This is a genomic window from Achromobacter sp. (genome assembly GCF_032113835.1).
Taxonomy (GTDB): Bacteria; Pseudomonadota; Gammaproteobacteria; order Burkholderiales; family Burkholderiaceae_B; genus Achromobacter.
In genome coordinates this window covers 115344-218602 of the sequence record NZ_DAMCTG010000001.1, presented here as the reverse complement: position 1 = coordinate 218602, position 103259 = coordinate 115344, and the positions used below count along the sequence as shown (strand labels likewise).

Here is a 103259-nt window from a genome sequence, read left to right as displayed (position 1 = left end):
GGTCTGCGGGGGCGGGCGATCCCGTGGCGGGCGATCCCGCGGCGGGCGATCCCGCGGCGGGCGCCCCCGCGGCGGGCGTACCGGCAGCCGACGCTCCCGGCCGCACCAGCGCCTCGATCTCGTCGTCCTTGGCCTGCCACTGCTGCCCAAGCCATTGGTGGAACGTGGTGCGGAACGCCTTGTCGCGCGAGTAATCGGCCTCGCAGAAGGCCGGCGGCACGGGCAATTGCCGTATGCGCACCACCACCTGCCCTGCGCGTCCGCAGGCGAAATCCCAGAAGCTCGGCGCGCCATCCGGATAGGCGATGGTGGCGTCGATCATCGAGCGGAATCGTGCCCCCATCGCATTCAACGACACCGCCAGACCGCCCGCCTTGGGCTTGAGCAGATGACGGTACGGCGAGTTCTGCGCCGCGCGCTTGGCTTCGCTGAAACGCGTGCCTTCGGCAAACAGCATCACGCTGGTGGGCACCAGCGAGAACTTGGCGCAGGCGCGGCGTGCGGCTTCCTGGTCCTGGCGCCCGAGGTCCGGGTTCTTGCGCAGGGCCGCCTTGCCATGCCGTTTCATGAAGGGAAAGTCCAGCGCCCACCACGCCAAACCGATGACCGGCACGTAGATGAGCTGCTGCTTGAGGAAGAACTTGAGGAGCGGAATGCGCCGGTTCAGCGAGTACTGCAACACGAAGATGTCGACCCACGACTGGTGGTTGCAGTTGACCAGATACCAGTCGGCATAACGCAGGTCCTTGTTGCCCTGGATGTCCCAGGCCTGCGGCTGGATGCGCACGAACCAGCCGGTATTGCACGACACCCACGCGGTGGCGATGGCATTGAGGACGGGGTCGATGCGCCGCCTGACTGCGGCAAAGGGCAACGCCAGCTTCAGCAGCGAGACCGGGAGCAGCAACAGGCACCAGAACAGCGTGTTGGCGGCCAGCCAGAGGGAACTGAAAACGCCGGTGATCCATGCCAAGCGGCCCCGTGGCACCGGGATCGCCTGACGGGGCCGCTGGCGCGGCGCGGCGTGCTGGACACTGGAAAGCGCCGGAGTTGCGGGGCGGGAGGCTCCCGAGGACGAGTTGGGCGTTGTCATGGGCGCAAGTGTGCTATTGGCCCGCAGAATGCGGATTGAGTAGGATCAAGGCAGCCGGTACTTCTCTTCGCGATAGACCCAGCTTGCCCACAGCGCGTGCGCCAACGCTTCCTGCGTCAGCGCCGGATCCGCCGGCTCGACCGGCGCATAGGTTTCATCCTGCCCCACCGGCGCGGCCTCGTAACGGAACTGGCGCGGCGCCTTGGAAGGCTCCAGCACCAGCAGCTGATCGCCCTTCAGATAACCGAAGTTGTCCGCGTACTGCATCATCGCGCGGTTTGGATCGCGCTGCGTCAGGTCCGCACCCAGCATGGGGTTCACATTGTCCAGTCCGATCAGCGACAGCAGCGTCGGCGCCATGTCGATCTGGCTGACCAGCCGATTGTCCTGCCGCGGCGCGATGCCCGCGCCCAGGATCAACGCGGGAATCTGGAAGTGCCGCACCGGCACGGGAATGGAGCCGTACACGCGCGAGTCGTGGTCGGCGATGACCAGGAATACCGTGTTGTCCCAATACGGGGCCTTGCGCGCCTTATCGAAGAACTGGCCCAGCGCCCAGTCCGCGTAGCGCACCGTGTTGTCGACCGTGGCCGGATCGCCGACGGGCTGGATGCGCCCGGGCGGGTACTCCCACGGCGAATGGTTGGTCACGGAGAACGCCAACGTGAACACCGGTTTGTTGCCGTCCGCGCGCAGCAGGCGGTCGACCTGATTGAACATGTCCTCGTCCGAGGCGCCCCACGATCCTTCGAACACCGGGTCGACGAACTTGGGACGATCCACGATCTCGTCAAAGCCGTTGCCCAGGAAGAAGGCGCGCATGTTGTCGAAGTGGGACTCGCCGCCGTACACGAAGCGCGAGTGATAACCGTGCTTGCCCAGCAACTGCGCCAGCGTGAAAAAGCCCGTCTGCGAGCGCGGCAGCTTGACCACGGCATCGGCCACGCTGGGCAGGAAGCCCGCGGTGACGGCTTCGATGCCGCGCACCGAGCGCGTGCCGGTGGCGTAGGCGCGGTGGAACATCCAGCCTTCCTTGCCCAGGCGGTCGATGTTCGGCGTGATGTCGCGGCCGCCCAGGCTGCCCACGTACTGCGCGCCCAGGCTTTCCTGCAGGATGATCACCACGTTCAGCGGCTTGTCCCGCCTCACGGTCGCCTTCTGCTCGTGCAGGCTGGGCAGCTTCGCGTCCATGGGCGCGCCGGTCATGCCGGCCTTCTCGCGCACGATGGCGTTCATCTCGTCCACGGCCATCTTGGGATACATCGCCGCCGACGAGCGCTCATCGCGCATGCGATAGGCCGCGTCGAACACGCTGTACAGCGAATTGAGCGCCAGCGAATTCACCATGGCGTCCGAACTGAAGGCCACCTTGGCGGGGTTGATCGGGCGGTGCTCCAGCGTGCCGCGCGCGCCCAGGAACACCAGGGCCAGGATCACGAAAGACGCGACGGGCCGCTTCCACCAGCCCATGAACGGATCGCGCGTGCGCGTCGGGAACAGTTTGACCGCCAACCAGGCCGCCAGGACCAGCACCACGAAGGCGGCCAGCAGCACGCCCTTGTAGCCCTGCCACAGCATCGAGCCCACTTCCTTCGGATTGAGCAGATAGATGAAATACAGACGGTTGGGCCGCGTGTCGTATTCCGCGATGAACTGCGGGGTCGACACTTCCAGCAGCACATACAGCATCCACCACACGCGGAACCACCATGCGGTGATGCGCGCGGCAAGCGGACGGTGGCCGAACCACGGCGAAAACACCGCCGGCAGCGCAATCACCATCGACAGCAGGCACACGTCGATGCGCAGTCCGCCAAGCAGCAGCGGCCCCAGGCCGCCGGCAGCCTCGACGCGGTCCCACATCCAGAAGGCCAGGCCCAAGCGCGACAGTGTCAGCAGCGCCAGGATGGCGACGATGAATCGGAGTGTCAGGCGACGCATGCCAGGTCCCTCCGCGCGAGGAACACCCCTTGTCTTGATGAAGAAAAAATACTGCCGTGGATGCCGGGCGAAACCATGCCACCTCGATGACCAGAAAAGAAACCGCGCCAAGATTAACGCGATTTCAGAATCTATCGATTGTGTGGCGGCTCGTTCAAACGTTGTACGACATCACATGGGGCGTGGACCGCCCAGAGCCCGGCGGACTTGCGCGCTATTGCGCGCGCCGCAGGCGTTCGCGGCTGTTGCTCAGGTGCGTGCGCATCGCGGCGCGGGCGGCCTCGGGGTCCTGGCGCGTGATCGCGCTGTAGATGTCTTCATGTTCGAGGTTCACGCGCGCCAGATAGGCGGCGCGGTCTTCGAGGGCGAACTTGGCGGAGTTGATGCGGGTGCGGGGAATGATGGCCGACCCCAGATGCGCCATGAGGTCCGCGAAGTAGCGGTTGTCGGTCGACTGGGCCACCAGCAGATGGAATTGAAAATCCGGCGTGATCGTGTCGCCGCCGGCATCCAGCGCCTGCTTGAAGGCATCGAGCGCGCGCCGCATCGCCTGCAATTGTTCGTCGCTGCGGCGGATGGCGGCCAGGCCCGCGGCCTCGCTTTCCAGGCAGATACGCAGTTCCAGCAGCACCAGCACGTCGCGCACGGTGGCGATGTCGGCCGGGTCCACGCGGAAATCGCCGCCGCCGCTGGGCTCCAGCGCATACGTCCCCACGCCATGATGCGTTTCGACGAGGCCCGAGGCCTGCAGGCGCGACAGCGCCTCGCGCACGACGGTGCGGCTTACGCCGAACTGACGCATGATCGCGGATTCGGTGGGGAGCTTATCGCCGGGGCGGATTTCACCGCTGCGGATGCGTTCGGAAATGTTTTCAACCAGGCCTTGCGCCAGGTTGCGGGGACGACGCTGCGGCAAGACAGGGGTATCGGCGGGAGCGTTCATCAGGGATTATCCGGAAGCGGTTGTGCAGCGCTTGACGCTGAAAAATGGCGTTCATTATACTTTGCGACAGTTGTACGATAACGTACCAGACAAGTCCACTCCACCGCGCCATTCACAGAGCGTTGCGTCATGAGCCGAGCTGTCAACAACATGCCTGAATCCCTTCGGTGTCATCGTTTGTTATTGACCGGCGCCGCCGGCAACCTGGGACTGGTACTGCGTCCCCGATTGAAAGCCCATGCGGACATCCTCCGCGTCTCGGACGTGGCAGCGATGGCCCCCGCAGAAGACGGCGAAGAGGTCGTTCCATGCGATCTGGCCGACGCCTCTGCGGTGTCCGAATTGGTGCGCGGCACGGACGCCATCGTGCATCTGGGCGGCGTGTCGGTCGAACGCCCTTTCGAAGAAATCCTTCCCGCCAACATCCAGGGCGTCTACAACGTCTACGAGGCGGCCCGCCTGCACGGCGTGCGGCGCGTGGTGTTCGCCAGCTCGAACCACGTCATCGGTTTCTATGAACAGGGACAGACGCTGGACGCCAGCGTGCCGTTGCGGCCCGACGGCTATTACGGCCTGAGCAAGGCCTACGGCGAAAACCTGTCCCGCTTCTATTTCGACCGCTACGGCATCCAGACCGTGTGCCTGCGCATCGGCTCGTCGTTTCCCGAACCCAAGGACCGGCGCATGCTGGTCACGTGGCTCAGCCACGACGACCTGACCGACCTGGTCGTCCGATCCCTGTTCACTCCCGACGTCGGCCACCTCATCGTGTACGGCGCGTCGGCCAACCGCGACAGTTGGTGGGACAACAGCGGCGCGGCCGTGCTGGGCTTTGCGCCCAAGGATTCTTCCGAGCGGTTCCGCGCGCAGGTCGAGGCGCAGCCCCCGCTGGCCGCGGACGATCCCGCGGCGCGCTATCAGGGCGGCGCCTTCGTCAAGGCCGGCCCCTTCCCCTTCCCGAACGCCTGAAGCCTTTCATGTCCATCACCGCCGAACGTCTTGGAACCTTGTTGTGCGGCGTCGGAGAAAGCCCCCTCTGGCGGCGCGCGGACAAGGCGTTCTACTGGACCGACATTCCCGGCAAGACGCTGTGGCGCTGGACACCCGAGACCGGCGCGTTCGCGCACTGGGCGTTGCCGCAGATGGCGGGCAGCATCGCGATGCGCGGCGACGGCTGGCTGCTGGCGATGGAAGATGGTCTCTACGCATGCGACGCGTTGCGCGACGGCGAGGCCTGCAACCCCCGGCAACTCGCCGCCGTTGCCCATGCCGCGCCCGGCATGCGGTTCAACGACGGCCGCTGTGACCGGCAGGGCCGGTTCCTGGCGGGCACCATGGTGATCGACATGAGCCTCGCTTGGCCCGCCGGTGCGCTGTACCGCCACGACGCGCGCGGCACGTCCAGGCTGCTCGAAGATCTGATCGTCCCCAACGGCCTGGCCTTCAGTCCCGATGGCCGGACGATGTACCTGTCCGACTCTCACCCGTCGCGCGCGACCGTCTGGACCTTCGACTACGACACCGATGCCGGCGTGCCGTCCAATCGCCGTGTCTTCATCCCCGCCCTGCCTGCCGGCCGCCCCGATGGCGCCGCGGTGGACGCCGCGGGCTGCTACTGGATCTGCGGCAACGATGCCGGCAAGGTGTACCGCTACACCCCTGACGGGCGCCTGGACCGCACCCTGGACGTGCCCGCCGCGAAGGTCGCCATGTGCGCCTTTGGCGGCGCCGGCATGGACACGCTTTTCGTCACGTCGATCCGTCCCGCGAACGCCGCTCCCGGCGCGCTGGACGGCGCGATATTCGCCCTGCACCCCGGCGTGCAGGGCCTGGAGGAAACCGCCAGCGCCGGTTAGCACCCGACGGGCGGCTTCGCGCGCGCCCACCCCGAGCAGGCAGTGCATATCAAAGAGCTTCGGGGCCATCACGGCCCTCAACGAAACGCCGTACCCCATCTGGAGGTAGACATGCTGCACCCTCACCTGAGCCGCGCCGTTCTGGCCGCGGCCGCCTTGCTGACGCTGATTCCCGCCACCCACGCCGCCGAGCTGCGCTCCGCGGACATCCATCCCGACGACTACCCCACTGTGCAGGCCGTGCGCCACTTCGGCGAACTGGTCAAACAACGGACCAACGGCCGCATCACCGTGAAGGTCTTTGCCGGCGGCGCGCTCGGCAACGAAGACGATTCGATCGAACAGGTGAAACTGGGCGCGCTGGCCATGTCCCGCGTATCCAGCGCGGCGATGCACAACATCTGCCAGACCACGCGCGTGCCGTCGCTGCCGTTCCTGTTCCGGTCGAAAGAGCATCTGCACAAGGTGCTGGACAGCGAGATCGGCGATCAGATCCTGCGCTCGTGCGAGGCCGCCGGTTTCGTCGGGTTGGCGTGGTACGACAGCGGGTCGCGGTCCATGTACACGACCAAGAAGCCGATCAAGACACTGGCCGACGCCAAGGGCCTGAAGATCCGCGTGCAGCAGTCGGACCTGTCCGTCGCGATGGTGGAAGCCATGGGCGGCAACGCCACGCCGATGCCGATGGGCGAGGTCTACACGTCGCTCAAGACCGGCCTGGTGGACGCGGCCGAGAACAACTTTCCCAGCTACGAGAGCGCGCATCACTACGAGGTCGCGAAGTTCTATTCGCTGACCGAGCACACGATGACGCCCGAGATCCTGATCTTCTCCAAGCGCCAGTGGGACAAGCTGCCGCCGGACGACCAGAAGATCCTGCGCGAGGCCGCGCGCGAATCGGTGCCGTACATGCGCAAGCTGTGGGACGAGCGCGAGCAGAAGTCGCGCGCGGTGGTCGAGAAGGCCGGCTCGCAGATCTCGCAGGTCGACAAGCCCTCGTTCCAGGGCGCGATGAAGCCGGTGTACGAACGCTTCGTCACGACGCCTGAAATGAAGGACCTGGTCGCGAAGATCCAGGCCGTGCAGTGAGGACATCATGTTGGCCACACCCACGAATGAACCAGATGTCGCCGCGGGGGGCCGGGCGCAAGCCCTGGCTGCCCCGCTGGATGCTTACTCGCGCGCCTGCGCCCGCCTGGCGCGGATCTGCATGTGGACCAGCGTCTTCGGGCTGATCTGCCTGATCGTCGCCGTCTCGCTGCAGATCTTCGGTCGCCACGTCCTGAACAGCACGCCGACCTGGGCGGAGAGCCTTGCCCTGCTGCTGGTGCTGTACGTCACCATGCTGGGCGCCGCGGTCGGCGTACGAGATGCCGGCCACATCGGCTTTGAGTCCCTGCTCGACGCCCTGCCCGCCGCCGGGCAGCGGCGGCTGCGCATCTTCATCCATTTGCTCGTGCTGCTGTTCGGCGTGCTGATGGCCTGGAATTGCGGCGTGCTGGCCGAGTCCGTCGCGGCCTACAAGATTCCCAACCTGGGGATCTCAAACGCGTGGAAGTACATCCCTGCAACCCTGTCGGGCACCTTGATCGCGCTCTTTTCCATCGAGCACATCATCGCGATCCTGCGCAACCAGAAGGTGGTCCCGGCATGGCGCTGACACTGCTTTCCTTCACTTTCATGGGGTTCCTCGTGATCGGCGTGCCGGTGGCCTTTGCCATCGGGCTGTCGTCCATCACGGCCATCATGTACGAGGACCTGCCGCTTGCGGTGGCCTTCCAGCAGATGACCTCGGGCATGAACGCGTTTTCGTTCCTGGCCATCCCGTTCTTCATCTTCACCGGCGAGCTGATGCTGTACGGCGGCATAGCCGACCGCATCGTGAACTTCGCCAAATCGCTGGTGGGCCATGTGCGGGGCGGCCTGGGCATGTCCAACGTGGTGGCCTGCACGCTGTTCGGCGGCGTGTCGGGATCGCCCGTGGCGGACGTGTCGGCGATGGGGTCGGTGATGATCCCGATGATGAAGCGCGAGGGCTATCACGCCGACTACGCGGTGAACGTCACAACCCACGCGGCGCTGGTGGGCGCCCTGATGCCGACCAGCCACAACATCATCATCTACACGCTGGCGGCGGGCGGCAAGGTGTCCATCGCGGCGCTGATCGCGGCAGGCGTGGTGCCGGCCCTGATCCTGACCGCGTGCAACCTGGCCGCCGCCTATTTCGTGGCGCGCAGCCGGGGCTATCCGGCGGGCACCTTCCCGGGCTGGCACATCGTGTTCCGCTCGCTGGTGGCGGCGGCGCCGGGGCTGTTTGTGGTGGTCCTGATCATCGCGGGCATCCTGAGCGGCGTCTTCACGGCGACGGAATCCGCAGCGGTGGCGGTGCTGTATGCGCTGGCGCTGACGATCTTCGTCTACCGCTCGCTGACCTGGGATCAGTTCGTGCGCGCCGCCAGCAAGGCGGTCAAGACGACGGGCGTGGTGCTGCTGCTGATCGGCATCTCCGCCACGTTCGGCTACCTGATCAGCTTCTATGGCGTGGCCGAAAAGACCGGGCAGCTGATGGCGTCCATCTCGACGGAGCCGTGGGCCATCTTCCTGATGGTCAACATCATCCTGTTCGTCCTGGGTACGTTTCTGGACATGGCTGCCACCATCCTGATCTGCACGCCGATCTTCCTGCCGATCTGCATGCAGTACGGCATGGGGCCAGTGCAGTTCGGCATGGTCCTGCTGCTGAACTGCGCGCTGGGGCTGAACACGCCGCCGGTAGGCACCACGCAGTTCGTGGGGTGCGCCATCGGCGGGGTCTCGGTGGGAACGGTGATGCGCACCATCTGGCCGTTCTACGGCGCGCTGCTGGCCGCGCTGGCGTTGGTGACGTACGTGCCGGCGTTCTCGCTGTGGTTGCCGGGCGTGCTGCTCAACTGACGCGGGGCGGGCGCCCAGTCGCCCGCCCCGCAATCAGCGGATAGAAGAACACCGCCGCCAGCAGCCACATCAGCGCGGCGGACCAGATCGTCTGACTGAGAAAATGCGCGCCCTGCAGGATGCGCACCGCCGAAAACCCCACGCCGGCCACCACGCCGATCGCCAGTCCGCTCCAGCGCCACGCCGGACGGCCCAGGGCCCATCCCGCGAAATACAGGGTCAGCAAGGCGTAGCCCGCGCCGGCATGGCCGCTGGGCAAGGCGCCCCCGGCGCGCGCCCTTGCCCAGGTCCACCAGTGCAGCGGATACGGCGTGTAGCCGCCCAGCGTTTCCAGATCGTAGGGGCGCGGCAGCATCGTGTGATGCTTGAGCTGCGTGATGAGCAGTTGCCCCGTCAGGCACGTGATGGCGACGGCAAAGGCCACCCCGCGCCAGCGCCGCCAGGCCGCGATGCGGTAGCTGCCCGCCGCAACGCCCGCCGCAGCCAGACCCACGCTGATCGGCAGCGCGAGCACCATCCGGTGGCCCAGCAGCTCAAGCCAGCGGCTGCCATGCAGCGGAAAGTCGTCCAGCAGCGGATCGAACAGCGCGCGCGCGATGCGCATGTCCAGTCCCGACGCCTGTGACCACCAGGCCATACAGGCCAGCAGCAGCGTCACGGCCCCGACGTGGGTCAGCAGATAACGGGTTCTTGTCGGCGCGTGCAGCGCCGGCAGCAGGGGGGACTGCAGCAATGGGGACGGCATGGAGACGAACATCCGGACGATTCGGGCCAGCGCACTTTACGGACCCGTCAGTCGAAAATTCGTCAAATTTGCGCCGACGGGCCGGACCTCGCGTCGGGCTCGAAACGCAGCAGAAAGCGCGTGCCGCGCGCCGGACCTTCGGCTTGCGAGGACTCGACGCTGAGCGACCAGCCCTGCATGTCGCAGACGCGCTTGGCAATTGCCAGGCCCAGCCCCCGCGCCGTCTCGTCACCGCCCGCCACGCCGGAATCGCGCAGGCGGCCGCTGAAATAGCGGCGGAACAGGAAAGGCAGATCGCCTTCGGCAATACCTTTTCCGTCGTCGCGCAGTTCCAGCCCGCGCTGCGTGTCGAACGACGCCGTCAGCGAGGCCGGCGCCGCGTGTTCGATGGCGTTGCGCACGAGATTGCGCAGCACGGTCAGCAAGGCGTAGCGGTCCAGCGTCAGCACCTGGCCGGCGGGCAACTGATTGTCAAAGCGCAGGTCGGCCAGCTTGGCTTGGGCGGCGTATCCGCGCCAGGCGTCTTCCATGCATTCGGCGATATCCACCGGCTCCGGCGCGCGCAATTGATCGCGCGCCATCGCCCGCGCGCTTTCCAGGCTGACGATGACGTCGTCCACGTTGTCCACCACCCGCGTCAGGCGCTGCTGCTGATCCGGCGTCAACGCCTGCGTCAGCAGCATGAGTTCGCTGTCCGAGCGGATCGCCGCCAGCGGCGTGCGCACCTCGTGGCTGAGGTTGCTGGCGAATTCGCGCTCGCGGGCGATGGACCGGTCCACCTGGTTCTGCACACGGTTGAAGGCCTCGATGAGGCGGCCGGCCTCGTCGTCGCGCGTGACCGCCATGTCGGGCGCCCCCGGCGCCCACGTCGCCAGCCGGTCCGTCAATTCCAGCAGCGGTCCAACCGCCACCGCCGCCACGCGCCGCGACAGCGCGTACGCCAGCACCACGCAGATCGCGCCCACGCCCAGCACGATGAGGCCGAAGTCATGCACCCGCTCTTCGTTGTCGGTGGCGTCGTACAGCAGATACACCGTGCCCCGGCCTGTCTCGGCCACCATCACGTGCCACGTGTAGGCGCCCGGTTCGATCAGATGCAGGCCGTTTTCCAGCGACAGCAGTTCGGGCGGCATGCCGGCGGGCGGCTGGCCGTCGACGCTGAGCCACGCGCGCATGGACCCGCCCAACTCGCGCGCACCGTGGCGCGGCAGAAACTCGTCGCTGCTGCGCGCGTGCTGGACCAGGCGATCCATCTCGGTGTTCAGGATGTCGTTGACCAGGTCGTCTTCCATCTGGTCGAACGTCAGGTAGGCCAGGAGGGCAAGCGCCGTGACAAAGAGCGCGACCGTGCCCGTCAACGCCCAGACGACGCGCTGGGTCAGCGTGCCGGCGGTGGCGCGGCTCATGATGCGGCGCCGGGCAACGTCAGGCGCCAGCCGGTGCCGTGCACGGTTTCGATGCCGTCAAAGCCGGCGTCGGCCAGCGCGCGCCGCAGCAGGTGGACCTGGCTGCGCAGCGCATCGGACGAGGGCGGCTCGTTGCCCCACAGGACCGATTCCAGTTCTTCGCGCGTCACCACGCGGCCCGGATCGCGCAGCAGCACCTCGATGATGAGTCCCGCCTTGCGGGTCAGATGCACCGGCACGCCGCTGACCGACACGACGCGGCTGCGCGCGTCGAACTGGAGCGGGCCGAACATGCGCGCGGCGTCCACCGTCGATCCTTTGGCGCGCTGGATCAGCGCCAGCAGCCGCGCTTCGACCTCAAGCAGCGCGAACGGCTTGGTGAGGTAGTCGTCCGCGCCGTGCGAAAAGCCCGCCAGCTTGTCCTCGAGGCTGTCGCGCGCCGTCAGCATCAGCACCGGCACAGCCAGCCGCCGCTCCGTGCGCATGGCGTGGAGCACGGCGTTGCCGTCCATGCCCGGCAGGCCGATGTCCAGCAACACGGCGTCAAAGCGCTGCTCCTGCAACCGTTGCAGGGCCGCGGGTCCGCTGTAGGCCACGTCGGGCAGAAAGCCCCGCACCTCCAGGAAGCTGTACAGGTTGCCGGCGATGATGTGGTCGTCCTCAACGATCAGCACCCGGTGATTCGCGCCCGCTGCGGGAGGGGTTGCCATGGTCTGCGATCCTGGCCGCGTTATGCCTGCAGCACCTTGCCGGGGTTCATGAGGCCCTGGGGATCCAGCGCCCGCTTGATCCGGCGCATCAGCGCAAGTTCGACAGGGTTCTTGTAGCGCGGCAGCTCGTCGCGCTTCAGTTGGCCCACGCCGTGTTCGGCACTGATGGACCCTTTGTGCGCGTGCACGCTGTCATGCACGACGCCATAGATCTCGCCTTGCAGCGCCAGCAGCTCGGCTTCGGTCTGCCCCGGCGCATGGGCCACGTTGTAGTGCAGGTTGCCGTCGCCCAGATGGCCGAAGATCACGTGGCGCACGCCCGGAAAGCGCGCCTGCAGCAAGGCGTTGGTCTTGTGGACGAATCCGGCGATCGACGAGATGGGGATCGACACATCGTGCTTGACCGACTTGCCGAGCTCGGCTTCGGCCAGCGGAATGCTCTCGCGCAGGTGCCACAGCGCCTTGCTTTGCGAGACATTGGCGGCGATGGCAGCGTCGTTCACCAGGCCGGCCTCGATGGCGTCGCCCAGCACGGCCTCGAAGCGCTCGCGGGCGTGGGTCTCGCTTTCGCTGTCGGACAGTTCCAGCAGCGCGAACCAGGGCGAAGCCGCCGACTCGCCTTCAAAAGGCAGGCGCTGCTGCGGGAAGAGGCGCACCACGCCTTGCAGGCAGGCGCCGCTCATGAGTTCGAATCCGGTCAGCGATGCGCCAAAGCCGGAACGGGCGCGGGACAGGACCTCGACGGCGTTGTCGATGCTGTCCAGCGTCAGCAGCGCCGTGCAGGACGCCACGGGGCGCGGATACAGCTTGAGGGTCGCGGCCGTGATGATGCCCAGGGTGCCTTCGCTGCCGATGTACAGGTCGCGCAGGTCGTAGCCGGTGTTGTCCTTGCGCAGGCCGCGCAGACCGTCCCAGATCTCGCCTTCGGCGGTCACGACCTCCAGGCCCAGCGTGAGGTCGCGCGTGTTGCCATAGCGCAGCACCTGCGTGCCGCCGGCATTGGTGGCCAGGTTGCCGCCGATGGTGCAGCTGCCTTCGGCCGCCAGGCTCAGCGGGAACAGGCGGTTCGCGGCGGCGGCGGCCTCCTGCACGGCCTGCAGGATGCAGCCGGCCTCGACCGTGATGGTGTCGTTGTCGGTGTCCAGTGCGCGCACCGCGGTGAGCCGCGCGGTGGACAGGACGACGGCGGTGCCGGTGTCGTCCGGCGTGGCGCCGCCGCACAGGCCGGTATTGCCGCCTTGCGGCACCACCGGTACCCCATGCTGTGCGCACAGCTTGATCGCGGCGGCGACTTCGGCCGTGGAACCGGGGCGAACAACCGCCAGGGCCGCGCCACGATAGCGCCGGCGCCAATCCAGCACATAGGAATCCGCGTCCGCGCCGGTCAGCACGTGGGAGTCGCCCAAGAGGGCCTGGAGATCGCTCAGCAGTGTCATGGATGCCGCACAGAGAGTCGGCCCGGCCGCCAGGGCCGGGCGCTGTTCATCGGATGTGCGGACTATTGTAGGGGCTGAGCGGCGCCCGCCGAAGCCCCTTGCGGGTGTGTGTCGGGCCGGTCAGCCGACCGCCTGGTCCAGCCGGGTGCCCGTCATGCCCGAGCAGAAGGCGCGGGAGGCGATGCGCTCCATCAGGAAGGCGCGGTCCACGCCGGCGGGTCCGGGCAATTCGGACAAGGCGCGGTAGGCGCGGCGCAGGACTTCGCCGCGGGTGGCGCCGCAAACCATGAGGTGGGTGCACGGCAGGCGGCGGTCGCCGCAGCCGTCGATGCGCACTTCCAGCACGTGCGCCGCGATGGAATCGTGTTCGGGGACCGGCACGTCCGGCGTGCGGGCCCGCGCCTGCGCGTCGATGACGCGGAATACGCCGCTGCGGTCGTCGAGCGAGAAAGACACCGTGCCGGCGGCCTGCCAGCCGCGGTCACGCGCCACGCTGGCGGCGACCGTGCGCAGCGCGCTTTCGATCGAAGCCGCCAAATGCGGCGCCGGGCATTCGGCGATCAGGACGCGGGCATCGCGCCAGACGCTGCGTTCCCAGGCGCGGCCGGTGGCCAGATCGCCCGTTGCGGCGGCAAAGACGTGGATATCGAGCCTGCGTTCGCGGCCGGCCGCCGGACCGGCAAAGTCCGTGGGTGGTCCCCGCCTGCTTGTGGCGCCGCCCGATGACATGACTGTGGAAACTTTGGCGCCCATGGCCCCTCCTGGTCTTTCTGCTTGCCCGGCAAGCGTATCACCTTCGGATGACGAGCAACTTTTATGCCATGCGCGGCTGCCCGGGAAGCTGCCTTTTCCGGCCGCGGACGTGCACCGGAAACAGGCGGCAGCGCCCCATGCGCCGCACCACGGCGGGGCAGGCCGCCCCGGGTAAATGCCCTACTCCGCCCGAAGGATGAAGCCCCCAGCGCCGATGGGGGATAATCCAGCTTTGGCCCTTGCCATAGCGGCGCGGATGCACGGGTAAACCATTACCCCGCAGCCGCCGCGCTGTCCCCCTAATCAAGGAACCGTCGTGGGCAACAATACACAATTTCCGGCTTCTGTTTTCAAGGCATATGACATTCGCGGCACGGTGCCGGACCTGATCGACGCCGCCTTCGCCCGGTCGCTCGGCGTGGCGCTTGCCGCCCGCGCCCGCGAGCAAGGCGTGCAGACGCTGGTGGTTGGCCGCGACGGCCGCCTCAGCAGCGAAATGCTGTCGCTCGCGCTGCAGGAAGGCATGTTGGAAGGTGGCGTGGACACGCTGGACGTCGGCATGGTCCCCACCCCGCTCGTGTACTTTGCCGCGAACATCATGCAGACGGGCTCGGGCGTGGCCATCACGGGCAGCCACAATCCCCCGAAGTACAACGGTTTCAAGATGATGATGGGCGGGCGCGCGCTGTACGGCGACGACGTCCAGCAACTGGCGCAGACCATGAACGGTGACGCGCCGGCGCCCGCGTCGGAGGCCGGCACGCGCCGCCAGCTCGACCTGGCGCAGACCTACATCGCCCGCGTTGCCTCGGGCGTGAAGCTCGCGCGTCCCATGAAGATCGCCATCGATTGCGGCAACGGCGTGGCCGGCGCGGTCGCGCCGCAGCTCTTCCGCGCGCTGGGCTGCGAAGTCGACGAACTGTTCTGCGAGGTGGATGGCAACTTCCCCAACCATCACCCCGATCCCGCCGAACCCAAGAACCTGCAAGACCTGATCAAGCACGTGGCCGAGACCGACTGCGAGCTTGGCCTGGCCTTTGACGGCGACGGCGACCGCCTGGGCGTGGTCACCAAGTCCGGACAGATCATCTGGCCCGACCGCCAGCTCGTCCTCTTTGCGCGCGACGTGCTCGAGCGCAATCCTGGCTCCACCATCATCTATGACGTCAAGTGCAGCCGCCACGTCGGCCTGTCGGTCGAAGCGGCCGGCGGCACCGCCCTGATGTGGAAGACGGGCCACTCGCTGGTCAAGGCCAAGCTGGCCGAAACCGGCGCGCCGCTGGCCGGCGAAATGAGCGGGCACATCTTCTTCAAGGAACGCTGGTACGGCTTTGACGATGGCCTCTACACCGGCGCGCGTCTGCTGGAGATCGTCTCTCGCTTTGCCGACGCCTGCGAGCCGCTGGAAGCCCTGCCGCAGGACGTGTCCACACCGGAACTGAAGCTGGAAATGGAAGAAGGCCAGCCGTTCACGCTGGTCAAGGCCCTGCAAGACCAGGGTCAGTTCCCCGACGCCAAACGCGTGATCACGATCGACGGCGTGCGCGCCGAATACGCCGACGGCTTTGGCCTGGCGCGGCCGTCGAACACCACGCCGGTCGTCGTGCTGCGTTTCGAAGCGCAAAGCGAAGCGGCGCTCGCGCGCATCCAGGCCGACTTCCGCCGCGAACTCGGCAAGCTCGCCCCGAACGCCACTCTGCCTTTCTGATCCGCCCATGTCGTTAGCCAACAGCCCCGCGTGGCAGCAGTTCATCGCCGCAACACGCACGGCATCCCGGGACGGCCAGACGCTGCGTCTCATCAATGCGCCGGGACTGCGCCTGGACCTGAGCGCCCAGGCGCAGTCGCCCGAACTGCTTGCCGCTTCGCAGGCGCTGCTGGTGCAGCAGGACTTCGAGGCCTGCCGCGCGCAGCTTTTTGACGGCGGCCACGCCAACTGGACTGAAGGACGCGCCGCCTGGCATACCGCCCTGCGCGCGGCCGAGCCGCCCGCCATGGTGGCCAAGGCGGTGCTGGCCGAGCGCGAACGCATGCGTGAATTCGTGCGCGCGGCCGATGCGGCGGGCCGTTACAGCTGCGTGCTGCATCTGGGCATCGGCGGCAGCGACTGGGGCCCCCGCATGGTCACCCGCGCCCTGCGCCACGAGGGCGCGCGCCGTGAGGTGCGCTTCGCCTCCAATGTGGACTCGCACTCGGTCGCCGACGCGATGAGCCGCCTGGATCCGCACAACACGCTGGTCATCGTCGCGTCCAAATCGTTCACCACGACCGAACCGCTGGCCAACGCCGAAGTGGCGATGAACTGGCTGCGCGAGGCCGGCGTCGCCGATCCCATCAAGCAGGTCGTGGCGATCACCTGCAATGTCGAGGCGGCGCTGAACCTGGGCATCCTGCCCGATCACATCTTCCAGATCTGGGACTGGGTGGGCGGGCGCTATTCGCTGTGGTCCGCCATCGGCCTGCCGGTTGCGCTGGCGCTCGGCAACGACACCTTCGACCAGCTGCTGGCGGGCGCCGCGGCCATGGACGAGCATTTCCGCAACGCGCCGCTGGCCGAAAACGCCCCCGTGCAGATGGCGCTTGCCGGCGTGGCCAACCGCAGCGTGCTGGGCTACGACTCGCTGGTCATCACGCCCTACGATTCGCGGCTGTATCACATCGTGCCGTGGGCCCAGCAGCTTGAAATGGAATCGCTGGGCAAGGTCGCGACCGCCGACGGCAGCCCTGCCGGTGTGCCGACCGGCCCCGCGGTGTGGGGTATGTCGGGCACGGATTGCCAGCACACGTTTTTCCAGTGGCTGCATCAGGACGCGGCGGGCGCGCCCGTGGATTTCATCCTGTGCGAACAGCCCGACCATGCCTATGCCCGTCACCACGAGCTGCTGGTGGCGAACTGCCTGGCGCAGCGCTCGGCGCTCTTGCGCGGCAAGACCTTTGAGGAAGCCCTGGCGGAGACCTCCGTCACGGAACGCGATCCGGCGCGCGCGCGCCTCCTGGCGCAGCACCGCGTACATCCGGGCGGACGGCCGTCGTCGCTGATCGTGCTGCCGCGCCTCGAAGCCTTCACGCTGGGCGCGCTGCTGGCGCTATACGAGCACAAGGTGTTCACGCAGGGCGTGATCTGGGGCATCAACCCGTTCGATCAGTGGGGCGTCGAGTTCGGCAAGGTATTGGCCAAGAACATCATGCGCGAGCTGGACGCGCCCCAGCCCAGCCAGCAGGACCCGTCCACGCGTTTCTGGATCGACGCGATCAGGCGCTGAGCGCGTCGTACAGCGCGACGTGGATGCGAGCGACCTGGTTGATGTCGAACTCGCGCTCCGCCAGCGCCCTGCCCGCCGTACCCATCGACTGGCGCAACGCCGCGTCTTCAGCAAGGCGCACAATGGCGTCAGCCAGCGCCGCGGCATCGCGCACCGGCACCAGAAGGCCGGTCACGTCCGGTTCGATGGCATCGCGGCAGCCCGGCACGTCGGTCGTCACGACCGCCCGCCCGCAGGCCGCGGCCTCGATCAACGATTTCGGCAGGCCTTCGCGATAGGAAGGCAGCACCGCGATGTGCGCGGCCGCGTACAGCGCCGCCACATCCGAGCGCTCGCCCAGCGCCTCTACACAACCTTCCTGCTGCCAGGCGTCGACGTCGGCCTGCGTGGCGGACGCCGGATTGCCGGCATCCAGACCGCCCACCAGTTGCATCGTCACCGGCACGCCGCGTTCACGCAGCAGTTTCGCCGCCTGCACGAACTCCTGAACGCCTTTGTCGCGCAGCAGGCGCGCCACCATCGTCACGACGACGGGCGGCGCGGGCGGCTCCGGCGTGGGCCGGTAGGCGTCCAGGTCGACGCCCGCGCCGCGGATGATGACCACCTGGTCCTCACGCACGGCGCCCAGGGACTTGAGCAGATCGCGGTCATTGGCGTTCTGGAAGATCACCCGGCTGTTCGGATGGCCCAGCGCGATGCGGTACAGGCGCGCCACCACGGCGCGCACCAGCCGCATCTTCAGCGAGTTGGACAGGAACACGAAGCCCAGTCCGGAGATCGCCGCGACCATGCCGGGCACACGGGCGATGCGCGCGGCGATGCCGCCGTACAACACGGGCTTGATGGTGACCAGGTGCACCACATCGGGACGCAGCCGGCGGAACAGGCGCACCAGCGCCAGCAGCGTGCCCAGTTCCTGCAGCGGATGCTTGCCGCTGCGCGTCATCGGAATGGGGTGATGTGTCATGCCCAGCGCCTGGATGTCGGCCACCGCCGGACCATCCATCGTCGCGACGTGGACGTCGTAGCCCGCCTTCTGTGCGGCCACGGCGACCGGCACACGATGCGACATGAAGAACGCCGGGTTGTTGACGACAAACAGCAGGCAGCGTCCGGCGCTCATGCTTGGACTCCAGAAATACGGCGCCAGACGGCGATGTAGCTTTGCACCATGCGCGCAAGATCAAAGTGTTCCAGAACGCGCGCGCGCCCGGGCTCGCCTGAACGCTCGCGGCCGCGTGCGGCCACGTCGCACAACGCGGACTCGATGCCGCGGGCCAGGGCCTCGGCCTGCTCGGGCGGCACCACCACGCCGGTGTCGCCGACGATGTAGGCGGCGTCGCCCACGTCGGTCACCACGCAATACACGCCGCACGCCATGGCCTCGGCCACCACGTTCGGAAAGCCTTCGGCGCAGCTGGACAGTACGTGCAGGTCCAGCCCGTTCATGACGGCGGGTACGTCGTCGCTAGGACCGTTGAGCACCACGCGGTCGCGCAGGTCCAGCTTGTCGAGCAAGGCGCCCAGTTGCGCATTGCCTTCGGTCATGTCGCGACCGATCAGCACGCAGCGCAATCCGGCGTCGCGTCCATCGCGCACCAGCGCGGCCACGGCGCGCAGCAGATTGGCGTGGTCCTTGAGCGGGTCCCAGCGCGCCACGCAGCCGATCACGGGCACGTCCTCGGACAGGCCCCAGGCGGCGCGAACGCGGGCGCGCGCCAGCGGATCCGGCGCGTAGCGCGACAAGTCGTAGCCGTTGGAGATCACGACCATGCGATCGCGGCGGTAGCCTTTTTCGGCGTGGCGCTCGGCGGCGTTCTGCGCCGCGCAGACGATTGCGCGCGGCACGCTGCCCGACAGCATCGCGCAGGCGCGCAGCACCAGCCGCGCCGACCGGCTGCTGCGCTCGAGGTGCGCGCCCGAATTGCGGATGCCCCAGGCGATGGCGCGAACACCCGCCAGGCGGGCAGCCAGGCCGCCGATCAGGTCGGCGTGATACATCCACGTCTGCACGGCGTCGGGACGGGTCGTGGCGATCAGGCGCCGCAACGCGAGGAAGCCGCCCAGGCTGACGCGGCCGCGCTTCATGCCCAGCGCATGCACCGCGACGCCCGCCGCGCGCAGACGCTCGCCGTAGAGGCCGTCATCGGTCAGCGACACGACCGTGTGCTCGACGTCCGCCTGCGGCCAGGTCGCCAGACGCGTCAGCACCGATTCGGCGCCGCCCTGGCCCAGCCCAGTGATGACATGCAGAATGCGCAGCGGCCGGGTGCTCATCGCCCCTCCCGCACCGCTTCGAACAGTTCATCCCATTCGGTCAGCACGCTGGACAACGCATAGCGCTGGCGCACGGCGACGGCGGCGCGCGCGCCCAGTTGCTCGCGCAGCGACACATCGCTCATCAGGCGATGCAGCGTATCGGTCATCCCGACCCGGTCGCCCGCCGGCACCAGCAGCGCGTCCTGGCCGTCTCGCGTCATCTCGCGCGGACCGCTGGGGCAATCGAACGCCACGCAGGGCAAGCCCAGCGACATGGCTTCAAGCAGCACATTCGGAAAGCCCTCGACCAGCGAACTGAGCACGAAGGCCTGCCCGCGCGCCAGTTCTTCCCAAGGCACTTCGGTGCGTCCCGGCAAACTGATGCGCGATTGCAGGCGCAGACGCGCCACCTGCTGCTGCAGCGCCTCGCGCTCGGGGCCTTCGCCCCAGATGCGCAGGTTCCAGTCGGGAAACTCCGGCGCAAGCTGCGCAAAGATGTCGATCAGGAGGTTGAACTGCTTGTCGGGCACCAGCCGCCCCATCGCGATCAGCTCGCGCGGGCCGGGCTCGTGGCGCTGCTGCACCAGCGGCGCATCCAGCAGCGGCGCGGGCAGCGGATTCGGGATGACGGCCAGGCGCCGGATGCCGGGCACCTGGCGCGCAAACGGACCGGCGGTGTCTTCGGCCTGCACGGTCACCATGTCGGCGCGCGGATAGAGCACGCGGCGCAGCTTGCGCCAGACGGAACCCGTGGTGGTTTCGGCGACCGGATTGGTGCGCTCGCAGACGATGAGCGGCACGTTCAAGCCGCGCGTGGCCAGAATGGCGGCCACGTTGACGTTGGTCAGGAAGGACACGACCACGTCGGGGCGCGAATCACGTATGTGCTTGCGCAGGGCCAGCAGCCGCTTGAAGGCCGCCATCCCGCCGGACACCCGGGTGCCGGCCAGGTCAGCCAGCCACGAAAGCTGGACCTTGTCAGACAGGGGGTAGAAGCAGGTGCCCTTGGACGAGTAGGTGGGCGTCAGGATGACGGTGTCGCCGCGCTCGGACCATGCGTTGACCAGGGTCGCCGCGACGCGTTCCGCGCCGCCGGCGTGCATGGAGCTGACCAGCATCAGTATTTTCATTCGTCAACGGTCCTCAATCGGTCCCCCTTGGTCCATTCCCGCGCGGTAGCGGTCCAGCCAGGCCTGCATCATCAACACGCCCCACAGATGGCTGTCCCAATTGCGATGTCCCGACGTGTGTTCACGCCATTTGCGCAGGATGGGTTCGGGTTCGAACCAGCCCTCCTGGCGCAGGCGCGCCGGATCCAGCAGCGCATCGGCCCATTCGCGCAGGGGGCCGCGCAGCCACGCGGCCAGCGGCACGGCGAAGCCGCGCTTGGGACGGTCGACCAGCGCCTGCGGCACATGGCGATGCAGCACCTGCCGAAGCAGCCACTTGCCCGTGTTGCCGCGCACCTTGTACTGGTGCGGCAGGCTCCAGGCGAATTCGTAAACACGGTGGTCGATCAGCGGCACGCGGGTTTCCAGGCTGACGGCCATTGCGGCGCGGTCCACCTTGACCAGGATGTCGTCGGGCAGATAGGTGACCGTGTCGAGCTTCATCATCGACTCGAAGAACGACCCCTGCATGGCGCGTTCGAACACCGACCCGGGTTCGACGCCGCCCTTCACGACGCTGGCCGGGTCCGCCCAGTACGAGACGAACTGGCGGTAGAACTCGCCGCGCGTATCGGCGCGCAGCAGCTCGCCCAGCTTGCCGACCTTGCCGCGCCATGCGCCGCGGCCGGGAAGATGGGTGGTGGCGCTGAGCATCGCGCCGGCCGGCTTGCGCAGCAGCCCGGGCACGCGTTCGAACTGGCGCCACCAGTTGTCCACGCGGAAGTAACGCGAATAGCCGCCGAAGAGTTCGTCGCCGCCGTCGCCCGACAAGGCCACCGTTACGTGCTGGCGCGCCATGCGCGTGACCAGCGACGTGGGAATCTGCGACGAGTCGGCAAAGGGCTCGTCATACATGTCGGCCAGCGTGGGAACGACCGCCAGCGCGTCGTCCGCGGTGACGTAGAGTTCGGTGTGATCGGTGCCCAGATGCGTGGCCACGGCCTTGGCGTGCTGCGCCTCGTCGTAGCCCTTCTCGTGAAAGCCGATAGCGAACGTGCGCACCGGCTGCGAGCTTTGCGCCTGCATCAGCGCCACGATCGTCGACGAATCGATGCCGCCGGACAGGAACGCGCCCAGACTCACGTCGGACAGCATCTGGCCGCCCACGGCCTTGGACAGCACGCTTTCAAGCGCATCGGTGGCCTGCGCGTCGGAGTCGAACGACAGGCGCGACTGCGCGGCCGCATCGGCGGCCTCGCGCGCCGACCAGTACACGCGCGGCTCCGGCATGCGGCGGCTGCGCGTATCGTCGGCCGAGAACTCGACCCACGTGCCGGGCGGCAGCTTGGCGATGCCTTCGTAGATGGATTGCGGCGCGGGAATGTAGTTGTGCCGCATGAACGACGCGAGCGCGTTGCGGTTCAGGTTGCGCCCGAAGCCCGGAATCGGCATCAGGCCCTTGAGCTCGGACGCGAACACAAGTTCAGCATTGGAATAGCCGTAGTACAGCGGCTTTTCGCCCATGCGGTCGCGCGCCAGCACGAGCTTGCGCGAGGCCTTGTCCCACAACGCGATGGCGAACATGCCGACCGAGGCTTGCAGCGTGGCTTCGATGCCCAGCGCGGTAAAGCCCGCGAGGAGCGTCTCGGTGTCCGAGTGACCGCGCCACGCCGGCGCCAGCGCCGATTGCTCGAGCTGCTTGCGGATGTCCAGGTGGTTGTAGACCTCGCCGTTGAACACCATCACGTAGCGGCCGCAGGCGGACGTCATGGGCTGGTGGCCCGCTTCGGTCAGGTCCAGGATCGCCAGGCGCACGTGCGCCAGCGCGATTCCCGCGTCGGCGTCTTCCCAGAAGCCATTGCTGTCCGGCCCGCGGTGGCGGATGCGGCGGCAGCTATCCGCCAACACCTGTTCCTTGTTCCCCAGGGGACCCCAAATTCCGACTATTCCACACATGATGTTGTTCTCGTGTTCACCGTGGCAACGGCGCGCTCGGGGCCCTAGCGGCCCGACGCCCGGACGCCGTCAAAAAGTTCCTGCCATTTCCGCAGCACGCGCGCGGCCGAGAATCGGTCGCGCACGTCGGTTGCCGCCTGCGCCATGCGCGCGCGGCCATTGTCATCGCCCATGACCGCGTCCAGCGCCTTGCACAGCGCGGGCACGTCGCCATTGGGCCGAACCAGCACGCCGTCGATGCCTTCGCGCACGATCTCGCGCGGGCCCGTATCGCAATCGAACGACACCGCCGCCAGGCCGCTCGCCATGGATTCGAGCAGGGTGTTGGACAGGCCTTCGAAGCGCGAGGTCAGTACATAGAGATCGGCGCTGTCGTACCAGTCGCCCACATTGCCGGCGCGGCCGGGCATCGAGATGCGCGATTCCAGGCCGGCCTCGCGGACCTGCGCTTCAAGCGCCTGGCGTTCGCTGCCTTCGCCCAGAATAACCAAGTCCCAGCCGGGATGCGACGGCGCCAGGCGCGCGAAGGCCTGGATCAGCAGGTCGAAGCCCTTGTCGCCATGCAGCCGGCCGACCGCCAGCAGACGCTTGCGGCCGTCTTGCGGCGCCGGCATCACGATGGGCTCGGCGCGCGGCAACGGAAAGTGGACGGGATTGGGAATAACTGCCAGCCGCGAGCCCGGCACATGCTGTTCCAGCCAGTCGGCGGTGCCGCGGGTCAACGCGACGACGCGCGCGGCGCGCGGGTACGTCAGCCGGCGCAGCCGCTGCCAGAAGCCTGACAGGGTCTGCGACGGCGGATGGGTATGTTCGGTGGCGATGACGCGGCAGTTCAGACCCGCGCAGGCCAGCACGGACAGCACGGACGCCGTGGTCATCATGCCCAGCACGATGTCGGGCCGGAACGATTTGACGACGCGGCGCAGCGCGCGCACGCGCTGGATGTTGCTGAGGATGCCGCGCAACCCGCCGCCCTCGCCCGCCGTGTGCAGGACTTCGCGCCGGACCTTGGGATGCAGCGCATACACGTCGCCGTCGGCGCTGGCCTGCGTGACCACCATGACCTCGCTGCCCTCGGCCGCCCAGTGGGCGCTCAGGTCCGCGGCGACGCGCTCAGCGCCCCCGCCATGCAGGGAATGGATGAACAGCAACACGCGCGCCGGACGAGCGGAGTCGGCAACGGACATTCAATCGGCCTCCTTGGGTTCGGCCTTGCGCATGGCCACCGCCAGGTAGCACGCGAAGGACAGCACATACATGAGGCTGGTGGCCAGCATGATGCCGGCCGCGCCCATGCGGGGCGCGAGCACGGTGTTCAGCACGGCCTTCAGCGCAAAGTTGGCGACGGCGATGGCGGCCATGATGCGGTAGCGATTCTGGCTGGCCAGAAGCTGCACCAGGATCAGCACGCCGAAGTAGAACGGCAGTTGCAGCAGTCCCCAGCGCAGGACGTGCGCGACAGCTTCGGTGTTTTCCGCGGTAAACGCGCCGCGCTGGAACAGCACCGACACGCCCCACGGCGCCAGGACCCATCCCAGCGCCACGGCGGCGGCGCCCGCCAACACCATCAGCAGCGACCACTTGAGCGCCATGCTGCGCGCACGCGCCGTATCGCCACGCGCCTGCACGTCGGCCAGCACGGGAAGCGCGGCGCGGCCCACGGACACCGCCCCGATGCCCAGCAGCAAGGACAGCAGCCGGCTTGCGTAGCCCAGCGTGGCGTTGGCATTCGCGCCGAGGTTGGCGGCGGCGTATTGATCCAGCGGACCGACGAAGCTCATGGCGACCTGGCCGATCAGCATCACGCCGGCCGCGCTCATCAGCTCGGGCCAGTGCGGCGACTTCAGCGACAGGCGCGGCGCGCCCCAGAAGCCGCCGTCGGCACGCGCGGCCAGCCAGGCCAGCCAGACGGTCTGAATCGCGTAACCGACCAGCGTGCCCCACAGCAGGGGGCCGACGCCCTCGGCGCTGACGGCCAGCATGACCCACGCCAGCGTCGCCACGGCAGGCACGCTGTCGAGCAGCGTGTTGACGTGGCGTTCCTGCGCGCGCAGCCGCGCGGCGCTGATGCCCGCGATCAGCAGCAGGGCCGACACGGGCGCGAAGGCGACAAGCAGGTCGCCCGTCATGGCGCGCACTTGCGCCGACAGGCCCTGCCCCAGCCAATCCACCACGTACGGCCAGGCAAACCACGTCAGCAAGGCGAGTGCGACGCCGGCGGCGGCGACCCAGCCCTGAAGCTCGCGGATGAAGAGTTCTTTCTCGGCCCCGCCGGTGCGCGCCAGGCGCACCAGCACCGGGATCAGCACCACCGACAGCACGCCCACGATCGTGACCGGCAGCCAGGTGCCCATGGTCATCGTGAACTGGTAGGCGTCCACGGCGTCGCTGACGCCGTAGCGGTACGCCACCGCCATCTCCTTGATGGCGCCGGCGGCCTTGCCCAGCAGCAGAAACACCGCCACCCGGAACGCGCCCTTGAAGATGCGCTGATGATCCGGGTGGATGTTGCCGAGTTTTCGGACGAGTGCTTTCAACGCAGGAATTGCGTGTACCAGGGCATGGCGACTTCCAGGCCTTGCAGCACCGTGTGCGTGGGCGCGTAGCCCAGCAGGCGGCTGGCCTTGCCGATGTCGGCCTGCGAGTGGCGAACATCGCCCGCGCGGAAGTCACCGTAAACCGGCTGCTTGCCGTAGTCCACGCCCTGGTTGCCCAGGGCCTGCACCAGGAAGCCGAACAGCTGGTTCAACGTGCTGCGGCCGCTGACGGCCACGTTGTAGACCTGGTTGCGGGCCTCCGGCGCGGCCAGCACGCCCAGGATGTTGGCCTGCACCGCGTTTTCCACAAAGCAGAAGTCGCGGCTGGTCTCGCCGTCGCCATTGATGGTGACGTCCTTGCCCTGGATCATCGCGGCGGTCCACTTGGGGATCACGGCGGCGTAGGCGCCGTCCGGATCCTGCCGTTTGCCGAACACGTTGAAGTAGCGCAGGCCCACCGTCTCGAAGCCATACGAACGCGCGAAGACGTCGGCGTACAGCTCGTTGACGTACTTGGTCACGGCGTAAGGCGACAGCGGCTTGCCGATGTTTTCCTCGACCTTGGGCAGCGCCGGATGGTCGCCGTAGGTGGAGCTGGACGCCGCATAGACGAACGACTTCACCTTGGCGTCGCGCGCCGCCACCAGCATGTTCAGGAAACCGCTGATGTTGACCTCGTTGGTCGTGATGGGATCGTTGAGCGAACGCGGCACCGAGCCCAGCGCGGCCTGGTGCAGCACGTAGTCCACACCTTCGGCTGCGCGGCGGCAGGCGTCCAGGTCACGGATGTCGCCTTCGATGAAGGTGAAACGCGACCATTGCTCCGGCGAAACGGAAGCCTGAACTTCGTCCAGGTTGCGCTGATGGCCGGTGGCGAAGTTGTCCAGGCCGGTCACGGTCTGGCCGAGCTTGAGCAGGGTTTCCAGCAGGTTCGAACCGATGAAGCCGGCGCAGCCGGTCACCAGCCACTTGCGCGGCGCGGCGGCCAGTTCCTGCGTGACAGTCTCGAATCGTGTGGTCATGGCGAAATCCCCTTACAGACGGATGTCGGATTCAGCGGGCGACAGCACGTACTTCAGGTCGTACAGGATATGTTGCGGCTTGCCGAGCTTGCGGATGCCTTCGGCGCCCATGTCCTTGAACTGGTTGTGCGCAACGGCCAGGATCACGGCGTCGTACTTGCCCTCGTCGGGCTTGGCCACCGGGGTCAGCCCGTATTCGTGCATGGCTTCGTCAGCGTCGACCCACGGATCGTAGATGTCCACGTCGACGTTGTAGTCGCCCAGTTCACGGACGATGTCCACGATGCGCGTGTTGCGCAGGTCGGGGCAGTTTTCTTTGAAGGCCAGGCCCATCACCAGCACGCGGGCGCCCTGCACGTGAATGCGGCGCTTGGTCATGCATTTGACCAGCTGCGACACCACGTAGCTGCCCATCGAGTCGTTCAGGCGGCGGCCCGCCAGGATGATCTCGGGGTGGTAGCCGATGGATTGCGCCTTGTGCGTCAGGTAGTAGGGGTCCACGCCGATGCAGTGGCCGCCGACCAGACCCGGACGGAACGGCAGGAAGTTCCACTTGGTGCCGGCGGCTTGCAGCACGGCTTCGGTGTCGATGCCCATCTTGTTGAAGATCAGGGCCAGTTCGTTGATCAGCGCGATGTTCACGTCGCGCTGCGTGTTTTCGATCACCTTGGCGGCCTCGGCCACGCGGATGCTGGACGCCTTGTGCGTGCCGGCGGTGATGATTTCCTTGTAGAGCTGGTCGACCAGCGTGGCGACTTCCGGGGTCGAGCCGGAGGTGACCTTCTTGATCGTGCTGACGCGGTGTTCCTTGTCGCCCGGGTTGATGCGCTCGGGGCTGTAGCCCGCAAAGAAGTCCACGTTGTACTTCAGGCCCGACACGCGCTCCAGGACCGGCACGCAGTCTTCTTCGGTGGCGCCCGGGTAGACGGTGGATTCATAGATGACGATGTCGCCGCGCTTGAGCACCGCGCCGATCGTTTCGCTGGCCTTGACCAGCGGGGTCAGGTCCGGCTGCTTGTATTCGTCGATGGGGGTGGGCACGGTCACGATGAACACGTTGGCCTCGCCCAATCCGGCGCGTTCGGCGGTGTAGCTCAGCTGACTGGCCTCGGCCAGCTCGGCGTCGCTGACTTCCAGCGTATGGTCGTGGCCCGCTTTCAGCGCGTCGATACGGCGCGTGTTGATGTCAAAGCCAATGACGGGGCGCTTCTTGCCGAATTCAACGGCCAGGGGCAGACCGACGTAGCCAAGGCCGACGACAGCGAGTTTCACATCCTGGATTCGCAACATAACTCTCCCTTCACCGTAGAACGTTTACGGCATTTTAAAGATGACTGATGATGGATACCGAGCCCCCGACGGCGATCGCCGGGGCACTCAACTAATCGGTGGTTCGCAACACGGACGGCAGCAGCAGCCAACCCGGGCGGCGCCAGGAGACCAGGCGCGCATACAGCCAGATATAGACGCTGGCAAAGACAACCAGGCTGGCGCTCAGGGCCCAGGCGTTGTCCCACCAGATCGTGGCTGGCACCAGCCCGATCAGCGCCAGGACCCACATGTACGGGGACGCCAGCGCATTGCACAGCGCGGGGACGGCGTGGCGCCGGCCGCGGCTGAAGGTAACCCGGACCAGCCGGCGGAACACGAGCTGGTGCAAGTGCAGCGCATCGGGCTGGTCAACCGGCACGCCGCGCTTGAAGCGGCGGCGCCAGATCGAGAAACCGGTTTCGAATACGGGGTAGAACAGGACCGCCAGGGCGTAGAACGGCGACACGGACGGGTTGCGCACGACCAGCAGCACGGCCAGTTCGGCCAGCATGAAGCCCAGGAAGTACGCACCGCCATCGCCCAGGAACACGCGTCCGAACGGGAAGTTCCACACCAGGAAGCCCAGGGTTGCCGACGCCAGCGCCGCGGCCACCAGGAAGATCGGCACATCGCCGACCTGCAGGGCCACAAGGCTGATCGACACCGCCATCAACGTGGCGACCATGCCGGCCAGGCCGTTCATGCCGTCAACGATATTCAGGGCATGGGTACAGCCACCCACCGCGAACATGGTGAACAGCAGCGACACCGGCCAGAACGACAACACGTAATCCACAGGGGCCATGCCGACGCGGCTGACGCCGCCCAGCAGCCACCACGCGATGGCTGCGGATAGAAAAGCGGCCAGCAAACGCTTGCTGGCGCCGATGTCCTTGGTAATGTCTTCAAGCAGGCCGGCCACGAAAACGGGCAACGCCGCGACGAAGAGCGCGGGCCACAGCCAGGTCAGGGTCATGTTGCTGGGTCCGAGGACCAGCAGGCCAGCCAGCGTACCGGCAAGCACAGCCAGACCGCCGACGCGAGGCGTCGCGCGGGAGTGGTTGGCTTGGGGCTTGTTGAGGTCGCTATCGCCGGTAAAGGCGCCATGCCAGCGTTCGGACGCCACGATGAGTCCCCCCACCATGAACGCGACCACGCATATATACAGCCAGGTCACTGGATCACCTCTGGTTGGTCTATCGAGACAGGCCCGCCATTATCGGAGGCAGGTGTAACGCCCATATATGGGAGGGATAAGGAAGTGCAATTCCGAGGCACAGAACGTAACGCGCGCAGGCGGGCTTTCCGTCCGCCGCGCATGTGACTGGAACGCGCTGGCGCCGGGGCGCCTGGCAGTGCTGGTTTCATGTGGGGGATTGTAGAGCGTTCCGCCTCTGGGCACGCGAAATAAGCAAGGGAAAACGCGAAGGCCCGAGGGTCCCGCGCAGGGAGGCGTTGCGCGGGTTTTTGCCGTCATCGCTTACAAATAGGGACGCAACGATTCAGGGCAAAAAAAAGCCCGAGATCGTGAGATCTCGGGCTAAATCCACCAAAGGAGGAGGGTGGAGGAGACAACCGTGGCATGTTGGGAGCGGGACTTCAGCTCGCTGCGCTTCCGGGGTTTTCACCGCGCCGTCTGCGTTTCAACATCCAATGACTGAATAGTACCTACGTTTTTTGTGCGTTGCAAGATTTTTTTTGCGCTATTTTCTGAGGCGCCCGCCGCGTTGCTTTTTTGCTGCAAGAATCGCGGCGCCCCTCTGGAAACCCGCGCCAGGCAATGTCCTGGCCAAAAACGGGGTTTTTGCCGAACGGGTTTTCCCCTTTCGGACTAACCCTGAACGATAGCGGGTATTCCCACCCTGGCCTGCGCACCAAAATGGTGCATTACGCACCACGAGGCGGCCAAATTTGCGCATTGCAACATTTTTTGCAGGCGCGGTTTCAAGTGGGCAGATCAGATCCAATAGGCGGTGGTCGTCATCACCTTGGACATGGCGCGCATGGCCATTTTCACGGGCGCCGGCAGCGGCACGCCCCCTGCCTGTTCGGCGCTGGCGCGGTGCTGGGCCTCGTCGTCCTTCATCTTTTGGACGATCTGGCGCGAGCGCTCGTCCTGCACCGGCAAGGTGCGCAGGTGTTCGTCCAGATGGGCCTCGACCTGCTTTTCGGTTTCGGCCATGAAGCCCAGATTGCGCGGCACGCCGGCCACGCTGGCCATCACGCCCAGGGCGAACGATCCCGCGTACCAGACCGGATTGAGCAGACTGGGCCGGCTGCCCAGTTCGTTCAGGCGCTCGTTGCACCAGACCAGATGGTCGACTTCTTCGGCGGCGGCGTTCAGCAGCAGCGCGCGCGGGCCGGCTTCCTTGCACACCGACGCCTGGCCGCGGTACAGCGCCTGGGCGCAGACCTCGCCGACGTGGTTGACCCGCATCAGGCCGGCCGCGTGGCGCTTTTCTTGCACCGACAGGGTCTGCGGCGATTCCTGGGCGGTTGCGGGATACGCCCGGCCGGCGCTGGCGTTGCCCGAAAGCACCCGCAACGCACGGTCGGTTTCGGCCAGCAGGGCATCCAGGGGACCGGGACGGCGGCGCAGGGAATCGGGGCCGGATTTGGACAACGTGGTGGACATGGCAGCTCCTAGGCAAAGCGGACGCCCTGCACCCCTGATGCGGGGTGGGGTTCTCCTGCCCGGGATTGTACGCAACGGGTATCATCAGCCATTGACTGCGCTCAAGCTCAAGGACTCACTGAAATGGAATGCACGATCGACTGGGGCGGCCCCACCGGCATGCTCTTCACCGCCAGCACGGGTAGCGGCCACGTGGCCGTGATGGACGGCGCCGTGGATGGCGGCGGCCACAACCTGGCGCCCCGCCCCATGGAAATGCTGCTGGCCGGCACGGGCGGCTGCACCGCCTATGACGTGGTCCTGATCCTCAAGCGTGGCCGCCATGCGGTCACGGGTTGCAGCGTCAAGCTGCAGGCCGAGCGCGCCGGCACCGACCCCAAGGTCTTCACGAAGATTCACTTCGCCTTCACCGTCACCGGCGCCAATCTGCCGCGCGCGGCCGTCGAACGCGCCGTGCAACTCTCCCACGAGAAATACTGCTCGGCGTCGGCCATGCTGGAAAAGACCGCCGAGATGACGTTCTCCGTCGACATCGTCGACACGCAGGAAGCCGCCGCTACCGCCTGAGCCGCTTGCGCGGCCGTGGTGTAATTCGGCATTCACCATATATAGGCGCCGCCGCGGCACGTCCGCGGCGGCGCGCTTGCTTCCCGGACCGGGACCGCAGGCACAAGGATCGTCATGAAACAATACCTGGACCTCGTTCAATCCATCCTCGACACCGGCTCGTGGCAGGAAAACCGGACCGGCATCCGCACCCTCAGCATGCCGGGCGCCTCGCTGCGCTTCGACCTGCAGCAGGGCTTTCCCGCCGTCACCACCAAGAAGCTGGCGTTCAAGTCGGCCATTGGCGAAATGGTGGGTTTCCTGCGCGCCTCGCGCAGCGCGGCCGAATTCCGGGAACTCGGCTGCAAGGTCTGGGACCAGAACGCCAACGAAAACGCGCAGTGGCTGGCCAACCCCTACCGCGAAGGTCCTGACGATCTGGGTCCGGTCTACGGCGTGCAGTGGCGCCAGTGGCCGGCCTACAAGATGCTGGACGCCAGCCGCCCGGCGCAGATCGAAGACGCGCTGTCGCGCGGGTACGCCAAGGTGGCCGACCTTGAAGAAGGCGGTGTGCCGAAGGTGCTGCTGTACAAGGCGGTCGACCAGTTGCGGCAATGCCTGGATACCATTCACGAGCGCCCGGGCGACCGCCGCATCCTGTTCCACGGCTGGAACTGGGCGCAGATCGAGGAAATGGCGCTGCCGCCTTGCCACCTGCTCTATCAGTTCCTGCCCAACGCGACGACGCGCGAGATCTCGCTGTGCCTGTACATCCGGTCCAATGACGTGGGCCTGGGCACGCCGTTCAACCTGACCGAAGGCGCGGCGCTGCTGCATCTGGTCGGACGCCTGACCGGCTACACCCCGCGCTGGTTCACGTATTTCATCGGCGATGCGCATATCTATGAGAACCACCTGCCGATGCTGCGCGAGCAACTGACGCGAACGCCGTATGAATCGCCCCGTCTCTTGCTCTCGGACCGTATTCCCGATTTCGCCGTGACGGGCCGCTACGAGCCCGAGTGGCTCGAGAAGGTCGAACCCGGCGACTTTTCGTTGTCGGGCTACACGCACCACGCGCCGCTCACGGCCGCGATGGCGGTCTGACCCTTGCGCCGGCAGCGCCGGCGCCCGCCTTTCAGGGCATATCAGCAACACGCCGGAGGCCCGTCCGGCGTCCGATTCCTTGCACGCCCCGCAGCAGGTGAAGATTGGTGAGCTTCTGGAAGCGCGATTTCGGTATAACCCATCCCTTAGCCACGGACGCGCGTCCAGCATGCCGCGCGCCCCGTTGCTTTCGACCGGCCCTTCGGGCGCGCCATGCCGAGCGCCCGAACCGCGCCGACCGCTGGCGTTGCCGCGCCCAATTCCCCATCCCCATAAAAAGAATGTGAGAAAAGCCAGCGACGAGAGCAGGATCCTCCTTGCGACCGGAATGCAACTGTCGACTACCAATTGAATTGAAAATCGTGCCCCGCGCCGCGGCTGTATGCGCTTAGGACAGGACCCCACAAATGCTCGTTGGAACTTATAACCCTGCGCTCGTCCTCGTATCCCTAGGGGTCGCCATCCTGGCGTCGTATACGGCGTTGGGCATGGCCAACCGCGTGAAGGCGTCGAGCGGTCTGCCTGCCGCGAAGTTCTGGCTGGCGGGCGGCGCGTTCGCGATGGGCATCGGGATCTGGTCGATGCACTTCGTGGGCATGCTGGCCTTCAGCCTGCCCATCCCCATGGGCTACGACCTGCCCCTGACCGTGCTGTCCCTGGCCATCGCCATCGGTTGCTCGGCCTTCGCGCTGTGGATGGTCTGCAAGGACGAACTGCCGTGGGGCCGTCTGACCGCGGGCGCGCTGCTGATGGGATCCGGCATCGCGGCGATGCACTACATCGGCATGGCCGCGATGCGCATGTCGCCGGGCATCGACTACGACCCGGCGTGGTTCGCGCTGTCCGTGGCGATCGCGATTGCCGCGTCCGGCGCGGCGCTGTGGATCACCTACCGGCTGCGGCAGGACGGGCCGCGCGTGGCGCTGTCGCGCCCGTTGGCCGCCGGGGTCATGGGGCTGGCGATCGTGGGCATGCACTACACGGGCATGGAAGCCGCGGCGTTTCCGGCGGGCAGCATCTGCATGGCCGCCAATGAGGGCATCTCGGCCGGCTGGCTGGCCATTGCCGTGACCGCGGTCACGCTGAGTGTGCTGGCGATTGCCCTGGTGGTGGCCGTGCTGGACAACCGGCTCGAGGCGCGCACGTCGGCGCTGGCCTCGTCGCTGGCCGAAGCCAATGAAGAGCTGGTGCAACTCGCGCTGCACGACACACTGACCAAACTGCCCAACCGCATCCTGCTGGAAGACCGGATGGAACAGGCCATCGAAAGCGCCACCCGCCGCCGGGGCCATTTCGCGGTGCTGTTCTTCGACCTGGATGGTTTCAAGGCCGTCAACGACGCCTACGGACACCACACCGGCGACGCACTCCTGATCGACCTGGCGCAGCGCATCCGCCAGGCCTTGCGCACGCAGGACACGGTCGCGCGCCTGGGCGGCGACGAGTTCATCGTGCTGAGCGAGGTGATCGAACCCACCGACGCGGCCAATGTGGCGGATCGGCTGATCGACGCCATCGCACGCCCCGTCACGGTGTATGGCCACGAAGTGCTGGTGACGTCCAGCGTGGGCATCGCCGTCTATCCGAATGACGGCCAGGACACCCACTCCCTTCTGACCAATGCCGACGCGGCGATGTACCACGCCAAGCGGCTGGGCGGCACGGGCTACAGCTTCTTCGAGCCGTCCATGAACGCGGACGCGCACGAGCAGATCGAGCTGCTGCACGACCTGCGGCTGGCGCAGGAGCGCGGCCAGTTCGTCCTGCATTACCAACCCAAGTACGAAGCGCCGGCCGGCCCCATCATGGGCGCCGAGGCGCTGCTGCGCTGGAACCACCCGACGCGCGGCCTGGTCGGGCCGGACCAGTTCATTCCCACGGCGGAAAAGACCGGCCTGATCCTGTCGATCGGCGAATGGGTCATCAACGAAGCCTGCCGCCAGATGCGCGAATGGATCGACGTCGGCCAGGGCCACTGGACCATCGCCGTCAACATCTCGGCGCTGCAGTTTTCGCATGCCAGCCTGGTCGAGACGGTGCGCTCGGCGTTGGCGCGCAATGGCGTCCCCCCTGCCTGCCTGACGATCGAAGTGACCGAGTCGACCGCGATGCGCGACGCGGAAGCCAGCCTGACGGTGCTCAAGCGCCTGTCCGAGCTGGGCGTCACGATCTCCATCGACGATTTCGGCACCGGCTATTCCAGCCTGCTTTATCTGAAGCGGCTGCCCGCGACAGAACTGAAGATCGACCGCGGCTTTGTGAACCAGCTGGACAACGACAACGAAGATGCGGCCATCGTCTCAGCCATCGTGGCGCTGGCGCAGCAGCTCAACCTGCGCATCGTGGCCGAAGGAGTCGAGACCGCCGCGCAGCAGAAATTCCTGACCGGGCTGGGCTGCGATTCGCTGCAGGGCTTTCTGCTGGGCAAGCCCATGCCGGCCACCGAATTCCTGGAACACGCGGGGACCTGACGGGCGGGCGGTCTCTCGCAATTTGCTACGCTTACGGGGTCGTTCCGGCTCAACCCTTACCGTTGCAAGCACGCATGCCCGCCAGCCTCACCCTGATCGTCGCCTATTCCACCAACCGCGCCATCGGCCGCGACAACGCCCTGCCCTGGAAACTGCCGGGCGACCTGGCGCATTTCAAGCGCAGCACGCTGGGCCATCCCATCATCATGGGCCGCAAGACGTGGGACTCGCTGGGCCGTCCCCTGCCCGGCCGCAGCAACATCGTCATCAGCCGCAATCCCGATTTCAGCGCCGCCGGCGCCATCCTGGCGCCCACGCTGGAGGCCGCAGTGGCCGCCTGCGGCGACATCGAAGAAGCCTTCGTGATCGGCGGCGCGCAGATCTACGCGCAGGCCCTGCCGCTGGCCCGGCGCGTGCTGGCCACCGAGGTCCATGCGGACGTCGAGGGCGACGCGTTCTTTCCGCTGCTGCCGTCTTTCCAGTGGAAGGAAACGGCGCGCGAACCCCAGCCTGCCGAAAACGGCTACGACTACGATTTCGTCACGTACGAACGGGTCTGAAGATTCAGGCCTGACGATTCAGGCCTGATGCAGCGGCCGCAACGCATCGGGCCGGCCTACGCCGCGCCCGCGTTGCGCATGAACCGCCACAGCGCGGGCGCCGCCGAATACGCCACATTGAAGCGCACCCACGCCGTGTCGGCTTCGTCCGCCTCGAAGTACGAGCCGGGCGCCAGCCAGATGCCGTCCTTGAGCGCCAGTTCGGCCAGGCCGTTGGCGCCGCGCTCGCGCCACGTTCCCGCCACCTTCGCCCACAGAAACAGGCCCCCCTGCGGCCTGCCGTAGATTTCGAAGCCGTGCTGGCGCATCTGCTCGGCGACTTCGGTGTGCGCTTCGGCCAGCCGCTCGCGGGTGCGCGCGATGTGGGCGCGGTAGCGGCCCTCGCGGATGACCTGGTGGACGATGCGCTCCATGATCTCGGGCGTTGTCAGCCCCACCGCCATCTTGGTGCGCGCGATGTCGCGGACCAGATCGCGGTGCGCCACCACATAGCCCACCCGCACCGACGGGCTGATGACCTTGGAATAGCCGCCCAGATAGACGACCCGGCGCGCGCCATCCAGCGCGGCCAGCATCGGCGTCACCCCCGGCGCCAGTTCGCGCGAGATGTCGTCTTCCACCACCCACAGCCCGTGCCGCTCGGCCGCTTGCAGGATGCGGAACGCATTGGCCATGGTGATGCTGGCGCCCGAGGGATTCTGCAGCGCCGTATTGATGAAGAGCGCCCGCGGCCGGTGCTGAGCCGCCACGCGTTCCAGCGCGTCGCAGTCCAGGCCGTCGACGGTGCGCGGCACCGCGATGACGCGCAGTCCGGCCAGGCGCAGCATCTGCAAGAGATTCGCGTAGGCCGGCTGCTCGACGACCACCGTGTCGCCCGGTCGCAGCAGCGTGCGGATCACGGTGTCCAGCCCGTGGGTCACCCCCTGCGTCAGCAGCACCTGCGACGCCTCGACCTCCATGCCCTGCGCGCTCAGGCTGGCCGCGATGGTCTCGCGCAGCGGCGCGTAGCCGTAGGGATGGCCGTAGTTGGCGATCCGCATCGCGGGCACGCGGCCCATGTGGCGCAGCGCCAGGTGCAGCCCTTCTTCATTCAGCCATTCGCCGGGCAGCCAGCCGCACCCCGATTTGATGGGAATGGAATGGTCGGCAAAGATGTCCGACAGCAGCCACCCGGCGTTCAGCCGCGGCGGCTCCCAGGACAGGGGTTCGACCCGGCGGGCGGGCGCGTCGGGCGACGCCACCCGGTAGCCCGCGCCCGGCCGCGCCGCCAGCCAGCCCTGCGACACCAGCCGGCTGTAGGCGCTGGCCACGGTAAAGGTGCTGACGCCGTACTGGCGTGCGAACTCGCGGACCGAGGGTAGGGACATACCCGGACGCAGGGTCTGCGCCTCGACGGCGCGCAGGATGGCGGCGACAAGCTGCTCGACGAGGGTGGGCGCGGCCCCGCGGCCGCGGACGGGTTGGAAGTCGATCACGGACTAACTGTACAGTTGCAACGCTCTCAACTATACAGTTAGCGCCAAATGCGCGGATTGTATATTTTCATTCCCCGCGGGACGTTCCAGAATCGTCCGAATCCCGCTGCCCGCGCGCGTTTCGCGGCGGCTGCGGTTGTCCCCCTCCTGGAGTCACCATGAACGCCCCCGCCCAGTTGCCCGACCTGTCCCATCTCTGGATGCCCTTCACGGCCAACAAGCAGTTCAAGGCCCAACCGCGCATGCTGGCCAAGGCCAAAGGCATGTACTACACGTCCACCGATGGCCGTCAGATCCTGGACGGCACCGCGGGCCTGTGGTGCGTCAATGCCGGCCACGGCCGCGAAGAGATCGTCGAGGCGATCGCCCGCCAGGCTGGCGTCATGGACTACGCCCCGGGCTTCCAGCTGGGCCACCCGCTCGCCTTCGAGGCCGCCACGGCAGTCGCGGGCCTGATGCCGCAGGGAATGGACCGCGTGTTCTTCACGAATTCGGGCTCCGAATCCGTCGACACCACACTGAAAATTGCCCTGGCCTACCACCGCGCACGCGGCGAAGGTCAGCGCACCCGCCTGATCGGCCGCGAGCGCGGCTACCACGGCGTGGGCTTTGGCGGCATCTCGGTGGGCGGCATTTCGGCCAACCGCAAGACGTTCTCGGGCGCCCTGCTGCCCGCCGTGGACCACCTGCCCCACACCCACAACATTGAGCAGAATGCCTACTCGAAGGGCCAGCCCGCCTGGGGCGCGCACCTGGCCGAGGAACTGGAGCGCATCATCGCCCTGCACGATGCGTCGACCATCGCCGCCGTGATCGTCGAGCCCATGGCCGGCTCCACCGGCGTGCTGATTCCGCCGAAGGGCTACCTGGAAAAGCTGCGCGAGATCACCGCCAAGCACGGCATCCTGCTGATTTTCGATGAGGTCATCACCGCGTACGGCCGTCTGGGCGCCGCCACGGCATCCGAGTTCTTCGGCGTGACGCCGGACATCATCGCCATGGCCAAGGGCGTCAGCAACGCCGCCGTTCCCGCTGGCGCCGTCGCGGTCAAGCGCGAAGTGCACGACGCCATCGTCAACGGCCCGGCGGGCGGCATCGAATTCTTCCACGGCTACACCTATTCGGCGCACCCGCTGGCCGCCGCCGCCATCCTGGCCACGCTGGACATCTATCGCCGCGAAGACCTGTTTGGCCGCGCCCGCAAGCTGTCGGGCGCGTTCCAGGAAGCCGCGCACAGCCTGAAGGGCGCGCCCAACGTCATCGACGTGCGCAACCTGGGCCTGGTGTCCGGCATTGAACTGGCGCCGCGCGCAGGCGCCCCGGGGGCACGCGCAGCCGAAGTCTTCCAGCGCTGCTTCGACAGCGGCCTGATGGTGCGCTACACCGGCGATATCATCGCCGTCTCGCCGCCGCTCATCATCGACGAAGCCCAGATCGGCCAGATCTTCGAACAGATCGGCAAGATCCTGAAAGAGGTTGCCTGATCCTTCCTTATCCGCGCGCCCGCATGGCGCGCGGCGCCACAGACCCGCGCATGGGCGGCCCCAGGCCGCCCAGCCGCATTTTTGACGAATCACCGAGCCTTGCATCCATGAAGAAGATTTCGCATTTCATCAACGGCCAACCCTACGACGGCGGCAGCAGCCGCTACGCCGACGGCTTCAACCCGGCCACCGGCGAGATCTCCTCGTCGATCCCGCTGGCGTCCAACGACGACGTGGCGCTGGCCGTGGCCGCCGCCAAGGCGGCTTTTCCGGCGTGGTCCGAAACGCCGGCGCTCAAGCGTGCCCGCGTCCTTTTCAACTTCAAGGCGTTGCTGGACCAGCACCAGGATGAGCTGGCCGAACTGATCACGCGCGAACACGGCAAGGTGTTCTCGGACGCCAAGGGCGAAGTGATGCGCGGCATCGAGATCGTCGAGTTCGCCTGCGGCATTCCGCAACTGCTCAAGGGCCAGTATTCCGACCAGATCGGCGGCGGCATCGACAACTGGAGCATGCGTCAGGCGCTGGGCGTCGTGGCCGGCATCACGCCGTTCAACTTCCCGATGATGGTGCCGTGCTGGATGTTCCCGGTCGCCATCGCCTGCGGCAACACCTTCGTGCTCAAGCCGTCCGAGCGTGATCCGTCCGCGTCCGTGCGCCTGGCCGAACTGCTCACCGAAGCGGGCCTGCCCCCCGGCGTCTTCAACGTGGTCCACGGCGACAAGCTGGCGGTGGACGCACTGATCTCGCATCCCGACGTCGAGGCGCTGTCCTTCGTCGGCTCGACGCCGATCGCCGAATACATCTACGCCGAAGGCACCAAGCGCGGCAAGCGCGTGCAGGCGCTGGGCGGCGCGAAGAACCACCTGGTGGTCATGCCCGACGCGGACCTGGACCAGGTGACCGACGCGCTGATGGGCGCGGCCTACGGTTCCGCGGGCGAGCGCTGCATGGCGATTTCGGTGGCCGTGGCGGTGGGCGACGTGGCCGACAAGGTCGTCGAACGCCTCACGCCGCGCGTGAAGGCGCTGATCGTTAAGGACGGCATGCAGTCGGACGCCGAAATGGGCCCGCTGGTGACCGCGCAGCACCGCAAGAAGGTGATGGGCTACATCGAGGACGGCATCGCCTGCGGCGCCGACCTGGTGGTGGACGGCCGCGACCTGAAGGTGCCGGGCAACGAGAAGGGTTTCTTCCTGGGCGGCACGCTGTTCGACAACGTGAAGCCCGCCATGAATATCTACCGCGAAGAAATTTTCGGACCGGTGCTGTGCATCGTGCGCGTGCCGGATTTCGCCAGCGCGGTGGAACTGATCAACGCGCATGAGTTCGGCAACGGCGTGGCATGCTTCACGTCGGACGGCGGCGTGGCGCGCGCGTTTGCCCGGCAGATCAAGGTCGGCATGGTGGGCATCAACGTGCCGATCCCGGTGCCCATGGCGTGGCATTCGTTCGGCGGCTGGAAGCGCTCGCTGTTCGGCGACCATCATGCGTACGGCGAGGAAGGCATCCGCTTCTACTCGCGCTACAAGAGCGTGATGCAACGCTGGCCCGACAGCATCGCCAAGGGCGCCGAATTCACCATGCCAGTCGCTAAGTGAGCCCCCCCCCGAGGCGCGCAGCGCCTCCCCCCCAGGGGGGCGTCGCAGCGGACCGGCGGAGCCCGGATCCGCGCGACCCCGCTTGGGGAGGGCGTGCATGAATTGAGGCGCGTCGTTCTTGCCTCGGGATTGAGGGGCGTGGCTTGAAGCATTGACACTGCGCGGCGCTTCGCCGCGCCTTCCGACTATCTGTACGACAAGGGAAACCTGATGCGCATCGGGATCGGCGGCTTTCAGCATGAGACGAATACGTTCGCGCCATCGCGCGCGGCGTGGGAGGATTTTGCGGACAAGGGTGGGGGGTGGCCGAAGCTGGTCAGTGGCCCCGCGATGTTCGAGGCGGTGGCGGGCGCCAACATTCCGGTGGCGGGATTTATCGAGGCCATGGGGCAGCATGCGCTGATTCCCACGACGTGGGCGGCGGCGAGCCCTTCGGGGCATGTGACCCGGGATGCGTTCGAGCGCATCAGCGCGATGATCCTGCAAGGACTGTCGCAGGCCATGCCGCTGGATGGCGTGTATCTGGATCTGCACGGCGCCATGGTCACCGAGCATCTGGACGATGGCGAAGGCGAGCTGCTCAAGCGTGTGCGTGAGCTGGTCGGGCCCAACGTGCCCATCGTCGCCAGCCTGGACCTGCACGCCAACGTGACCCGCGCGATGGTGCGTCATGCCGACGCGCTGGTCTGTTATCGCACCTATCCCCACATCGACATGGCCGAGACGGGCCAACGCGCCGCCGGCCTGCTGGCGCAGCGGCTGGGCGGCATGCCGCGTCATTATGTGGCCCTGCGCAGCCTGCCCTTTTTGATTCCCCTGTGCTGGCAGTCCACCGACATCGAGCCGGCGCGCAGCCTTTATCAGTTGGTGGGCGATCTTGAAGCGCGTGGCGCGGCCAGCGTTTCGTTTGCGACCGGGTTTCCGGCTGCGGACTTTCCCGAATGCGCGCCCACGGTCTGGGCCTACGGCATCACGCAAGCCGAGGCCGATGCCGCCGCCGACGAGATGACGCGTGCGGTGCAGAATGCCGAACAGGACTTCGGCGGCAAGCTATACACGCCGGACGAAGCCGTGCAGGAAGCGTTGCGGCTGGCGCGCGATGCCTCCAAGCCGGTGGTCATCGCCGACGCGCAGGACAACCCCGGCGCGGGCGGCAGTTCCGACACCACCGGCGTGCTGCGCGCGCTGATCCGCCACGATGCGCGCGACACAGCCATTGGTCTGATTGTGGACCCCGCCGCGGCGCTGGCCGCCCACCGCGCCGGTGCAGGCAACACGGTGCGGATTGCACTGGGTGGACACTCGGGTATTCCCCACGACGAACCGCTGGACACCGAGTTCATCGTCGAGAAAACTTCGGAGGGATGCTTCGATACGCATGGTGCGTTCTATCGCGGCTTTCACATGGATCTGGGCCCCAGCGCGTGCCTGCGCATCGGCGGCGTGCGCATCATCCTGGCCTCGAACAAGGTGCAGATGGCCGACCAGGAGATGTTCCGGTTTGCCGGCGTGGAGCCCACGCGCGCCGCGATCCTGGTGGTCAAGAGCTCGGCGCACTTTCGCGCCGATTTCACGCCCATCGCGCACACGATTCTGGTGTGCGCGGCGCCCGGTTCCATGCTGATGGATGCGGCAAAACAACCATGGACACGGTTGCGTCCCGGCATCAGAATGGCGCCTTGCGGACCGGTGTTCGACGGCCGGACCGCAGCGACAGCCTGACCCTCGCGCGCCGCTTGAACGCGGCGCGTCAACGACGTAGCGGCCCACGCGCCGCTCACTACGCTTCAAGGGGAAATACATGCTCAAGTTTGTCCGAGCGGCCGCGCTGGCCGGCGTCACTCTCGCAATGGCTCACGGGGCCTACGCCGAGACCGTCATCAAGACGGTGATGCACTCGCCGCTGCGCCTGACCGATCCGCACGCCACCACCGCCTACATCACGACGTGGCACGGCTACATGATCTACGACACCTTGCTGGCCACCGATGCCGACAACAAGGTCCAGCCGCAGATGCTTGAGAAGTGGGAAGTCTCGCCCGACGGCAAGACGTACACCATGACGCTGCGCCCCGGCCAGAAATGGCATGACGGCCAGCCGGTGACCGCCGAGGATTGCGTCGCGTCGATCAAGCGCTGGGCCGGCGGCGACGGCATGGGCCGCACGCTGCTCAAGTTCACCGACAAGATCGAAGTCATTGACGACAAGAGCTTTCGCATCGTCATGAAGGAACCCACGGACCTGGCGCTGCGCGCCCTGTCCAAGCCCACCGGCACCGCGCCGTTCATGATGCCCAAGCGCATCGCCGAACAGGCCATCGGCAAGCCCATCACCGACATGACCGGCTCGGGTCCGTTCAAGGTCGCCGAGTTCAAGCCGGGCGTGAAGACCGTCTACGTCAAGAACGCCGATTACGTGCCGCGCAAGGAACCCGTCAGCGGTCTGGCCGGCGGCAAGGTCGTGCACGTCGACAAGGTCGAGTGGGACGTCATGCCCGACGCGCTGACCACTGCCAACGCGCTGCTCGGCGGCGAAATCGACTTCGTCGAGCAGTTCCCGTACGACCTGCTGCCGATGATCGAAGGCAACCCGGACCTGAAGGAAGAGTCGCTCAGCCCGGTCGGCTACTTCACGATGTACCGCTTCAACTTCAAGTACCCGCCCTTCAACAACAAGAAAATCCGCCAGGCCGCCATGTACGCGATCGGCCAGGAAGACGTGATGAAGGCGCTGGTCGGCAATCCCAAGTACTGGAAGACCTGCGCCTCGCTGTGGGGCTGCGGCACGCCGCTGGAAAGCGATATCGGCAAGGACATGATCGTGCCGTCGAACATCGACAAGGCCAAGGCGCTGCTCAAGGAAGCGGGTTACGACAATTCGCCCATCCTCGTCATGCACGCGACCGACGTCGGCACGCTGTCCGCCCAACCCGTCGTGATGGCCGCGGCGCTGCGCAAGGCGGGCTTCAACGTCAACCTGGCGGCGATGGACTGGCAAAGCGTGGCCACGCGCCGCGCCTCGAAGGCGGCGCCGGCCGAAGGCGGCTGGAACATCCACAACACCAACTGGTACGCCACCGACGTGATGGACCCCGTGCGTTCGGCTCCCGCGGCCGCCAACGGCGACAACGCGTGGTTCGGCTGGCCCGAGTTCCCGCAGATCGAAGAACTGCGCACCAAGATGGCGCTGACGTCGGATCCGGCCGAGCAGAAGAAGATCTCCGAGGAAGTGCAGCGCATCGGCATCGACGAAGGCCTGTACGTGCCGCTGGGCCAGATGTCCGTGCCCACCGTCTACTCGACCAAGCTGTCGGGCCTGGTGCACGCGCCGGTCTTCGCGTTCTGGAACGTCAAAAAGGCCCCTTGACGGGCTCGGGGCCTGCGCGCCGCAGCATGCAGTCCGCGCAGGCCTAATTGGTACAGGGGGAAATACATGCTGGCATTTGTCTCACGCCGGCTCCTCGCGACCATCCCCGTTCTGGTGATGGTCGCGGTGGTGGTCTTTGCGATATTGCGTTTCAGCCCCGGGGATCCGGCCATCATCATGGCGGGCGACGGCGCCACGCCCGAACGTATCGTCCAGATACGGCAGACGATGGGCCTGGACCAGCCGGTGGTCAAACAGTTCTTCATCTGGGGCGGCAAGCTCCTGCAGGGCGACCTGGGCACCTCGCTCATGTCCGGCGTGCCGGTCACCAAGCTCATCGCACAGCGCCTTGAACCGTCGATGAGCCTTGCCGTGCTCACGCTCGTCTTCACGCTGCTCGTCGCCATTCCGCTTGGGGTGCTGGCCGCGTGGCGGCAAGGCAAGCTGCTGGACCGCGCCGTGATGGGTTTCTCGGTGCTGGGGTTCTCGGTGCCGGTGTTCGTCACCGGCTACCTGCTGATCTGGGCCTTCGCCATCAAGCTGGGCTGGTTCAACGTGCAGGGCTACACGCCGCTTGAGAAGGGATTCTGGCCGTTCCTGCATCGGCTCATCCTGCCCTCGCTCGCGCTGTCCACCGTGTATGTGGCGCTCATTGCGCGCATCACGCGCACCAGCGTCATCGAGGTCATGGGCGAGGACTTCATCCGCACGGCGCGCTCCAAAGGCCTGGGCGAAACCGGCGTGCTGCTCGGCCATGCGCTGCGCAATGCGGCAGTGCCTATTGCCACCGTCGTGGGCGTGGGCATCGCGCTCTTGATCAGCGGCGTCGTCGTCACCGAATCGGTCTTCAACATCCCGGGCCTGGGCCGGCTGGTGGTGGAAGCCGTGCTGGCGCGCGACTACCCGGTCATCCAGGGCCTGACGCTTTTCTTCGCGTTCGTCTACGTGTTCATCAATCTGGTTGTCGATTGCGCCTACACGGTGTTCGACCCGCGTATCCGGTACTGACGCCATGAGCATGCAAACGCCAACCGACGCCGCCGCGCAGGCGGCCGCCGACCTCCCCGGAGGCGGCACGCCCCACATCACCGCCTGGCGGCAGATCCGCCAGGGACTCAAGAGCTGGCCCGTCATGCTCGCGCTGGTGGTGCTGGCGGCGATCGTCTTCATCGCCCTCTTCGCGCCGCTGCTGGCCCCGGTCGATCCCACCCAACTCAACCCGGGCGGGCGCCTGAAACAGCCCTTCACCGACTATTTCCTGGGCACCGACGCGTTCGGGCGCGACGTGTGGTCGCGCGTGGCTTACGGCGCGCGCATCTCGCTGATCGCGGGCCTGGGCGCCGCCGTGGTCAGCGTGGCCCTTGGGCTGGTCATCGGCGTCATCGCCGGCTGGTTCCGGTCGCTGGACGGTTCCATCATGCGCACCATGGATGCCATCATGGCGATCCCCGGCATCCTGCTGGCGATCGCGCTGGTGTCGGTCACCGGCGCCAGCATCACGACCGTGCTCGTGGCCATCACCATTCCGGAAATCCCCCGGGTGGTGCGGCTGGTGCGCGGCCAGATCCTGAGCGTGCGCGGCGAACCCTATGTGGAAGCCGCGCTGGCGCTGGGCACGCCGTTGCCGCTGCTGCTGTGGCGGCACATGGTGCCCAGCACCATCGCGCCGCTGACGGTGCAAGGCACGTACGTCTTCGCGTCCGCCATGCTGACCGAAGCCATCCTGAGCTTCCTGGGCGCGGGCATCCCGCCCGAGATCGCGTCCTGGGGCAACATCATGTCCGAAGGCCGCATGTATTTCCGCATGCTGCCCGGCCTGATCCTGTTCCCCGGACTGTTCCTGTCGCTGACCGTGCTCAGCGTGAACATCCTGGGCGACGCCTTGCGCGACGCGCTGGACCCGAAAATGGTGCGCAGGATCTGATGCCGATGAACTATTCCCCCAATCCCCCCGCAGGCGATACCTCGTCCGCCATCCTGGCCATCCGCAACCTGTCGGTCGAAGTCGGCGGCGCGGGCAACCGCGTCGTGCGCAACCTGAGCCTGGACGTGCACGCCGGCGAAACGGTGTGCGTGGTCGGCGAGTCCGGCTCGGGCAAGTCCGTCACGTCGCTGGCCGTCATGGGCCTGTTGCCGCAAGGCATCCTGAACATCAGCGCGGGCTCCATCCGCGTCGAGGGCGAGGACGTGGCCACGGCCACGCAGCGCCGCCTGCGCGAGCTGCGCGCCACGCGCATGGCCATGGTCTTTCAGGAACCCATGACCGCGCTGAACCCGGTGCACACGGTGGGCAAGCAGGTCGACGAGGTGCTGCGCCTGCACCGCAAGAACATGTCGGCCGCCGAGCGCCGCGCCAAGGTGCTGGACATGTTCCAGTCGGTCCACCTGCCCGACATCGAACGCATCTACGACGCCTATCCGCACCAGCTCTCGGGCGGCCAGCGCCAGCGCATCGTCATCGCGATGGCGCTGATCCTGGAACCCAAACTGCTGATCGCCGACGAGCCCACCACGGCGCTGGACGTCACCACGCAAAAGCAGATCCTGGCGCTCATCAAGGAACTGCAGGTCAAGCACGAGACGGCCGTGCTGTTCATCACGCACGACTTCGGCGTGGTGGCCGAGATCGCGGACCGCATCGTCGTCATGAACCGCGGCGATCTGATCGAAAGCGGCACGCGCCACGAAATCCTTGCCGAGCCCAAGCAGTCCTACACGCGCCGCCTGGTGTCGTCGGTGCCCAGCCTGGTGCCGTCGCGCCGCGAACCGCCCACCGGCACCCCGGTGCTGCACGTCAAGGGGCTGGGCCGCACCTACGGCGGCAAGGGTTCGCTGTTCTCGCGCAAGGCGGCCCAGCACGTCATCGCCGCCACCGACGTCAACCTGACGCTGCGCAAGGGCGAGATCCTGGGCATCGTCGGTGAATCCGGGTCGGGCAAATCGACCGTGGCGCGCTGCATCGTGCGGCTCATCGAGCCCACGGCCGGTCACATGATGATGGGCGGCGAAGACCTGAGCACGCTGTCCGGCTCGGCGCTGCGTCCCGTGCGCCGCCGCATCCAGATCGTGTTCCAGGATCCGTACCGCTCGCTGAACCCGCGCCGCACCGTCGGCGAATCCATCATCGAGGGCCTGCTGAATTTTGGCGTGGCCCGCGAACAGGCGCTCAAACGCGCCAGCGAAACCCTCAGCGTGGTGGGCCTGAGTCCCGATGCCATGCGGCGCTATCCGCATCAGTTCTCGGGCGGCCAGCGCCAACGCATCTGCATCGCGCGCGCGCTGGTCATGGACCCGGAGATCCTGGTGGCCGACGAGGCGGTGTCGGCGCTGGACGTGTCCGTGCAGGCGCAGGTGCTGGAACTGCTGGAACAGGTGCGCGAGCGCACGGGCGTGGGCGTGCTGTTCATCACGCACGACCTGCGCGTGGCGGCGCAGATCTGCGACACCATCATGGTGATGCAGCGCGGCCAGGTGGTGGAAACCGGGTCCGCCGAGACCGTGCTGACCGAACCGCGCCACCAATACACGCGGGCCTTGATCGACGCCGCCCCCGGCCGGGATTGGGACTTCCGCAACTTCCGGCCCATTGCGCCCGGCTTGTTGCCGTCCGCCTCACCGGCCGCCTGACGCCTTTTCCGAACCACTGGAACCGAGATGCCGCAACCGCATGAAATGTCCGCCCAGGAACTCCTGCAGGCGTATCGCAGCAAGACCCTGTCGCCCGTCGAGGCGACGCGGTCGGTGCTGGACCATATCGAGCGCTGGGAACCCCGGCTGAAAGCCACCTACGCGCTGGATCCGGAAGGTGCGCTGGCGATGGCCCGCGCGTCGGAGGCCCGCTGGATGAAGGGCGAACCGCAGGCCTGCGGCGGGTATTCGCTGGATGGCGTGCCCGCCACCATCAAGGAAAACATCGCCACGCGCGGCGTGCCCGTGCCGCTGGGCACCGCGGCCACGGACCTCACCCCGGCGGCCGCCGACGCGCCGCCCGCCGCGCGCATGCGCGAATCGGGCGCGGTGCTGCTGGGCAAGACCACCATGCCGGACTACGGCATGCTGTCGTCCGGACTGTCCAGCTTTCATGATCTGACGCGCAATCCGTGGGACCTGACCAAGAATCCGGGCGGCTCCAGCGCGGGCGCCGGCGCGGCCGCCGCGGCCGGGTACGGTCCGCTGCACATCGGCACCGACATTGGCGGCTCCGTGCGCCTGCCGGCCGCGTGGTGCGGCATCGCCACGCTCAAGCCCAGCCTGGGCCGCATCCCGATCGATCCGCCCTTCATGGGCCGCTGCGCCGGTCCCATGACGCGCACCATCACCGACACGGCGCTGATGATGGGCGTGCTGTCGCAGCCCGACGCGCGCGACCACATGAGCCTGCCGTTTCAGGAGATCGACTGGCTGAACCTGGAACACGACGTGCGCGGCCTGCGCATCGGCCTGTTGCTGGACGCCGGCTGCGGACTGCCGCTGGATCCGGAGACCCGCGATGCGGTTGAAGCCGCCGCGCGCGCCTTCGAGGCGGCGGGCGCCATCGTCACACCCATGCAGCCGTGGATGACGCCCGGCATGCTGGACGGCGTGGACCGCTTCTGGCGCACGCGCTCGGCCATCGACCTGGCCGCGCTGTCCGAGGAACGCCGCGCGAAGATCCTGCCCTTCATCCGCGCCTGGGCCGAAAGCGGCGGCGGGCAAAGCGGCGAAGACGTCTTCCGCAGCTACTACGAAACGCTTAACGTGCGGGCGCGCACCGTCGCGGCCTGCGCGCCGTATGACTACGTGCTGTCGCCGGTGGCGCCGGTCGTGGCCTACAACGCCGAATGGCCCTCGCCCACCAACGAGGTCGCCACGACGATGCACCACATCGGGTTCACGCTGCCCTTCAATATGAGCGAGCAGCCTGCGGCCTCGGTCAATTGCGGCTACACGAAGGCGGGCCTGCCCATCGGCCTGCAGATCGCGGGCGCGCGCTTTGACGATCTGGGCGTGCTGCGCGTGGCCCGCGCATGGGAACGGATGCGCCCCGCGCAGCGCCCCTGGCCCCAGCCGCCCGCGGCACACTGACTTTCCACGGCAACCCACAGGAATTCCCCATGCGTTGGCTTCTGGCAATGATCAAGCACGAGACGAACACGTTTTCGCCCGTGCCCACCCCACTTGAACGCTTCTTTCGCGGCAGCCCCGAGATCCTGGCCGGCGACCGCGCCATCAAGGCCTACGAGAACACCGACAGCGGCCTGGGCGGCTACATCGAGGTCGCCCGGCGCGAGGGTGCGGAAATCGTGCTGCCGGTCGCGGCCGAGTCCTGGCCCAGCGGCCCCACCAGCGCGCAGACGCATGAACGCCTGTGCACGCTGATCCTGGACGAGGTCAAGCGCGGGGGCTTTGACGCCATTCTGCTGGACCTGCACGGCGCGATGGTTGCCGAAGGCGTGGAAGACGCCGAGGGCGACCTGCTGCGCCGCCTGCGCGAGATCGATCCCAAGACGCCCGTTGCCGTGACGCTGGACATGCACGCCAACATCTACGACGACATCGTGCGCAACGCCACCGTCATCAGCGGCTTTCACACCTATCCGCACGTGGATATACGCGATGCGGGCGTGCGCGCCGCGAACGTCATCGTCCGCACGCTCAAGGGCGAGATCAAGCCGGTGATGACCTGGGCCAACAAGCCCATGCTGCCGCACATCATGTGCCAGGGCACGCACGCCGCGCCCAACAAGCCGCTGCAGGAGCGATGCAAGGAACTCGAGGCCGGCGGCGTGCTGGCGGCGTCGGTCTTCGTGGGCTTTCCCCATGCGGACATCCGCGAAGCGGGCCTGAGCGCCGTGGTCTGTACGGACGGCAACCTGGCTGCCGCCGAACAGCATCGCGACGAACTGCTGGACCGCGCGTGGAACGGCCGCGCCGACTGGGTGTTCCATTCGGAACCGCTGGCGCCCACCATCGCGCGCGCCAAGACCATCGAACAAGGCCCGGTGGTGCTGCTGGACCACTACGACAACACCGGCTCGGGCGGCACGATGGACACGACCGCGGTGCTGGCCGAAGTGCTGCGCCAGGAACTGGACAACGTGGTCTTCTACGCGATCTGCGACCCGCAGGCCGCAAAGGAAGCCGCCGCCGCGGGCGTGGGCAACACCATCACGATCAAGCTGGGCGGCAAGCTGCCCATGCCGGCCATCAAGCAGCCCAGCGAACCGCTTGAAGTCACCGGCCGCGTCAAGCTGGTGTTCGACGGCGTCTACCTGAACCGCGGCCCGATGTATCGCGGCGTGCGCAACGACACCGGCCTGACGGTGGTCATCGACACCGGCCGCGTGGAGATCGTGGTCGTCTCGCGCCACCAGGAGCCCTTCGACATCAACTGCCTGCTGTCGGCCGGCATCGATCCGCTGCAAAAGCGGTATGTCGTCCTGAAGAGCCGCATCCACTGGCGCGCGGGCTTCTCGGACATGGCGACCGAGATCATCGAATGCACGGGCGTGGGCGTCACGACGTCCGACTACAGCCAGGTCGAGTTCAATCACGTGCGGCGTCCCATCTATCCGCTCGATCCCCTGTAAATCTGGGTGCTTTGTCGACAAAAAGCCGGCGCGCAGGCGCCGGCTTTCATTTTGAAATCTTCGGTAACTGTGCGCGCGTCCAGCGGGACACGCGTCTCGGTATACTCCGCCGCGGGCCTGACAGGCCGATGAACACGCGTATCCCGGACGGTTCCGCTCGCGCGGACGAGCGTGGCGCCATAAGCCGCTGCCGGATATGACTCGACAATCAACGATATAAGCAGAACGATGAAAAAGAGCGTAGCGATCACCCTGGGCGTGGTCATAGTGGGAGCGGGAAGCTGGGTCGGGGCCACGTGGTACACCGGCAAGCGCATCGAAGAGGACGCGCAGCGCCACCTGGCGCAGGCCAACGAAAAGCTCGCCAAGATCACCCCGCTGTTCGGCCTGCGCATCGATCAGCTCAAGTACGAGCGCGGCCTGTTCTCGACGCAGGCGCGTTATGGCGTGTCGCTCGTCAAGAACGACAAGGGCCTGGACGACCTGCCCGCCGGCATGATCGAGTTCGACGCGAACATCGAGCACGGCCCCTTCCCCAAGAGCGCCCTGTCGCGCGGCGCCATTGCGCCCAAGCTGGCGTTCATCCACACCGAGCTCGCCAAGACGGACAACATCAAGCCCGTCTTTGAACTGACCAAGGACGTCTCCCCGCTGATGGGCGACGCCATCGTCAGCTACAGCGGCAACGCCACGTCCACCGCCGCGATCGCACCGATCGCCGTCACGCATGACGGCAACGCGCTCGACTTCAGCGGCATGCGCATGGAGGGCACGTTCGACCGCGCCACGCAGGCCGTCACCGCGCACGGCGTGATCGACAAGCTGTCGGTGGACGGCTCCAAGAGCCACGACCCCATCAAGATGACCATCGCGGGCCTGACCATGGATGTCGACAGCCGCATGGGCAAGTTCGGCATCTCCATGGGCAATTCGGACCTGAAGATCAAGCGCGTGGACGTGCTGCGTCCCACGGATGACATGAAGGTCGCGCTGGACAACTTCAGCTACGGCGTGAAGCTGTCCGAAGACGACAAGGACATCAACGTGCAGGCCGCCTACCAGACGGGCGACCTGACCGTGAACGACGTGGTGCTGGGCAACGGCCAAGCCGTGATCAAGCTGGCCCGCCTGGACGGCCAGGCCGTCAAGCAGCTCTCGGACACCTACAACCAGCTCATGCGCCAGTACATGCTGGGCGCCAGCGACGAAGGCCTGAAGGACGAGCAGTTCGACGTCCTGCTGGACAACGCCGGCAAGCTGCTGGCGGGCAATCCGTCGTTCAGCATCGATCCGCTGAGCTGGAAGACCGCCAAGGGCGAAAGCAAGCTGACCTTCACGCTTGACCTGGCCAACCCGGCCAACGCCAAGGACCTGACCCCGCAGGAAATTGCGGTGCAGGCAATCAAGAAGATCGATGCCTCGCTGGTGATCTCCAAGCCCATGGTGAAGGACCTGATGGTGCAGTACGCCATCAAGACCGAAGGCGTACCCGCCGAGAAGGCCGCGGCCGACGCCGACGAGAACATTCGCCAGATGGCCGGCATGGCCGAAATGATGAATGTCGGCAAGAACGACGGCGACAACATCGTCGGCAAGTTCACCTTTGCCGACGGCATGGGCGACCTGAACGGCCAGAAGATTCCCGCCGAGGAACTGTTCAGCGGCCTGCTGGGCGCCACCGGCATGAACGACCTGGACGAAGACGACGAGCTGTCCGGCATCGGCATGGATCCGGACGCCGAACCCGCCGCCCCGGCGCCGGTTGCCGGCGTCATGCAGGATTTCAACCTGGACGACGTCGCCAACATGCTGGACGACATGGGCTACACCGTCACCCGCAGCGACGGCACCGACGGCCCCGTGCTGGTCCTGAACCCGGGCACCACCGGCGCCACCGACCTGCGTCTGGAGTTCCTGTGCAACGACTTCACGGAAAAGTGCCTGGACCTGGTCGCGACCGCCACGTACGCCACCAAGAAGCCGATGACGCTCAAGGCCATCAACGCCTGGAACCAGGAATACCGCTGGAGCCGCGCCTACCTGGATGACAAGAACCAGGCCGTGCTGCAGATGGACATGAACGCCGAAGGCGGTCTGGGCAAGGACAACCTGCAGATCCTGCTCAATACGTTCATCAGCATCGCCGAAGACTTCGGCGCCGCCGCGAAGGCGCCCGCCAAATAAGCTGAACGACAGGCCTTGATCCAAGGCCTGATCCCAAGCAAAAGCCCCCGCCTGTGAAGGTCGGGGGCTTTTTTTGCTGCTGCCAAGGTGTCTGACACCCGTTGAGAAGAGGCTGCTGCCAAGGTGTCTGACACCCGTTGAGACACTGCGACAGGCTGAAGCGCATCTCCCTAGGGTGTCAGACACCTTCCATTCAAGAGCGGTCTCTCAAACGGGTGTCTGACATCTTCCAACCGCTTACGCGTACGCTTCGATCGGCAGGCAGGCGCACACCAGATTACGATCGCCATAGGCGTTGTCCACGCGCGCAACCGGCGGCCAGTACTTGGCGTCGCGCAGCGATTCCACCGGGTAGGCGGCCTGCTGGCGCGGGTAGTCGTGCAGCCATTCCTCGGCCAGCAGCATCTGCGCGGTGTGCGGCGCGTTCTTCAGGACGTTGTCGTCACGGTCGCGTTCGCCGCGTTCGACCTGGGCGATTTCTTCGCGGATGGCGATCATCGCGTCGATGAAGCGGTCCAGTTCGGCCACGCCCTCGGATTCCGTCGGCTCGACCATCAGCGTGCCGGCGACCGGGAAGCTCATGGTGGGCGCGTGGAAGCCGTAGTCCATCAGGCGCTTGGCGATATCCTCGGCGCTGATGCCGCTGGTTTCCTTGAGCGGACGCACGTCCAGGATGCACTCGTGCGCCACGCGGCCGTTGCGGCCCGCGTACAGGACCTCGTAGTGGCCGCGCAGGCGGGTCGCGATGTAGTTGGCGTTCAGGATGGCGACTTCGGTGGCGCGGCGCAGGCCGTCGGCGCCCATCAGCGCGATGTACACGAACGGAATCGGCAGGATGCCGGCCGAGCCGAACGGAGCGGCCGAGACCGGGCCGACCTTGGCGTCGCCAGGCAGCTTGCCCTGCTCGTTCACCACGCCCGGCAGGTAAGGCGCCAGGTGCGACCGCACCGCCACGGGACCCACGCCGGGTCCGCCGCCGCCGTGCGGGATGCAGAACGTCTTGTGCAGGTTCAGGTGGGACACGTCCGAGCCGAACTTGCCGGGCCTGGCCACGCCGACCATGGCGTTCATGTTGGCGCCGTCCAGGTAGACCTGACCGCCGGCCTGGTGGACCAGATCGCAGATCTCGGTGACGGCTTCTTCAAACACGCCGTGCGTCGACGGGTACGTGATCATCAGCGCGGCCAGCTTGTCGCCGACCTGTTCGATCTTGGCGCGCAGGTCCGCGAGGTCCACGTTGCCATTGGCGTCGGACGCCACCACCACCACGTCCATGCCGGCGAGCTGCGCCGAGGCGGGGTTGGTGCCGTGGGCCGACGACGGGATCAGGCAGATGTTGCGCTGGTGCTGGCCGTTGGCCTGGTGGTAGCCGCGAATGGCGAGCAGGCCCGCGTATTCGCCCTGCGCGCCCGAGTTGGGCTGCAGGCTGATGTTGTCGTAGCCGGTGATCTCGCACAGGGCGGCCGACAGGCGGTCGATCAGTTCGACGTAGCCCTGGCTTTGCGAGGCCGGCGCGAACGGGTGAATCAGCGCGAATTCGGGCCAGGTGATGGGGATCATCTCGGCCGTGGCGTTGAGCTTCATGGTGCACGAACCCAACGGGATCATCGTGCGGTCCAGGGCCAGGTCCTTGTCGGCCAGCTTGCGCAGGTAGCGCAGCATGTCGGTTTCGGACTGGATGCTGGAGAAGATGGGATGCGTCAGGATGGCGCTTTCGCGGGCGACCGAGGCGGGAATGCCGCCGGCGGCCGCGGCGTCCAGCGCGTCGATGTCCAGTTCGACGTCATCGCGCTCGAGACCGGCGGCGAAGACGTTGACCAGCGCTTCCAGGTCGGCCACGGTGACGGTCTCGTCCAGCGAGATGGCCAGGCGGGCGCCGTCGACGCGGCGCAGGTTGATGTGCGCGCAGTCGGCGGCCGTCAGGATGGCGGGCGTCGCGGCGCCGGTTTCCAGCAGCAGCGTGTCGAAGAACGTGTCGTTGGCGACCTTGACGTCCAGCTTGATGAGCTCGGCGCGCAGGATGGCGGTGGCGCGCTGCACGCGTTCGGCGATGCGGCGGATGCCGGCCGGGCCGTGCCACACCGCGTACATGCCGGCCATCACGGCCAGCAGCACTTGCGCCGTGCAGATGTTGGAAGTGGCCTTTTCGCGGCGGATGTGCTGTTCGCGCGTCTGCAGCGCCAGGCGCAGCGCGGGATTGCCCTGCGCGTCCTTGGACACGCCGACCAGGCGGCCAGCCATGTTGCGCTTGAAGGCGTCCTTGCAGGCCATGAAGCCGGCGTGCGGGCCGCCAAAGCCGAACGGCACGCCAAAGCGCTGGGCCGAACCGACGGCGATGTCGGCGCCCCACTCGCCCGGCGCGGCCAGCACGGCCAGCGCCAGCAGATCGGTCGCGCACGCGACCACGGCGCCTTGCGCGTGGGCCGCTTCGGCCAGCTTGCGGTAGTCGGACACCGACCCCGTGCTGTGCGGGTATTGCAGCAGCACGCCAAAGCACTCGGGCAGGCCTTCGGCTTCGTCGCCGATGCGGATCTCGATGTCCAGGCCCTCGGCGCGCGTGCGCACGACTTCGATGGTCTGCGGATGCACGTGGCGCGAGATGAAGAACACCGGGCTCTTGGACTTGGCGCTGCGGCGCGCGAGCGTCATCGCTTCGGCGGCGGCGGTGCTTTCGTCAAGCAGCGAGGCGTTGGAGATGTCCAGACCCGTCAGGTCCGCGACCATCGTCTGGTAGTTCAGCAGGGCTTCAAGACGGCCCTGCGAGATCTCGGGCTGGTAAGGCGTGTAGGCCGTGTACCAGGCGGGATTCTCAAGAATGTTGCGCAACACCACGTTGGGCGTCTGCGTGCCGTAGTACCCCTGCCCGATATAGCTGCGGTAGACCTTGTTGCGGCCCGCCACCTGCTTCAGTTCGGCCAGCACGTCGGCTTCGCTGCGCGATGCGGGCAGCGCCAGCGGCTCCTTGCTGCGGATCTTGGGGGGCACGACTTCTTCGATCAGGGCGTCCAGGCTGCCGCTGCCGATCACGGCGAGCATGGCGGCCTGGTCGGCGTCGGAGGGGCCGATGTGGCGGGGGATGAAGTCGGTATGGGTGTCTAGGGCGCGCGACATGGGGGGATCTCGGGGGTAGCGGGTGTCGTCCTGCGGAGGGACGGTATTGCGTGTGGCGAGGGAGGCGGCGCCGCCGCTCCCCCGCGTGCGGCATCAGCCGTTGGCGACGGCTTCGTAGCCGGCGGCGTCCAGCAGCTTGTCGGCGTCGGCGGCGTTGTCCGGCTTGATCTTGAAGATCCAGGCGGTGAAGGCCGATTCGTTGATCAGGTTGGGGTTGCTTTCCAGTTCTTCGTTGAAGGCAACGATTTCGCCCGACACGGGCGCGTAGATGTCCGAGGCGGCCTTGACCGACTCGACCACGCCGGCGGTTTCGCCCGCGCTCAGCTTCGCGCCGACGTTCACGTCGCCAACGAAGACCAGATCGCCCAGTTGCTCCTGGGCGGTGTCGGTGATGCCGACGACGAACACGTCGCCCTCGGCTTTGACCCATTCATGGGACTCGGTGTACTTGCGATCGGTGGGCAGACTCATGGGAACTCCTGAGGGAATGCGGGTAGATGAAATGATGTTGCGCGCGAGGCTCGAGTTTACGAGTGTTCGACGGCTTTGCCGTTACGCACGAAAGGCAGCTTGCACGCCACGGCGGGCACCCACTTGCCGCGGATGTCGACCTCGACCGTATCGCCCGGCGCCACGCCTTGCGGCAGGCGGGCGAAGCCGATCGACACGCCCAGCGTGGGCGACATGGTGCCGCTGGTCAGCTCGCCCACGCCCTGCGCGGTGCGCACGGCCATGTGCGCGCGCATGACGCCGCGCTCCTGCAGCTTCAGGCCGATGAAGGTGGCGGGCTTGGCGAATTGTTCGATCGCATCGCGGCCGATGAAGCGGCGCTCGGCGTTCTTGCCGGACACGGTCCAGGTCAGGCCGGCTTCACCCGGGTGGGTCAGTTCGTCCATGTCCTGACCGTAGAGGTTCATGCCGGCTTCCAGGCGCAGCGTGTCGCGCGCGCCCAGGCCTGCCGGACGCACGCCCTGGGCGATCAGGTCGCGCCACAGTTGCACGACTTCCGAGGCGGGCAGGACGATTTCAAAACCGTCTTCGCCGGTGTAGCCCGTGCGGGCGACCAGCGTGTCGTCGCCCACGCGGGCAGCGACGAAGGGGGTCAGCGGTTCGCTGGCGGCTTGCCAGGCCGGGCGGGCGGCCCAGACCTTGGCCCGGGCGTTGGGGCCCTGCACGGCAACCATGGCCAGATCGCGGCGCGGGGCGATGGTCACGTCGAACGCGCCCGCCTGCTTGACGCGCTGCATCCAGGCCACGTCCTTGTCGGCCGTGCCGGCGTTGACCACCACGCGCCATTCGTCGGCAGCGAAGAAATAGATGATGAGGTCGTCGATGACGCCGCCCTGCGGGTTCAGCATGCAGCTGTAGAGCGCTTTGCCCGGCACCGTCAGCTTGGCGACGTCGTTGGCGACCAGGCGCTGCAGGAAGGCGAAGGCATCGGGACCCGTCACATCGACGTTGAGCATGTGCGAGACGTCGAACATGCCGGCGTCCTGGCGCACGGCGTGGTGCTCTTCGAGCTGCGAACCGTAGGCGAGCGGCATGTCCCAGCCGCCGAAATCGACCATGCGGGCGCCGGCGGCGATGTGTTCTTCGGCGAGCGGGGTGCGTTTGAGGGATGCGGACATGCGGGGGAACTCCGGGACGGCAGCGATGCCAGGGTTACGGAATGCCGCTGGTTGCGGGCGGACGGCGCCCGCGCAACGGCTGAATCTTCCGCCCCTCTGTCCTTTTGCCTGAGAGTTGCCCCGCGTAGCGGGTTTGCACCTTCGGCGCCTGGGCTGCTCGCAGTGTCCCTGTTTAGGGCGCGGCGCCAGGTCTCTCCAGAGTGCTGTTTTGCCACGTCCGCATGGCCGGCAATGGCGGCAAATGCGGGACGGGACAAGCCTGCGCGGTATCGGTTACCTGAGCGATTCTGGGCGAATTGCGCCTTCGGCGGCGGCCGGACTTGACGCCTTCGGCCGCTCTCTCCCGCAGCATGCGTGACAGCGCCGAAAGCATACAACGAAAGCCCGGGGTAAGCCTAGGCCTGTTGCATGCCTGCCGGCGCTATCCCAGCGCGGTATCCAGCAGCATCATCAGCACGAAACCGATCATCAGGCCGCAGGTGGCGTAGACCTCGTGCCCCTTGCGGTGCGATTCCGGAATGATCTCGTGGCTGATGACGAACAGCATGGCGCCCGCGGCAAAGCCCAGGCCCCACGGCAGGAGCGGCGCCGACCAGCCGACCACGGCGGCGCCCAGCACGGCGCCCACGGGCTCGATCAGCCCGGACAGCATGCCCAGCGCCACGGCGAACGTGCGCTTGTAGCCGGCGGCCAGCAGGGCCACGGCCACGACCAGCCCCTCGGGGATGTCCTGGATCGCAATGCCGGTGGCCAGCGCCGTGCCGCGCACGGGGTCGCCCGCCGCATAGCCCACGCCGATCGCCAGGCCCTCGGGCAGGTTGTGCAGCATGATCGCGAACACGAACAGCCAGGTGCGGCGCAGGCGGTGCGCCTCCATCCCTTCCCTGCCCTTGATGAAATGCTCGTGCGGCAGGATCCGGTCCATCAGCAGCAGCACGGCCGCCCCCAACAGCAGGGCGGCGCCGACCGTCAGGCCGGCGCCCCAGGGACCGTAGCCCAGCTCCTCACCCGCGGCGATGCCCGGCGCGACCAGCGAAAAAGCGCTGGCGGCCAGCATGACGCCGGCCCCAAAGCCGAACATGCTGTCCTGCGCCTTCTGCGGGATGGTGCGGGCAAAGAGAATGGGCAGGGTGCCCAGCGCGGTGGCGGCGGCCGCGACAAGACCGCCCAGCAGCGCGTCGGCCACGTGCGGCGCCCGCACGTCCAGGTAAACCCAGAGCTGGTACAGGGCCAGGCAGGACACCATCACGGCCAGCGTCCAGACGCTGATGCTGGTGGCTGCCGGCCGCACGCGATGACGGCTGAAGGTATTCATATGCGGCTGCGCTCCTTTGGGGAGATGCGCTCAGCCCTTTGCCGCAGCGTAGCGGCGCGAGACCTCGGGCCAGTTCACCACGTTGTAGAAAGCGCCGATGTATTCCGGCCGGCGGTTCTGGTACTTCAGATAATAAGCGTGTTCCCAGACGTCCAGGCCGAGGATCGGCGTGTTGCCGTCCATCAGCGGGCTGTCCTGGTTGGCGCTGCTCTCGACCACCAGCTTACCGGCCGGCGTCACGCTCAGCCAGGCCCAGCCGCTGCCGAAGCGCGTCAGCGCCGCCTTGGTGAATGCTTCCTTGAAGGCGGGCAGACCGCCCAGCTCGGCGTCGATGGCCGCCGCCAGCGCGCCCTCCGGCTCGCCGCCGCCCTGCGGCGACATGACCGACCAGAACAGGCTGTGATTGGCATGGCCGCCGCCGTGGTTGCGCACGGCGCCGCGCACGGCTTCCGGCAATTCCTTGATGCGCGCGACCAGCGCTTCCACGGGTTCGTCCGTGGCGATGCCGGCGCCTTCCAGCGCGGTATTCAGGCCGGTGACGTAGGTCTGATGGTGCTTGGTGTAGTGGATCTCCATCGTCATTGCGTCGATGTGAGGTTCCAGCGCGTCATAGGCGTACGGCAGGGGCGGAAGGGTATAGGCCATGCGAGTCTCCGGCTGATCCGTCCCTCGCGGGACAGCTTTGATAAAGATCAAAACATAAATGATATGTATTTTTATTTGATATCACAATGCCGGAATGCCGGAATGCCGCACTGGCGGCTCCGCGAGTTGCTTCGGGAAATGTCGGCTTTTGGGGTGAAATCGACCAGCGCTTAGCTGCAGCGCCTGGCCGCAGCTACAGCGCCTGGCCGCAGGCGACGCCCGAGGCCCACGCCCACTGGAAGTTGTAGCCGCCCAGCCAACCGGTCACGTCAACGGCCTCGCCGATGAAGTACAGGCCCGGCGCGGCCTTGGCCTGCATGGACTTCTGGTCCAGACCGCGCGTGTCCACGCCGCCGCGCATGACTTCGGCCTTCTTGTAGCCCGCCGTGCCGCTGGGTACGAGCGTCCACTGATGGATGTCCTGCGCCAGCGCGCGGAGCGTCTTGTCCGGTGCATCCGCCAACCGCAACGCGGCCAAGCCAGGCTTGCCGCCCTGCTCGGCCAGATGCAGCCAGCGGTCGGCCAGCCGCTTGGGCCACAGTCCGCCCAGCACCGTATGAAGCTGCTGGCGGTTGCCGGACTTGGACGCCAGCAGTTCCTGCGCCAGATCGCGGCCCGGCGCCAGGTCGATCACGATGGGCTCGCCCGGCTTCCAGTAGCTGGAGATCTGCAGGATCGCCGGCCCCGACAGCCCGCGGTGCGTGAACAGCAGGTCTTCGAGGAATTCGCCGCGCGCCTTGCCCTGCCCCGTCTGCAGATTGACCTCCAGCGCCACGCCGGACAGCTCGGACAGCGGCTGCCACTGCGTCGGGTCGAAGGTCAGCGGGACGAGCGCGGGGCGCGGCTCGACGACCTTCAGGCCGAACTGGCGGGCGATTTTCAGGCCGAAGTCGGTGGCGCCCAATTGCGGAATCGCCATGCCGCCGGTCGCGATGACCAGCTTGGCGGCCCGGATGACGCCCTGGCTGGTGCGCAGCTCGAAACCTTCGGCCCCATGCGCGACCTCGGCCACCGAACAGCCCATGCGCCACTGCACATTGCCCGCGTCGCACTCGGCGCGCAGCATGTCGATGATGTTTTCGCTGGAGTCGTCGCAGAACAGCTGGCCGCGATGCTTTTCGTGCCAGGCGATCCGGTGGCGCTTCATGAGCGCCAGAAAGTCCTGCGGCGTGTAGGCCGACAGCGCCGACCGGCAGAAATGGGGATTTTCAGACAGAAAATTGGCGGGCCCGGCGCCGATGTTCGTGAAGTTGCAGCGCCCGCCGCCCGAGATGCGGATCTTCTCGGCCAGGCGCTGCGCGTGGTCGACCAGCACCACGCGCAATCCGCGCTGGCCGGCGACCGCCGCGCACATCATGCCCGCGGCGCCCGCGCCAAGCACTGCAACATCGAACATCAAGATTTCCGGCCCGCCTGTGCTTACTCTTCGATCAGGCAGTCAACGTAGTAACGCTTTTCGCCGTCCGGACCCACTTCGTCGGCCAGGCCGTGGATGTAGGTTTCGAAACCGGGGAAGCGTTCGTTGAACTCGCGCGCGAATTGCAGGTACTGAACGATGGTGCGGTTGAAGCGTTCGCCCGGGATCAGCAGCGGAATGCCCGGAGGATACGGCGTCAGCAGCACGCCCGTGACGCGGCCTTCCAGCTTGTCGATGTCGACGCGTTCGACCTCGCGGTGCGCCATGCGGGCAAAGGCGTCCGACGGCTTCAGCGCCGGCACCATGTCGCTCAGGTACATCTCGGTCGTCAGGCGGGCGACGTCGCGCTCGCGGTAGGCCTCGTGGATCTGCTGGCAGAGGTCACGCAGGCCCATGCGCTCGTAGCGGCGATGGTCGCGGCAGAACTCCGGCAGGATGCGCCACAGCGGCTGGTTGCGGTCGTAGTCGTCCTTGAACTGCTGCAGGGCGGTCAAGAGCGTGTTCCAGCGGCCCTTGGTGATGCCGATGGTGAACAGGATGAAGAACGAGTACAGGCCGGTCTTTTCGACCACCACGCCGTGCTCGGTCAGGTATTTGGAGACCAGCGCCGCGGGAATGCCGGTTTCGCCGAAGCTGCCCGACATGTCCAGCCCCGGCGTGATGACCGTGGCCTTGATCGGGTCCAGCATGTTGAAGCCTTCGGCCATTTCGCCGAAGCCGTGCCAGTGGTCGTTGGCTTCGAGGATCCATTCGTCGCGGTTGCCGATGCCTTCGGACACCAGGCGGTTCGGACCCCAGACCTTGAACCACCAGTCGTTCTTGCCGAACTCGGATTCCACCTTGCGCATGGCGCGGCGGAAGTCCAGGGCTTCGCGGATGCTTTCCTCGACCAGCGCGGTGCCGCCCGGGGGCTCCATCATGGCCGCGGCCACGTCGCAGGACGCGATGATCGCGTATTGCGGCGACGTGGACGTGTGCATCAGGTACGCCTCGTTGAAGACGTTGCGGTCCAGCTTGCGGGTCTCGGACTCCTGCACGATGATCTGCGAGGCCTGCGAGATGCCGGCCAGCAGCTTGTGCGTGGAGTGCGTGGCGAACACCATCGCGTCCTGGCTGCGCGGGCGGTCCTGGCCGATGGCGTGCATGTCCTGGTAGAACTCGTGGAACGACGCGTGCGGCAGCCAGGCTTCGTCAAAGTGCAGCGTGTCGACATAGCTGCCGAGCTGCTGCTTGATCATTTCGACGTTGTAGATGACGCCGTCGTACGTGCTCTGCGTCAGCGTCAGGATGCGCGGATTCTTGTTCACCGCTTCGCGCGCGAAGGGGTTGGCTTCGATCTTCTTGCGGATGTTGTCCGGGTGGAATTCTTCCAGCGGGATCGGCCCGATGATGCCCAGGTGGTTGCGCGTCGGGCGCAGGAACACGGGAATCGCGCCCGTCATCGTGATGGCGTGCAGGATCGACTTGTGACAGTTGCGGTCCACGACCACGACGTCGCCCGCGGCGACGTTGGCGTGCCACACGACCTTGTTCGACGTCGACGTGCCGTTGGTCACGAAGAAGCAGTGGTCCGCGTGGAAGATGCGCGCGGCGTTCAGTTCGGATTCGGCAACCGGGCCGGTGTGGTCCAGCAGCTGGCCCAGCTCGTCCACGGCGTTGCAGACGTCGGCGCGCAGCATGTTTTCACCGAAGAACTGGTGGAACATCCGGCCGACCGGGCTTTTCAGGAATGCGACGCCGCCCGAGTGCCCCGGGCAGTGCCACGAATACGAACCGTCCTGCGCGTACTTGACCAGCTCGCGGAAGAACGGCGGCGGCAGGCTGTCGACGTAGCTGCGGGCCTCGCGGATGATGTGGCGCGCCACGAACTCCGGCGTGTCCTCGAACATGTGGATGAAGCCGTGCAGCTCGCGCAGGATGTCGTTCGGAATGTGTTCCGACGTACGCGTTTCACCGTACAGGTAGATGGGAATGTCCGCGTTGCGGAAGCGCAGTTCGCCGATGAAGGCGCGCAGGTTCTTGATCGCGCCGGCCACGTCCTCGGGCGAGTCCACATCGAACTCTTCATCGTCGATCGACAGGATGAAGGCGCTGGCGCGGCTTTGCTGCTGCGCGAACGAACTCAGGTCGCCGTAACTGGTTACCCCGATCACCTCGACGCCCTCGGCCTCGATTGCTGCGGACAAGGCACGGATACCCAAACCGGACGCGTTCTCGGAACGGTAGTCCTCGTCGATGATGAAGATGGGGAAGCGGAATTTCATGCAGGCGCTCCTGGGGGCATGGCGGATCGGACGCGTATCGCGGCGCGAATGTACTGCGAGTAAAAAACCGTCTGGTGACAGACGGCACGAGCACCCGCCGGCCGGCGGGAATTGCGGAATTGTAGGGCTGTTTTTCTTACAGTCCTAAGGGAAATCCCCAGAAGCGCCAGATCGGCCTAACGGATGGTCTGCGCTTCGCCCGTCTGCAGGGCTGTCATGAAGAGTTCAAAGTAGGCGGGGATGGCCTCGGCGGCCCCGTAACGGATGCGCCGTTCGACCTTGGCGATGGCGCCAAAGCAGACTTCCGACCCGGGTTCGCCGCAGACGAGGACCACGGGGTCTTCGTCGTCGCAGACCTCGTACAGCCCGCCGTGCGCGCGCCGGCCGACCTCGTAGAGATAGGCGGCAGCGCCAACGGTTTGCATGGGGGTCAGAGGCAGCGTGCCCAGATGGGCGGCCTCTAGTGCATCATCCAGCGCATGGACGCTGGACGGGGAGTAGTCCAGCACGGCGCCGGTTGAACCGGCCGCCTCCACGAAGTCCTGCGCTGCACCCGCGACACGGGCCACGAATTCTTCCTGTACTTCGTGGCGCGTCGCATCCTGGTTTGTCTTGAGGAAACCGAACATCAGTGGCTCCTTGTTGAAAACCGCAAGCGGCGTTGGGGCCATTATAGGCAAGCCCATCCCCCTATACTCCTCAAACGTTACCTAATCCCAACACTCTCAAACCCGCCATGAACGAGCCTGTCGTCCGACGACTGACCGCTGCAGACGCCGCGCCCCTGCGGCAATTGCGCTTGAACGCGCTGGTCGAAACGCCGGAGTCCTTTGGATCGAGTTACGAAGAGGAACACACGCTGACATTGGCGGACATCCGCGAATGGATTTCTCCGGCCAATGACGGCGCGATGTATGGCGTGTTTCTGGGCGATGTGCTGGCCGGCATCGTCGGCGTGGGGCGGCAGCGCAAGCTGAAGGTGCGGCACAAGGCCCACATATGGAGCATGTACGTCGCGCCCGCCGAGCGTGGCCGGGGCCTGGGCCGTCTGCTGATGCGCGCGGCAATCGACCACGCGCGCACCATGCGCGGCATCCGGCAGGTGCAGCTGAGCGTCACCGCCAACAACGTCGCGGCGTCCGCGCTCTACGCCAGCCTGGGGTTCACCGTGTATGGCCACGAGCGCGAGGCGCTGCTCGTCAACGGCAAGCTGTACGACGAAGCGCTGATGGCGATGCCGCTGGCCGACCGGTAACGCCGACCGGTAGCGCCGGGCGTCAGGCCGCGCCCGCGCGGCGGCGCGCGCCGAACGCCCACACCTGATTGCGTCCGCCGTCCTTGGCCTTGTAGAGCGCCTGGTCGGCCGCCTTGATGACGGCATCGGGTGCGCGCAGCGCATCGCTGCGTTCGGCCACGCCGATGCTGACCGTCACGCGCAAGGGCCGCGCGCCGCGCCCTCGTCCGCCGCGGCGGCGTTGGCCGATCTGGTCCGCCTTGGGACGCGCCGGCTTGTCGCGCAGGCGCATCTGATAGGCCTCGATGGCGCGCCGCACCGTCTCCAGGTGCGGCATGGCCTCGGCCGCGGTCTTGCCGGGAAACACCAGCGTGAATTCCTCGCCGCCGTAGCGGTAGGCCTGGCCGCCGCCCGGCACGCGACGCAATTGCGAAGCGACCATGCGCAGCACCTGGTCGCCCACGTCGTGGCCGTGTGTATCGTTGAATGCCTTGAAATGGTCCACGTCGGCCATCGCCAACGTGTAGACGCGGCCCATGCGCTGCAGCCGTTCGTTCAGCGCGCGGCGGCCGGGCAGGCCGGTGAGCTCGTCGCGGAACGCCATGTGAAAGCCCTCGTGCGCCAACGAGATGCACAAGGCCGTAAGCGCCGCGGCGGACATCAGCGCCAGTTCGAGCGGATGCGCCGCGCCGCGCGGCAGCGCCCACGCCATGCACACGAAACCCAGCCACTGCCCCGCCTGCTGCGGGCGCCCGTAGCGCAACAGCAGCAGCGTCAACGTGAGGCCCGTGCCCAACAGCGCGATCAACGCCTCGGCCGGCACGCCCAAGCGCGCCAGCATGCCCTGCAGCGCGATGGTGCTGAAGATTTCGCCCACGCCGTCCTTGCCCACCAGCGCGATCACCGCGACGCCCGCGGCCATCAGGCCGATGCGCAACGCCACGTCGATCAGCATGCTGGATCGTTCGGACCACAAGGCATTGATGGTGTAGACGAGGGACCACCACGCCAACACGGGTCCCATCGCCCACGGCACCTCACGCGCCAGCGTGGGCCAGGCCGCCGTGACGGCCAGCACGCACAGCATCAGCGCCATCGTCTGCGAGCGCTGATACATCAGGCAGATCGCCGAACCGATCAAAGCCATCACCCAGGGCACGAACGGCACGATCAGGCTCAGCGCGGGCGGCCAATCACGCCAGAACAGCAGCCCGATCGCGGCGGCCACCGGCAACGCGGGATAGAACAACAGGGGCAGCCAGGGAATATGGGGGTAACGCACGGATTGGGCCTTGCTAACGCTTGCAGAAATGACGTCGCCAAATCGGCAAACACATGTAATCTTTTTACGGACGCGGCATGAGGTTCTTTAGCGCAGAATGTCCCCATGAAAATCCTGGTCAATATCGATGTTCCCGATCTCGAACACGCGATCGGTTTCTACCAGTCGGCCTTCGGCTTGACGCTGAACCGCCGGCTGGGCCCGACGGGGGCCGAACTGCTGGGCGCCGACGCGCCCATCTACCTGCTCGAAAAGGCGGCGGGCACGCCTGCGGCCGGCGCCCTGCGTCAGCCCCGCGATTACGCGCGGCATTGGACGCCCGTGCATCTGGACGTCGTGGTGGATGACGTGGACCAGGCGGTGGCCCGGGCGGTCGCCGCGGGCGCGCGCCTGGAGGATCCGCCCGCCACACATGACTGGGGCCGCATAGCGCACTTGGCCGATCCTTATGGCCACGGCATCTGCATCCTGCAGTTTCTGGGCCGGGGGTATGACGAGCTGGCGTCCGGAAGTGCCGCAGACACCCCAGCCGACGCCATCGACGATGCCACGCCGCTGCGTTTCACCCCTGCGGCCGAGGCCGATTTCGAGGCCCTGCTGGCGCTGCGGATCGACGCCATGCGCGATAGCCTTGAACGGCTGGGCCGCTTCGATCCGGACCGGGCGCGCGCCCGGCTGCGCAGCACTTTCCGCCCCGAATGCACCTGGCACATCGAGGAAGACGGCAAACGCATCGGGTTCTATTGCCTGCGGCCGGACGGCGAGGGTTTGCGGCTGGATCATCTGTACGTGCATCCCTCTGCGCAGGGGCGAGGCGTGGGCGGCCAGGTGCTGCGCGGGATCTTGCGAGACGCCGACCGCCGCGGCGTGGGCATGACATTGAGCGCGTTGCGCGGCAGCGATTCGAACCGCTTCTATCGCCGGCACGGCTTCGTGCAGACCGGCGAAGGCGAATGGGATATCGACTACCTGCGCAACTGCCCGCGCAACTACCGGCCCGACGACTCGCGGCCGGCGGCTGCGGACTGAGGGATCAGGTGCGCGGCAGCGTGACGCCGCGCTGGCCCTGGTACTTGCCGCCGCGGTCGCGGTACGAGGTTTCGCAGACCTCGTCGCTTTCCAGGAACAGCATCTGCGCGCAGCCTTCGCCGGCGTAGATCTTGGCGGGCAGCGGCGTGGTGTTGGAAAATTCGAGCGTGACGTGGCCTTCCCATTCGGGTTCCAGCGGGGTCACGTTGACGATGATGCCGCAGCGCGCGTACGTGCTCTTGCCCAGGCAGACCGTCAGGACACTGCGCGGGATGCGGAAGTATTCAACCGTGCGCGCCAGGGCGAAGGAATTCGGCGGAATGATGCAGACGTCGCCCTTGAAGTCCACGAACGAGCCTTCGTCGAAGTTCTTGGGATCGACGATGGTCGAGTTGATGTTGGTAAAGATCTTGAATTCGTCGGCGCAGCGTACGTCGTAGCCGTAGCTGCTGGTGCCGTAGCTGACGATGCGCCCGCCATTGGCCGTACGAACCTGACCCGGTTCGAAGGGTTCGATCATGCCGGCTTCGGCCTGGCGGCGGATCCAGCGGTCGCTTTTGATGCTCATGGTGGGTGTGGTGCTAGGGATTTGGAATGGGCGTCATTTTATCCCGAGCGCGCCGGACCCGCCCCCGGCCCGGCGGGACAGACTTGTCCCGCCTCAAGCCGGGCGCCGGCTCAATTGCCGAACAGGGTGCGGTACACCAGCGAGATCCCGTTGACCGAGCCGCCCTTCAAATCCAGGGACAGACCCCGCGCCAACCGGTAACTGGCGCGGCCGACCGTATCGCTGCCGGACAGCGCCTGCTCGACGCTGAGCGTGATGCCGTTGGCGAAGTTCTTGCTCGCCACCAGGAACTGGGTGGACAGGTCGCTGCCGATATCGCGGTTCACGTTGCCCGCCACCGTGCGGTCCGGCAGGATGCTGCCCGAGCTGCCCATGTTGCCGGTGCGCACCGCCACGTCGTCCAGGCCGAACTGCTTGTAGAACGGCTGCCCGCCGCCCAGCAACGCGGTGCCGATCGACACCAGCAGGGCCGCGTCGCCACCGCTTTCGTCCGGACCGCGGCCCAGCAGCAGCCACGACAGCTTTTCGACGTCGCTGACCTCGGGATAAGACACCAGGTCGATGCGCGGGCGCTGGGCCGTGCCCACCACCCGCACGCCGGCCTCGACCAGTTCACCCGTGCGCAGCGCCTCGATGTCCAGGATGGGATTGTCCAGACGGCCCTGGAACGTCAGCGTCCCGCGGCTCAGGCGCAGCCGCTGGCCATAGGCCTCGATGCCGCCGCCGCGCGTGCGCAACTGGCCCCAGCCGGTCAGCCGGCCGTCGTTCAGGCGGATCTGGATGGCGCCGAGCAGGCCGGCGTCCAGGCCCATGCCGGTAATGTAGAAGCGCGGTCCCATGTCGAATCGCAGGTCCATGCTGGTCTGCAGCGGCGTCGAGACGTTGCCGGAATCGTCGCCGGCGCGGATCACGCGCACGTCGTCATCCAGCGTCGGCACGCCCTGCAGGATCTCCAGGCTGAACCAGCCCGCATCGGCGCTCAGGTTGCCCACGATTTCCAGGCGCGGCATGGCCGCCCGCACCTCGACGGTGCCGGACACCATGGCGTAGCGGTCCGAGCGCTGCAGCGCCGGGAAGCGGAACAGCGTCAGCTTGATCGCACCGCCGCCGTCCATGATGTTCCAGTCGCCCTTGGCCTCCGCATAGCCGCCCTTGGCGCCCGCGTTGGTCGTGATCCATTCCTTGGTGCGCCATTCGGCGGGCATCACGCGCAGCGACGCCGGAAAGCGCAGGCTGTCCAGAATGAGGCGCTGGCCGTCCAGGCGGGCGGACAGCGTGCCGTCGATCAGCCGCACACCATCGTCGATGCGCACCAGCCGCAGCTTGTCCCCCTGGATCGAGCCGGTGGCGCCCCATTGGCCGGCGAGCGTGCCCTGCACGTCGATGTTGGCCTTGAGCGTGCCGCCCACTTCCATGGCGTCGCCCACGAACAGGCCGACCCAGGTGAGGTCCGCGATGTCCGCATTCAGCCGCGCCCGCAGCGGTTGGCGCGAATCCAGCGCCATGCCGCCCTGCGCGTCCACCAGCAGGACCGCCGTGCCGGTGCCGTTGATCGACCCCATCTTTTCCGTCGCCAGGTCCAGGCGGGCGTCCAGCCGGCTGGCGTTGGCCGAGGTGGGCGTGGCGGTCACGTCGACGACCAGCGCCTTCACGCCCAGCGGCACCGGCGGATCGCCCGGAATCAGCAGGTCGCCCGCACGGCGCGCGATGCGGGCACGGCCGGCCAGGCGTCCGTCGAATTTCAAATCCCACAGCAGGTCGAGCGCGATGCGGCGCTGGCCATCGGGCACCATCGCGTTCACGCGGCCGGCATTGCGGCCCAGCTTGGCCGCGGCTTCCGGATCGAACGCGCCGACCACCTGGCGCGCCACGGCAGCCGTGATGACCAGGTTGTCTGACTGCCCAGCGGTTTCCCAGCGCTTGCCGCCGCCGCGCGAGCCCTGGTGCGCCACCGACAGGCGCTCCTTGCCCGGCAGGGTCAGGCTTACGGCGGTCTGGCCGACCTGCCATTGCCAGTGCGGCGCCACGGCAGAGGGCAGGAAGGACAGCGTCACCGGGCGATCCAGCGAGACGGCAAATCCGGCGGTATCCGCGCTCAGCCTCGAGAACGTGCCGCGCCACCCCACCAGCGCCGCGTCGGGCTGGCCCGCAGGTCCCCTGCCCCAGCCGCCGTTGAAGGTCAGGTTGGCCTGCGCGCGGGATTGCCCGATGATGCCCGGCCGAGGCCGGGGCGGCGTGTAGCTGGCGGTGATCTCGCCGCGGTGCGCGGCCACCGTGCCGTCGATGCGGGCCTTCACGTCGGCGCCGCCCGGCACGTCGGGCCAGAAGGCGTCCAGCTGCGGCGCCTGGGCGTCCAGCGTGATGGCGCCGGAAGAGGCCCCCAGTTCGCCCGTCGCGCGGACGCGGTTGCGGCCCAGCCTCAGGTCCACGTCCAGGCCGTGAATGCGCAAGCCGGCCAGCGGGTCCACCGACGGGTCGGGCGTGGCGCCGGCTGCCGCAGCATCGGCTGCCGCAGCATCGGCTGCCGGGGCAACATCCACCTGCGCCTTCAGATCCCCGCTCAGCGGCTGGCGGTTCCAGCGGCTGCCCTCTTCAAAGCGCAGATTGACGGCGGCGTGGCGCAGCGCGCTCAGGTTTTCGATATCGGCCTGCACATCCGCGCGCACGGTGAGCAGCGCGGGCGGAATGGCGTTGCCCGTCCAGGGCGCCAGATCCAGGCGCTGCGCGTCCACCGAGCCGACGATGCGGTCGCGGCCGGGCGCATCGCCCGCCTGCAGGTCGAACTGCGCGGCCAGCGTGGACTTGTCCGGCAACTGCGCCCGCGCCCGGGCGCTGCGCAGCACCAGCGCCGTGCGCGGCGCCAGATCGGCCACCACGTCGAGCACCAGATTGGAACCCGTGCCGTCGAGCTTGGCCTGGATGCCGTCAAGCGATCCCGCGGCATCGGCATGCAGCACGACAAGGCACGCGGGAACGGGCGGCCCCATCGGCGCGGTTGGAGGTTTGGTTTCGGTTGCGGTTGCCGTTGCGGCGTCAGCGCGGCCCTTGGCCGTCTCCGCCGGCTTGGCGGCCGCTTCCGTCTTGCGCCGGTCTGCGCGATTGGCCGCTTCCTGGGCCTTGGACGCAGCGGGCTTCTTGGCCGGTTCTTCGACCTTGTCCTTGACCGGCGTCTGCCCCGCCACCGGACCGAACACGCCGCTCAGCCGGTCGGCCTGGCACAGGGGGGAATCGGGACCCGCGCCGCGCGCCGTCACGTCCAGCCGCGCCGCAAAGGGCCAGGGGTCGGCCAAACCCTGCAGATCGGCCTGGCCGGTCACGTCGGCCTCGCCCACCTCGTGCCCGACGCGCAGGCTGGCGATGCGCAGTTGCGCGCCCTGCTGGCTGGCGGCAAACGTGGCGCTCAGATCGTTCAAGGTGACGGGCAGCGGCTCGCCGTCCTGGGTGAACTGAAAGTCGCCCAGCGCCAGCCTGTCAACGGCGATGGTCACCGGCAGCTTGGGCAGCGTGAAGGGTTCGCTGCTTTCCTCGGCGGGCGGCGTCTCGGGCGAGGATTCGATGTCCACGCGGACCGCGCCGGCGGACAGGTTGCGCACGTGCAGCAGCCGGTCGCCCAGGGCGCGCCAGCGCACGGACAGGTCCAGGTCGTGGATGTCGATGTGCGTGCCGCCGGCTGTCAGCTCCAGCCGTCCCACGGTCACGCCGTGAAGCAAGGAGCCATTCACGTCCTGCGCCTGGCCTTCGAGCTGCTGCGCGGCGGTGGTCAGCAGCAGGCGCGTGCCGTTCTGCGAGGCCACCAGCCAGAAGATGAACCCGGCCGCCAGCGCAACCAGCATGGCAAGCCCGGGCAGCCACCAAACCAGCACGTGGCGCAGGAATTTACGCACGAACTTCAAAACGCGATCCCCAGCGAGAAATGCAGGCGCAGGTCGCGTTCGCGCTGGCCGTAGGCCACGTCCAGGAACAGCGGCCCAGCGGGCGTGCGCACGCGCGCGCCGACGCCGTATCCCACGGACATCTTCATGTCGCCGAAGGACTCGGCGGCATCGCCCGCGTCCACGAACACGCCCATGCCCCAGCGCTCGTCAAAATAATGGTCATATTCGATGCTGCCCACGAGCAGCGTGGGCGCGCCCACCACGGCGTTGTCGCGGTGCACGCCGATGCTTTGATAGCGATAGCCGCGGATCGACCGCGCGCCGCCCGTCCGGAAACCGAAGTCGTCCGGCACCTGCACGTCGCCGTTGGACCACACGCGGCCGACTTCGCCACGGATCGTCAGCACGTCCCACTTGCCGATCGGCCACCATTTCTGGCCGCGTAGCCGCAGGCGCGTGTAGGGCTCGCCGGTGTCCAGCGTCACGCCGACGCCGCCGCCCACGGAAATCAGGTTGCCCTCGCGCGGATCGTATTTGTTGTCCACGTCGCGCCGCAGCCATTCGGCCGTGGTGGTGATGGTGGGAAGCGTGTAGCTGTCGCCGCCGTCGATCTTGACGTGGTCCTGGGCCAGCAGCACGCCGTAGCGCGTTTCGTATTCGACGCGGCTGTCGCCCGCGCCCTTGCGCTCTTGCGTGCGCGTGGCGCCCAGCGCGTAGCGGGTCACTTCCAGCCCCTGGATGTCGGAGCGGTCGGCCAGGATACCGACCGAATCGCGGTAGCCGCGCTCGGACGGAGGCAAGAGGATGTCCATGAAGGCGCGCTGGCGCAGCCGGTCCACGCCGAAGCCGGTTTCCATGGTGACCGGCTGGCCGAACACCACGTTTTGGCGATACACCGATTCCACCCGCACGCCGGCCTCGTCGTCCACGCCGATCGACGCGGAAAAACGCTTGGGCGGCGCCTCGACCACACGCACCTGCACGGGCAGCGTGATCTCGCCGTCGGAATCGAACTGCGCCGGCGGCGGGGGCAGGCCGCCCGACACCGTGGGGTCGCCTGCAGGCGCGGCCGCTGCGGCGTCTTCGGATCCTGGCCCGCGAGCGCGGTCGGAAATGGGATCGGTGGGCTGATCGTTCTGGCTGGGCGGCTCCTGCAGCGAGACGAACGCGCCGCGGAAGAACGCGGTCGATTGCAGGTCCTGCTGCCACTGGTCCAGCCGGTTCTGGTCGAATGCGGCGCCCACGTTGTAGCGCACGTAGCGGTCGATCAGCGTCTCCGGCACGCGCTTCAGGCCCTGCGTGTTGAGCTCGCCCATGCGCACCTGCGGTCCGCTGTCGATGGTGACGTGCAGATGCGCCGCCGCGTTGTCGGCGTCGATATCAGCGCGCGAGGACGTCATGCGCGCCAGCAGGAAGTCGCGCGTGGACACGTCGTCCAGCAGCGTGGCCTTGGCGCGGTTCCAGTCGCCGTTGATGAAGGGCTGCCCCTTCCGCAGGCTCCAGTCTTCGCGCAGCTTCTGCACGCGCTGCGCGTACTCGGGGCGCGTGATGCGGCCCGAGAATTCCAGGTTCACGGATTCAACGGTCGTGCGCTTGCCAGGCACGATCGCGATGTCCCAGGTTTCCCCGCCGATATCGGTGCCGGCTTCAAGCGTGACCTTGGGCGAGAAATAGCCCTGCGTTGCCAATGCCGCCAGCGTCGCGTCGCGCGCGCGCCGGCGCAGGCGGTTGATTTCACCGCCGTCCTGGTCTTCGGCCAGACGCGCGATCGCATCGACCGCCTGGGTGATCGCCTGCAGCGCGGCCGGGGGCACGCCCCCGGGGTCGACAATGACCTCCGGGCGCTTGGCCAACGCCTCGCCCGCCATCATGCAAAGTCCTGCCAATAAGGCTCGGGCAGCCCACCGCATGCGTCAGGTCGGTTGTTGAACGACGATGGAGGGAAACTTTCCGGCCATGTCGCGCGGAAGCGCCGCAACGCCCGCGGCCAGCTTTCGAGCGATCGCGCGGTACAGCGACGCGGCTTCGCTGCCCGCGTCCGACACGACGGTCGGCGTGCCGGCGTCGGTTTGTTCGCGAATTGCAAGCGTCAGCGGCAGGCTGCCCAGCCACGGCGTCTGGTATTGCTCGGCCATGCGCTGGCCGCCGCCTTCGCCGAAGATGTGCTCGGCGTGACCGCACTGCGAGCAGATGTGGATGGCCATGTTCTCGACCACGCCCAGAATCGGCACCTCCACCTTCTGGAACATCTTCAGGCCCTTGCGCGCGTCCAGCAGCGCCACGTCCTGCGGCGTGGTGACGATGACCGCGCCGACGACCGGCACCTTCTGCGCCAGCGTCAGGGCCACGTCGCCCGTGCCGGGCGGCATGTCGACGATCAGGTAATCCAGGTCGCGCCAATTGGTTTGGCGCAACAGTTGTTCCAGCGCCTGCGTCACCATCGGACCGCGCCAGATGGCGGGCGAATCGGCGTCGATCAGAAAGCCGATGGAGTTGGCCTGCAGGCCGTGGCCGGTCAGCGGCTCCATGCTCTTGTTGTCGCGGCTTTCGGGACGGCCGGAGATGCCCAGCATCGTCGGCACGCTGGGGCCATAGATATCGGCGTCCAGCACGCCGACCGTTGCGCCCTCGGCGGCCAGCGCCAGGGCCAGGTTCACGGCGGTGGTGCTCTTGCCCACGCCGCCCTTGCCGGACGCGACCGCAATAATGTTGCGCACATTGGGCAGCGGCTTCAGGCCCTTCTGCACGGCGTGCGCGGCGACCTTCCAGGTGACGGTGACTTGCGCATCGGGCGCGCCGGCTTGCGCCAACGCACGCACGGCGATGTCGCGAATCTGGTCGCGAACGGCATCGGCGGGATAGCCCAGCTCCAGCGTCAACGCGACGCGGCCGCCGGCCAGTTGAATGTCACGATCTTTTACAGAAACACCCAAATCCAAACCGGTATTCGGGTCTTGCGCAGCGCGCAGTGCGGCGCGGATGTTTTCTATCGTTATACTCATGTCACTATGGTTCCGTAGGCAGCGCGGCGTCTGCGGGCCGCCATCCCCTAAAGGATAGCGGATACACGGGAACCTTTCGCTGCGTTTTGCATCCGACATTCATGACCAACACACTTATCCGCTTCTTTCGTGCCGTCCTATTCGCCGCCCTGGCCTTGATCGGCATGGCGATGGCGCTGGTGTTCATGCTTTCCACGGCATTCGCCGTGGCGATCCTTTATGTGGTCGCCAAGGTCCGCGGCAAGCCCTTCGGCGTTCGCGCCTATTGGAGCCAGCGCCAAGGCGCCCGCCCTGGACCCTTCCAGTCCGCCACTGCCCCGTTCGCCACGCAACCGCGTGGCGATGTGATTGACGTCGAGGCCCGCGAAATCCGCTGACGGCGGTTTTCAACCTGGCTTGCGCGTCGTTCCGCGCAAGCTGGCCGATGCGCGCTGCGCTGAAATCGCGCTAAACGCCCGGCCGCGTTCCCTTCAACCCGCCTGATTCGCGTCGCTGCGATGGGCGGGTTGTGTGCTTTCCGGGGTCATGTCATGGACCACATCCGGGGCCACGTCAGGGGCAGGCGTCCGCGCTTGCCCTAAAATGGCCGCCAAATCTCCTTTTCCCCTCAACCTCAGTCGACAACCATGTCTCGCACCCTCTTTGTCACCACTGCGCTGCCCTACGCCAACGGATCTTTCCACATCGGCCACATCATGGAGTACATCCAGGCCGATATCTGGGTTCGTTCGATGCGAATGGCGGGCCACACGGTGCACTTTGTGGGCGCCGACGACGCGCACGGCGCGCCGATCATGCTGAAGGCCGAAAAGGAAGGCATCACGCCGCAGGCGCTGGTTGCGCGCTACGCAGCCGAGCGTCCGCAATATCTGAACGGCTTCCACATCCGTTTCGACCACTGGCACTCCACCGATTCGGCGGAAAACGTCGCGCTGTCGCAGGACATCTACCGCGCGCTGAAGGCGCAGGACCTGATCGAAACGCGCTCCATCGAGCAGTTCTACGATCCGGTCAAGGGCATGTTCCTGGCCGACCGGTACATCAAGGGCGAGTGCCCCAAGTGCCACGCCAAGGACCAGTACGGCGATTCCTGCGAAGTCTGTGGCGCTGTCTACGCGCCCACCGAACTGATCAATCCGTACTCCGCGCTGACGGGCGCCACGCCCGTCCTGAAGTCGTCCGACCACTTCTTCTTCAAGCTGTCCGATCCGCGCTGCGTGGAATTCCTGCAGCAGTGGACCACGGGTTCCAACAAGGCAGGCGCCAAGCATCTGCAGCCGGAAATGCTGGCCAAGACGCGCGAGTGGCTGGGCGGCGAAGACGGCGAGGCCAAGCTGGGCGACTGGGACATTTCCCGCGACTCGCCCTATTTCGGCATCGAGATCCCGGACGCCCCGGGCAAGTATTTCTACGTCTGGTTGGACGCGCCGGTCGGCTACCTGGCGTCGCTCAAGTCCTATTGCGCGGTCAAGGGCATGGACTTCGACGCCCTGCTCGACCCCAATGGCGACACCGAACAGGTCCACTTCATCGGCAAGGACATCGTGTACTTCCACGCCCTGTTCTGGCCCGCCATGCTGAAGTTCGCCGGCCGCAAGACGCCGGACGCGGTCAACGTGCACGGCTTCATCACCGTCAGCGGCGAAAAGATGTCCAAGAGCCGCGGCACCGGCATTTCGCCGCTGCGCTACCTGGAACTCGGCATGAACGCCGAATGGATGCGCTATTACATCGCCGCCAAGCTGAACGCGCGCGTCGAGGACATGGACTTCAATCCCGAGGACTTCATTGCCCGCGTGAACAGCGATCTGGTCGGCAAGTACGTCAACATCGCCAGCCGCGCCGCCAGCTTCATCACCAAGCACTTCGACGGCGTCCTGGGTTATTCCGGCGACACCAGCGCGTTGTCCGCCGAATACGCCGAACAGGCCGAGTCCATCCGCGCCGCGTTCGAGGCCCGCGAATACAACCGCGCCATCCGCGAGATCATGGCTTACGCCGACCGCATCAACCAGGCGTTCGACACCGCGCAGCCGTGGGTGCTGGCCAAGGGCATCGCCACCGCCGACGACGCACAGAAGGCCGCGCTGCAGGACATCTGCTCGCGCTCGCTGGCCGGCTTCAAGGCCCTGTCGGTGATGCTGGCGCCGGTGCTGCCCCAGCTCGCCGAACGCGTTGCCCTGGAACTGTTCGGCGCGCAGGCGCCCTTCACCTGGGCCGATGCCTCGGTCCTGCCGCAGCGCGTGGCGCCGTTCAAGCACCTGATGCAGCGTGTGGAACCGCAGATGCTGGAAGACCTGTTCGAGCCGCCCGCCGCGCCCGTCGTTGTGCCCGGCGGCGAGCCGCTGGCCGAGACCATCTCCATCGACGACTTCGCGCGCGTCGACCTGCGTATCGCGCAGATCGTCAATTGCGAGCACGTCGAAGGCTCGACCAAGCTGCTGCGCCTGACGCTGGACGTGGGCGAAGGTCGCCACCGTAACGTGTTCTCGGGCATCAAGTCGGCCTACAAGCCGGAAGATCTGGTCGGCAAGCTGACCGTCATGGTCGCCAACCTGGCGCCGCGCAAGATGAAGTTCGGCGTGTCCGAAGGCATGGTGCTGGCCGCCAGCCACGCGGATGAAGCGGTGGACGCCGGCATCTACGTGCTGGAACCGTTCCCCGGCGCCAAGCCCGGCATGCGCGTGCGCTGATCCGCGTCATTGCCAATGCAAAGCGCCCGCGAATGCGGGCGCTTTTTTTTGACCTGTGGTTCCGTGTTCTGGGCACGGTGTCAGACACCCTTGTGGCGCCTTGTCAGCTTGACGGTCTTTACTGACGGGTGTCAGACACCTCCATCGCTAGCTCGTTTTCACACCTCCACCGCGGGCTCGCCTTCAGACACCTCCATCGCGGGCTCGCCTTTGTTACGGCGTCAGATCGGATCAGGCGTTGCTGGGCGCCAGCGCCGGGTCCAGCGAGACGCGCTCGTCGAACACGAAGCACTTGCCTTCGTAGCCAGGGCCGCCCGTTTCCTCGAAATACTTCAGGATGCCGCCGTCGAGCTGGTAGACGTTCTCGATGCCGGCCTCGTTCATGAAGATGGCGGCCTTTTCGCAGCGGATGCCGCCCGTGCAGAAGCTGACGACGGTCTTGCCTTCCAGCTGCGCCCGGTTCGCTTCGACCGCGGCGGGAAACTGCGTGAAGCGGTCGATGCGCCAGTCGATGGCGTTCTTGAACGTGCCTTCATCCACCTCGAAGGCATTGCGCGTGTCCAGCATGACCACGGGCCTGCCATCGTCGTCCACGCCTGCGTCAAGCCAGCGCGCCAGCGTGTGCGCATCGACGCCGGGCGCGCGGCCCGCCGCCGGCCGGATGGCGGGGTGATTCATGCGGATGATCTCGCGCTTGATCTTGACCAGCAGCTTGCGGAACGGCACGTCGTTGCTGTGGCTGAACTTGACCTCCAGGTCAGCAAACCGCGCATCGGCGCGCAGCCCCCGCAGAAAGGCGTCGATAGCGTCGGCCGCCCCCGCGAGAAACAGGTTGATGCCTTCACCGGCCAGCAGGATCGTGCCCTTGAGCCCGGCGGCGCCGGCCTCGGCGAGCAGGCGCTCGCGCAGCTCGGGCAGGGCGTCCAGCGGAACGAATTTGTAAGCGGCGATATTGACGACGGCAGTCATGGCAAAGCAATAAAAACGGGCGGCGAAGCCCGTAATCATAATCGCTGGGCGGTTTGTGCCGCCCGAGGGGTCATCGCTGGGCGGCCGGCGCCCAGACCGCAGGCCGCCCAGACCGCCTGCCGCGCTCAGCGCGTGACGACGTGCTGCTCGATCACCGCGTCCAGCACCCAGCGCAGCGGGGCGGCTCCCAACGCGCCATTCGGATCATTGATCTCGACCACCCGCAGGCGGTAGCGCACGCCGGGCTGGAAATTGAACCTCGTGATCTCGCCGGGCCAGGCCTGCCAGGGTTGCGACGCGCTGTCCCGCACCTGATAGCACATGCCGCGGCCTGCGGCCGTGTCGCAAGGCACCCGCTCGGCGTCGACGTAGACCAGCTTGGTGGGGCCGCGCTGGCCGCCCGCCACCGGGTCCGAGCGGCGCCCGAAGTCCAGCGTGTCGCCGGTGCTGAGCTTCCAGGTCATGCGTTGCGGGTTGTTGGCGTTATCGAACGAACTGGCGGTGATCCGGGTGAGCGACGCCAGGAAATCGTGCTCGAGCGCCATGGCTTGCGGCGTGCAGGCCATGCGGGTCGACACCGGATCGGCGCGCACGATCAACAGGCCATTGGCGATGGTGTACGGCGCGTTGTAGGTATTGCATCCGCTGAATCCCATCATCCGGGGCGAACCCTGATCGTGGATGAACGCAGCCGTGATCGGGCGCGTGGATGACGACGGATGCGGCACGGGGCGCAGCGTGCCGCCGGGCAGCGTCCAGCGCGCCAGATCCCAGTTCGTCTGCACCAGGATGTCGGAGGCCGAGGCCGGTTGGAAGCGCGGATCCTGACCATCGGCCGCGCGCATCGGCGGCGAGGAGCAGGCAGCGAGACCCGCGCACAGCAGGACGGACGCCAGGCGGCGCAGGAAAAGGGGTGAGCGCATGCAGGTCTCTCGGATCGTTCAGCGAAGCGGGAATCAGGGTGTCGGCGGATCCTGGCGGCGCTCGAACTCCAGCACGTCGCCGCTGCGCAGATTGAACGTCAGGTGGCGCGGCGCGCCGCCGCTATCCAGCGTGAACGTGTCGATGGCGCGCAGCGCGCGCAGGTAGTCGGCTTCCAGCTTGGCGCGCTCGGGCGGCACGCAGGCCATGCGCGTGGTGGCGGGCGCATCGATGACGAGCTTGTTGCGCTCGAGCTTGTACGTGCCCGTATAACGGTTGCAGCCGGAGAAGCCGTTGACCTGGTATTGCTTGCCTTGCGCAAGGAAGGTGAGGCGGATGGGCTCGCCGTTGTCGCCGTGCGGAATGTCGCGCAGCGCGCCGCCCGGTTGCGCCCAGCGGACCAATTCCCAGCTCGTCTGCGCCAGCGAATCCTTGCTGGTGGCGGCGCTGGCGGCAGCGGCGCCTTCGGGACGCGCGCCGCCGGTCATGCCGGCGCATCCGGCCAGCGCCGCGGTCAACAGTCCCAGGCAGAGCACCCTGCTGGGCGTGGACAGGAAATTGGACATGAGCAAGCCTCCAATTGATGCGTATCGCTGTAATGTAACCGGCCTGTGGCGCATCACGCGATTTTCTCCGTCCGACAGCCGTATCCAAAAGATGCACGATTGAGCCGGAGGTTCTAGCTCCGATGATCGCGGGTTCTGCATCGAATGCCGCATGGCGGGGGTAAGTCGCCGCGAGCAGAATCAATGACAGTTGATGACTCCGGCCTAAAAAGTAATACAGGGAAAGAGGAGCGGAGCCCGCGACGACCGCATGCGCAGTGTCCGGCCCATCGGGCCTGAGAACAATATCGACCGGGGAGATGCGCGATGGGCTTCTTGAGAACCTTACTGGCGTTGTCAGTGGTCCTGGACCACCTGGGCGGCGGCTACGCCGATCAGCTTGTCGGCGGCCGGCTTGCCGTGCAGCTTTTCTACGTGATTTCCGGCTTCCTGATTTCATACGTGCTGACGGCGACCGACAACTATCAGGGCGCCACCGGCAAGTTCTACGCGAACCGCTTTCTGCGACTTTTCCCGATCTATCTGGCGGTCGCCGCGCTGACGCTGACGGCCCACATCGTGAGCGGCGGCTCGTTCTTCCGCATCTACGAAGCCCTGCCCTTCAGCGCCGAAGTCTTCCTGTTCCTCTCGAACCTCTTCATCTTCGGCCAGGACTGGCTGATGTTCTTCGGCATCCGCGATTCGGCGCTGGCCTTTACCGGCAGCTTCGCGAACAGCGACGTGCCGCTGTACAAGGGCCTGCTGGTGCCGCAAGCCTGGACGCTCGGCGTCGAGATGAGCTTCTACCTGGTGGCGCCCTTCATCCTGCGCTCGCCGCGCCGGCTGCTGGCGTTGCTGGCCGCCTCGCTGGCCTTGCGCGCGATCCTGATCTGGACGGGGGTCGGCCGCTCCGATCCGTGGACCTACCGCTTTTTCCCCACGGAGCTGGCGCTGTTCCTGATCGGTTCGCTGTCGCATCAGGTGCTGCTGCCGCGCATGAAGGCCTGGACGCAGCGCGTAAAGCGCCTGCCGGAGATCGGCACGGGCATTCTGTTCGTGTATGCGGTGGCGCACTTCTCGATCGGCATCAATCCGACGGTGCGCGATGGCCTGGCCGTCCTGCTGTTCGCCGCGCTGCTGCCGCTGGCGTTTCTGTTCCAGTCGCGTCACAAGCTGGACAAGGCAATCGGTGAACTCAGCTATCCCCTGTACATCTGCCACATGCTGGTGATCATGGCGTTCAGCTGGCTCATGCACGATGTGCAGGAGCACCAGCCCATGCTGTTCGCCGCCATGGCCATCACGGGCTGCATCGGGGTGTCAGCGGTGCTGAACTACCTGATCGCGGATCCTGTGGAGCGCCTGCGCAGCCGCCTGCGCGCCGATCCCCGCGGCGCCACCGCCCCCGCCGATGTCCGGCCGCGCCCGCAGGTTCCGGCGCAACCGATGGGAACTATTCGCCGCGTGCCTTGATGTAGGCGCCCAGCACCAGCTCGATCTGCCGCTTTTCCTGGTGCGAGAGACGGGCGTAGGCCGTGTAGGAGATGGTTTCGAAGGGCCAGGCGGGCGGGTCCGGAATTTCTCCCAGCCTGCCCGCGGCAACATGGCCGGTCGGCGTGTCGAGCATGGGCCCTTCGCCGGTACTGAGCCACAGGGGATTGACGCGCAGGGCGCGCGTCAGCTTGATTAGCGCCTCGCTGGACGGCTGCTGGCGCTGCCCGCTTTCGTAGTTGCCGATGGCGCTTTGCGACAGGTTGCTTGCGACCGCCAAGTCTTTTTGAGTCCATCCCTGAAGCATTCTTGCGTTGCGCAGACGATGGCTAAACGTGTCCAATCGATCAACCTGAGACATTAATTTGTATGGTTTTATTTGATTAAAGCATTTCAAATCCGCGGCCAAACAAAGGGATTAGCCCCCAATTTCCGGGCTAATCCATAAATCGCCGCATGGCCCCCCTGGCCTTGCGCGCACGCTGCCGCGCGCCTTCGCTTCGCGCCGCAATCCGCCCCATAAAAGTCATATCTATCATCGGCTTGCAACGCATCGCCCAGCCGTTTCACCGCCATCGTCCCGCGACGCTGCAGCAAAACCGAGAGCAAAAAAGCCGCATGAGTTTATGGGCAAGAATCGGCCGAAAGAGAAAATAATGTATCGGTAATACATAATATTTTTCTGACGCAAATCGGGGATCAAACGCCGTTTCAATGGATGCCGTGCCATTTCCCTGCGACAGCCTGTTACCGTCCGAAACTATAGAAACGTATCTTCACAAAAAAACACGCCCGTGTTTAAATGCAACACAGGCGTGACTCTGGAAGGACAAGCGCCGCAACGGCCGGCAACGGCATGGCTCTGCCAGACGTCCGGCTTTTTCAAGGCGCCAGCGCCCTGCCGCGGCGCCTCATTGGAAGCATCAATGAACAACACGCTGGATGTCATTTTTCTTGGCAATGACGACGCCAGGCATGCCAGACTCGTCGAGTCCCTTTCCCATCTGGGATTCAACGTCCGCCGCTGCCACGATCTCGTGGATGTCTACGACCGATATTCCCGCCGGCCGAGCCCGCTGGTCGTCCTGGAAGCCCCGCTTACCGACGTGCACAACGCCGCCGTGCGACTGCGCGCCATCGACCGCAGCCTGGGCATCGTGGCCATCGCCCCATTCACCGACTCCGAAAGCCGAATCCGCACCTTGCTTTGCGGCGCGGACGCCTGTCTGCCGCCGGACGTGACCGGCCTGGAACTCGCGGCGGTGCTGCAGGCGCTGGTGCGGCGCGCGGTCGGGCTGGACGGCATGGATACGGGTTCGGGCGCCGACTCGGGCGCCGCGGAGGAACCGGCTCAGGACGGCTGGCGATTGGCGAACAAGGGATGGACGCTCATCAGCCCCAAGGGCAGAACCCTGGGCCTGACGACCGGCGAACGCGACTTCCTGTCACGGCTGGTGAAGTCGCCCGACCGCAAGATCAGCCGCGACGCCTTTCTGGCCGATGGCGCGGACGAGGCCGACAGCGGCATCACGCGCCGCCGCTTTGTGGATGTGATGATAAGCCGCCTGCGCCGCAAGGCGGCGGCCAACCAGATGACGTTGCCCATACGCGCGGTGCACGGATGGGGCTACATGTTTGCAGCCGACATCACGCTGGATCTGGACTATCGGGTATCGACGCCGACCACGCGCGCAGACAGCCAACAGGCCTGGCGCAACGAAGAAGCGGACGCGAACGCCTCCGCCTGATGACGCCCGGCGCAAGGCCGCCAGGCGAAAAAAACGCGGCGCTGCCCCCGAAGGGTAAGACGCCGCGCTAAAACAACACGTGAACCCGGAGTCATCGGCCGGCACCGATGCCTTCTACCTGGATCACGCGATTCCAACATTCGTGCCTCATACTACTCACGCACGGTCCGACCGTGGCCCGCGCCGGGTCTCTAGTCCCTGCACTGGCTGCAACGTGATCAACGCCTGGCAATTCGACCACCCTTGCTGCTGGGGGTGTTACTGCCATATCGGCGGTGTTCCTTCCGGATAGCCGCCTGATGAAGAAAGTTTAGGACCTCGGACGCGTTTCCAGTAATTCTTTGTTGATAGTCTTCCATACCGTTTTGATATAGGAAGCACGTGCCATCCATGCCTCTGCCCCAGCCATCCCTGCGCCATCGGCTCCGCAAAATGCTGGCGTTCTTTCCGCCGAACTGGTGCCTTGCCATCCTGGTTGCGCTGGACGGATACGCCTTCATGCACCCGGTGCTGCGCGAAGTCCGCGCGCGCGAGTATTCGTTCTGGCTCGCGCTGGACAACTGGCACGAGATCATGCGCGTGGTGGGACTGCTGGAGATTCCGCGCCTGGTGCTCGGCGTGGGTCTGCAGGTGATTGCGCTGGGCCTGATCCTGAAAGCGCGCATCGCGTGGGCGTTCTCGCTGGTGCTGCTGATCGGCATCGGCACCTTTGCCATCCTGGGCGATGGCGGCCGTGCGGGGCTGGGCATCTACACGCTGGTCCTGGTGATTGCGCTGGTGGCGTACTGGCGGCGCTTCGACCGCGCCAGCGTCACGGCCGGCTCGCTATTCGCGCTGGTCAGCGTGTTGTCACTGATGATCTACGCCGTGTTCGGCACGCTGTACCTGGGCAATGAGTTCAACCCGCCGATCCTGGACGCCGGCACCGCGCTGTACTTTTCGATCGTGTCGATGTCCACGGTGGGCTATGGCGACATCGTCCCGCATAGCGGCACGGCACGGCTGTTCACGGCGTCTATTATCATCCTCGGCATTACCGTATTCGCCACCTCCGTCAGCGCGATCGCCGGACCGGTGATCGGCGGCAATCTGAAACGGCTCGTCAAAGGCAGGTTTTCCTCGGCCATGAGAAAGAACCACATCATCATTGCCGGCGCGACGCCCCTCGCGCTGAGCGTCTACCAGGGCCTGCGCGCCCGCAACGAGGAAGTCACCGTGATCGTGCCGACGGGCATGGCGCACGACTATCCCGCGGCCACCGACCTTATCGAAGGCGATCCCTCAAGCGTGGACGTGCTGCACGTGGCGGGCGTGGCGCGGGCGCGTTATGTGCTGGCGCTGCGCGACGACGATGCGGAAAACGCGTTCATCGTGCTGGCCGCGAAGGAAGCGACCGGCGCGGACGGCGCCAAGACCGTGGCGCTGGTCAACACCAGCAAGCATCTTGAGAAGATCCGCCGGGTGCAGCCCGACCTGGTGTTTTCGGTGCAACTGCTGGGCGCGGAATTGCTGACGCGCGCGATCAACGGCGAGCCCATGGACAGCCAGGCCATCACGGACCTGTTCTTCGCCAAACCGTCAGCCGACGCCAAGCCCGCTTGAACGCGATTGCGGCTCGCGCGCTGGATCGCCCAGCGGCGCGTGCCTGGCGTACCAGGTCAAGAACTGATCCGACGGCATGGGCCGCGCAAACAGGTAGCCCTGGATGAACGCGACGCCGCGCCCGGTGAGATAGCGGAACTGCAGATCGGTTTCGACGCCTTCGGCCAGCACTGCCAGCCCCAGTCGATGCGCGAGCGTGATGATGACGTCCAGCACCGGCGCATCTTCGCCGGTGGGCTCGATGGCGTGCACGAAGCCCTTGTCGATCTTGAGGTAATCCACCGGAAAGCGCTGCAGATACGACAGTGAGCAGTGGCCGGTGCCGAAGTCGTCGATGGCCACGCGCACCCCTTGCGCGCGCAGCGCGTCGATGTTGCGCCGCGCCTGGCCGTCGTCGGTGATCAGGCTGCGTTCGGTGATTTCCAATACCAGGGTCGGCTCGCGCTGGGCGATGTTGGCGGCGAAGCGCTCGATGTCGGCGGTGAATTCGGGGCAGGACAAATGTTCGGCCGCAATGTTGACCCCGATGTGAAACCCCGGCGGCGTGGCCCAGTCGCGCATGTCGCGTTCGATCAGCGCGAACAGATGGCGCGTCAGCGGGATGATCATGTGATCGGCCTCGGCGGCGGCAATGAAGACATCCGGCCGCACGAAGCCCCTGCCCGGCCGCTCCCAGCGCATCAGCGCCTCGACGCCGTTGCACTGGCCCGTTGCATGGCCATACACAGGCTGGTAATGCACCCGGAATTCGTCGCCGCGGATGGCGCGGCGCACCTGCTCCTTGAAGGAACGGCGGTTTGCCTGAAGGCGGAACGCGCCCACGGCCAGCCCGAATCCGACCAGCGCCGCGGCGGGCAGGTAGGTCATCATCAATTGCTGCCACGCCTGCACGACGGCTTCGGCCGGCGCATTGACGCGGATCGTCAGCGGCGCCACCCCATCGAGGCCCGTGGTCTCGTCGTAGACCAGCTCGCGCGACGCCCCCGCCGCGCCCTTGAAATCGTTGTGAATGGGCGTCCCGCCCTCACCCACCTGCAGCTCGATGCGGTAATTGCGCAGGCTTGCCACGGCGTTCAGCAGATCCTGCACGTATCGTCCGTCGACCACCACGACACCGCTGCGGCCTTCGGCGCCCGGCCGGCCCAGCAGGATCGCCGGCCGTTCGGGCGCCAGCGGCGTGCCGGCCACCGTGAAGCGCCACTGCTCGGGCGGCTGGCCGGATACCCACTTGCGAAATTCAGAGACCGGATAGTCGGCCTTGCCGACGGCCGACGAGCAATAGATGCGATCGCCGCGCACCAGGAACAGGGACCGCAGATACGGGTTCAGTGCGCCCCAGCGTTGCAGGTCGGGCAGCGCTTCGTCGCACGACAGCGCCGTCAGCGCCGCCACCCGGTCCGCCAGCGTCCACGTCTGCGTCAGGATGTGCTGCGTCTGCACCCGCACGATGCGCGCGGCTGACTCGGCTTCAATGCGCTGTTCCTTCTGCGCGTGCCACCACCCCCAGCACACGCAGGCGACGACCGGCAGCACCAGCGCCAAGGCCACGGGCAGATAACGCCACGAGGGAACGCGTTCCATCAGGCCTGATGTCGGCAAGGGGTCTCCGCGGCGGTAAGGGGTCATTAGTGCAGGTGCATCGTTGCGATGGGACACCATGTGCGGCGCTGCGTCAAGAACTGCGTGCGCGCTTGCGCCTTGCGCAAGGATCGGGTCCGCAACACTGGCCGTACCGCCGCCCGCTGGGCTATCGTTGACTGGCAAGCCCCTCTGCCAACGGCATGAGGCTCGTGTGTATTCGTTTCCCCTTACCACGCCATTTACAAGGACGGATGATGAAGAAAGCAAATGCCTCCCTGCCCGCCGGCCTGACCGGCGCCAACGTCGCCTTCTGCCAGCGCCTGGCCCAGCTTGCGCAGGAAAGCCAGCAGCGCTGGCTTGAAATGGGCCAGCGTCTGGCCGGCGACAGCTCCGGCCAGGTCCTCGCCGCCCTCTCCCCGTTGAACCCCACCGCCAACTGGCAGGATGTCATGCCCGCCATGGGCGAGCTCGCGCGCAAGCGCTGGCAGGCGCAACTGGAAGCCAGCCAGGCCCTCACTCACGCCGCGCTGCAGGAACAGGCCACCATGGCCGCCGGCGTGGGCGAAGCGATGTGCGAATGGTTCAAGCAGGCCAACAGCGCGGCCGCCGACAACTCGCCCTTCGCGCAGATGTGGTCCACGATGACCAACCAGATGGCGGCCGCCTGCGCCGCCATGCAGGACGCCCATCAGCAGGGTGGCCGTCATGACCGCTAAACGGACTGCCCTCATCACAGGCGGGACGGGCTGCCTTGGCCGCGCCATCGCCGTGGCGCTGCACGATGCGGGCCACGACGTCATCGTCACCTACCATTCCAGCGAGAGCGCCACGCGGGAATGGATCAAGGAAGAGGCGGCAAAAGGCCGCACCTTCGCCATGTACAAGGTCAACGTGGCGGACTTCGACGCCTGCCAGGCGCTGGCGCGCAAGCTTGAAGAAGACGGCCGCCAGATCGACATCCTGGTCAACAACGCCGGCATCACGCGCGACGCCAGCCTGCGCAAGATGAGCGCGGAGAACTGGGCCGACGTCATGCACAGCAACCTGGACTCCATGTTCAACATGACGCAGCCGCTGTGCGGTCCGATGGCGGATCGCGGCTGGGGCCGCATCGTGAACATTTCTTCGGTGAACGGCAGCAAGGGCGCGTTCGGGCAGACCAATTACGCGGCCTCCAAGGCCGGCATCCACGGCTTCACCAAGTCGCTGGCGCTGGAAGTCGCCCGCAAGGGCGTGACGGTGAACACGGTGTCGCCCGGCTATCTGGCGACGCGCATGGTGCAGGCCGTGCCGCCGGAGGTGATGCAGGAAAAGATCCTGCCGCAGATTCCCGTGGGACGCCTGGGCGAGCCCGAGGAGATCGGCGCGTTGATCGCGTTCATCTGCAGCGACGCGGCGGGGTTCATGACAGGCAGCAACGTGGCCATGAACGGCGGGCAGCATATGTATTGACGGCGGTTGCCGGCGCTGCGCGCGCCGGCCTGCCGCATCCTTTTGATTCATGTCCCGCAACACCGACCTCTTCCTGACCGCGCTGGCCCCCACCATCTGGGGCAGCACCTATGTCGTCACCACGCTGATGCTGCCGCCGGGCTATCCGCTGACGGTCGCCATGCTGCGCGCGCTGCCCGCGGGCATCCTGCTGCTTCTCTGGGTGCGTACGCTGCCGCACGGCATCTGGTGGGTGCGAGTGTTCGCGTTGGGCGCGCTGAACTTTTCGGTGTTCTGGGCGTTGTTGTTCGTTGCCGCCTATCGCCTGCCCGGCGGCGTGGCGGCCACGCTCGGTGCGATCCAGCCGCTGGTTGTGATCGCGCTGGCCCGGCTGCTGCTGGGATCGCCCGTTCGCGGGTTGTCCGTCGTGGCGGCGTTGGCGGGCCTGGCTGGCGTGGCGCTCTTGGTGCTGACGCCGAAGGCGGCGTTGGACCCGGTCGGCATCGCGGCCGGATTGGGCAGCGCGGCGTCCATGGCGCTGGGCACCGTGCTGAGCCGCCGCTGGCAACCGCCTGTGTCCGCGCTGACCTTCACGTCGTGGCAGTTGACGGCGGGCGGCATCCTTCTCGTGCCCGCTGCGCTGCTGCTTGAAGCGCCGCTGCCGCATTTCGCGCTGGTCAATGTCATGGGCATCGCCTGGCTGGGCTTGATCGGCGCGGCGCTGACCTATGTGCTGTGGTTCCGCGGCGTGGCGCGGCTGGAGTCCGCGGCGGTGTCGTCGCTGGGCTTTTTGAGTCCGCTGTCCGCCACCGTGCTGGGCTGGGCGATCCTGGGCCAAAGCCTGTCGCCGCTGCAACTGGCGGGCATGGCCGTCGTGGTGGGCAGCGTCTGGCTGAGCCAGCGAGCGCAGCGCTCGGCCGCGCCGGCGGTAGCGCCGCGAGCGGCGCGCTGAACGCCAAGTTCGCAACGCGCGGGCCACACCCCGCACATCGCAGGCATGTCAGCGCGATTGTCTTGGGCGGCGATCCAAGTTATAAATAAGAGTTATTCCTATTAACGCCCTTCGCCGCCCGTCCATGGATTCCCCCGCGTACCAGAACATTCAACGGCTTTACGCGGAACACCACGACTGGCTGCTGGGCTGGCTGAACCGCCGTGTGAACAATCGCGCGGACGCCGCCGACCTGACGCAGGACACGTTCTGCCGCGTGCTGACGTCGCCATCGGCCACGCCCATCGCCGAACCCCGCGCCTACCTGCTGACGCTGGCCCGCCGCCTGACCATCGACCTGTGGCGCGCGCGCGACGTCGAGGCGCGCTATCTGGACGCGCTGGCGCACGAGCAGGAACCCGTCGCCGCGTCGCCCGAAACCCTGATGGTGCTGAAGCAGGCCGTGCAGGAGATCGACGCCCTGCTCGACGGACTGCCCGTGCCGGTCAAGCACGCGTTCCTGCTGAACCAGCTGGATGGCATGACGCATCCCGCCATTGCCCAAACGCTGGGGCTGTCCTTGGCGACGGTCGAGCGTCACGTGAAGCGCGCCTTCCTGCACTGCCTGGCCGCGCGCCGCGCCGCGGACGCAACATGAAGCCGCTGTCCGCCGGCGACGCGCTGACCGATCGCGCGGTCGACTGGATCGTGCTGCTGACTTCGGGGCAAGCCTCCGACCGCGACCGCCAGCGCTTCGAACACTGGCTTTCCAGCCATCCCGACAATGCGCGCGCCTGGGCCGAGGTCGACGGCCTGATGCAGCAGCCCCTGTCCCGTCTGCGAGACGCCACGCGCGACGCCCCGGGGCCGGCACGCGCGGCCCGCGCCGCGCTGCTGCAAGCCAGCGGCGTGAACCGCCGGCACGTATTGAAGCTGGCCATGCTGATGGCCGGCGTTGGCGTGGGCGCGCTGGTCACCGACCGCTACGTGCCGCTGGCCAGCCTGTCCGCCACTTATTCCACGCGCACGGGCGAACGCCGCACGTACGCGCTGGCTGACGGGTCCGTGCTGACGCTGAACGCGCGCTCGGCCGCCGACGTGCATTACGACGACGCGCAGCGCACGGTGGTGCTGCGCCAGGGCGGGCTGTATGCGGACGCACACGCCGATGCGCGGCCGTTCGTGGTGCGCACGCGCCATGGCGAGGTCACCGCCGCAGCAGCCCATCTGAGCATCAGCCAGTTCGACGGTTACTCGGTCGCGGGCGCCCTGCAGAACGCGCTGACGCTGCGGCCCCGGCGCGGCGATTCCCTGGAACTGCCGCAAGGCGCCTCGGCGGCGTTTGACGCCGACCGCGCCTGGGCGCGCGAAGACACCGCGCAGGCCGGATGGCGCAACGGCATCCTGAGCGTGCGGGATACGCGTCTGGAAGAGGTGGTGGAACAGTTGCGCGCCTATCAGGCCGGCCTGATCCGCGTCTCTCCCGAGATTGCAGCGCTGCGCGTCTTTGGCGTGTTTCCGCTGGACGATCCGCGCCGGGCGCTGGAAGCGCTGGGCGACACGTTGCCCATCCGGGTGCATCGCTACGGTCCCTGGCTGACGGTGGTGGACGCCGCCTGAAAAAAATCGGCCGGCAGTGAGGGGATTTCGGATCGGTCGCCGTCATGACTTATGACGCAACCGAAATCCTCTCACTGCTTCCCTTGCCAACATGAAATTTCCCCTGTCCCCCGGCGCCGCGCTCGTCGCCTGCGCATTGAGCGCCTGCGTGCTGACCCGGCCGGTCCACGCCCAGAACACGCCGGCCGCCTCGCAACAGGCTGCCCTGACCTACGACCTTCCGGCCGCGCCGCTGGCCGATAGCCTCAGCCGCATCTCGCTGCAAAGCGGCAAACCCATTTCGGCCGGCGCCGAACTGGTGGCCGGCAGGCAGGCCGCGCCCGTGCGCGGCGTGCTGAGTGCCGAAGCGGCAGCAAGACAGGCGTTGGCCGGCACCGGGCTGGAACTGGTCGTCACCCGCAGCGGCGTGCTGACCGTGCGGCCGCTGCCGGCGGCCAGCGCGGTGACCGCGTTGGAACCCGTGGTGGTCACAGCCAACGGCGTGATTCCGCCCAGCGAAGGCACCGGCTCGTACACGATGCCCGAATCGTCGTCCGCCACGCGCATGCGCCTGACGATGCGCGAAACGCCGCAATCGGTCAGCGTCATCACGCGCCAGCAGATGGATGACCAGGGCATCGTGAGCGTCGCGGGCGCGCTGGAGCAGACGCCCGGCATCACCGTCGTCCAGGACAACTCGGAAGGCTACAGCTTCTACTCGCGCGGATTCCAGCTGCAGAACTTCCAGTTCGACGGCCTGCCCAGCCTGTCCAGCGACGGCGGCAACGTCCGCGACAACTACAGCATCACCAATACGGTCATCTACGACCGCATTGAAATCCTGAAAGGCGCGACCGGCCTGGTGAACGGCGCGGGCTATCCGTCCGGCGTCGTCAACTTCATCCGCAAGCGGCCCACGCAGGAATTCCAGGGCAGCCTGAGCGCGGGCGCCGGCTCGTGGGACCGCTATCGCAGCGAAGTCGACCTGGGCGGGCCGCTGACGGAGAACGGCAAGATCCGTGGCCGCGTGGTCGGCGCCGCCGAGACCCGCGGCAGCTACATGGATTACGCCAGCGGCAAGGAGTATGTCGGCTACGGCATCCTGGAAGCCGACCTGACGCCGCGCACCAAGGCGTCCATCGGCGTGGATTATCAGCAGAACAAGAACGACGGCACCAGCAACACGCATCTGCCGGCTTTCTTTTCCGACGGCTCGCAGGTCAGGTTCTCGCGTTCGACCAACCCCGCAGACAAATGGGCGTGGCGCAACCAGGACACGACCCGCGTCTTCGCGGACATCGACCATCAGTTCGACAGCGGCTGGCGCGTCAAGCTGGCCGCGGCGCATCGCAACTACAGTTCGCGCGAACTGATCTCCGGCATGAGCAGCGCGCTGATCGACGTGGACACGCACAGCATCGACCACGGCTTCTACACGGGCGGCGCGGCGCGCTTCAACACCGATTCGCGCGAGAACACCATCGACTTCCAGGCGTCCGGTCCCTACACCCTGTTCGGCCGCCAGCATGAACTGGTGCTGGGCTACAACGCCGCGCGCACGCATTCGCAATCGAACCGCTACGACGGCAACACCGATTCGCTGATCGACGACGCCTTCAACTGGAACAACAACGCCGTCGAGCCCGACATGTACGAATGGTGGCTGACGCACAACATTCTGGTGAACCAGAAGATCCTGTACGGCGCGACCGTGCTGCGTCCCACGGATCGGCTTGGCGTCATTCTGGGCGGCCGCTGGACGGACTACGAATGGAGCCTGGACGGCAGCCTGGGCAACGGCCGCAGCTCGCATTACGCCACCACCGTCGACAACAAGTTCATCCCCTACGCGGGCATCACCTATGACCTGGACAGCCGGCACACGGTGTACGCCAGCTATACCGACGTGTTCAAGCCGCAGGCCTACAACTTCGATGCCAACGACCGCCAGCTGGATCCGCTGACCGGAAAGAGCTACGAAATCGGCGCCAAGGGCGAGTATCTGGATGGCCGGTTGAATGCCAGCGTCGCGCTGTTCCAGCTCAAGCAGGACAACGTCGCCGAGCTGGATCCCAGCGGCGCGTCCACACCGTCGGGCGGCACCGCCTACATCGCGATTCCGGGCGTGACCACGCGCGGCGTCGAGCTGGAGGTGTCCGGCGAAGTCATGCCGGGCTGGCAGATGAACGCGGGCTACACCTACAGCCGCTCGCGCGACCGCGACGGCAAGCGGGTCAGCACCACGCAGCCCGAACACCTGTTCAAGCTGGCCACGGCATATCGCCTGCCGGGCGACTGGCACCGCCTGACCGTCGGCGCGAACATGCTCTGGCAGAGCAACACGTATTTCTCGCAGGACATCGGCGAGAACAACCATCGGTTCACGCAGGACGCTTTCGGCGTGCTGGGGCTGATGGCGGGCTATGACTTCAGCAAGGACTTGCGCCTGACCGTGAACCTGAACAACGTGCTCGACAAGCACTATTACTCGGGAATGGGCAGCTACAACTCGGTCTTCTACGGCGCGCCGCGCAACGTGTACGCGCAGTTGCGCTACAAGTTCTGAGGCGGATCTAGCGCGGGCGGGACGCCCCGCGTGCCGCCTCCATCTCCGCCCGCAACGCCATCGCATCCGGCCGCATGGGCAGCGCCAGCCGCCCCTGGCGGTCGATGGCGCCCCATTCTCCCCCGGTGACGTAACTGTGCTCGCCGTCGCGCGTGCGCTCGATGCGGCAACCCTTGCAGACTGCGGCCAGGCCGCCCTCGAAGCGGTCGACCCAATCGTAGGGCGTTGCCAGCACGCGGTTGAGCTGCTTGTCGTAGTAGGCCATGCCGCCGGCCCACGGGCCGCGCGTCAGGCCTTCCTCGAAATCGTCGGCGCCGTTGTCGTACGTGACCACGGCGACGGCGCGGCCGTCGGGCCGCACCCAGTGCCAGGAGCCGTTCGCGGTGGCGGGCGACAGGCCGTCATTGCTGAAATCCATGCGCGCCATGACGGCGGGACGGAACTCGACGCTGCCGTTCGTGGCGCGGGCGCAGTGTTCGACGCGTTCCAGGGAGCCTTCCGCTTCCTTGTCCGCAAAGAAGCAGGAAAGGTTGTATTCGACGGCGTGGCCCGAGGTCAGGGCCAGCGAGGTAAGCAGGGCGGCGATCAGCATGCGGGGCATCCTAGCATGGTGATCGCCCGGCTATTTCTCCGCCCGCCGCCCCGCAAAGCATGTGGGTCCGGGGGCCGCATGCCCCATCAATTGGCCGTGGCGCCCGAGTCCTTGACCGCCTTCGTCCACGCCGCGATCTCGGCCTGGATAAACTTGCCGAATTCCGCAGTGTTCACGCCGGACGCGCGCGCCCCCTCTTCCAGCAGGCGCTGCTTGACCTCGGGCGATTCCAGCGCGCCAGTCAAGGCCTGGTTCAGCTTGGCCACCACCGCGTCCGGCGTGCCGGCCGGTGCAACGATGCCGTGCCACGACACCGCCTGAAAGCCGGGCAAACCGGATTCAGCCATCGTCGGCACGTCGGGCATCGCGGACGAACGCTCGGGCGAGGTCACCGCCAATGCGCGCAACGTGCCCGCCTTCACATGCGGCAGGACGCCCGGAATGGTGGTGAACATGAAGTCGATCTGTCCGCCGATCAGGTCCGTGATCGCGGGGCTGCCGCCCTTGTACGGCACGTGCGTGAATTCCAGCTTGGCCTCGCTCTTGAACATCTCGCCCGCCAGGTGCCCCGGCGTGCCGGCGCCCGCCGAACCCATGTTGGTCTTGTCGCCCTGCGATCGGATGTACGCGATCAGCTCCTGCACGTTCCTGGCCTTGACGTTGGGGCCAACGACCAGGACGTTCGGCACGGTGGCCAGCAGCGTGACGGGCGTGAAGTCCTTGACCGCGTCGTACGAAATGCGCGAGTACAGCGACGGGTTGATGCCGTGCGTGCTGGCGGTGGCCAGCAGCAGCGTGTAACCGTCCGGCGCGGCCGAAGCCACCTGCTTGGCGGCGATGGTGCCGTTGGCGCCGCCCTTGTTGTCGATCACGATGGTCTGGCCGAGCGTCTTGGCGGCTTCGGCGGCGACCGTGCGGGCCAGGATGTCGGACGTGCCGCCCGCCGAGTGCGGAACGGCCAGCGTGATCGGCTTGGCGGGAAAGGTCTGAGCGTGCGCGGCCGGCAGGGCCGGCGTCAGACAGGCGGCCAGCGCGCAGCGCGCCAGCAGTCGAGTGCGGAACATTGATGTCTCCAGGGTTGTGGGCGGCTGCGGCGCCTCGCGCGGGCGCCGTCAGGCCGGCGGTAAGGCCGGTCCGGTCAGTCCGAACCGAGCTGCAGCTTGTTGGGCTGGCGTTTTTCGATGGACCACTTCAAGAGCGCGGCCGAGCGGTAGATGCCGTGGGCGAACTTGCCGTAGGGCAAGGTCAGGAACAACGCCATCACGACGCCAAGATGGATCGCCAGCAGCAGCGCCATCGCGCTGCCGTCGCGGCCGGCCAGCAGCGCCAGGCCCGTCGCGCTGGTCAGGAACAACAGGACGATGAAGCCCCGGTCCATCGGCTTTTGCGCCGCGTCTCCCTGCAGGGGATGGCGCTTGAAATTCAGCCACAGCAAGCCGGCCGGCCCGATCAGGAGGCCAATGCCGCCCGCGGTGCCCAGCAGCACCGGCGCGCTCAGGATCGGATACGGCGCCTGCTGGTCCAGCAGATAGTGGTAGAGCGTGGCGACACACGTTGCCGCAAAACACAGCATGAAGCCGTAGAACGTGAAGTGGTGGAACCGCCGGCGCCACAGCGTGAAAGCGTCGTCAGCGTTGTTGCAACCCTTGCCATGGCCGCCGTCCAGATAGCGCAGCCGCAGCGCGTCGTGCGCCGCCTCGGCCACCGCCGCGCCGGAGGCCGCCCCCGGGCTGACGTTGCGCCAGAAGCGCGTGACGCCCACCGCCAGCGCCAGCATCGAAAAGCCGAACACCACGCCAAACATCAGCGCCAGCGTGTTGTGCGGGAACACGGCGTAGAAATTGCCTGCCATTGGCTCGTGGAACAGGCCGCCCGCCATCACCACCGCCAGCACCAGGAACAGCGCCAGACCGGCGGCCGTGGCCAGCGACAGCGCCAGGCCATTGCGCTTGTACAGCGAGCCCAGCGCGGCGGGCCAGGCGTAGTCGGTGTACGTCTGCATCCGCACCTTGGCCATGGCCTGCGGCACGTTGACGGCAAACTCGTGCGGCGGCGCGTACTGGCACGCGTGCAGACAGGCGCCGCAGTTGTGGCACAGGTTGGCCAGGTAGTTCAGATCGGCCTTGCCGAATTCCAGGCGGCGCGTCATGGCGGGAAACACCGCGCAGAAGCCTTCGCAGTAGCGGCAGGCGTTGCAGATCTGCATGACGCGCGCCACTTCGGTTTCATCGTCGGTCAGCGTTTCCGTCAGCGGCTTGGCGCCGCGGGCGTGGAAATGCACCGGTTGCTCGGCCGGGGCCGGGGCCGGGCCGGACTGGCTGGTGGAAAAAGACTGCGCCTCGCGGGCCAGGGCTTCAAGCTGCTTCACGTTGTGCTCCCGCAGGGTTCTGGCCGAGCGCCGCGGCCGCGGCGCGGGTGCCGGCAATGCGGCCGAAGGCCGTGCCGATGGACATGCCCACGCCCGCCGTATAGCCCTTGCCCAACACGTTGCCGGCCATCATTTCGCCCGCGACAAAAAGGTTGTCGCTGGGCTGGTCGTTGAACCGGACCGCGGCGGTGTCGTCCACCTTCAGGCCCAGGTAGGTAAAGGTGATGCCGGGCCGCAGCGCATAGCCGTAGAACGGCGCGGTGTCGATCGGCCGCGCCCAGTGCGTCTTGGCGGGCGTCACGCCTTCGGTATGGCAGTCGTCCAGCGCCGTGTGGTCGAACTTGCCCACGCGGCAGGCCGCGTTGTAGTCGCCCACCGTCTTCTCGAAAGTGGCCGCATCCAGCCCCAGCTTTTGCGCCAGCTCGGGCAGCGTGTCGGCCTTCACGCCCGGAAACACCGGCGGCATGAAGCGGCCGATCGCCTTGGCGTCGATGATGGAATACGCGATCTGGCCGGGCTGCATGGCCGTCAGCCGCCCCCAGATGGCGTAGCGCTTGGGCCAGAAGTCCTCGCCCTCGTCGTAGAAGCGTTCGGCGTCGCGGTTGACGACCACGCCCAGCGACACGCAATCGATGCGCGTGCAGATGCCGCCGTCGTACAGCGGCGCGCGGGCGTCGATGGCCACGCAGTGCGATTGGGAGGGGTCGCCGATGCCGTCTGCACCGGCGTCCAGCATGAATTTCAGCAGCACGCCCATGTTGAAGCGCGTGCCGCGGATGAGGAAGTTGTCGGCCGGCCATTCGCCGCGCTCGTTCTGGCCCCAGGCCTCGCGCAGCCATTCGCGGTTGGACTCGAAGCCGCCCGCGGCCAACACACAGGCGCGGGCCTCGATGCGTTCGTCGCCGATGCGCGCGGCCACGAATCGGCCGTCGTCCAGTTCCAGCGCGTCGACCGGCGCGTTGTAGCGGATCTGCACGCCCAGCGCTTCGGCGCTGCGGTAATAGGCGTTCACCAGCGCCTTGCCGCCGCCCATGAAGAACGCGTTGGTGCGCGCCACGTGCAGCGCGCCCGACAGCGGCGGCTGGAAGTTCACGCCGTGGCGGCGCATCCAGTCGCGGCAGGTGGAGGACTCGCGGATGACCAGCCGCGCCAGGTGTTCATTGGTCAGCCCGCCCGTCACCTTGAGCAGGTCCTGCCAGTATTCTTCTTCGGGATACGCGTCCGTCAGCACGTCCTGCGGCGCATCGTGCATGCAGCGCAGGTTGCGGGTGTGCTGGGAGTTTCCGCCCCGCCATTCCTTTGGCGCCGCTTCCAGCAGCAGCACGCTGGCGCCGGCTTCGCGCGCCATCAGGGCCGCGCACAGCGCCGCGTTGCCCCCACCGATCACCAAGACGTCAACCATGCCATCTTCCCCAATTCAAGGGGCAGACTCTACGCAGCGGCGCGCCGCTGCGATATCAGGCAGGCGTCAACGGGTATTCACGATTCGTGAAGAGCAACCACGGCCCACTTGCCTTCGCGGGCCAGCGTGCGGGACACGTCAGCCAGGACCAGCCGGGCCGCCAGCGCCGCGGGCGACAATTCCTCGTCCGACAGGCTGGCCAGCAGGTTGGAGCGGAACAGGTGGGCATCGTCGATGCGCGCCATCTGCAACTGGCCGGGCGCGATGCGCGCGGTGGCCGAGCTGGGCTGGATGGTGGCGGCGCCACCCTGTTGCACCACGTCCATCAGCAGCGACAGGCCGTCGACCTCGGCCACCACGCGCGGCGTACGGCCCAGTTGCAGGAAGGCGTTGTTGACCAGCGCGCGCAGGCCGTGGCGGCCGCTCGGCAGCACCAGCGGCAGGTCGGCAATCGCCTCCAGCCGCGTCGTGTCGCCAGACGGCACGCCCGGCATATCGGGCCGGGCAAAGAGAAACAGGGGCTCGTCCAGCAGCGGCATCACGCTCCACCGGCGTGCGGATTCCGCGTGGAACACGATGGCCAGATCCAGCAGGCGGCCGTTGAGCATGTCGGTCAGGTGCCCCGACAGCGCTTCGACCAGATGCAGCCGGATGTCGGGATAACGCTCGTTCATGGCCTGCAGGAAGGGCGCGCCCAGCACCGCCGCCGTCGTGGACGGCAGGCCGACGCTGACGTGGCCGGCCAGCCGCGCCTGCTGGGCGGCCTGGACGGCGTCGTCGGCGTGGCGCAGGGCCAACTGCGCCTGCCGGAAAAACGCCAGCCCCGCGTCCGTGGGCACCACACCGCTGGCGCTGCGCTGCAACAGCCGCGTGGACAGTTCGCCTTCGAGACGGCTGATCTGCTGGCTGAGCGCCGACGTGACCATGCCGATCGACATGGCCGCGCGGCCGATGCTGCCGGCCTCGACCACGCGCACGAAGTAACGGAGCTGGCGCAGTTCCATCGGTCAGCCCGGAATGGTCAGACCCTTGGCGACCGCGGGCCGCGCGACGAACGCGTCCAGGACGCGCGCGACGTTCTTGAACGACGAGAAGCCGACGAGGTCGCCGGCTTCATAAAAGCCCACCAGGTTGCGCACCCACGGGAAGATGGCGATGTCGGCGATGGTGTACTGGTCGCCCATCACCCAGTCGCGCCCTTCCAGGCGCTGGTCCAGCACGGCCAGCAGGCGCTTGGACTCGTCCACGTAACGATCGCGCGGGCGCTTGTCCTCAAAGTCCTTACCGGCGAACCGATGGAAAAAGCCCAGCTGGCCGAACATCGGTCCGATGCCGCCCATCTGGAACATCACCCATTGCAGCGTCTCGAAACGCCCCGCCGTGTCCGCCGGGATGAACTGGCCGGCCTTGCTGGCCAGGTAGACCAGGATCGCGCCGGACTCGAACAGGCCCAGCGGCTTGCCGTCCGGCCCATTCGGGTCGAGGATGGCCGGGATCTTGTTGTTCGGGCTGAGCGACAGGAACTCGGGCGTGAACTGGTCCTTGGTGTCGAAGGCGACCCGGTGGACTTCATAAGGCAGGCCGGTTTCCTCGAGCATGATCGACGCCTTCACGCCGTTGGGCGTCGGCAGCGAATAAAGCTGGATGCGGTCGGGATGCTGGGCGGGCCACTTCTTGGTGATGGCAAAGGCGTCTAGGGAGGACATGCAGGGTATCTCCGGGGGAGGCGGGGTTGGGTGACGACAATCCTAGCGCAAAACCCGCAGCAGGCCCCACCGCAGCGCGGTTGCAGCGATGGCGATGGGCAGCACCATGCGCCACTGCGCCAGATACAGTTCCCGCGTCGCCTCGCCGGGCGCCCAGGTGTTGCCGAACACCACCGGGGCAGGCGGCGCCAGGTACAGGGCAAGAAGCGCCGCGGCAAACGTCGCCAGGAGACGCCAGGATGACGATTGCCGCAGCCTGGCCGGACGCTGGGCCACGGCCAGCACGATCACCCCCGCCAGGCCGGCCACGACGGCCTGTGAATAGAAGTCGCGCGCTTCATACATGTAGGGCGCAATCGGGATCACCCAGCCGATATCGCCGGTCCGCATCACGGAGGTCAGGCACGCGCCGAAAAGCGCGGCGGCGAAGGACAGGATGGCGAGGTCCAGGGCGCGCAGAAGGAGTTTGGACATGGAGTACGGCAGGGATGGCGAAGGCGCGAGGATGCCACACGTTGACGCGCGGCGTCAGGGCTGCCAGCCGCCGAATCACGTCGCGCATCGGATCCCGCTGCCCAGCCGCCCGCCACGCACCCGGTTTGTGATGCACAATCCGCCTCGCGCTTGCGACGCGGCGCCCTGCTCCCGCAGGCCATCTCCCTTACCGCCGTGGCAGCCCGCCGCGCCCGGCGCCACCGGCAGTCCCCATGAAGCACCCGCAGCAACAATCAGGACAAGCAGGACAACCCGCCTCGCCCACGCTTGCCACCGCCACCTCGCCCGCAGCCTGGCTCGCATCCGCCTCGGCGGCATGCCTGGCGGCCGTGCTGGGACTGGCCGCGCCAGCCGCGCATGCAGCGGCTCCGGCAGACAGCACGGCCGCGCAGGTGTCAGACACCCCGAGCCGCACGCGCAGCCTGACGTTGACGTTGATGGATGGCAAAGGCCCCGCCCCCGCGCCCCATATGCCGTACCGCGTCTTCGTGACCGGCTCGAACGACGAGATTCTCGATACCCCCTCCGGCGACGGCATCCTGCATGGCGTCACCGATGCCGAGGGCCGCACGGCGCAGATCCGGACCACGCTGCCGCACACGGAAGACGACTTCACCCTGATCCGCCGCATCGGCGACGGCCCCTGGGGCCACTTCTTTCAGTTGCAGCGCAGCGGCACCACCGAGCCCATGCCCGCCTGGCCTTACATCATGACCATGCCCCAGCGCTGGGGCGAACAGTGGGTGGACCTGGGCTACACCACGCGGCAGGGTGCGACGGCGTACTTCAGCCACGACGTGCCGGCGGGTTCGGTGTCGCTGCACATCGACGCGGAGGTCACGCGCGACAGCAAGTGCTTTGCGGAGCTGGACGCCGTCAACCGCAAGTTCGCGCAGAACGACGCGGACGGCGCCCGCGCGCTGATCGGCGCCATGCGCTGCACCCGCAGCGCCGAGCAGAAGCTGGATCTGGCGCGGTTGCTGCTGGCCGCCGGCCAGACCGATCTGGCGCGCGACTGGCTGCTGCAGACGAGGAAGCGGCCGTTTCCGGACATGTTCAAGCCGGTCGACGACGCCGACCGGCGCAAGCGGCTGGAGGTGGAACGCCTGCTCGGCATGCCCGATCTGGTGCTGGAGGACTCGAACGCCTTGCAGGCCCGGCAATCGAAAAGGCGCGCCGCCGATGCAACGGACTTGGCGAACAACACCGCCTACTTCCTGGCCGATTTCCCGGACTACCTGCCGCAAGCGGAGGAACAGGCCCGCCGCTCGCTGGAGCGCGTCGGCCCGCGTCCATACAACCAGGGCACGCTGGGCTGGATTCTGGCGCTACGTGGCCAGACCGGCGAAGGTCTGCGCCTGATGCACCTTGCCTACCGCGACCTGCCGCGCGACGAAGAAATGGTGGCCGACTACGGCCTGGCGCTGTGGCGCAGCGGACAAACGGACTTGGCGACGCGGCTGTGGGACGAGGCGCAGCGCGAATGCGTGTGGGGCCTGCGCATGCACGCGGCGTTGCGCGAGGCGGGTTACCCGCACCCATACTTCCAGAAGGCGGATTCCGACCCGGTGAACGAATATCGCGCGCGCTGCGCCAAACCGCGGATCAAGGCGAAGACCGCAGGCCTATAATCCGCCCATACGCTGCGAGCCACGCGCCTGCTGAGGGGCAGACGCAGGAGACCTCCATGACATCCTCCCTGAAGCGCCTGCTTTCTCTTCTTGCCGCCACGTTGCTTCTGGCCGGCTGCGGCGCCGGTCCCGGCGGCCCGCCGCACCCCGGCGCGGTGAATCCATACAGCTCCGGCGGTTTCCGTGATGCCGGGCCCAACTATCCCGACACGGGAAGATAGCGGCAGCCGTTTGTCAGGGGCCGTCTTTCGTTGACGGCCGCCTGGCTCCGGTCAGCCCCCCATCTCAGCCCGGTTGCGCAAGCAGCCGCTGGATCTCCGCCTCGGTTTCCTTGTACCGGCCTTCACCGAAATGGCTGTACACGATCTTGCCCTGCTTATCGATCAGGTAGGCGGCCGGCCAATACTGGTTGCGATACGCCGTCCAGGTGGCGTAGCGGTTGTCCTGCGCGACCGGATACGTGATGCCGAAGCGTTGCAGCGCCTTTTCCACATTCGGGGTGGACCGTTCGAACGGAAACTCCGGCGTGTGCACGCCCACGACGACCAGGCCCTGGTCCTTGTACTTCTGATACCAGCTCGTGACGTACGGCAGCGTGCGGATGCAGTTAATGCAGGTGTAGGTCCAGAAATCCACCAGCACCACCTTGCCGCGCAGCGATTCCATCGTCAGCGGCTCGCTGTTGAGCCATTTTTCGATGCCGGTGAATTCCGGGGCCGGGGCTGCGGTAACCGGCGCGGCCTGCGCGGCGCCTTGCATCAGGCAGGCGCCGATCAGCGCGCCCAGGGCAATCTTCTTGAACGTGGCAAACATGGTTATCTCCTTGAGGGTCAGGCGAAGAGGTTGGTGATCCAGGCATAGGCCAGGACGTCGTACTGGAAATAGATGGCGATGGCGGTCAGGACGAGCAGCACGCCGAAGCCCTGCTGCAGGCGCTGCGTGTAGCGCGACAGGCCACGCACCCGGGTGGCGATGGCCTGCCCGCCGTAGGCGATCACCAGCATCGGGACGCCGGCGCCGATAGCGAACACCAGCAGCAGCGTGCTGGACTGCACGAGGTCCTGCGCCTTGGCCGCCAGCACGAGGATCGAGGCCAGCACCGGTCCCGCGCACGGCGTCCACACGGCGCCCAGGGACAGGCCCAGCACGAAGCCGCCGGCGTTGCCGCTGCCCGTGCCGCCCGCCGCCGCCAGGCGCTGCAGGGGGCCGCCGACCCGGGCAATCAGACGGTCGTAGGGCTCGGGCCAGATCCGCACCAGGCCGAACAGCGCCAGGAGGACGATCGAGGTCGAGCGCACGGCTTCGTGCACGTGTTCATTCAGGTTGGAAATCAGGCTGAGCGCGATGCCCAGACCCGCAAACGCCAGCACGAAGCCGGACACGACGAACAAGGGGCGCAGGCGGCCAGACCGTTCCAGCGAGGTGCCAAGCAGCACGGGAAGCAGGGGCAGCACGCACGGAGACGCGATGGTCAGCATGCCGGCCAGCAGAGCGATGGGGGTGTTGATGAGGTCCATGGGGGTCGTCCTTTGGAAAGTGACCCCATTGCACCCGCGGCACGTATCCGGCATGTGCCGGATCGGCGGATTTTTTCAAGCGCGTGTATCCGCCGCCAGGGCGTATACAGTACGACACACTCCGCGGGCGGCCCGGCGCTATAACCCGTTCACACCCCGCACCGGAGTTCCTCATGAAACGCTTTCTTGCCGTCCTGCTGCTGCTCTTTGGCGGCTTCACCGCCGAGGCCGCCAAGCCCTTCCAATGCCAGCTGATCTCCAACAACCGTCCGCGCCGCGATCCCCTGCCCCCGGGCGAGCGCTAGGCCTATAGAATTCCGAAACCCCGCCGGCGCGCCGGGCGCGCCGCCATCACTTACAGGAAGGCACCCGCAGATGGACCACATAGACCACGTCATGATCGTGGACGACGATCGCGAGATCCGCGAACTGGCCGGCGGCTTTCTGCGCAAGAACGGCCTGAACGTCACGCTGGCGGCCGACGGACGGCAGATGCGGCAACTGCTGGAAAACCTGACGGTCGACCTGATCGTGCTGGACATCATGATGCCCGGCGACGACGGCCTGGTGCTGTGCCGCGAACTGCGCAGCGGCAAGCACCGCCGCATCCCGATCCTGATGCTGACCGCGCGCAGCGACGACATGGACCGCGTGCTGGGCCTGGAGATGGGCGCCGACGATTACCTGGTCAAGCCGTTCGTGGCGCGCGAACTGCTGGCGCGCATCAAGGCCATCCTGCGCCGCACGCGCATGCTGCCGCCCAACTTTCAAGTCACCGAGCCGGGCCGCGAAATCGCCTTCGGCAACTGGCGGCTGGACACCACCGCGCGCCATCTGCTGGATGCGGACGGCACCATCGTTGCGCTGAGCGGTGCGGAGTACCGGCTGCTGCGCGTCTTTCTGGACCACCCGCAGCGCGTGCTGAACCGCGATCAGCTGCTGAACTTGACGCAGGGCCGCGACGCCGACTTCTTCGGACGGTCGATCGACCTCCTGGTCAGCCGCCTGCGCCAGCGCCTGCGCGAAGATGCGCGCGAACCCATGTACATCAAGACCGTGCGCAGCGAAGGCTACGTGTTTTCCGCCGCAGTCGAAGTCTCGGAAGGCGGACAGTGACCGCCGCCGCGCCGCGCCGCCACGCCTGGCCCCGCACGCTGGTCGCGCGGCTGTTCCTGATCTTCGTGGCGGGACTGATCCTGGCCTACGGCCTGTCGTTCGCATCGCTGTTCTACGAACGCTACAGCGCCACCCGCAACATGATGCTGGGCGACCTGGAACGCGACGTCGCCATCGCCATGGACATCCTGGACCGCCTGCCCGCCGGCGAGCGCGCCGCCTGGCTGCCGCGCCTGTCCAGCAACAACCGCCAGTATCTGCTGGGCGACGGCAAGGCCGATCAGCCGCTTTCCCTGGATGCCGCGCGCACCGCCGCGCAGTCGATCGAGGCCGCGCTGGGGCCGGATCGCCCCGTCACTGTCCGCGCCATGGCCGACGATCCGCGCCACATCCAGGCGCGCGTCGTGCTGTCCGACGGCCAGCCCGCCATCCTGGACATCGAACTGTTGCGGATGCGGCCGGCGCCGTGGTTGTTCGGCGTGCTGGGCGTGCAGTTGCTGCTGTTGGCCGGCTGCGCGTGGCTGGCCGTACGCTTGGCCGTGCGTCCGCTGACGCGGCTGGCGCGCGCGGCCGAGGAACTCGATCCCGATCACAAAAGCCCGCTGCTCGACGAAGCCGGCCCCGCCGAGGTCGCGCACGCCGCCGTGGCCTTCAACGCCATGCAAGACCGCATCGCCGCGCATCTGGCCGAGCGCATGCAGATGCTGGGCGCCATCTCGCACGACCTGCAAACGCCCATCACCCGCATGAAGCTGCGCACGGAGTTCATGGACCCGTCCACCGACCGGGACAAGCTGGCGCAGGACCTGAACGAAGTGGAGCGGCTAGTGCGCGAAGGGATCGACTACGCCCGCAGCGCGCACGGCAAGACCGAACAGCCGGCGCGCATCGACCTGAATGCCTTTCTGGACAGTCTGGTCTGCGACTACCAGGACACGGGCAAGGACGTGTCCCTGTCGGGCGATACGGTTCCGCCGCTGTTGACGCGTCCCCATGCGTTACGGCGCATTCTGGGCAATCTCATCGACAACGCGCTGAAGTTCGCGGGCGCCGCCGAGGTGCGCGTGGCGGCATTGCATGATTCGACGTTGTCCATCCATGTGCTGGATCGCGGCCCGGGCATCCCGGCACACGAACTGGACGCGGTGCTGCAACCGTTCTACCGGCTGGAAAGCTCGCGCAATCGGGACACGGGCGGGACGGGCCTGGGCCTGGCCATCGCGCATCAGCTTGCAGAGGCGCTGGGCGGCAGGCTGATCCTCTCCAACCGCGAGGGCGGCGGCCTGTCGGCGGAAGTCAGGATCGCGCCGCTCGCTGCGTAGTTTCGATGGTCAGGCGTCGCGCAGCGCGCCCGACTGCAGCAGCGGTTTCAGGATGCCGGCGGTGTACAGCCGCGCCAGATTCACCAGGAAGTCCGTGAAATCCGTCTTGGCCGCGTGGTCCGCGCTATCGGAAATCACGCGCATCACGGCAAACGGCACACCGAACTCGTGGCACACCTGCGCCATCGCCGCGCCTTCCATTTCCAGGCATAGCGCATCGGGCAGGCGGTTTCGCAGCTCGTGCGCGAGATCGTTGTCGTTGACGAAGATGTCGCCAGTCGCGATCAGGCCGTGGTGAACGCGTGGCTGCGAGGCCGCGCCCGGCAGGCCTCCCTTGGCCGCGAAGTCACGCGCGCTATCCAGCAGCAGTGCACTCAGCGCGGCATCGGC

Annotated in this window: 85 protein-coding genes, 1 pseudogene and 2 riboswitches (1 of these 88 only partly in view); of the genes and pseudogenes, 39 read left to right on the top strand and 47 right to left on the bottom strand. The window is 67.0% G+C overall.

Annotation, left to right across the window (positions count from 1 at the left end):
• Positions 1-97: 97 nt before the first annotated feature.
• The 3 genes and pseudogenes from RT697_RS00935 to RT697_RS00925 form a co-directional block, all read right to left on the bottom strand.
• A pseudogene (locus RT697_RS00935) lies at positions 98-988 on the bottom strand (acyltransferase); the annotation flags it as partial.
• Positions 989-1138: 150 nt separating this feature from the next.
• Positions 1139-3034, bottom strand: coding sequence for an LTA synthase family protein (locus tag RT697_RS00930; RefSeq protein ID WP_313696565.1), 1896 nt, complete (start codon positions 3032-3034; stop codon positions 1139-1141).
• Positions 3035-3248: 214 nt separating this feature from the next.
• Positions 3249-3977, bottom strand: coding sequence for a FadR/GntR family transcriptional regulator (locus RT697_RS00925; RefSeq protein WP_175122529.1), 729 nt, complete (start codon positions 3975-3977; stop codon positions 3249-3251).
• A 129-nt stretch (positions 3978-4106) separates the two neighbouring features.
• On the opposite strand from RT697_RS00925, the gene RT697_RS00920 reads away from it, so the two are divergent.
• From RT697_RS00920 to RT697_RS00900, 5 genes are all read left to right on the top strand, one after another.
• Positions 4107-4946, top strand: a complete 840-nt coding sequence (locus RT697_RS00920; protein WP_313696564.1) for an NAD(P)-dependent oxidoreductase — start codon at positions 4107-4109, stop codon at positions 4944-4946.
• 8 nt (positions 4947-4954) lie between these two features.
• Positions 4955-5833 carry an SMP-30/gluconolactonase/LRE family protein gene (locus tag RT697_RS00915; protein ID WP_313696563.1) on the top strand — a complete coding sequence of 293 codons (879 nt, stop codon included), beginning with the start codon at positions 4955-4957 and terminating at the stop codon, positions 5831-5833.
• A gap of 111 nt (positions 5834-5944) precedes the next feature.
• Positions 5945-6922 (top strand): TRAP transporter substrate-binding protein, encoded by a 978-nt coding sequence (locus tag RT697_RS00910; RefSeq protein ID WP_313696562.1) that lies wholly within the window; start codon positions 5945-5947, stop codon positions 6920-6922.
• 7 nt (positions 6923-6929) lie between these two features.
• Positions 6930-7493, top strand: coding sequence for a TRAP transporter small permease (locus RT697_RS00905; protein WP_312427590.1), 564 nt, complete (start codon positions 6930-6932; stop codon positions 7491-7493).
• The gene (locus RT697_RS00900) at positions 7484-8767 is read left to right on the top strand and encodes a TRAP transporter large permease (protein ID WP_056558959.1); all 1284 of its coding nucleotides are present in this window, start codon (positions 7484-7486) and stop codon (positions 8765-8767) included. The genes RT697_RS00905 and RT697_RS00900 overlap by 10 nt, the downstream gene beginning before the upstream one ends.
• Here RT697_RS00900 and RT697_RS00895 read toward each other — a convergent pair.
• The 5 genes from RT697_RS00895 to RT697_RS00875 all read right to left on the bottom strand — a co-directional run bounded on the left by RT697_RS00895 (position 8760) and on the right by RT697_RS00875 (position 13817).
• A complete protein-coding gene (locus RT697_RS00895; RefSeq protein ID WP_313696561.1) occupies positions 8760-9512 on the bottom strand; it encodes a phosphatase PAP2 family protein in 753 nt (250 codons plus the stop codon). The genes RT697_RS00900 and RT697_RS00895 overlap by 8 nt on opposite strands.
• A gap of 62 nt (positions 9513-9574) precedes the next feature.
• Positions 9575-10918 (bottom strand): HAMP domain-containing sensor histidine kinase, encoded by a 1344-nt coding sequence (locus RT697_RS00890; RefSeq protein ID WP_313696560.1) that lies wholly within the window; start codon positions 10916-10918, stop codon positions 9575-9577.
• Positions 10915-11628: a response regulator transcription factor gene (locus RT697_RS00885; protein WP_313696559.1), complete on the bottom strand. Its 714-nt coding sequence runs from the start codon at positions 11626-11628 to the stop codon at positions 10915-10917. The genes RT697_RS00890 and RT697_RS00885 overlap by 4 nt, the downstream gene beginning before the upstream one ends.
• Positions 11629-11648: 20 nt before the next feature.
• Complete coding sequence (locus RT697_RS00880) at positions 11649-13064, bottom strand: FAD-binding oxidoreductase (protein WP_313696558.1); 1416 nt, start codon at positions 13062-13064, stop codon at positions 11649-11651.
• Positions 13065-13184: 120 nt separating this feature from the next.
• On the bottom strand, positions 13185-13817 hold the full coding sequence (locus RT697_RS00875) for a BPTD_3102 family carboxylase-like protein (protein WP_313696557.1): 633 nt from the start codon (positions 13815-13817) through the stop codon (positions 13185-13187).
• Positions 13818-14133: 316 nt separating this feature from the next.
• On the opposite strand from RT697_RS00875, the gene RT697_RS00870 reads away from it, so the two are divergent.
• Together RT697_RS00870 and pgi are read left to right on the top strand one after the other, a co-directional pair.
• On the top strand, positions 14134-15525 hold the full coding sequence (locus RT697_RS00870) for a phosphomannomutase/phosphoglucomutase (RefSeq protein WP_313696556.1): 1392 nt from the start codon (positions 14134-14136) through the stop codon (positions 15523-15525).
• A 7-nt stretch (positions 15526-15532) separates the two neighbouring features.
• On the top strand, positions 15533-17080 hold the full coding sequence (gene pgi, locus RT697_RS00865) for a glucose-6-phosphate isomerase (protein ID WP_313696555.1): 1548 nt from the start codon (positions 15533-15535) through the stop codon (positions 17078-17080).
• Here pgi and RT697_RS00860 read toward each other — a convergent pair.
• The 10 genes from RT697_RS00860 to coq7 all read right to left on the bottom strand — a co-directional run bounded on the left by RT697_RS00860 (position 17070) and on the right by coq7 (position 29909).
• The gene (locus RT697_RS00860; RefSeq protein WP_313696554.1) at positions 17070-18203 is read right to left on the bottom strand and encodes a glycosyltransferase family 4 protein; all 1134 of its coding nucleotides are present in this window, start codon (positions 18201-18203) and stop codon (positions 17070-17072) included. The genes pgi and RT697_RS00860 overlap by 11 nt on opposite strands.
• Positions 18200-19357, bottom strand: coding sequence for a glycosyltransferase (locus RT697_RS00855; RefSeq protein WP_313696553.1), 1158 nt, complete (start codon positions 19355-19357; stop codon positions 18200-18202). The genes RT697_RS00860 and RT697_RS00855 overlap by 4 nt, the downstream gene beginning before the upstream one ends.
• Positions 19354-20469: a glycosyltransferase family 4 protein gene (locus RT697_RS00850; RefSeq protein WP_313696552.1), complete on the bottom strand. Its 1116-nt coding sequence runs from the start codon at positions 20467-20469 to the stop codon at positions 19354-19356. Before RT697_RS00850 ends, RT697_RS00855 begins: the two co-directional genes overlap by 4 nt.
• A 3-nt stretch (positions 20470-20472) precedes the next feature.
• Positions 20473-22404, bottom strand: a complete 1932-nt coding sequence (gene asnB, locus RT697_RS00845) for an asparagine synthase (glutamine-hydrolyzing) (protein ID WP_313696551.1) — start codon at positions 22402-22404, stop codon at positions 20473-20475.
• Between the two features lie 44 nt (positions 22405-22448).
• Complete coding sequence (locus tag RT697_RS00840) at positions 22449-23591, bottom strand: glycosyltransferase family 4 protein (protein ID WP_313696550.1); 1143 nt, start codon at positions 23589-23591, stop codon at positions 22449-22451.
• A complete protein-coding gene (murJ, locus tag RT697_RS00835; protein WP_313696549.1) occupies positions 23592-24941 on the bottom strand; it encodes a murein biosynthesis integral membrane protein MurJ in 1350 nt (449 codons plus the stop codon). It abuts the gene before it with no gap.
• Positions 24938-25963 carry an SDR family oxidoreductase gene (locus tag RT697_RS00830; RefSeq protein WP_313696548.1) on the bottom strand — a complete coding sequence of 342 codons (1026 nt, stop codon included), beginning with the start codon at positions 25961-25963 and terminating at the stop codon, positions 24938-24940. The genes murJ and RT697_RS00830 overlap by 4 nt, the downstream gene beginning before the upstream one ends.
• Positions 25964-25975: 12 nt before the next feature.
• The gene (gene tviB, locus RT697_RS00825) at positions 25976-27253 is read right to left on the bottom strand and encodes a Vi polysaccharide biosynthesis UDP-N-acetylglucosamine C-6 dehydrogenase TviB (protein ID WP_313696547.1); all 1278 of its coding nucleotides are present in this window, start codon (positions 27251-27253) and stop codon (positions 25976-25978) included.
• 91 nt (positions 27254-27344) lie between these two features.
• Positions 27345-28451 (bottom strand): MraY family glycosyltransferase, encoded by a 1107-nt coding sequence (locus RT697_RS00820; RefSeq protein ID WP_056325286.1) that lies wholly within the window; start codon positions 28449-28451, stop codon positions 27345-27347.
• A 780-nt stretch (positions 28452-29231) separates the two neighbouring features.
• On the bottom strand, positions 29232-29909 hold the full coding sequence (gene coq7 / locus RT697_RS00815) for a 2-polyprenyl-3-methyl-6-methoxy-1,4-benzoquinone monooxygenase (RefSeq protein ID WP_313696546.1): 678 nt from the start codon (positions 29907-29909) through the stop codon (positions 29232-29234).
• Positions 29910-30032: 123 nt separating this feature from the next.
• On the opposite strand from coq7, the gene RT697_RS00810 reads away from it, so the two are divergent.
• The 4 genes from RT697_RS00810 (at position 30033) to RT697_RS00795 (ending at position 34593) form a co-directional block, all read left to right on the top strand.
• The gene (locus RT697_RS00810) at positions 30033-30476 is read left to right on the top strand and encodes an OsmC family protein (protein ID WP_056559005.1); all 444 of its coding nucleotides are present in this window, start codon (positions 30033-30035) and stop codon (positions 30474-30476) included.
• 114 nt (positions 30477-30590) lie between these two features.
• Entirely contained in the window at positions 30591-31562 is a 972-nt protein-coding gene (locus RT697_RS00805; RefSeq protein WP_313696545.1) for a thymidylate synthase, read from the top strand.
• A 407-nt stretch (positions 31563-31969) separates the two neighbouring features.
• Positions 31970-34033 carry an EAL domain-containing protein gene (locus tag RT697_RS00800; RefSeq protein WP_313696544.1) on the top strand — a complete coding sequence of 688 codons (2064 nt, stop codon included), beginning with the start codon at positions 31970-31972 and terminating at the stop codon, positions 34031-34033.
• A gap of 74 nt (positions 34034-34107) precedes the next feature.
• On the top strand, positions 34108-34593 hold the full coding sequence (locus tag RT697_RS00795; protein WP_313696543.1) for a dihydrofolate reductase: 486 nt from the start codon (positions 34108-34110) through the stop codon (positions 34591-34593).
• Positions 34594-34649: 56 nt separating this feature from the next.
• On the opposite strand, the gene RT697_RS00790 is transcribed toward RT697_RS00795, so the two are convergent.
• Positions 34650-36068 carry a PLP-dependent aminotransferase family protein gene (locus RT697_RS00790; protein ID WP_313696542.1) on the bottom strand — a complete coding sequence of 473 codons (1419 nt, stop codon included), beginning with the start codon at positions 36066-36068 and terminating at the stop codon, positions 34650-34652.
• A 158-nt stretch (positions 36069-36226) separates the two neighbouring features.
• On the opposite strand from RT697_RS00790, the gene RT697_RS00785 reads away from it, so the two are divergent.
• From RT697_RS00785 to RT697_RS00740, 10 genes are all read left to right on the top strand, one after another.
• Positions 36227-37552, top strand: coding sequence for an aspartate aminotransferase family protein (locus tag RT697_RS00785; protein ID WP_056559025.1), 1326 nt, complete (start codon positions 36227-36229; stop codon positions 37550-37552).
• Positions 37553-37659: 107 nt separating this feature from the next.
• Complete coding sequence (locus tag RT697_RS00780; RefSeq protein ID WP_313696541.1) at positions 37660-39153, top strand: CoA-acylating methylmalonate-semialdehyde dehydrogenase; 1494 nt, start codon at positions 37660-37662, stop codon at positions 39151-39153.
• Positions 39154-39363: 210 nt separating this feature from the next.
• Entirely contained in the window at positions 39364-40875 is a 1512-nt protein-coding gene (locus tag RT697_RS00775; RefSeq protein WP_313696540.1) for a M81 family metallopeptidase, read from the top strand.
• A gap of 79 nt (positions 40876-40954) precedes the next feature.
• Positions 40955-42520 (top strand): ABC transporter substrate-binding protein, encoded by a 1566-nt coding sequence (locus RT697_RS00770; protein ID WP_313696539.1) that lies wholly within the window; start codon positions 40955-40957, stop codon positions 42518-42520.
• Positions 42521-42586: 66 nt separating this feature from the next.
• The gene (locus tag RT697_RS00765) at positions 42587-43528 is read left to right on the top strand and encodes an ABC transporter permease (RefSeq protein ID WP_105240597.1); all 942 of its coding nucleotides are present in this window, start codon (positions 42587-42589) and stop codon (positions 43526-43528) included.
• Positions 43529-43538: 10 nt separating this feature from the next.
• On the top strand, positions 43539-44444 hold the full coding sequence (locus RT697_RS00760; RefSeq protein ID WP_313696538.1) for an ABC transporter permease: 906 nt from the start codon (positions 43539-43541) through the stop codon (positions 44442-44444).
• Between the two features lie 5 nt (positions 44445-44449).
• Positions 44450-46147 (top strand): ABC transporter ATP-binding protein, encoded by a 1698-nt coding sequence (locus RT697_RS00755; protein ID WP_313696537.1) that lies wholly within the window; start codon positions 44450-44452, stop codon positions 46145-46147.
• Positions 46148-46174: 27 nt separating this feature from the next.
• On the top strand, positions 46175-47584 hold the full coding sequence (locus RT697_RS00750; RefSeq protein WP_313696536.1) for an amidase: 1410 nt from the start codon (positions 46175-46177) through the stop codon (positions 47582-47584).
• Positions 47585-47613: 29 nt separating this feature from the next.
• The gene (locus RT697_RS00745; RefSeq protein ID WP_313696535.1) at positions 47614-49089 is read left to right on the top strand and encodes a M81 family metallopeptidase; all 1476 of its coding nucleotides are present in this window, start codon (positions 47614-47616) and stop codon (positions 49087-49089) included.
• 228 nt (positions 49090-49317) lie between these two features.
• Complete coding sequence (locus RT697_RS00740; RefSeq protein ID WP_313696534.1) at positions 49318-51273, top strand: DUF945 family protein; 1956 nt, start codon at positions 49318-49320, stop codon at positions 51271-51273.
• A 237-nt stretch (positions 51274-51510) separates the two neighbouring features.
• Here the strand turns inward: RT697_RS00740 and gcvP are convergent, their stop codons facing one another.
• From gcvP to RT697_RS00700, 8 genes are all read right to left on the bottom strand, one after another.
• On the bottom strand, positions 51511-54384 hold the full coding sequence (gene gcvP / locus RT697_RS00735; protein ID WP_313696533.1) for an aminomethyl-transferring glycine dehydrogenase: 2874 nt from the start codon (positions 54382-54384) through the stop codon (positions 51511-51513).
• Positions 54385-54477: 93 nt separating this feature from the next.
• Entirely contained in the window at positions 54478-54855 is a 378-nt protein-coding gene (gcvH, locus tag RT697_RS00730; RefSeq protein ID WP_056559057.1) for a glycine cleavage system protein GcvH, read from the bottom strand.
• A gap of 56 nt (positions 54856-54911) precedes the next feature.
• Positions 54912-56012, bottom strand: a complete 1101-nt coding sequence (gene gcvT / locus RT697_RS00725) for a glycine cleavage system aminomethyltransferase GcvT (RefSeq protein WP_313696532.1) — start codon at positions 56010-56012, stop codon at positions 54912-54914.
• An 86-nt stretch (positions 56013-56098) separates the two neighbouring features.
• A riboswitch (glycine riboswitch) is annotated at positions 56099-56221 on the bottom strand.
• A gap of 45 nt (positions 56222-56266) precedes the next feature.
• A riboswitch (glycine riboswitch) is annotated at positions 56267-56368 on the bottom strand.
• A gap of 65 nt (positions 56369-56433) precedes the next feature.
• Positions 56434-57327, bottom strand: coding sequence for a ZIP family metal transporter (locus RT697_RS00720; RefSeq protein WP_105240605.1), 894 nt, complete (start codon positions 57325-57327; stop codon positions 56434-56436).
• Between the two features lie 30 nt (positions 57328-57357).
• Positions 57358-57972 carry a superoxide dismutase gene (locus RT697_RS00715; RefSeq protein WP_313696531.1) on the bottom strand — a complete coding sequence of 205 codons (615 nt, stop codon included), beginning with the start codon at positions 57970-57972 and terminating at the stop codon, positions 57358-57360.
• 193 nt (positions 57973-58165) lie between these two features.
• The gene (locus tag RT697_RS00710; RefSeq protein ID WP_313696530.1) at positions 58166-59368 is read right to left on the bottom strand and encodes an NAD(P)/FAD-dependent oxidoreductase; all 1203 of its coding nucleotides are present in this window, start codon (positions 59366-59368) and stop codon (positions 58166-58168) included.
• Between the two features lie 23 nt (positions 59369-59391).
• Positions 59392-61653, bottom strand: coding sequence for an arginine/lysine/ornithine decarboxylase (locus RT697_RS00705; RefSeq protein ID WP_056559073.1), 2262 nt, complete (start codon positions 61651-61653; stop codon positions 59392-59394).
• A 176-nt stretch (positions 61654-61829) separates the two neighbouring features.
• On the bottom strand, positions 61830-62282 hold the full coding sequence (locus RT697_RS00700; protein ID WP_313696529.1) for a hypothetical protein: 453 nt from the start codon (positions 62280-62282) through the stop codon (positions 61830-61832).
• 107 nt (positions 62283-62389) lie between these two features.
• Between RT697_RS00700 and RT697_RS00695 the strand changes: the two genes are divergently transcribed.
• The gene (locus tag RT697_RS00695; RefSeq protein ID WP_313696528.1) at positions 62390-62908 is read left to right on the top strand and encodes a GNAT family N-acetyltransferase; all 519 of its coding nucleotides are present in this window, start codon (positions 62390-62392) and stop codon (positions 62906-62908) included.
• Positions 62909-62930: 22 nt separating this feature from the next.
• On the opposite strand, the gene RT697_RS00690 is transcribed toward RT697_RS00695, so the two are convergent.
• Positions 62931-64169, bottom strand: coding sequence for a GGDEF domain-containing protein (locus RT697_RS00690; RefSeq protein ID WP_313696527.1), 1239 nt, complete (start codon positions 64167-64169; stop codon positions 62931-62933).
• A gap of 105 nt (positions 64170-64274) precedes the next feature.
• On the opposite strand from RT697_RS00690, the gene RT697_RS00685 reads away from it, so the two are divergent.
• The gene (locus RT697_RS00685) at positions 64275-65198 is read left to right on the top strand and encodes a GNAT family N-acetyltransferase (protein WP_313696526.1); all 924 of its coding nucleotides are present in this window, start codon (positions 64275-64277) and stop codon (positions 65196-65198) included.
• Between the two features lie 4 nt (positions 65199-65202).
• Here the strand turns inward: RT697_RS00685 and dcd are convergent, their stop codons facing one another.
• From dcd to apbC, 4 genes are all read right to left on the bottom strand, one after another.
• On the bottom strand, positions 65203-65766 hold the full coding sequence (dcd, locus tag RT697_RS00680; protein ID WP_008166733.1) for a dCTP deaminase: 564 nt from the start codon (positions 65764-65766) through the stop codon (positions 65203-65205).
• A gap of 110 nt (positions 65767-65876) precedes the next feature.
• Positions 65877-69659: a translocation/assembly module TamB domain-containing protein gene (locus tag RT697_RS00675; RefSeq protein WP_409517384.1), complete on the bottom strand. Its 3783-nt coding sequence runs from the start codon at positions 69657-69659 to the stop codon at positions 65877-65879.
• Positions 69656-71551, bottom strand: a complete 1896-nt coding sequence (locus RT697_RS00670; protein WP_409517383.1) for an autotransporter assembly complex protein TamA — start codon at positions 71549-71551, stop codon at positions 69656-69658. The genes RT697_RS00675 and RT697_RS00670 overlap by 4 nt, the downstream gene beginning before the upstream one ends.
• A gap of 3 nt (positions 71552-71554) precedes the next feature.
• Positions 71555-72643: an iron-sulfur cluster carrier protein ApbC gene (gene apbC / locus RT697_RS00665; RefSeq protein ID WP_175122482.1), complete on the bottom strand. Its 1089-nt coding sequence runs from the start codon at positions 72641-72643 to the stop codon at positions 71555-71557.
• Between the two features lie 101 nt (positions 72644-72744).
• Between apbC and RT697_RS00660 the strand changes: the two genes are divergently transcribed.
• Positions 72745-73020 carry a hypothetical protein gene (locus RT697_RS00660; RefSeq protein ID WP_056325207.1) on the top strand — a complete coding sequence of 92 codons (276 nt, stop codon included), beginning with the start codon at positions 72745-72747 and terminating at the stop codon, positions 73018-73020.
• Positions 73021-73236: 216 nt separating this feature from the next.
• Entirely contained in the window at positions 73237-75336 is a 2100-nt protein-coding gene (gene metG / locus RT697_RS00655; RefSeq protein ID WP_313696570.1) for a methionine--tRNA ligase, read from the top strand.
• Between the two features lie 231 nt (positions 75337-75567).
• Here metG and RT697_RS00650 read toward each other — a convergent pair whose 3' ends face one another.
• From RT697_RS00650 to RT697_RS00640, 3 genes are all read right to left on the bottom strand, one after another.
• Complete coding sequence (locus RT697_RS00650; protein WP_313696525.1) at positions 75568-76305, bottom strand: sulfurtransferase; 738 nt, start codon at positions 76303-76305, stop codon at positions 75568-75570.
• A 125-nt stretch (positions 76306-76430) separates the two neighbouring features.
• Positions 76431-77228, bottom strand: a complete 798-nt coding sequence (locus tag RT697_RS00645) for a DUF4377 domain-containing protein (RefSeq protein ID WP_409517382.1) — start codon at positions 77226-77228, stop codon at positions 76431-76433.
• Positions 77229-77261: 33 nt separating this feature from the next.
• Positions 77262-77792, bottom strand: coding sequence for an META domain-containing protein (locus tag RT697_RS00640; RefSeq protein WP_313696524.1), 531 nt, complete (start codon positions 77790-77792; stop codon positions 77262-77264).
• 306 nt (positions 77793-78098) lie between these two features.
• Here RT697_RS00640 and RT697_RS00635 point away from each other — a divergent pair, with 306 nt between their 5' ends.
• A complete protein-coding gene (locus RT697_RS00635) occupies positions 78099-79244 on the top strand; it encodes an acyltransferase (protein ID WP_313696523.1) in 1146 nt (381 codons plus the stop codon).
• Here the strand turns inward: RT697_RS00635 and RT697_RS00630 are convergent.
• Positions 79225-79623 carry a helix-turn-helix domain-containing protein gene (locus RT697_RS00630; protein ID WP_313696522.1) on the bottom strand — a complete coding sequence of 133 codons (399 nt, stop codon included), beginning with the start codon at positions 79621-79623 and terminating at the stop codon, positions 79225-79227. The genes RT697_RS00635 and RT697_RS00630 overlap by 20 nt on opposite strands.
• Before the next feature lie 565 nt (positions 79624-80188).
• Here RT697_RS00630 and RT697_RS00625 point away from each other — a divergent pair.
• Together RT697_RS00625 and kch are read left to right on the top strand one after the other, a co-directional pair.
• Entirely contained in the window at positions 80189-81010 is an 822-nt protein-coding gene (locus tag RT697_RS00625; RefSeq protein WP_313696521.1) for a winged helix-turn-helix domain-containing protein, read from the top strand.
• Positions 81011-81400: 390 nt separating this feature from the next.
• Positions 81401-82612: a voltage-gated potassium channel protein gene (gene kch, locus RT697_RS00620; RefSeq protein WP_313696520.1), complete on the top strand. Its 1212-nt coding sequence runs from the start codon at positions 81401-81403 to the stop codon at positions 82610-82612.
• Here kch and RT697_RS00615 read toward each other — a convergent pair.
• Complete coding sequence (locus RT697_RS00615) at positions 82589-84193, bottom strand: EAL domain-containing protein (RefSeq protein ID WP_313696519.1); 1605 nt, start codon at positions 84191-84193, stop codon at positions 82589-82591. The two genes, kch and RT697_RS00615, sit on opposite strands and share 24 nt — an antisense overlap.
• A gap of 254 nt (positions 84194-84447) precedes the next feature.
• On the opposite strand from RT697_RS00615, the gene RT697_RS00610 reads away from it, so the two are divergent.
• The 6 genes from RT697_RS00610 to RT697_RS00585 all read left to right on the top strand — a co-directional run bounded on the left by RT697_RS00610 (position 84448) and on the right by RT697_RS00585 (position 90720).
• On the top strand, positions 84448-84909 hold the full coding sequence (locus RT697_RS00610) for a hypothetical protein (RefSeq protein WP_313696518.1): 462 nt from the start codon (positions 84448-84450) through the stop codon (positions 84907-84909).
• Positions 84899-85645, top strand: a complete 747-nt coding sequence (phbB, locus tag RT697_RS00605) for an acetoacetyl-CoA reductase (RefSeq protein ID WP_313696517.1) — start codon at positions 84899-84901, stop codon at positions 85643-85645. The genes RT697_RS00610 and phbB overlap by 11 nt, the downstream gene beginning before the upstream one ends.
• A 49-nt stretch (positions 85646-85694) precedes the next feature.
• On the top strand, positions 85695-86576 hold the full coding sequence (locus RT697_RS00600; RefSeq protein WP_313696516.1) for an EamA family transporter: 882 nt from the start codon (positions 85695-85697) through the stop codon (positions 86574-86576).
• 124 nt (positions 86577-86700) lie between these two features.
• On the top strand, positions 86701-87213 hold the full coding sequence (locus tag RT697_RS00595) for a sigma-70 family RNA polymerase sigma factor (RefSeq protein ID WP_313696515.1): 513 nt from the start codon (positions 86701-86703) through the stop codon (positions 87211-87213).
• Positions 87210-88175 carry a DUF4880 domain-containing protein gene (locus RT697_RS00590; RefSeq protein ID WP_313696514.1) on the top strand — a complete coding sequence of 322 codons (966 nt, stop codon included), beginning with the start codon at positions 87210-87212 and terminating at the stop codon, positions 88173-88175. The genes RT697_RS00595 and RT697_RS00590 overlap by 4 nt, the downstream gene beginning before the upstream one ends.
• A 91-nt stretch (positions 88176-88266) precedes the next feature.
• Entirely contained in the window at positions 88267-90720 is a 2454-nt protein-coding gene (locus RT697_RS00585; protein WP_313696513.1) for a TonB-dependent siderophore receptor, read from the top strand.
• Between the two features lie 7 nt (positions 90721-90727).
• Here the strand turns inward: RT697_RS00585 and RT697_RS00580 are convergent, their stop codons facing one another.
• From RT697_RS00580 to RT697_RS00550, 7 genes are all read right to left on the bottom strand, one after another.
• Positions 90728-91312, bottom strand: a complete 585-nt coding sequence (locus RT697_RS00580) for a WG repeat-containing protein (protein WP_313696512.1) — start codon at positions 91310-91312, stop codon at positions 90728-90730.
• 86 nt (positions 91313-91398) lie between these two features.
• On the bottom strand, positions 91399-92376 hold the full coding sequence (locus RT697_RS00575) for a tripartite tricarboxylate transporter substrate binding protein (RefSeq protein WP_313696511.1): 978 nt from the start codon (positions 92374-92376) through the stop codon (positions 91399-91401).
• A gap of 74 nt (positions 92377-92450) precedes the next feature.
• A complete protein-coding gene (gene tcuB / locus RT697_RS00570; RefSeq protein WP_313696510.1) occupies positions 92451-93680 on the bottom strand; it encodes a tricarballylate utilization 4Fe-4S protein TcuB in 1230 nt (409 codons plus the stop codon).
• Positions 93667-95082, bottom strand: a complete 1416-nt coding sequence (gene tcuA / locus RT697_RS00565; protein WP_313696509.1) for an FAD-dependent tricarballylate dehydrogenase TcuA — start codon at positions 95080-95082, stop codon at positions 93667-93669. The genes tcuB and tcuA overlap by 14 nt, the downstream gene beginning before the upstream one ends.
• Positions 95083-95159: 77 nt before the next feature.
• Positions 95160-96086 (bottom strand): LysR family transcriptional regulator, encoded by a 927-nt coding sequence (locus RT697_RS00560; RefSeq protein WP_313696508.1) that lies wholly within the window; start codon positions 96084-96086, stop codon positions 95160-95162.
• Between the two features lie 3 nt (positions 96087-96089).
• The gene (locus tag RT697_RS00555) at positions 96090-96788 is read right to left on the bottom strand and encodes a glutathione binding-like protein (RefSeq protein WP_313696507.1); all 699 of its coding nucleotides are present in this window, start codon (positions 96786-96788) and stop codon (positions 96090-96092) included.
• Between the two features lie 42 nt (positions 96789-96830).
• Positions 96831-97262, bottom strand: coding sequence for a hypothetical protein (locus RT697_RS00550; protein ID WP_313696506.1), 432 nt, complete (start codon positions 97260-97262; stop codon positions 96831-96833).
• 233 nt (positions 97263-97495) lie between these two features.
• Between RT697_RS00550 and RT697_RS00545 the strand changes: the two genes are divergently transcribed.
• Together RT697_RS00545 and RT697_RS00540 are read left to right on the top strand one after the other, a co-directional pair.
• Positions 97496-98914, top strand: coding sequence for a hypothetical protein (locus RT697_RS00545; protein ID WP_313696505.1), 1419 nt, complete (start codon positions 97496-97498; stop codon positions 98912-98914).
• A 56-nt stretch (positions 98915-98970) separates the two neighbouring features.
• Positions 98971-99135: a hypothetical protein gene (locus RT697_RS00540; RefSeq protein WP_313696573.1), complete on the top strand. Its 165-nt coding sequence runs from the start codon at positions 98971-98973 to the stop codon at positions 99133-99135.
• 64 nt (positions 99136-99199) lie between these two features.
• On the opposite strand, the gene RT697_RS00535 is transcribed toward RT697_RS00540, so the two are convergent.
• Both RT697_RS00535 and RT697_RS00530 read right to left on the bottom strand, forming a co-directional pair.
• Positions 99200-99727, bottom strand: a complete 528-nt coding sequence (locus RT697_RS00535) for a thioredoxin family protein (RefSeq protein WP_313696504.1) — start codon at positions 99725-99727, stop codon at positions 99200-99202.
• 17 nt (positions 99728-99744) lie between these two features.
• Positions 99745-100431: a cytochrome c biogenesis CcdA family protein gene (locus RT697_RS00530; protein ID WP_105240645.1), complete on the bottom strand. Its 687-nt coding sequence runs from the start codon at positions 100429-100431 to the stop codon at positions 99745-99747.
• A gap of 173 nt (positions 100432-100604) precedes the next feature.
• On the opposite strand from RT697_RS00530, the gene RT697_RS00525 reads away from it, so the two are divergent.
• The 3 genes from RT697_RS00525 to RT697_RS00515 all read left to right on the top strand — a co-directional run bounded on the left by RT697_RS00525 (position 100605) and on the right by RT697_RS00515 (position 102869).
• On the top strand, positions 100605-100736 hold the full coding sequence (locus tag RT697_RS00525) for a hypothetical protein (RefSeq protein WP_313696503.1): 132 nt from the start codon (positions 100605-100607) through the stop codon (positions 100734-100736).
• 70 nt (positions 100737-100806) lie between these two features.
• The gene (locus RT697_RS00520; RefSeq protein WP_313696502.1) at positions 100807-101547 is read left to right on the top strand and encodes a response regulator; all 741 of its coding nucleotides are present in this window, start codon (positions 100807-100809) and stop codon (positions 101545-101547) included.
• On the top strand, positions 101544-102869 hold the full coding sequence (locus RT697_RS00515) for an ATP-binding protein (RefSeq protein ID WP_313696501.1): 1326 nt from the start codon (positions 101544-101546) through the stop codon (positions 102867-102869). Before RT697_RS00520 ends, RT697_RS00515 begins: the two co-directional genes overlap by 4 nt.
• A 9-nt stretch (positions 102870-102878) precedes the next feature.
• On the opposite strand, the gene RT697_RS00510 is transcribed toward RT697_RS00515, so the two are convergent.
• Positions 102879-103259 carry the 3' portion of a 5'-methylthioadenosine/adenosylhomocysteine nucleosidase gene (locus tag RT697_RS00510; protein ID WP_313696500.1) on the bottom strand. 366 nt of this gene lie beyond the right edge of the window, so the window shows 381 of its 747 coding nt (coding positions 367-747); its start codon lies beyond the right edge, outside the window; its stop codon occupies positions 102879-102881.

Excerpts from the sequence above, each read along its gene's own strand:
- gcvH (WP_056559057.1), bottom strand. The coding sequence starts at position 54,855 with ATGAGTCTGCCCACCGATCGCAAGTACACCGAGTCCCATGAATGGGTC.
- RT697_RS00855 (WP_313696553.1), bottom strand. The coding sequence starts at position 19,357 with ATGAGCACCCGGCCGCTGCGCATTCTGCATGTCATCACTGGGCTGGGC.
- RT697_RS00770 (WP_313696539.1), top strand. The coding sequence starts at position 40,955 with ATGCTCAAGTTTGTCCGAGCGGCCGCGCTGGCCGGCGTCACTCTCGCA.
- coq7 (WP_313696546.1), bottom strand. The coding sequence starts at position 29,909 with ATGTCCACCACGTTGTCCAAATCCGGCCCCGATTCCCTGCGCCGCCGT.
- RT697_RS00525 (WP_313696503.1), top strand. The coding sequence starts at position 100,605 with ATGAAACGCTTTCTTGCCGTCCTGCTGCTGCTCTTTGGCGGCTTCACC.
- RT697_RS00910 (WP_313696562.1), top strand. The coding sequence starts at position 5,945 with ATGCTGCACCCTCACCTGAGCCGCGCCGTTCTGGCCGCGGCCGCCTTG.
- RT697_RS00740 (WP_313696534.1), top strand. The coding sequence starts at position 49,318 with ATGAAAAAGAGCGTAGCGATCACCCTGGGCGTGGTCATAGTGGGAGCG.
- RT697_RS00600 (WP_313696516.1), top strand. The coding sequence starts at position 85,695 with ATGTCCCGCAACACCGACCTCTTCCTGACCGCGCTGGCCCCCACCATC.
- RT697_RS00530 (WP_105240645.1), bottom strand. The coding sequence starts at position 100,431 with ATGGACCTCATCAACACCCCCATCGCTCTGCTGGCCGGCATGCTGACC.
- RT697_RS00660 (WP_056325207.1), top strand. The coding sequence starts at position 72,745 with ATGACCAACACACTTATCCGCTTCTTTCGTGCCGTCCTATTCGCCGCC.
- RT697_RS00685 (WP_313696526.1), top strand. The coding sequence starts at position 64,275 with ATGAAAATCCTGGTCAATATCGATGTTCCCGATCTCGAACACGCGATC.
- RT697_RS00630 (WP_313696522.1), bottom strand. The coding sequence starts at position 79,623 with ATGTCTCAGGTTGATCGATTGGACACGTTTAGCCATCGTCTGCGCAAC.
- RT697_RS00635 (WP_313696523.1), top strand. The coding sequence starts at position 78,099 with ATGGGCTTCTTGAGAACCTTACTGGCGTTGTCAGTGGTCCTGGACCAC.
- tcuA (WP_313696509.1), bottom strand. The coding sequence starts at position 95,082 with ATGGTTGACGTCTTGGTGATCGGTGGGGGCAACGCGGCGCTGTGCGCG.
- RT697_RS00880 (WP_313696558.1), bottom strand. The coding sequence starts at position 13,064 with ATGACACTGCTGAGCGATCTCCAGGCCCTCTTGGGCGACTCCCACGTG.
- RT697_RS00625 (WP_313696521.1), top strand. The coding sequence starts at position 80,189 with ATGAACAACACGCTGGATGTCATTTTTCTTGGCAATGACGACGCCAGG.
- gcvT (WP_313696532.1), bottom strand. The coding sequence starts at position 56,012 with ATGTCCGCATCCCTCAAACGCACCCCGCTCGCCGAAGAACACATCGCC.
- RT697_RS00775 (WP_313696540.1), top strand. The coding sequence starts at position 39,364 with ATGCGCATCGGGATCGGCGGCTTTCAGCATGAGACGAATACGTTCGCG.
- RT697_RS00875 (WP_313696557.1), bottom strand. The coding sequence starts at position 13,817 with ATGGGCGCCAAAGTTTCCACAGTCATGTCATCGGGCGGCGCCACAAGC.
- RT697_RS00560 (WP_313696508.1), bottom strand. The coding sequence starts at position 96,086 with ATGGAACTGCGCCAGCTCCGTTACTTCGTGCGCGTGGTCGAGGCCGGC.
- RT697_RS00715 (WP_313696531.1), bottom strand. The coding sequence starts at position 57,972 with ATGGCCTATACCCTTCCGCCCCTGCCGTACGCCTATGACGCGCTGGAA.
- RT697_RS00695 (WP_313696528.1), top strand. The coding sequence starts at position 62,390 with ATGAACGAGCCTGTCGTCCGACGACTGACCGCTGCAGACGCCGCGCCC.
- RT697_RS00615 (WP_313696519.1), bottom strand. The coding sequence starts at position 84,193 with ATGGAACGCGTTCCCTCGTGGCGTTATCTGCCCGTGGCCTTGGCGCTG.
- RT697_RS00925 (WP_175122529.1), bottom strand. The coding sequence starts at position 3,977 with ATGAACGCTCCCGCCGATACCCCTGTCTTGCCGCAGCGTCGTCCCCGC.
- RT697_RS00830 (WP_313696548.1), bottom strand. The coding sequence starts at position 25,963 with ATGACCACACGATTCGAGACTGTCACGCAGGAACTGGCCGCCGCGCCG.
- RT697_RS00800 (WP_313696544.1), top strand. The coding sequence starts at position 31,970 with ATGCTCGTTGGAACTTATAACCCTGCGCTCGTCCTCGTATCCCTAGGG.
- phbB (WP_313696517.1), top strand. The coding sequence starts at position 84,899 with ATGACCGCTAAACGGACTGCCCTCATCACAGGCGGGACGGGCTGCCTT.
- RT697_RS00785 (WP_056559025.1), top strand. The coding sequence starts at position 36,227 with ATGAACGCCCCCGCCCAGTTGCCCGACCTGTCCCATCTCTGGATGCCC.
- RT697_RS00705 (WP_056559073.1), bottom strand. The coding sequence starts at position 61,653 with ATGAAATTCCGCTTCCCCATCTTCATCATCGACGAGGACTACCGTTCC.
- RT697_RS00885 (WP_313696559.1), bottom strand. The coding sequence starts at position 11,628 with ATGGCAACCCCTCCCGCAGCGGGCGCGAATCACCGGGTGCTGATCGTT.
- RT697_RS00555 (WP_313696507.1), bottom strand. The coding sequence starts at position 96,788 with ATGTCCTCCCTAGACGCCTTTGCCATCACCAAGAAGTGGCCCGCCCAG.
- RT697_RS00640 (WP_313696524.1), bottom strand. The coding sequence starts at position 77,792 with ATGTCCAATTTCCTGTCCACGCCCAGCAGGGTGCTCTGCCTGGGACTG.
- RT697_RS00645 (WP_409517382.1), bottom strand. The coding sequence starts at position 77,228 with ATGCGCTCACCCCTTTTCCTGCGCCGCCTGGCGTCCGTCCTGCTGTGC.
- RT697_RS00905 (WP_312427590.1), top strand. The coding sequence starts at position 6,930 with ATGTTGGCCACACCCACGAATGAACCAGATGTCGCCGCGGGGGGCCGG.
- RT697_RS00585 (WP_313696513.1), top strand. The coding sequence starts at position 88,267 with ATGAAATTTCCCCTGTCCCCCGGCGCCGCGCTCGTCGCCTGCGCATTG.
- RT697_RS00795 (WP_313696543.1), top strand. The coding sequence starts at position 34,108 with ATGCCCGCCAGCCTCACCCTGATCGTCGCCTATTCCACCAACCGCGCC.
- asnB (WP_313696551.1), bottom strand. The coding sequence starts at position 22,404 with ATGTGTGGAATAGTCGGAATTTGGGGTCCCCTGGGGAACAAGGAACAG.
- kch (WP_313696520.1), top strand. The coding sequence starts at position 81,401 with ATGCCTCTGCCCCAGCCATCCCTGCGCCATCGGCTCCGCAAAATGCTG.
- RT697_RS00575 (WP_313696511.1), bottom strand. The coding sequence starts at position 92,376 with ATGTTCCGCACTCGACTGCTGGCGCGCTGCGCGCTGGCCGCCTGTCTG.
- RT697_RS00895 (WP_313696561.1), bottom strand. The coding sequence starts at position 9,512 with ATGCCGTCCCCATTGCTGCAGTCCCCCCTGCTGCCGGCGCTGCACGCG.
- RT697_RS00890 (WP_313696560.1), bottom strand. The coding sequence starts at position 10,918 with ATGAGCCGCGCCACCGCCGGCACGCTGACCCAGCGCGTCGTCTGGGCG.
- RT697_RS00595 (WP_313696515.1), top strand. The coding sequence starts at position 86,701 with ATGGATTCCCCCGCGTACCAGAACATTCAACGGCTTTACGCGGAACAC.
- RT697_RS00745 (WP_313696535.1), top strand. The coding sequence starts at position 47,614 with ATGCGTTGGCTTCTGGCAATGATCAAGCACGAGACGAACACGTTTTCG.
- RT697_RS00545 (WP_313696505.1), top strand. The coding sequence starts at position 97,496 with ATGAAGCACCCGCAGCAACAATCAGGACAAGCAGGACAACCCGCCTCG.
- pgi (WP_313696555.1), top strand. The coding sequence starts at position 15,533 with ATGTCGTTAGCCAACAGCCCCGCGTGGCAGCAGTTCATCGCCGCAACA.
- RT697_RS00860 (WP_313696554.1), bottom strand. The coding sequence starts at position 18,203 with ATGAGCGCCGGACGCTGCCTGCTGTTTGTCGTCAACAACCCGGCGTTC.
- RT697_RS00550 (WP_313696506.1), bottom strand. The coding sequence starts at position 97,262 with ATGTCCAAACTCCTTCTGCGCGCCCTGGACCTCGCCATCCTGTCCTTC.
- RT697_RS00610 (WP_313696518.1), top strand. The coding sequence starts at position 84,448 with ATGAAGAAAGCAAATGCCTCCCTGCCCGCCGGCCTGACCGGCGCCAAC.
- RT697_RS00900 (WP_056558959.1), top strand. The coding sequence starts at position 7,484 with ATGGCGCTGACACTGCTTTCCTTCACTTTCATGGGGTTCCTCGTGATC.
- apbC (WP_175122482.1), bottom strand. The coding sequence starts at position 72,643 with ATGAGTATAACGATAGAAAACATCCGCGCCGCACTGCGCGCTGCGCAA.
- RT697_RS00930 (WP_313696565.1), bottom strand. The coding sequence starts at position 3,034 with ATGCGTCGCCTGACACTCCGATTCATCGTCGCCATCCTGGCGCTGCTG.
- RT697_RS00540 (WP_313696573.1), top strand. The coding sequence starts at position 98,971 with ATGACATCCTCCCTGAAGCGCCTGCTTTCTCTTCTTGCCGCCACGTTG.
- RT697_RS00750 (WP_313696536.1), top strand. The coding sequence starts at position 46,175 with ATGCCGCAACCGCATGAAATGTCCGCCCAGGAACTCCTGCAGGCGTAT.
- RT697_RS00720 (WP_105240605.1), bottom strand. The coding sequence starts at position 57,327 with ATGAATACCTTCAGCCGTCATCGCGTGCGGCCGGCAGCCACCAGCATC.
- RT697_RS00670 (WP_409517383.1), bottom strand. The coding sequence starts at position 71,551 with ATGCGGTGGGCTGCCCGAGCCTTATTGGCAGGACTTTGCATGATGGCG.
- RT697_RS00805 (WP_313696545.1), top strand. The coding sequence starts at position 30,591 with ATGAAACAATACCTGGACCTCGTTCAATCCATCCTCGACACCGGCTCG.
- RT697_RS00840 (WP_313696550.1), bottom strand. The coding sequence starts at position 23,591 with ATGTCCGTTGCCGACTCCGCTCGTCCGGCGCGCGTGTTGCTGTTCATC.
- RT697_RS00590 (WP_313696514.1), top strand. The coding sequence starts at position 87,210 with ATGAAGCCGCTGTCCGCCGGCGACGCGCTGACCGATCGCGCGGTCGAC.
- RT697_RS00850 (WP_313696552.1), bottom strand. The coding sequence starts at position 20,469 with ATGAAAATACTGATGCTGGTCAGCTCCATGCACGCCGGCGGCGCGGAA.
- RT697_RS00920 (WP_313696564.1), top strand. The coding sequence starts at position 4,107 with ATGAGCCGAGCTGTCAACAACATGCCTGAATCCCTTCGGTGTCATCGT.
- RT697_RS00520 (WP_313696502.1), top strand. The coding sequence starts at position 100,807 with ATGGACCACATAGACCACGTCATGATCGTGGACGACGATCGCGAGATC.
- RT697_RS00810 (WP_056559005.1), top strand. The coding sequence starts at position 30,033 with ATGGAATGCACGATCGACTGGGGCGGCCCCACCGGCATGCTCTTCACC.
- gcvP (WP_313696533.1), bottom strand. The coding sequence starts at position 54,384 with ATGTCGCGCGCCCTAGACACCCATACCGACTTCATCCCCCGCCACATC.
- RT697_RS00915 (WP_313696563.1), top strand. The coding sequence starts at position 4,955 with ATGTCCATCACCGCCGAACGTCTTGGAACCTTGTTGTGCGGCGTCGGA.
- RT697_RS00700 (WP_313696529.1), bottom strand. The coding sequence starts at position 62,282 with ATGTTCGGTTTCCTCAAGACAAACCAGGATGCGACGCGCCACGAAGTA.
- RT697_RS00580 (WP_313696512.1), bottom strand. The coding sequence starts at position 91,312 with ATGCTGATCGCCGCCCTGCTTACCTCGCTGGCCCTGACCTCGGGCCAC.
- RT697_RS00765 (WP_105240597.1), top strand. The coding sequence starts at position 42,587 with ATGCTGGCATTTGTCTCACGCCGGCTCCTCGCGACCATCCCCGTTCTG.
- RT697_RS00755 (WP_313696537.1), top strand. The coding sequence starts at position 44,450 with ATGAACTATTCCCCCAATCCCCCCGCAGGCGATACCTCGTCCGCCATC.
- RT697_RS00535 (WP_313696504.1), bottom strand. The coding sequence starts at position 99,727 with ATGTTTGCCACGTTCAAGAAGATTGCCCTGGGCGCGCTGATCGGCGCC.
- tviB (WP_313696547.1), bottom strand. The coding sequence starts at position 27,253 with ATGTTGCGAATCCAGGATGTGAAACTCGCTGTCGTCGGCCTTGGCTAC.
- RT697_RS00650 (WP_313696525.1), bottom strand. The coding sequence starts at position 76,305 with ATGACTGCCGTCGTCAATATCGCCGCTTACAAATTCGTTCCGCTGGAC.
- dcd (WP_008166733.1), bottom strand. The coding sequence starts at position 65,766 with ATGAGCATCAAAAGCGACCGCTGGATCCGCCGCCAGGCCGAAGCCGGC.
- RT697_RS00780 (WP_313696541.1), top strand. The coding sequence starts at position 37,660 with ATGAAGAAGATTTCGCATTTCATCAACGGCCAACCCTACGACGGCGGC.
- RT697_RS00710 (WP_313696530.1), bottom strand. The coding sequence starts at position 59,368 with ATGTTCGATGTTGCAGTGCTTGGCGCGGGCGCCGCGGGCATGATGTGC.
- RT697_RS00760 (WP_313696538.1), top strand. The coding sequence starts at position 43,539 with ATGCAAACGCCAACCGACGCCGCCGCGCAGGCGGCCGCCGACCTCCCC.